Source organism: Streptococcus sanguinis (assembly GCF_020729765.1).
GTDB lineage: Bacteria > Bacillota > Bacilli > Lactobacillales > Streptococcaceae > Streptococcus > Streptococcus sanguinis_Q.
On sequence record NZ_JAJEPD010000017.1, the window covers coordinates 1 to 115,343 of the forward strand.

The 115,343-nt window shown below is 43.7% G+C and carries 117 protein-coding genes, 1 tRNA gene and 4 pseudogenes (1 of these 122 running past the window's edge); 24 read left to right on the plus strand and 98 right to left on the minus strand.

Annotated elements, in window-relative coordinates:
- Positions 1-103: 103 nt before the first annotated feature.
- A pseudogene (locus tag K4H96_RS00890) lies at positions 104-199 on the plus strand (peptidase U32 family protein); the annotation flags it as partial.
- Positions 186-488, plus strand: coding sequence for a DUF3270 family protein (locus K4H96_RS00895; protein ID WP_223337082.1), 303 nt, complete (start codon positions 186-188; stop codon positions 486-488). The pseudogene K4H96_RS00890 and the gene K4H96_RS00895, both read left to right, overlap by 14 nt.
- 117 nt (positions 489-605) lie before the next feature.
- Here the strand turns inward: K4H96_RS00895 and K4H96_RS00900 are convergent, their stop codons facing one another.
- From K4H96_RS00900 to K4H96_RS00935, 8 genes and pseudogenes are all read right to left on the minus strand, one after another.
- Positions 606-1,088, minus strand: coding sequence for a YtxH domain-containing protein (locus K4H96_RS00900; RefSeq protein ID WP_227956315.1), 483 nt, complete (start codon positions 1,086-1,088; stop codon positions 606-608).
- Between the two features lie 15 nt (positions 1,089-1,103).
- On the minus strand, positions 1,104-1,502 hold the full coding sequence (locus tag K4H96_RS00905; protein WP_002894975.1) for a DUF948 domain-containing protein: 399 nt from the start codon (positions 1,500-1,502) through the stop codon (positions 1,104-1,106).
- Between the two features lie 57 nt (positions 1,503-1,559).
- The gene (lgt, locus tag K4H96_RS00910; protein WP_223337083.1) at positions 1,560-2,345 is read right to left on the minus strand and encodes a prolipoprotein diacylglyceryl transferase; all 786 of its coding nucleotides are present in this window, start codon (positions 2,343-2,345) and stop codon (positions 1,560-1,562) included.
- The gene (hprK, locus tag K4H96_RS00915) at positions 2,338-3,273 is read right to left on the minus strand and encodes an HPr(Ser) kinase/phosphatase (RefSeq protein WP_002894971.1); all 936 of its coding nucleotides are present in this window, start codon (positions 3,271-3,273) and stop codon (positions 2,338-2,340) included. The genes lgt and hprK overlap by 8 nt, the downstream gene beginning before the upstream one ends.
- A gap of 138 nt (positions 3,274-3,411) precedes the next feature.
- Positions 3,412-3,903, minus strand: a complete 492-nt coding sequence (locus K4H96_RS00920) for an NUDIX hydrolase (RefSeq protein ID WP_223337084.1) — start codon at positions 3,901-3,903, stop codon at positions 3,412-3,414.
- Positions 3,904-4,106: 203 nt separating this feature from the next.
- On the minus strand, positions 4,107-4,382 hold the full coding sequence (locus K4H96_RS00925; protein WP_317627992.1) for a PspC domain-containing protein: 276 nt from the start codon (positions 4,380-4,382) through the stop codon (positions 4,107-4,109).
- Positions 4,383-4,520: 138 nt separating this feature from the next.
- Positions 4,521-4,959 (minus strand): annotated as a pseudogene (locus K4H96_RS00930) (SprT family protein).
- On the minus strand, positions 4,946-7,078 hold the full coding sequence (locus K4H96_RS00935; protein WP_223337085.1) for a Tex family protein: 2,133 nt from the start codon (positions 7,076-7,078) through the stop codon (positions 4,946-4,948). The pseudogene K4H96_RS00930 and the gene K4H96_RS00935 overlap by 14 nt, the downstream one beginning before the upstream one ends.
- 178 nt (positions 7,079-7,256) lie before the next feature.
- Between K4H96_RS00935 and K4H96_RS00940 the strand changes: the two genes are divergently transcribed.
- From K4H96_RS00940 to zwf, 4 genes are all read left to right on the plus strand, one after another.
- Positions 7,257-7,394, plus strand: a complete 138-nt coding sequence (locus tag K4H96_RS00940) for an SPJ_0845 family protein (protein WP_002897213.1) — start codon at positions 7,257-7,259, stop codon at positions 7,392-7,394.
- Complete coding sequence (locus K4H96_RS00945) at positions 7,391-8,296, plus strand: permease (protein ID WP_223337086.1); 906 nt, start codon at positions 7,391-7,393, stop codon at positions 8,294-8,296. The genes K4H96_RS00940 and K4H96_RS00945 overlap by 4 nt, the downstream gene beginning before the upstream one ends.
- Positions 8,293-9,111 (plus strand): TIGR03943 family putative permease subunit, encoded by an 819-nt coding sequence (locus K4H96_RS00950; RefSeq protein ID WP_002916993.1) that lies wholly within the window; start codon positions 8,293-8,295, stop codon positions 9,109-9,111. The genes K4H96_RS00945 and K4H96_RS00950 overlap by 4 nt, the downstream gene beginning before the upstream one ends.
- Positions 9,112-9,285: 174 nt before the next feature.
- Entirely contained in the window at positions 9,286-10,746 is a 1,461-nt protein-coding gene (gene zwf, locus K4H96_RS00955; protein WP_223337087.1) for a glucose-6-phosphate dehydrogenase, read from the plus strand.
- A 49-nt stretch (positions 10,747-10,795) separates the two neighbouring features.
- Here zwf and ftsY read toward each other — a convergent pair whose 3' ends face one another.
- The 9 genes from ftsY to yycF form a co-directional block, all read right to left on the minus strand.
- Complete coding sequence (ftsY, locus tag K4H96_RS00960) at positions 10,796-12,316, minus strand: signal recognition particle-docking protein FtsY (RefSeq protein ID WP_223337088.1); 1,521 nt, start codon at positions 12,314-12,316, stop codon at positions 10,796-10,798.
- A 3-nt stretch (positions 12,317-12,319) separates the two neighbouring features.
- The gene (locus tag K4H96_RS00965) at positions 12,320-13,138 is read right to left on the minus strand and encodes a Cof-type HAD-IIB family hydrolase (protein WP_061592569.1); all 819 of its coding nucleotides are present in this window, start codon (positions 13,136-13,138) and stop codon (positions 12,320-12,322) included.
- Positions 13,138-13,932: a Cof-type HAD-IIB family hydrolase gene (locus tag K4H96_RS00970; RefSeq protein ID WP_061592568.1), complete on the minus strand. Its 795-nt coding sequence runs from the start codon at positions 13,930-13,932 to the stop codon at positions 13,138-13,140. The genes K4H96_RS00965 and K4H96_RS00970 overlap by 1 nt, the downstream gene beginning before the upstream one ends.
- A 1-nt stretch (position 13,933) precedes the next feature.
- A complete protein-coding gene (gene smc, locus K4H96_RS00975; RefSeq protein ID WP_227956317.1) occupies positions 13,934-17,470 on the minus strand; it encodes a chromosome segregation protein SMC in 3,537 nt (1,178 codons plus the stop codon).
- A complete protein-coding gene (gene rnc / locus K4H96_RS00980; RefSeq protein ID WP_002899941.1) occupies positions 17,461-18,159 on the minus strand; it encodes a ribonuclease III in 699 nt (232 codons plus the stop codon). The genes smc and rnc overlap by 10 nt, the downstream gene beginning before the upstream one ends.
- A gap of 121 nt (positions 18,160-18,280) precedes the next feature.
- Positions 18,281-18,640, minus strand: a complete 360-nt coding sequence (locus K4H96_RS00985; protein WP_049547911.1) for a DUF454 family protein — start codon at positions 18,638-18,640, stop codon at positions 18,281-18,283.
- 92 nt (positions 18,641-18,732) lie between these two features.
- Complete coding sequence (locus K4H96_RS00990) at positions 18,733-19,533, minus strand: MBL fold metallo-hydrolase (protein WP_223337090.1); 801 nt, start codon at positions 19,531-19,533, stop codon at positions 18,733-18,735.
- 9 nt (positions 19,534-19,542) lie between these two features.
- Positions 19,543-20,892 (minus strand): cell wall metabolism sensor histidine kinase VicK, encoded by a 1,350-nt coding sequence (gene vicK / locus K4H96_RS00995; protein WP_223314160.1) that lies wholly within the window; start codon positions 20,890-20,892, stop codon positions 19,543-19,545.
- On the minus strand, positions 20,885-21,586 hold the full coding sequence (yycF, locus tag K4H96_RS01000) for a response regulator YycF (protein ID WP_223337091.1): 702 nt from the start codon (positions 21,584-21,586) through the stop codon (positions 20,885-20,887). The genes vicK and yycF overlap by 8 nt, the downstream gene beginning before the upstream one ends.
- Before the next feature lie 339 nt (positions 21,587-21,925).
- Here yycF and K4H96_RS01005 point away from each other — a divergent pair, with 339 nt between their 5' ends.
- The 5 genes from K4H96_RS01005 (at position 21,926) to K4H96_RS01025 (ending at position 25,384) form a co-directional block, all read left to right on the plus strand.
- Complete coding sequence (locus K4H96_RS01005; RefSeq protein WP_002894934.1) at positions 21,926-22,687, plus strand: amino acid ABC transporter ATP-binding protein; 762 nt, start codon at positions 21,926-21,928, stop codon at positions 22,685-22,687.
- A 14-nt stretch (positions 22,688-22,701) separates the two neighbouring features.
- On the plus strand, positions 22,702-23,514 hold the full coding sequence (locus K4H96_RS01010; RefSeq protein ID WP_223337092.1) for a transporter substrate-binding domain-containing protein: 813 nt from the start codon (positions 22,702-22,704) through the stop codon (positions 23,512-23,514).
- Between the two features lie 12 nt (positions 23,515-23,526).
- Positions 23,527-24,207 (plus strand): amino acid ABC transporter permease, encoded by a 681-nt coding sequence (locus K4H96_RS01015; protein WP_002906090.1) that lies wholly within the window; start codon positions 23,527-23,529, stop codon positions 24,205-24,207.
- Positions 24,208-24,217: 10 nt separating this feature from the next.
- Positions 24,218-24,877, plus strand: coding sequence for an amino acid ABC transporter permease (locus K4H96_RS01020; RefSeq protein WP_002912899.1), 660 nt, complete (start codon positions 24,218-24,220; stop codon positions 24,875-24,877).
- 108 nt (positions 24,878-24,985) lie between these two features.
- Positions 24,986-25,384: a hypothetical protein gene (locus K4H96_RS01025; RefSeq protein ID WP_223337093.1), complete on the plus strand. Its 399-nt coding sequence runs from the start codon at positions 24,986-24,988 to the stop codon at positions 25,382-25,384.
- Positions 25,385-25,422: 38 nt separating this feature from the next.
- Here the strand turns inward: K4H96_RS01025 and K4H96_RS01030 are convergent, their stop codons facing one another.
- Positions 25,423-25,800 carry a carboxymuconolactone decarboxylase family protein gene (locus K4H96_RS01030; RefSeq protein WP_002899930.1) on the minus strand — a complete coding sequence of 126 codons (378 nt, stop codon included), beginning with the start codon at positions 25,798-25,800 and terminating at the stop codon, positions 25,423-25,425.
- A 77-nt stretch (positions 25,801-25,877) separates the two neighbouring features.
- Between K4H96_RS01030 and K4H96_RS01035 the strand changes: the two genes are divergently transcribed.
- Positions 25,878-26,240, plus strand: a complete 363-nt coding sequence (locus K4H96_RS01035; RefSeq protein WP_223337094.1) for a MerR family transcriptional regulator — start codon at positions 25,878-25,880, stop codon at positions 26,238-26,240.
- 54 nt (positions 26,241-26,294) lie between these two features.
- On the opposite strand, the gene thrS is transcribed toward K4H96_RS01035, so the two are convergent.
- The 6 genes from thrS to ccpA all read right to left on the minus strand — a co-directional run bounded on the left by thrS (position 26,295) and on the right by ccpA (position 33,266).
- Positions 26,295-28,238, minus strand: coding sequence for a threonine--tRNA ligase (thrS, locus tag K4H96_RS01040; protein ID WP_223337095.1), 1,944 nt, complete (start codon positions 28,236-28,238; stop codon positions 26,295-26,297).
- Entirely contained in the window at positions 28,235-28,927 is a 693-nt protein-coding gene (locus K4H96_RS01045; protein ID WP_185758705.1) for an AAA family ATPase, read from the minus strand. Before K4H96_RS01045 ends, thrS begins: the two co-directional genes overlap by 4 nt.
- Before the next feature lie 211 nt (positions 28,928-29,138).
- Positions 29,139-29,621: a hypothetical protein gene (locus tag K4H96_RS01050; protein ID WP_223337096.1), complete on the minus strand. Its 483-nt coding sequence runs from the start codon at positions 29,619-29,621 to the stop codon at positions 29,139-29,141.
- Positions 29,622-29,692: 71 nt separating this feature from the next.
- Positions 29,693-31,015, minus strand: coding sequence for a glycosyltransferase family 4 protein (locus K4H96_RS01055; RefSeq protein ID WP_061595105.1), 1,323 nt, complete (start codon positions 31,013-31,015; stop codon positions 29,693-29,695).
- Position 31,016: 1 nt separating this feature from the next.
- Positions 31,017-32,015: a glycosyltransferase family 4 protein gene (locus tag K4H96_RS01060; RefSeq protein ID WP_223337097.1), complete on the minus strand. Its 999-nt coding sequence runs from the start codon at positions 32,013-32,015 to the stop codon at positions 31,017-31,019.
- 246 nt (positions 32,016-32,261) lie between these two features.
- Positions 32,262-33,266: a catabolite control protein A gene (ccpA, locus tag K4H96_RS01065; RefSeq protein WP_002894913.1), complete on the minus strand. Its 1,005-nt coding sequence runs from the start codon at positions 33,264-33,266 to the stop codon at positions 32,262-32,264.
- A gap of 161 nt (positions 33,267-33,427) precedes the next feature.
- Between ccpA and K4H96_RS01070 the strand changes: the two genes are divergently transcribed.
- From K4H96_RS01070 to K4H96_RS01090, 5 genes are all read left to right on the plus strand, one after another.
- The gene (locus K4H96_RS01070) at positions 33,428-34,510 is read left to right on the plus strand and encodes a M24 family metallopeptidase (protein ID WP_223337098.1); all 1,083 of its coding nucleotides are present in this window, start codon (positions 33,428-33,430) and stop codon (positions 34,508-34,510) included.
- Positions 34,511-34,937: 427 nt separating this feature from the next.
- Entirely contained in the window at positions 34,938-35,984 is a 1,047-nt protein-coding gene (locus K4H96_RS01075) for a FecCD family ABC transporter permease (RefSeq protein ID WP_223337099.1), read from the plus strand.
- Position 35,985: 1 nt separating this feature from the next.
- Complete coding sequence (locus K4H96_RS01080; RefSeq protein ID WP_223337100.1) at positions 35,986-36,741, plus strand: ABC transporter ATP-binding protein; 756 nt, start codon at positions 35,986-35,988, stop codon at positions 36,739-36,741.
- A 55-nt stretch (positions 36,742-36,796) separates the two neighbouring features.
- A complete protein-coding gene (locus K4H96_RS01085) occupies positions 36,797-37,825 on the plus strand; it encodes an ABC transporter substrate-binding protein (protein ID WP_223337101.1) in 1,029 nt (342 codons plus the stop codon).
- Complete coding sequence (locus K4H96_RS01090) at positions 37,806-38,498, plus strand: alpha/beta hydrolase (RefSeq protein WP_223337102.1); 693 nt, start codon at positions 37,806-37,808, stop codon at positions 38,496-38,498. The genes K4H96_RS01085 and K4H96_RS01090 overlap by 20 nt, the downstream gene beginning before the upstream one ends.
- A 108-nt stretch (positions 38,499-38,606) precedes the next feature.
- Here the strand turns inward: K4H96_RS01090 and K4H96_RS01095 are convergent, their stop codons facing one another.
- From K4H96_RS01095 to K4H96_RS01120, 6 genes are all read right to left on the minus strand, one after another.
- The gene (locus K4H96_RS01095; protein WP_223337103.1) at positions 38,607-39,110 is read right to left on the minus strand and encodes a methylated-DNA--[protein]-cysteine S-methyltransferase; all 504 of its coding nucleotides are present in this window, start codon (positions 39,108-39,110) and stop codon (positions 38,607-38,609) included.
- Between the two features lie 35 nt (positions 39,111-39,145).
- Complete coding sequence (locus K4H96_RS01100) at positions 39,146-40,003, minus strand: VOC family protein (protein ID WP_223337104.1); 858 nt, start codon at positions 40,001-40,003, stop codon at positions 39,146-39,148.
- A 230-nt stretch (positions 40,004-40,233) separates the two neighbouring features.
- Positions 40,234-40,683 (minus strand): Rrf2 family transcriptional regulator, encoded by a 450-nt coding sequence (locus K4H96_RS01105; RefSeq protein WP_148887955.1) that lies wholly within the window; start codon positions 40,681-40,683, stop codon positions 40,234-40,236.
- A gap of 57 nt (positions 40,684-40,740) precedes the next feature.
- Positions 40,741-41,589: a metallophosphoesterase family protein gene (locus tag K4H96_RS01110; protein WP_223337105.1), complete on the minus strand. Its 849-nt coding sequence runs from the start codon at positions 41,587-41,589 to the stop codon at positions 40,741-40,743.
- A 93-nt stretch (positions 41,590-41,682) separates the two neighbouring features.
- Positions 41,683-44,406 carry an ABC transporter permease gene (locus tag K4H96_RS01115; RefSeq protein WP_223337106.1) on the minus strand — a complete coding sequence of 908 codons (2,724 nt, stop codon included), beginning with the start codon at positions 44,404-44,406 and terminating at the stop codon, positions 41,683-41,685.
- Position 44,407: 1 nt separating this feature from the next.
- Positions 44,408-45,109 (minus strand): ABC transporter ATP-binding protein, encoded by a 702-nt coding sequence (locus tag K4H96_RS01120; RefSeq protein ID WP_125340958.1) that lies wholly within the window; start codon positions 45,107-45,109, stop codon positions 44,408-44,410.
- Positions 45,110-45,251: 142 nt separating this feature from the next.
- On the opposite strand from K4H96_RS01120, the gene K4H96_RS01125 reads away from it, so the two are divergent.
- Complete coding sequence (locus tag K4H96_RS01125; RefSeq protein ID WP_045502009.1) at positions 45,252-45,812, plus strand: TetR/AcrR family transcriptional regulator; 561 nt, start codon at positions 45,252-45,254, stop codon at positions 45,810-45,812.
- A gap of 89 nt (positions 45,813-45,901) precedes the next feature.
- Here K4H96_RS01125 and K4H96_RS01130 read toward each other — a convergent pair whose 3' ends face one another.
- From K4H96_RS01130 to K4H96_RS01225, 20 genes and pseudogenes are all read right to left on the minus strand, one after another.
- Positions 45,902-47,953: a C69 family dipeptidase gene (locus K4H96_RS01130; RefSeq protein ID WP_223337107.1), complete on the minus strand. Its 2,052-nt coding sequence runs from the start codon at positions 47,951-47,953 to the stop codon at positions 45,902-45,904.
- A gap of 318 nt (positions 47,954-48,271) precedes the next feature.
- Positions 48,272-50,341, minus strand: a complete 2,070-nt coding sequence (locus K4H96_RS01135; protein ID WP_223337108.1) for a M13-type metalloendopeptidase — start codon at positions 50,339-50,341, stop codon at positions 48,272-48,274.
- 425 nt (positions 50,342-50,766) lie between these two features.
- Complete coding sequence (tehB, locus tag K4H96_RS01140; RefSeq protein WP_223337109.1) at positions 50,767-51,630, minus strand: SAM-dependent methyltransferase TehB; 864 nt, start codon at positions 51,628-51,630, stop codon at positions 50,767-50,769.
- A gap of 194 nt (positions 51,631-51,824) precedes the next feature.
- Complete coding sequence (locus K4H96_RS01145) at positions 51,825-52,871, minus strand: hypothetical protein (RefSeq protein ID WP_223337110.1); 1,047 nt, start codon at positions 52,869-52,871, stop codon at positions 51,825-51,827.
- A gap of 24 nt (positions 52,872-52,895) precedes the next feature.
- Positions 52,896-53,857, minus strand: a pseudogene (locus K4H96_RS01150) (hypothetical protein).
- A gap of 176 nt (positions 53,858-54,033) precedes the next feature.
- The gene (gene smpB / locus K4H96_RS01155; RefSeq protein WP_002894882.1) at positions 54,034-54,501 is read right to left on the minus strand and encodes an SsrA-binding protein SmpB; all 468 of its coding nucleotides are present in this window, start codon (positions 54,499-54,501) and stop codon (positions 54,034-54,036) included.
- Positions 54,464-56,803 carry a ribonuclease R gene (gene rnr / locus K4H96_RS01160; protein WP_223337111.1) on the minus strand — a complete coding sequence of 780 codons (2,340 nt, stop codon included), beginning with the start codon at positions 56,801-56,803 and terminating at the stop codon, positions 54,464-54,466. Before rnr ends, smpB begins: the two co-directional genes overlap by 38 nt.
- Before the next feature lie 84 nt (positions 56,804-56,887).
- Positions 56,888-57,121, minus strand: a complete 234-nt coding sequence (secG, locus tag K4H96_RS01165) for a preprotein translocase subunit SecG (RefSeq protein ID WP_002894878.1) — start codon at positions 57,119-57,121, stop codon at positions 56,888-56,890.
- 42 nt (positions 57,122-57,163) lie between these two features.
- Positions 57,164-57,313, minus strand: coding sequence for a 50S ribosomal protein L33 (gene rpmG, locus K4H96_RS01170; protein WP_072074309.1), 150 nt, complete (start codon positions 57,311-57,313; stop codon positions 57,164-57,166).
- Entirely contained in the window at positions 57,313-58,515 is a 1,203-nt protein-coding gene (locus K4H96_RS01175) for a multidrug efflux MFS transporter (RefSeq protein ID WP_317627994.1), read from the minus strand. Before K4H96_RS01175 ends, rpmG begins: the two co-directional genes overlap by 1 nt.
- Before the next feature lie 3 nt (positions 58,516-58,518).
- Positions 58,519-59,115 (minus strand): dephospho-CoA kinase, encoded by a 597-nt coding sequence (gene coaE / locus K4H96_RS01180; RefSeq protein ID WP_223337112.1) that lies wholly within the window; start codon positions 59,113-59,115, stop codon positions 58,519-58,521.
- A 5-nt stretch (positions 59,116-59,120) separates the two neighbouring features.
- Complete coding sequence (gene mutM, locus K4H96_RS01185) at positions 59,121-59,945, minus strand: DNA-formamidopyrimidine glycosylase (protein WP_223337113.1); 825 nt, start codon at positions 59,943-59,945, stop codon at positions 59,121-59,123.
- Between the two features lie 27 nt (positions 59,946-59,972).
- Positions 59,973-60,443 carry an NUDIX hydrolase gene (locus K4H96_RS01190; protein ID WP_223337114.1) on the minus strand — a complete coding sequence of 157 codons (471 nt, stop codon included), beginning with the start codon at positions 60,441-60,443 and terminating at the stop codon, positions 59,973-59,975.
- A 1-nt stretch (position 60,444) separates the two neighbouring features.
- Positions 60,445-60,660 (minus strand): annotated as a pseudogene (locus tag K4H96_RS01195) (alpha/beta hydrolase); the annotation flags it as partial.
- A gap of 28 nt (positions 60,661-60,688) precedes the next feature.
- Positions 60,689-61,594 carry a Fic family protein gene (locus K4H96_RS01200; RefSeq protein ID WP_223337116.1) on the minus strand — a complete coding sequence of 302 codons (906 nt, stop codon included), beginning with the start codon at positions 61,592-61,594 and terminating at the stop codon, positions 60,689-60,691.
- Positions 61,595-61,817: 223 nt separating this feature from the next.
- Complete coding sequence (gene era, locus K4H96_RS01205; RefSeq protein ID WP_223337117.1) at positions 61,818-62,717, minus strand: GTPase Era; 900 nt, start codon at positions 62,715-62,717, stop codon at positions 61,818-61,820.
- Between the two features lie 66 nt (positions 62,718-62,783).
- On the minus strand, positions 62,784-63,182 hold the full coding sequence (locus tag K4H96_RS01210) for a diacylglycerol kinase family protein (protein ID WP_002894866.1): 399 nt from the start codon (positions 63,180-63,182) through the stop codon (positions 62,784-62,786).
- Positions 63,163-63,660 (minus strand): rRNA maturation RNase YbeY, encoded by a 498-nt coding sequence (ybeY, locus tag K4H96_RS01215; protein ID WP_223337118.1) that lies wholly within the window; start codon positions 63,658-63,660, stop codon positions 63,163-63,165. Before ybeY ends, K4H96_RS01210 begins: the two co-directional genes overlap by 20 nt.
- A gap of 224 nt (positions 63,661-63,884) precedes the next feature.
- Positions 63,885-63,957: transfer RNA gene (locus K4H96_RS01220), tRNA-Thr, on the minus strand.
- Between the two features lie 48 nt (positions 63,958-64,005).
- On the minus strand, positions 64,006-64,575 hold the full coding sequence (locus K4H96_RS01225) for a GNAT family N-acetyltransferase (protein ID WP_002920696.1): 570 nt from the start codon (positions 64,573-64,575) through the stop codon (positions 64,006-64,008).
- 130 nt (positions 64,576-64,705) lie between these two features.
- Here K4H96_RS01225 and ald point away from each other — a divergent pair, with 130 nt between their 5' ends.
- A complete protein-coding gene (gene ald, locus K4H96_RS01230) occupies positions 64,706-65,818 on the plus strand; it encodes an alanine dehydrogenase (RefSeq protein ID WP_223337119.1) in 1,113 nt (370 codons plus the stop codon).
- A 93-nt stretch (positions 65,819-65,911) separates the two neighbouring features.
- On the opposite strand, the gene K4H96_RS01235 is transcribed toward ald, so the two are convergent.
- From K4H96_RS01235 to rplK, 10 genes are all read right to left on the minus strand, one after another.
- Positions 65,912-66,469, minus strand: a complete 558-nt coding sequence (locus K4H96_RS01235) for a DUF6036 family nucleotidyltransferase (RefSeq protein WP_227956319.1) — start codon at positions 66,467-66,469, stop codon at positions 65,912-65,914.
- Positions 66,462-66,746, minus strand: coding sequence for a hypothetical protein (locus K4H96_RS01240; RefSeq protein WP_227956320.1), 285 nt, complete (start codon positions 66,744-66,746; stop codon positions 66,462-66,464). The genes K4H96_RS01235 and K4H96_RS01240 overlap by 8 nt, the downstream gene beginning before the upstream one ends.
- Before the next feature lie 98 nt (positions 66,747-66,844).
- Positions 66,845-67,843: a PhoH family protein gene (locus tag K4H96_RS01245; RefSeq protein ID WP_223337121.1), complete on the minus strand. Its 999-nt coding sequence runs from the start codon at positions 67,841-67,843 to the stop codon at positions 66,845-66,847.
- Positions 67,844-67,933: 90 nt separating this feature from the next.
- Complete coding sequence (locus K4H96_RS01250; protein ID WP_002906027.1) at positions 67,934-68,149, minus strand: YozE family protein; 216 nt, start codon at positions 68,147-68,149, stop codon at positions 67,934-67,936.
- Between the two features lie 68 nt (positions 68,150-68,217).
- Positions 68,218-69,072 carry an RNA-binding virulence regulatory protein CvfB gene (gene cvfB, locus K4H96_RS01255; RefSeq protein WP_223337122.1) on the minus strand — a complete coding sequence of 285 codons (855 nt, stop codon included), beginning with the start codon at positions 69,070-69,072 and terminating at the stop codon, positions 68,218-68,220.
- 104 nt (positions 69,073-69,176) lie between these two features.
- The gene (gene frr, locus K4H96_RS01260; RefSeq protein WP_223337123.1) at positions 69,177-69,734 is read right to left on the minus strand and encodes a ribosome recycling factor; all 558 of its coding nucleotides are present in this window, start codon (positions 69,732-69,734) and stop codon (positions 69,177-69,179) included.
- Positions 69,735-69,753: 19 nt separating this feature from the next.
- The gene (gene pyrH / locus K4H96_RS01265; protein WP_002894857.1) at positions 69,754-70,479 is read right to left on the minus strand and encodes a UMP kinase; all 726 of its coding nucleotides are present in this window, start codon (positions 70,477-70,479) and stop codon (positions 69,754-69,756) included.
- A gap of 190 nt (positions 70,480-70,669) precedes the next feature.
- Positions 70,670-72,121 carry an APC family permease gene (locus K4H96_RS01270; protein WP_223337124.1) on the minus strand — a complete coding sequence of 484 codons (1,452 nt, stop codon included), beginning with the start codon at positions 72,119-72,121 and terminating at the stop codon, positions 70,670-70,672.
- Between the two features lie 129 nt (positions 72,122-72,250).
- Positions 72,251-72,940 carry a 50S ribosomal protein L1 gene (gene rplA / locus K4H96_RS01275; RefSeq protein WP_002894855.1) on the minus strand — a complete coding sequence of 230 codons (690 nt, stop codon included), beginning with the start codon at positions 72,938-72,940 and terminating at the stop codon, positions 72,251-72,253.
- 101 nt (positions 72,941-73,041) lie between these two features.
- The gene (gene rplK / locus K4H96_RS01280; RefSeq protein WP_002894851.1) at positions 73,042-73,467 is read right to left on the minus strand and encodes a 50S ribosomal protein L11; all 426 of its coding nucleotides are present in this window, start codon (positions 73,465-73,467) and stop codon (positions 73,042-73,044) included.
- Between the two features lie 151 nt (positions 73,468-73,618).
- On the opposite strand from rplK, the gene K4H96_RS01285 reads away from it, so the two are divergent.
- Positions 73,619-73,966: a DUF3397 family protein gene (locus K4H96_RS01285; protein ID WP_223321463.1), complete on the plus strand. Its 348-nt coding sequence runs from the start codon at positions 73,619-73,621 to the stop codon at positions 73,964-73,966.
- A 110-nt stretch (positions 73,967-74,076) separates the two neighbouring features.
- Here K4H96_RS01285 and gloA2 read toward each other — a convergent pair whose 3' ends face one another.
- The 3 genes from gloA2 to K4H96_RS01300 all read right to left on the minus strand — a co-directional run bounded on the left by gloA2 (position 74,077) and on the right by K4H96_RS01300 (position 77,198).
- Positions 74,077-74,463 (minus strand): SMU1112c/YaeR family gloxylase I-like metalloprotein, encoded by a 387-nt coding sequence (gene gloA2, locus K4H96_RS01290; RefSeq protein WP_223321462.1) that lies wholly within the window; start codon positions 74,461-74,463, stop codon positions 74,077-74,079.
- 113 nt (positions 74,464-74,576) lie between these two features.
- A complete protein-coding gene (locus tag K4H96_RS01295) occupies positions 74,577-76,883 on the minus strand; it encodes a DNA translocase FtsK (RefSeq protein ID WP_223337125.1) in 2,307 nt (768 codons plus the stop codon).
- Between the two features lie 132 nt (positions 76,884-77,015).
- Positions 77,016-77,198, minus strand: coding sequence for a PspC domain-containing protein (locus K4H96_RS01300; RefSeq protein WP_002899876.1), 183 nt, complete (start codon positions 77,196-77,198; stop codon positions 77,016-77,018).
- 227 nt (positions 77,199-77,425) lie between these two features.
- Between K4H96_RS01300 and K4H96_RS01305 the strand changes: the two genes are divergently transcribed.
- Genes K4H96_RS01305 through K4H96_RS01315 form a run of 3 tightly spaced genes read left to right on the plus strand, consistent with a single transcriptional unit; the run spans position 77,426 to position 78,990 of the window.
- Complete coding sequence (locus tag K4H96_RS01305) at positions 77,426-77,845, plus strand: NUDIX hydrolase (protein ID WP_223337126.1); 420 nt, start codon at positions 77,426-77,428, stop codon at positions 77,843-77,845.
- 54 nt (positions 77,846-77,899) lie between these two features.
- On the plus strand, positions 77,900-78,718 hold the full coding sequence (locus tag K4H96_RS01310; RefSeq protein ID WP_002894840.1) for a peptidylprolyl isomerase: 819 nt from the start codon (positions 77,900-77,902) through the stop codon (positions 78,716-78,718).
- Between the two features lie 35 nt (positions 78,719-78,753).
- Positions 78,754-78,990, plus strand: a complete 237-nt coding sequence (locus K4H96_RS01315; protein WP_125338452.1) for a zinc-ribbon domain-containing protein — start codon at positions 78,754-78,756, stop codon at positions 78,988-78,990.
- 54 nt (positions 78,991-79,044) lie between these two features.
- Here the strand turns inward: K4H96_RS01315 and abc-f are convergent, their stop codons facing one another.
- The 30 genes from abc-f to K4H96_RS01460 form a co-directional block, all read right to left on the minus strand.
- Positions 79,045-80,586, minus strand: a complete 1,542-nt coding sequence (gene abc-f / locus K4H96_RS01320) for a ribosomal protection-like ABC-F family protein (protein WP_223337127.1) — start codon at positions 80,584-80,586, stop codon at positions 79,045-79,047.
- Between the two features lie 111 nt (positions 80,587-80,697).
- Positions 80,698-81,006, minus strand: a complete 309-nt coding sequence (locus tag K4H96_RS01325; protein ID WP_002918611.1) for a DUF898 family protein — start codon at positions 81,004-81,006, stop codon at positions 80,698-80,700.
- A 13-nt stretch (positions 81,007-81,019) separates the two neighbouring features.
- Positions 81,020-81,712: a 5'-methylthioadenosine/adenosylhomocysteine nucleosidase gene (locus tag K4H96_RS01330; protein WP_002920681.1), complete on the minus strand. Its 693-nt coding sequence runs from the start codon at positions 81,710-81,712 to the stop codon at positions 81,020-81,022.
- Between the two features lie 76 nt (positions 81,713-81,788).
- Complete coding sequence (macP, locus tag K4H96_RS01335) at positions 81,789-82,211, minus strand: cell wall synthase accessory phosphoprotein MacP (protein WP_223337128.1); 423 nt, start codon at positions 82,209-82,211, stop codon at positions 81,789-81,791.
- Positions 82,212-82,223: 12 nt separating this feature from the next.
- On the minus strand, positions 82,224-82,775 hold the full coding sequence (locus tag K4H96_RS01340; RefSeq protein ID WP_223337129.1) for an NUDIX hydrolase: 552 nt from the start codon (positions 82,773-82,775) through the stop codon (positions 82,224-82,226).
- Between the two features lie 8 nt (positions 82,776-82,783).
- Positions 82,784-84,163, minus strand: coding sequence for a bifunctional UDP-N-acetylglucosamine diphosphorylase/glucosamine-1-phosphate N-acetyltransferase GlmU (gene glmU, locus K4H96_RS01345; protein ID WP_223337130.1), 1,380 nt, complete (start codon positions 84,161-84,163; stop codon positions 82,784-82,786).
- Between the two features lie 127 nt (positions 84,164-84,290).
- Entirely contained in the window at positions 84,291-85,085 is a 795-nt protein-coding gene (locus K4H96_RS01350) for a hypothetical protein (protein ID WP_002906001.1), read from the minus strand.
- Positions 85,086-85,482: 397 nt separating this feature from the next.
- Positions 85,483-86,109: a PadR family transcriptional regulator gene (locus K4H96_RS01355; protein ID WP_223337131.1), complete on the minus strand. Its 627-nt coding sequence runs from the start codon at positions 86,107-86,109 to the stop codon at positions 85,483-85,485.
- Positions 86,110-86,203: 94 nt separating this feature from the next.
- Positions 86,204-86,653: an ASCH domain-containing protein gene (locus tag K4H96_RS01360; RefSeq protein WP_061592042.1), complete on the minus strand. Its 450-nt coding sequence runs from the start codon at positions 86,651-86,653 to the stop codon at positions 86,204-86,206.
- Positions 86,654-86,703: 50 nt separating this feature from the next.
- A complete protein-coding gene (locus tag K4H96_RS01365; RefSeq protein ID WP_223337132.1) occupies positions 86,704-87,051 on the minus strand; it encodes a DUF7716 domain-containing protein in 348 nt (115 codons plus the stop codon).
- Positions 87,048-87,791 (minus strand): GNAT family N-acetyltransferase, encoded by a 744-nt coding sequence (locus K4H96_RS01370; RefSeq protein ID WP_223337133.1) that lies wholly within the window; start codon positions 87,789-87,791, stop codon positions 87,048-87,050. The genes K4H96_RS01365 and K4H96_RS01370 overlap by 4 nt, the downstream gene beginning before the upstream one ends.
- The gene (locus K4H96_RS01375; RefSeq protein ID WP_223337134.1) at positions 87,788-88,768 is read right to left on the minus strand and encodes a glycerophosphodiester phosphodiesterase family protein; all 981 of its coding nucleotides are present in this window, start codon (positions 88,766-88,768) and stop codon (positions 87,788-87,790) included. The genes K4H96_RS01370 and K4H96_RS01375 overlap by 4 nt, the downstream gene beginning before the upstream one ends.
- A gap of 9 nt (positions 88,769-88,777) precedes the next feature.
- A complete protein-coding gene (locus K4H96_RS01380; protein ID WP_223337135.1) occupies positions 88,778-89,476 on the minus strand; it encodes a 3-oxoacyl-ACP reductase in 699 nt (232 codons plus the stop codon).
- Complete coding sequence (locus tag K4H96_RS01385) at positions 89,469-89,705, minus strand: DUF2829 domain-containing protein (protein ID WP_219967701.1); 237 nt, start codon at positions 89,703-89,705, stop codon at positions 89,469-89,471. The genes K4H96_RS01380 and K4H96_RS01385 overlap by 8 nt, the downstream gene beginning before the upstream one ends.
- Before the next feature lie 130 nt (positions 89,706-89,835).
- Positions 89,836-90,294: a GNAT family N-acetyltransferase gene (locus K4H96_RS01390; protein ID WP_223337137.1), complete on the minus strand. Its 459-nt coding sequence runs from the start codon at positions 90,292-90,294 to the stop codon at positions 89,836-89,838.
- Between the two features lie 15 nt (positions 90,295-90,309).
- On the minus strand, positions 90,310-90,735 hold the full coding sequence (locus tag K4H96_RS01395; protein WP_223337143.1) for a GNAT family N-acetyltransferase: 426 nt from the start codon (positions 90,733-90,735) through the stop codon (positions 90,310-90,312).
- Between the two features lie 63 nt (positions 90,736-90,798).
- The gene (locus tag K4H96_RS01400) at positions 90,799-91,809 is read right to left on the minus strand and encodes a S41 family peptidase (protein ID WP_223337144.1); all 1,011 of its coding nucleotides are present in this window, start codon (positions 91,807-91,809) and stop codon (positions 90,799-90,801) included.
- A gap of 50 nt (positions 91,810-91,859) precedes the next feature.
- On the minus strand, positions 91,860-92,129 hold the full coding sequence (locus K4H96_RS01405; protein ID WP_223337145.1) for a hypothetical protein: 270 nt from the start codon (positions 92,127-92,129) through the stop codon (positions 91,860-91,862).
- Between the two features lie 43 nt (positions 92,130-92,172).
- Positions 92,173-93,573 (minus strand): amino acid permease, encoded by a 1,401-nt coding sequence (locus K4H96_RS01410; RefSeq protein WP_223337146.1) that lies wholly within the window; start codon positions 93,571-93,573, stop codon positions 92,173-92,175.
- Between the two features lie 156 nt (positions 93,574-93,729).
- Positions 93,730-95,718 (minus strand): ABC transporter permease, encoded by a 1,989-nt coding sequence (locus tag K4H96_RS01415; protein WP_227956322.1) that lies wholly within the window; start codon positions 95,716-95,718, stop codon positions 93,730-93,732.
- The gene (locus K4H96_RS01420) at positions 95,718-96,479 is read right to left on the minus strand and encodes an ABC transporter ATP-binding protein (protein ID WP_223313372.1); all 762 of its coding nucleotides are present in this window, start codon (positions 96,477-96,479) and stop codon (positions 95,718-95,720) included. The genes K4H96_RS01415 and K4H96_RS01420 overlap by 1 nt, the downstream gene beginning before the upstream one ends.
- Positions 96,480-96,657: 178 nt before the next feature.
- Positions 96,658-96,789: a hypothetical protein gene (locus K4H96_RS12265; RefSeq protein ID WP_009659231.1), complete on the minus strand. Its 132-nt coding sequence runs from the start codon at positions 96,787-96,789 to the stop codon at positions 96,658-96,660.
- A 344-nt stretch (positions 96,790-97,133) separates the two neighbouring features.
- Positions 97,134-98,321 carry an NADH-dependent flavin oxidoreductase gene (locus K4H96_RS01425; protein ID WP_011837268.1) on the minus strand — a complete coding sequence of 396 codons (1,188 nt, stop codon included), beginning with the start codon at positions 98,319-98,321 and terminating at the stop codon, positions 97,134-97,136.
- Positions 98,322-98,484: 163 nt separating this feature from the next.
- Entirely contained in the window at positions 98,485-104,388 is a 5,904-nt protein-coding gene (locus K4H96_RS01430) for a SpaA isopeptide-forming pilin-related protein (protein WP_223337148.1), read from the minus strand.
- Positions 104,389-104,714: 326 nt separating this feature from the next.
- Positions 104,715-105,455, minus strand: coding sequence for a class I SAM-dependent methyltransferase (locus K4H96_RS01435; protein ID WP_223337149.1), 741 nt, complete (start codon positions 105,453-105,455; stop codon positions 104,715-104,717).
- Between the two features lie 186 nt (positions 105,456-105,641).
- Positions 105,642-107,495 carry a SpaA isopeptide-forming pilin-related protein gene (locus K4H96_RS01440; protein WP_223337150.1) on the minus strand — a complete coding sequence of 618 codons (1,854 nt, stop codon included), beginning with the start codon at positions 107,493-107,495 and terminating at the stop codon, positions 105,642-105,644.
- 290 nt (positions 107,496-107,785) lie between these two features.
- Entirely contained in the window at positions 107,786-107,971 is a 186-nt protein-coding gene (locus K4H96_RS01445) for a hypothetical protein (protein WP_002918572.1), read from the minus strand.
- A 33-nt stretch (positions 107,972-108,004) separates the two neighbouring features.
- Positions 108,005-108,361 (minus strand): class Ib ribonucleoside-diphosphate reductase assembly flavoprotein NrdI, encoded by a 357-nt coding sequence (locus tag K4H96_RS01450; RefSeq protein WP_223337151.1) that lies wholly within the window; start codon positions 108,359-108,361, stop codon positions 108,005-108,007.
- Positions 108,362-108,709, minus strand: a complete 348-nt coding sequence (locus tag K4H96_RS01455; protein ID WP_223337152.1) for a hypothetical protein — start codon at positions 108,707-108,709, stop codon at positions 108,362-108,364.
- A 208-nt stretch (positions 108,710-108,917) separates the two neighbouring features.
- A complete protein-coding gene (locus tag K4H96_RS01460) occupies positions 108,918-109,529 on the minus strand; it encodes a TetR/AcrR family transcriptional regulator (RefSeq protein WP_223337153.1) in 612 nt (203 codons plus the stop codon).
- A 105-nt stretch (positions 109,530-109,634) separates the two neighbouring features.
- On the opposite strand from K4H96_RS01460, the gene K4H96_RS01465 reads away from it, so the two are divergent.
- Positions 109,635-110,588, plus strand: a complete 954-nt coding sequence (locus K4H96_RS01465; protein WP_223337154.1) for a hypothetical protein — start codon at positions 109,635-109,637, stop codon at positions 110,586-110,588.
- A gap of 118 nt (positions 110,589-110,706) precedes the next feature.
- On the opposite strand, the gene K4H96_RS01470 is transcribed toward K4H96_RS01465, so the two are convergent.
- The 5 genes from K4H96_RS01470 to K4H96_RS01490 form a co-directional block, all read right to left on the minus strand.
- Entirely contained in the window at positions 110,707-111,123 is a 417-nt protein-coding gene (locus tag K4H96_RS01470) for a DUF3021 domain-containing protein (protein WP_004185921.1), read from the minus strand.
- 10 nt (positions 111,124-111,133) lie between these two features.
- Positions 111,134-111,589: a LytTR family DNA-binding domain-containing protein gene (locus tag K4H96_RS01475; RefSeq protein ID WP_004185919.1), complete on the minus strand. Its 456-nt coding sequence runs from the start codon at positions 111,587-111,589 to the stop codon at positions 111,134-111,136.
- Positions 111,590-111,611: 22 nt separating this feature from the next.
- Positions 111,612-112,457, minus strand: coding sequence for an ABC transporter permease (locus K4H96_RS01480; RefSeq protein WP_004185916.1), 846 nt, complete (start codon positions 112,455-112,457; stop codon positions 111,612-111,614).
- 1 nt (position 112,458) lies between these two features.
- Positions 112,459-113,325 (minus strand): ABC transporter ATP-binding protein, encoded by an 867-nt coding sequence (locus tag K4H96_RS01485; RefSeq protein WP_125410478.1) that lies wholly within the window; start codon positions 113,323-113,325, stop codon positions 112,459-112,461.
- Positions 113,326-113,473: 148 nt separating this feature from the next.
- Positions 113,474-115,343, minus strand: the 3' portion of a protein-coding gene (locus tag K4H96_RS01490) for an ABC transporter permease (protein ID WP_223337156.1). The gene runs 131 nt beyond the window's last position; only the last 1,870 of its 2,001 coding nucleotides appear in the window; its start codon lies beyond the right edge, outside the window — the gene reads right to left on this strand; it ends in the stop codon at positions 113,474-113,476.

Below are 115,343 nucleotides of genomic sequence, written 5' to 3' on the forward strand. Positions count from 1 at the left end.
ATTCTACCATTTTTTTGCAGTTTTAAATATTACAAAAGGATTACAAAACGAATAAATTCGAATGAAAAACCACTCCTTTATATTTTTTTGCTATAATGGTTTTATGAAAAAGATAATTATTACAGCAACAGCTGAAAGTATAGAACAAGTTGAGGAACTTCTAGAGGCAAATGTCGATCGAATTTATGCACGTAAGAAAATACCAACAATATGATGACCCAACTGACTACTACTATCAAGAAATTGAATCTGAACAAACACCACTCTATCAAGAATACCTACCTGAAGCAGAAACATCACCAAGATTAAGTGAACTCTTTTTCTTCTTAAATATTGCTGTTTTCTGTGTCTTGACAGTTTTGTTTAGCTTTGTATTTTTGAGTTTAAAAATGAATACATTTATGTCCTTCACTTTGGCCATTGTTTCTAGCTTGATTAGCATTCAATCTTATCGCCTGTTCGCAAAGAAACGCCAAACTAGCAAATAAACCAACCTTGTGATTCTACGATTTTAAAATATAAGAAAAAACGAAGACGCCTTATGTCCTCGTTTTTTTCATTCTAGCAAACAAAGAAGCCTAGCAAAATTGCTAGGCTTCTTTGTTTTATTTTTCTTCTTGATTATCAGTTTCAGCAGTCTTTTCTTCTTGACCTTCTGTCGCTTCTGCTCCGAAGTCAATGATGATTTCTTCTGAAGGTTCCTCTTCTTCCTCTTGGAAGATYACMGGYTCTTCCTCWGCAAAGYTRCTTTCTTCTTTATCAAATTTTTCTTTGATTTCGTTAAACTTATCTTGCGAGTAGTCCACGACTGATTTTGTCGTTTCTTTGACAGATTCGATGACTGTTTCAGTTGTAATCTCGCCTTTCTCAACTTTTTCCTTGGTTTGTTGAATTGCGCTGACAGCTTGATTTGAAAAGTCTTTAGCAGATTGAACGACAGCTTCGTGGATATCATCAGGATTTTCTTGGTATTCCTTAACAAAGTCCCGAACCTTATCTGTCGTTTCCTTTCCTTTCTTACTGGTCAGAAAATAGGCAGCAGCTGCACCTGTAACGGCGCCCAACAACAGTGATGAAAATTTTCCCATAATAGACCTTCTTTCTTATTTTTTAAACAATTTTGAAGCAAAACGCAAAGCAGATAAACCAGCTGTTGTCTTGACAGATCCCTTGCCAACAGACACAGCTTTTTTACTCAGCGTGCGCGCCTGAACGTTTAAATCTGAAACAGACTCAGACAGGTCTGCTACAGCTGTAAACAAAGGATCAATAGTTGCAACCTTTTGATTGATGTCATCAGTTAAGACATTGACCTTGGCCAGCAAATCATTGGTTTGGTGAAGGGTCACGTTGACATCAGAAGTCAAGACTTTGATGGTATTTTCTGTTTCATCTAGCATCTTACCAGCTTTCTCGCCCAGATTTTTGACAGTAATCGTCAAATAAATCACAAAGATAATAAGGGCAACCGCCAGTAAAGCATAAGCAATTTCAATTATCATATTTCTCTCCTTTCATCGCTGACATCTCTTATAAGAGTCAGCAGCTCTATGTATTTCTTATTCTTGATAATAAGGGGCTTTCATTTTTCTTTGGTAAATGATGATGCCGATTCCGACAAAAATAAGAATCAGCGACAGCCATTGGGAAACACGCAGACCAGCAAACATGAGACTGTCCGTCCGCATCCCCTCAATAATCATCCGACCAAATCCATACCAAATCAGATAGAAGGCGGCGATTTCTCCCTGTCTCAGCAACTTAGGCCGACGGCGGAGAACAATAATCAAGATAAAGCCAATTAGGTTCCATACAGATTCATAGAGGAAGGTTGGCTGTCTGTAGCTGCCTTCGATATACATATTTTCCCGAATAAAGCTAGGCAGATAGTTCAAACTCTTAACTGCCGCACCATAGGCCTCATGGTTGGCAAAATTTCCCCAGCGACCAATACTCTGGGCAATCATCACACTTGGTGCTGCGATATCTAGAAAATCGACTGGGTGAATCAGCCTTCTCCGACAGAAGAAATAGAGAACGATAGCACCAGCTATCAGCCCACCGTAAATCGCAATACCTGCTATTCCACCATTCCAAAAATCAATGATTTTTATCAGGTTCTTACCGTAATAATCCCACTCGAAGGCCACGTAATAAAGCCGGGCACCAACGATAGCTACGGGAAAAGCCACTAGGATAAAATCCAAAATATCATCAGGAATAATCTTCCGACGCGGAGCCTCTTTCATGGCAAGATAAACGGCTAAAACTAAGCCTGTGACAATACAGATGGCATACCAGCGAATACTGATAGGCCCTAGTTGGATAGCTACTGGATCAATCATGTTTCACCTCATTCCGGCTAATTAAATCGGTGAGGCGCTCTTCAAAGATCTTAGTAGCATCATAGCCCATTTGCTTAGCTCGATAGTTCATCGCTGCAGCCTCAATCACGACTGAGATATTGCGACCAGTCTTTACAGGAATCCGAATACGTGGAATTCTGACACCTGCAACCTCCAGCTCCTCTGTATCATTACCTAGACGGTCAAAAGTTTTTTGAGTGTCGTAATTCTCCAAATAAACAGCTATCTGAACTTGAGAAGAATCTTTGACAGCACTGGCTCCGTATAAGCTCATGACATCGATGATACCAACACCACGAATTTCCAATAGGTGGCGCAGAATTTCAGCTGGCTCTCCCCAAAGGGTCACTTCATCCTTGGCATAGATATCCACTCGGTCATCCGCAACCAAACGATGGCCACGCTTAACCAATTCAAGTCCTGTCTCACTTTTACCAATTCCACTGTCCCCTTGGATGAGAACTCCCATGCCATAGATATCCATCAGAACCCCATGAACACTGGTCCTCTCAGCCAGACGAGAATCAAGATAACTGGAAATTTCTCCAGACAAGCGGCTAGTAGAGGCTTTGCTTCTAAGAATAGCAACCTGCTTCTCATCAGCCGCATCAATCATTTCTTTAGGAATCTCTAAATTTCGAGCAATGATAACCACCGGCGTCTCAGGCTGGAACATTTTCAGCAGTACTTGATGGCGATTATGAGAGCTCATCTTCATCAGATAAGACCACTCTTTCATCCCAATCAGCTGTATCCGCTCGGGTGTATAAAAATCAAAATATCCAGTCATTTCAAGTCCAGGCCGAGAAATATCTGAAGTTTTAATTTCTTTCTCCAGTAAAACTTTATCTCCGTACTCCTGAGACAGACGAGACATTTTTAAGAGGTCTTTGACCTTTACTGACATTGTCTTCTCCCTTCAAATTTGTCTGCTTCTATTATAGCAAATTTTTACCTCAAAAGAATCTTTAAGATTGATTTTAGAGCGAAAAAATATTTTGATTTAAATCAACTTTTTAGTAAAAATAGAAAAACAGCCATGGTCTTAGTCAAGCAGGCTGTTAAGAATCTTCTTTTGGTTATTAAAACAAGGATGGTTTTCTACAAAATCTGGGACCTCTTTCAGAGGCAACCAGACATGAGCATCTGTTTCGCCTTCCTGATAGCGGACTTGACTCTTATCGCCAGACACAACCACCTCATAGTAGTCGAAATGGCACTGATCATTGACAGAGCACACCTGCTCCAAAAGTCTGATGCTGTCAGGAACCAGGCCTGTTTCTTCTTTTAATTCACGTAGTGCAGCAGTCTGACTATCCTCTCCAGCCAGCACACTGCCACCTGCTCCGAACTCATAATAGCCAGGATAAAGGCTTTTATTGGCTGATCGCCGCATAAAGAGAATATCACCATCCTGACGGCGAACCAAGACATTAACACAGAGATGAAACTGTCCTTCAGGAATTTTTTCTCCTCGAACCAGGAGATGAGGGAGTTGATTTCGATTTAAGTCATAGGAATTCCAAACTTCTTTCATATTTCCTCCTTAGATAAATTGCCAATATTTTGGTGAAGTTTTTAAGTGTCGACTTACCTGGTTTTCTAGACTGCTTCTTTTAGATTTTTTCTAAAAGAAGCAAGCAGAAAATAAATCACGGCATAGAAATGTCTTACTAAAACATTCCCTACTTCAAGTAAAAAATCGGGAGTGCATCCCGAAATTTTCTATTTTATTAAGAATTACCAAAACCAGCCGTCTTTATCGTCTTCGATAGTTTCTGCTTCTTTTCGTTTGCGCGGGCCGGTTCCATACATTTCTTCTTCTATGTCTTCTTTATAGGGCATAACCATAGCTAGCAGGATATAGATGAGAATTCCCAAGCCGAAATTGACCACAGTAAAGATAATAAAGAGGAAGCGCACTAGGCTCAGATCAAAATCAAATTTATCACACAGACCGGACAAGACACCGGAAATCAGTCGATTCTTTTTCAACTTATAGAATTTCACGTTCATGATAGAGACCTCAATGATCATATTTACTTTATTCTACCATATTTCATGAAAAAACAATCGGGCCAAAGGCTGATTATGCTTTAGAAAATTCATTCTTTTAAAAAAGAGAGTTCTTCAAGGAACTCTCTTGCTAATCTATCAAGCTTTCTCTGACAAACAGAGCATGCCCATACAGCGTCCGCAACGGTATTTTTGAAGATTGACTCTACGTCTGCGACGGATAAGTGCTCCGCAGCTCAGGCATTCATAGATGAGAAAAGATTGCGAGTCGGACAAGGATGGAGCGTAGCGCAGACCATCAACTTTCTTGAGCAGTTCTTTAAAATCTTGATCCCCATGGCGGTAACCTTTGCCCTGATAATAGAGGTGATAGTGAGCCAGCTCATGGCGGACAATTTTTCGAAAGGTTCCCAGCCCAAAAGTTTCATAGATTTTTGGGTTAAAATCCAGATGGCCATCTTTTGGAAAGAAGCGTCCCCCCTGTAGTACGGAGACGCTTATTCCAATAAGCTTGGTGGCGGAATTCCCAGCCAAAATCCTCAAGCGAAACCCGCTTGACATAGTTAGTTAGATTCATTTGGTGCTATCAGAGAGAGGTTGACCTTCTCCCGCTCCACATCCAGTTTATCCACCCAGACAGTGACCAAGTCACCAACAGATAGGACCTGACTAGGATGCTTGATATAGTCTGTACTCAGCTTGGAGATATGAATAAGACCGTCTTCGTGGATACCGATATCTACAAAGGCTCCAAAATCGACAACATTCCGGACGACTCCTTCCAGCTTTTGACCGATGCGCAGGTCCTTGATATCCAAGACATCCTGCCGCAGAACTGGCGCGTCAAAGGAATCACGCAAATCTCGGCCAGGCTTGAGCAAATCCGCAATAATATCTTTGAGGGTTTCTTCTCCCAAGCCTAGCTCTGCAGCCAAACTAGCAGTCTGAACAGCTTTTAACTTAGCTTGGGCAGCTTCATCCAAACTGCTAATTTCCAGACGCTTAAATAGCTCCTCCACAGCCTTATAAGACTCTGGGTGAACGCCTGTATTGTCTAGCAGGTTATCACTTTCAGGAATACGCAGGAAGCCGGCCGCCTGTTCAAAAGCTTTTGCGCCCAGACGTGGCACTTTCTTGATAGCCTCGCGAGACCGAATCAAACCTTCTGTTTCTCGGTATTTGACAATATTTTCTGAGATAGTTTTATTAAGACCAGCTACATGGGCCAGCAGGGCAGGACTGGCGGTGTTGATATTGACCCCGACTTGGTTGACCACTGTATCAACGACAAAGTCCAGACTTTCAGACAGTTTTTTCTGGCTGACATCATGCTGGTACTGGCCAACCCCGATAGACTTAGGATCAATCTTAACCAGCTCAGCCAAAGGATCCTGCAATCGGCGGGCAATGGAAATAGCTGAGCGCTTTTCAACAGTCAACTCTGGAAACTCATGGCGAGCCAGTTCACTAGCAGAGTAGACAGATGCTCCGCTCTCATTGACGATAACATAGCTGACATTTGGATGGGATTTCAAAATTTCCGCTACAAAGGCTTCGCTTTCTCGGCTGGCCGTTCCATTTCCAATGGCAATGATTTCCACGCCAAACTGCTCAATCAGCTCTGACAACTCCTTTTTAGAAGCTTCAATCTGAGCTGGCTTTGCTGGCGCTACTGGATAGATGACATGAGTTGTCAGCATCTTACCTGTCGCATCAACAACAGCTAGCTTAGCCCCTGTTCGAAAGGCTGGGTCAAAGCCCAGTACTACGCGACCTTTGAGAGGAGCAATTAGGAGAAGATGGCGGAGGTTATCTGAGAAGAGCTGAATTGCTCCATCCTCAGCAGCCTCAGTCAGCTCGGTCCGAATACGGCGCTCCATAGCTGGAATGATTTTCTTTTTGACTGCTTGCTGAACAGCTTCGATAATATAGGCATTTTTCACCTTGAAACGTACTTCAAAGAAGCGTAGGATTTTCTCAAGATTGTGCTCAAAACCAACCTTGAGAATACCTAGCTTCTCACCACGGTTAAGGGCCAGTGTTCGGTAGCCCTGCATGGTCGCTACTTTTTCGGAAAAATCATAATAAATCTGGAAGACCTGCTTTTCATCCAAATCACCGTCTTTGAGACTGGATACGATAGAAGAATTGGTCTGCATCTCATGGTAGGTCCAAGCCCGCAGCTTGGTATCTTCGGAAATCGCCTCAGTCAGAATATCCACTGCTCCAGCAAGAGCAGCTTCTGCTGTCGGAAAGGCTTCACTAGTCAGTTTCTCAGCTTCTTCTTGCAAGTTAGCCGCATCCTGTAGGATGAGGCGGGCCAAAGGAAAGAGACCTGCTTCACGGGCAATAGTAGCCTTGGTACGGCGTTTCTCCTTATAAGGAAGATAAAGTTCTTCCACATCAGCCAGCTTTTCAGCAGCCTCAATCTCAGATCGTAGCGCATCCGTTAGTTTGCCCTGCTCCTCAATCTTAGCTAAGACCGTCGCTTTACGCTCTGCCAAAGCAGTCATGCTCTTATCTAAGTCAATAATTGCCTTAATCTCTACCTCATCCAGATTTCCTGTCATTTCCTTACGGTAACGAGCAATAAAAGGAATTGTATTTCCCTCAGCGGTCAGTTCTAGGACTTGTGATACTTGGCTTTCTTTAAGGCCCAATTTCTGGGCAATTCTTTCAATATTTATATTTTCCATAACAATCCTATTATATCACAAGTACTTTGAAAGATAGGCCTTTTTAGAACTATTTAGTACTATTTGTACAAAAAAATTTAGGCTAAATCAGCGACAAAGAGTCTCTTATGTTTCAAAATTTCATTTTTTGATGATTGGTAGTATAATAGAATTATTATTTTAGAAATGAGGTGCCTTTATGGCTGTTAAATTTACTAGATCAGACGATTTGGACAAAATGTTCGAGGAATTTGCGACCCTGCCCAAGATGGAAAAGGTAGAGTTCCCTGAGGAAGACAAGAAAAAATCTAAAAACGAGAAGGATAAGAAAGAATGAGCTTCTTCTCTCAGCTACCGGCCAGTGTCCTGCAAGCCGGTGCCATCTTTCTCTCCATTATCATTGAGGCTCTGCCTTTTGTCTTGATTGGAAGTATCATTTCTGGCTTTATCGAGGTGTATGTCACGCCAGACAAGGTTTATCGTTTCCTGCCCAAGAACAAATGGGCTCGGATTTTCTTTGGAAGCTTGGTTGGTTTTGTCTTCCCATCTTGCGAGTGCGGAATCGTCCCTATTATCAATCGGTTTCTAGAAAAGAAAGTTCCCAGTTACACAGCTGTGCCCTTTCTGGTAACGGCTCCAGTCATCAACCCCATCGTGCTCTTTGCGACCTACTCAGCCTTTGGAAATTCCCTCCGAATGGCTCTGCTTCGTGCTTTAGGTTCTATGGTCGTGGCTATTCTTTTAGGGATTTTTCTGGGCTTCTTTGCGGATAGCAATATTCAAAAAGAAAATCGCAAAGCAGTCCATGAACATGACTTTTCACATCTCAGCAAGGGACAAAAGCTTTTTCAGGTCTTTGTTCAGGCCATTGACGAATTTTTCGATACAGGTCGCTATCTGGTCTTTGGCTGTCTCTTTGCCAGCCTAGTCCAGGTCTATGTGCCAACCAGAATCTTGACCTCCATCAGCTCAACACCAGCTGTTGCTATTCTCCTGCTCATGCTGCTGTCCTTCCTGCTCTCACTTTGCAGCGAAGCTGATGCTTTCATCGGAAGCTCTTTGATTGCTAGCTTCGGCTTATCGCCAGTCTTAGCTTTCTTGGTCATTGGGCCTATGCTAGATGTCAAGAATCTGCTGATGATGAAAAACTACTTTAAGACACGCTTTATCTGGCAATTTATCAGCCTGGTTACTGTCGTTGTCTTTCTTTACTCTTGGCTTGTGGGGGTGGTGCTATGATTCGATTTCTAATCTTAGTTGGCTACTTTGAGATCACCATGTACCTGCAGCTGACAGGCAAGCTCAACCAATATATCAATCTCCACTACTCCTATCTGGCCTACTTGTCTATGATTCTATCTTTTATCTTGGCAGTTGTGCAGCTCATCATCTGGATGAAGAAGATGGAGGTCCACAGTCATTTAAATACTCGCTGGGCCAAGTTAGGCAGCGTGATGCTCCTTGTCATTCCGCTTTTTGTGGGAATTTTCTTTCCAACTGTTACCTTGGATTCGACAACAGTTTCGGCCAAAGGATTTCATTTTCCACTAGCTGAGGGAACTTCAACTGCTATTCAGCAGGACGAAGGCACTACCAGTCAATACCTGAAGCCTGACACTAGCACCTACTTTACCAAAGGAGCTTACGAAAAAGAAATGCGGGCAGCCGCCAAGAAATATGTCAAGCAAGATACCATTCAGGTCACAACTGAGAACTACATGGAAATCATGGAGGTCATCTATGATTATCCCGACGAGTTTGTAGGCAAAACGCTGGAGTTCACTGGATTTGTCTACAATGACCCCAGCGACCAGAAGAGCCAATTTCTCTTTCGCTTCGGTATTATCCATTGTATCGCCGACTCAGGTGTCTATGGTCTCTTGACGACTGGAAATACTCAGCATTTCGAGAATAATACCTGGATTCATGCCAAGGGAAAAATTAGCATGCACTACCATAAAAGTCTGGGGCAAAGCCTTCCAACTCTAGAAGTTGAAAGCTTTGATAAGGTAGAAAAACCGGACAACCCTTACGTTTATCGGGTATTTGAATAAAGAAAACGAGGCTGGCACAATTGTGCCTAAGCCTCATTTTTTGTATTTGAATATTTTTCAAGCAGCGGTCTATTTCTTCCTATTTATCTCCCTTTTCAGAAACCGAATTTCTGAATACAATCTTTAGAAAAATTGTGATAAAATAGAGACATCATTTAGAAAATAGGTATCAGGATGTCTTTAAAAGTTATTGTAACAATTTTCGGAGCCAGCGGTGACTTGGCCAAAAGAAAACTCTATCCATCCCTCTTCAGGCTCTATAAGTCTGGCAATCTTTCCAAGCATTTTGCAGTTATTGGAACAGCCCGCCGGCCTTGGAGCAAGGAGTATTTTGAGTCTGTCGTTGTCGAAGCAATCGCTGATTTAGCTGACAGTCCAGAGCAAGCCCAAGAGTTTGCCAGCCACTTCTACTATCAAAGTCATGATGTGCAGGATACCGAGCACTACATTGAGCTGCGCAAGCTTCAAAATCGACTCAATGAGCAGTACCAAGCCGAGCACAATAAACTCTTCTTCCTGTCCATGGCTCCGCAATTTTTCGGCACCATTGCCAAACACCTCAAGTCTGAAAACATCGTAGATGGAAAAGGATTTGAACGTCTGATTGTTGAAAAACCTTTCGGGACAGACTTGGCAACTGCCAGCCAACTTAACGAAGAACTCTTAGCAGCCTTTGATGAAGAGCAGATTTTCCGTATTGACCATTACCTAGGCAAGGAAATGATTCAGAGCATCTTTGCTATCCGCTTTGCCAATCTTCTCTTTGAAAATATCTGGAATCGTGACTACATTGACAATGTCCAGATTACCTTTGCCGAAAAGCTAGGTGTCGAAGAACGCGGCGGTTACTATGACCAGTCCGGCGCTCTACGGGATATGGTGCAGAATCATACCTTGCAACTCCTATCACTCTTAGCTATGGACAAGCCAAAAAGCTTCAGCAAAGAGGACATTCGGGCAGAGAAAGTAAAGGTTTTTGAACGCTTGGTGCAGCCCGATAAAGAAGACTTGAAACGCTTCTTTATACGCGGTCAGTATAAGTCAGGCACGGTCAAAGGTAAGAAATACATCTCCTACCGGAGTGAACCTAATGTCAACCCTGACTCCATGACTGAAACCTTTGCTTCAGGAGCTTTCTTCGTAAATAGCGAACGTTTCTGTGATGTTCCATTTTTCTTCCGAACTGGTAAACGCCTCACTGAAAAAGGCACTCTTGTCAATATTGTCTTCAAGCAGATGGAGTCTATCTTTGGTGAGGAATTAGCCCCAAATGTTCTGACCATTCATATCCAGCCGACTGAGGGCTTCTCTCTCAGCATGAATGGCAAAGAGGTCGGCGAGCGCTTCAGCTTGGCTCCTCTCTCTCTGGACTATCGAACAGACGCAACAGCTAGTGGTGCTTCCCCTGATCCTTACGAAAAATTAATCTTTGACGTCCTTAACAATGACTCAACCAACTTCAGCCACTGGGATGAAGTCCGCTCCAGCTGGGAGCTGATCGATCAGATTGAAGAGCTCTGGCGTAGCAACGAAGTGCCTCTTCATGAGTATCCTGTCGGTTCTATGGGTCCAGATGCTTCCTTTGAACTCCTTAGAGAATTTGGAGCTGACTGGCAGTGGTCTCCAAACAAGTAAGATTTAAAAATTGTTCATAAAAAACCAGTACGAGTACTGGTTTTTTGTTTTATACCAAGCCTTCAAGCAGGCCTTTCATAAAATTCTCTGAGTTAAACTCACCGATATCATCAATCTTTTCTCCAAAACCAATCAGCTTCACTGGAATATCCAATTCCTGACGAATGGCTAGCACAACCCCACCTCGAGCTGTTCCATCAATCTTCGTCAGTACAATTCCTGTGACTGGAGTAATTTTAGAAAATTCCTTAGCCTGAACCAGAGCATTCTGACCGGTTGAAGCATCGAGAGCTAGGAAAGTTTCATGTGGCGCTTCTGGATCCACCCGCTTAATAATACGGCCAATTTTCTCCAGCTCCGCCATGAGGTTGTCCTTATTTTGCAGGCGACCAGCCGTATCAATCATAAGAACATCAACCTGCTCTGCCTGAGCACGCTCCATTCCGTCATAAACCACGCTGGCAGGGTCGCTCTTCTCAGGTCCCGTCACTACAGGAACATCTACGCGCCGACCCCATTCAGCCAGCTGAGCTACTGCTCCAGCTCGGAATGTATCTGCTGCTACCAACATGACTTTCTTGCCTTGTTGTTTGTACTTATAGGCTAGTTTACCGATAGAGGTGGTCTTGCCGACTCCGTTGACCCCAACAAAGAGCATGACAGTCAAACCGTTTTGGAAATTGATTTTTTCATTAAAGCGGCCATCTTTCTCATAAATGTCCACCAATTTTTCAATAATCAGCTGGCGCAGAGCAGCTGGTTTTTTAGCATTTTCCAGACGGGCTTCATAGCGTAGTTCCTCAGTCAGACTGGAAGCCACCTGCACTCCTACATCACTAGTGATGAGCAGCTCTTCCAAGTCTTCGAAGAACTCTTCATCTACTGAGCGGAAATTAGCAAAGAAAGCATTGAGCCGTGCTCCAAATCCTGTCCGAGTCTTCTTTAGGCTGCGGTCATATTTTTCCTGAGTGGATTCCTCTTGAGGAAGATCAGCAGGCTCTTCTGTAGCTGCTACTTCTGATTCTTCAGCAACATCAGCTGCTTGATCGACCTGTTCTGATTCTGTTAGTGACTCAGCTTCTGTTTCTAGCTCGAACTCATTATTTGAATCAGTTGCCACCTCGTCATAAGAAGATGCTTCATGCTTGGTATGAGATGATGCTTCATCCGAAAGATCCGTTTGTTCAACAAGTTCTTCTACCGTTTCGTCACTGCTCTCAGCATGATGCTCTTCTAGAGTTTCTTCAGTCTGACTTGCTCCTTGAGCCACTTCTTGATTTTCTGCAATAATTTCTCTTTCATGCTCTGGCTCCTTGCTTTCTTCTTGGATGGCTTGAGATGCTGGCTCTTCAACATCAGCCAAACTATCTATTGTATCCGAAATTTGGTCATCAAGTTGCTGCTCACCTTGATAAGACTGAACAGCTTCCGCTTCAAGATTTTCTCCTGCTTCTGGAGCAGGCGCTGTTTCTTCTTCAAGCTCGTCAATGTTTTCCAATGCTTCCTTGACAACTTCTTCAATCGGCGGTTCTTGTTTTTTTCGGCCGAAAAGGCGATCAAATAATCCCATCGGCTAATCCTCCTTTAGTACATATTCTTCAATAGCCCAAGCCACTGCATCCTCATCATTGGTCATAGGTGTCACCACATTGGCTGCTTCTTTGACGATGGCTACTGCATTCTGCATGGCCACTCCCAAACCAGCCCACTCAATCATAGAAAGATCGTTGGCTTCATCACCACAGGCCATGACCTGACTTCTCTCAATGCCTAAATGGGCAATCAGTTTCTCCAGACCATTAGCCTTATGGACATTTTTAGGGGACCACTCCAGCAGCATTTCTCTTGATTTGAAAATCTCATAGCGCTCAAATAATTCCGGTGAAATTTGCTCAATAGCCGCATCCAATGGTTCTTGAGCATAAGCAGTGACACATTTATTGTAAGTCTGCTGGCTGGACAAATCACTAAAATCAATAGACTCAAAGGTCAGAGCTGGATTGAACTGAGCATAAAGCGAGTCTTGATCGGACTGAATCTGGTAGACCAGCCCTTCGCAGATAGCATCAAGAGGGATATGGAGCTTGTCTGTCTCCTCGTAAATCCGGGCTACATCATCAAAAGAAAAGACCGTTTTATCAAGGATTTCTCCAGTGTTGCGCTGAACAAGACCACCATTAAAAGTAATGGTGTACTCATCCTCGCGACCGTCAGTTCCCAGCTCATGCAGGAAAAAGTCCATGGCCTTAAGGGGACGACCAGTAGTCAAAACTACCTTAACACCCTTATCCTGAGCTGCTTTTAGAGCTACTAAATTGCGGTCAGAAATCTTCTTGTCTGAAGTCAGAAGAGTTCCATCCAAGTCCAGAGCAATCAGTTTTATATCTGCCATTATAATCCCTCCATGTAAGTGATAACCGACTGAGCATCATGGTGACCGATGACTTCCTTGGCGACTTCTAAAATCTCAGGACGAGCATTTTCAGTCGCAATCGGATAGCCAGCCACCTGCATCATGTGCAAATCATTGAGATTATCACCAAAGACCATAACCTGAGAAAGATCTATGTCTAGCTTCTTGGCCAGCTCGACAATGGCAACCCCCTTATCGACATGGTCCAAAACGATGTCAATGGACTTGAAGCCAGTCGTCATAGCCTTAACTCCGTCGATATTTTCATTGACCCAAGCCTCACCAGCTGCGACTTGGTTCTCAGCAAAATTGGTCGTAAACTTGAAAATTTCATCGTCGATATCAGCCAGGCTAGCTACTTTTTGAATATTTTCATTATAATGAGCACTGAAAGAAAGATAGGTCGGATCCACAGTCTCCAATACATAGCAAGCACGTTTGCCCGTTAGAAGCAGCTCATTGACATTGACATAGGGAGATTCCTGCAGCTTGTCAAAAACCTTAAGGTAAAAGTCCCGTGGCATGGTTGCTTCATAGAGATCCTCGCCGTGAAATTCAACTAAACTGCCGTTTTCAGCAATAAAAATAATCTCATTGCGCACTTCCTTAAACAGCTTTTCCAGCGACAAGAGACCCCGTCCGCTGGCTACAGCAAAGTAGATACCTTTTTCTTTGAAGCGAGCCAAAACTTGCTTGAGGCGGTCCATATCAAACTGACCTTTACTGTCCAAAAAGGTACCGTCCATATCCGTTGCTACTAATTTTATACTCATTTTACATACTTTCTAAATCTTTTAACTTGACTGAGACAATCTTGGAAACGCCAGACTCCTGCATGGTAACTCCGTAAATAGAGTCTGCTGCTGACATGGTTCCCTTACGGTGAGTGACCACGATGAACTGACTATCCTTGTCAAATCGATTGAGATAATCCCCAAAGCGTTTAACATTCGCCTCGTCCAGCGCTGCTTCCACCTCGTCCAAGATGACAAAAGGAATGGTCTTAACGCGGATGATAGAGAAGAGCAGAGCCAAAGCTGACAAGGCCTTCTCACCACCGCTCATCAGATTGAGCGACTGGATTTTCTTGCCAGGTGGCTGAACAGAGATTTCTACACCAGCCGTCAGCAAGTCTCCCTCCGTCAATATCAGGTCTGCAGAACCACCGCCAAACATCTGACGGAAAGTCACCTTGAAGCTTTCACGAATGGCTTCAAAGGTTGATTTAAAGCGTTCCTTAACTTCGTCATTCATCTCTTCAATCGTCTCTAATAGCAGATTTTTAGCTGATAGGACGTCGTCTCGTTGCTCATTGAGGAAGTTCAAACGGTTGCTGACTTCTTCAAACTGCTCGACTGCTTCCAGATTGACCGGACCTAAAGCTCGAATGGCTTTTTCCAAATCCTTCACCTGGCTTTCAGCAGCTGGTAAACTTTCTAACGGACGAGCCTGGCTGCTTGCTTCTTCGAAGCTCATCTGATAGTCATCTGTCAGATTGCTTGCCAGACGGCGCATGACATCCATGAGCTTATCCTTTTCTGCCTCTGCTTTAGCCTGCCGACGAATCAATTCTTCATTTTGATGACGGGCTTGCTCCAAACGACTGGCAATATCGTCAGACTGACCTTCTAAATCTTCAAGCTCAAATTTCAGGCGAATCAGCCTTTGATCCAGCTCAGTCTTTTCTTGCTTGGCGGTCTCTAATTGCTCTTCCAGAATCGTAATATCCACCTTTTGCAGGCTGGACTGCTCCTTTTGCTCCATCAAAAGCTCCAAGGTCGCCTGCTCTTTTTCAAGGCTGGCTTTTTCCTCGGACAGACGTTCCAAGTCATTCTTTTCAAAGCGTTGGTTGGAGGTCAGCTCTGTACGCTGGAGCTTGAGTTCAGCTAAACGAGAGGAAAGCTTGTCAAAACGAGCCTGAACTGCATCTTTGTTTGACTTAACCTGCTCTATTTCCGCAGTGATGTCCGTTTTTTCTTGCTCAATCTCAGTCAAGCGGGTCTGCAGTCGCTCTTTCTCTTCCGAAATATCCAAAGCAGACTGACCAGCCAACTCCTGTTCCTGTAGATTTTTCAGGCTTGTGAGTTCTTCTACGCGCTTGGCTAACTGTTCATAGGCTAGATTAGCCTTTTGCTCAGCTAAACGAGCCTGCTCACCATCTGTCTTGATTTGTTCCAATACCTGCTTAGCCTGACTTAGCTGGTTTTGCAGAATTTGCACTGCTTCTTCCTGCTCTTTCAAGCTGACATTTTTCTGCTTTATCTCCTCAAGCAAAGCATCTAGCTCCGGCTTGATAAAGATAGTATTGTTATTGCGGTTGGCACCACCAGCATAAGAACCTCCAGTCCGAAGCTCTGTTCCATCCAGAGTCACCATGCGAACCTGATAGCGTACTTGACGAGCTGCCGCTCGGGCATGCTCCACTGTATCAAAAATAGCGGTCGTTCCCAGCAGATTTTGAAAAATGCTGTCTAACGATGAATCATAGCTGACCAGAGAAGAAGCCAGTCCCAGAAAACCAGCACTTTTTTCAATCGTAGCACGGTTATGGTCAGGCAGCTGACGCGGCTTGATGGTTGTTAAAGGCAGGAAGGTTGCCCGGCCAGCCCGATTTTTCTTCAGAAATTCGATAGCCCGAGTCGCAGCCGCCTCATCTTCTACGATGATATTCTGACTGCTGGCTCCCAAGGCAATTTCCAGCGCTGTCTGATAGTGGGGATCAAAGCTAAGCTTTTCGCTAACAGCTCCAACAATGCCACCTAGACGGCCTGCCTCCTGCAGCACACTCTTAACCCCAGCATAGAAATTGCTGTGATTTTTGAGAATGGCTTCCAAACTATTAGAACGTGCCTGCTTGTTTTTGAGGTCGTCCAAAAGCTCAAACATCTTAGTCTGCTGATGCTTATAGTCAGCCTCTAGCTTCTCTACCAACTGGATCTGACTCTGGTAGTCAGCCAGTAGGCCCTTGAGGGCTTGGCGAGCAATTTCCAACTCTTCCAAACCAGCCTGCTCCTGAGTCTGACTAGCCTCCAAATCAACCTGCAGCTTAGCATAGTCTGCCTTCTTGCTCTCAGCTAGTTTAAGCTCGCTAGCCATCTGGCTCTCCAGAGAAGTCAAGTCATTAGAAAGATTTGCCTCTTCCTGCATGAGCTTGACATACTGCTCACGCAGATGTTCAATCAGCTGGTCTGGATCATCTGAAAAGTCTGCTAATTCTGCTTCCAAAGCAGCGATAGACTCCTCATTGTCACTCAGTTGGGCAGCTATTTGGCTCAATTCAGCCTGCTTGTCTTCTATGTTGCTTTCTATCTGAGCCAGTTTTTCTGACAGAGCGGCCAAGCGTTCTTCATTTTCCCGACGGCTGGTCGCTGCCTGGCTGGACTCCAACTTAGAAAGATCAATCTGACGCTCCAAATCACTGATTAAGCGGGTCAATTCCAGCAAACTAGCCTGATTATCAGACAAAGTTTGATTGAGCTCATGACGCTTGGCCTTCAAGGTTTGATTTTCAACTTCCAGCTCATCGCGCTTGCTATAGTAGGCTGCTAGCTCCTGCTGGATATTCGTTAAATCTTCTTCAGCCTGGGTCAGTCTTTCCTTATTAGCTGTCAACTGAGCGACCAAAACATCCAAGTAAAGCTCTCGGCGCTGGCCATCCAGACTCAAGAAGCGCTTAGCAGTTTCAGCCTGCTTCTCCAAGGGCTTGACCTGGCTCTCCAGCTCGTAGATAATGTCTTCCAGACGGTCCAGATTATCCTGAGTTTGACTAAGCTTGCTTTCCGTTTCTTTGCGACGTGTCTTATACTTAAGCACTCCAGCCGCCTCTTCAAAGATTGCCCGGCGTTCCTCGGGCTTGCTGTTAAAGATTTCTTCAACTTTCCCTTGGGAAATGATGGAGAAGGAATCTCGTCCCAGCCCAGTATCCATGAAGAGATCATGGACATCGCGCAGACGGACTTTTTTACCGTCAATCTTATACTCACTGTCACCGCTGCGGTAAATGTGACGCTCCACCCGAATCTCATTGGCAGCATCCTTGATAAATTGGTCACTGTTATCCAGAACCACTACCACTGATGCGTAATTTAGTGGCTTGCGGGTTTCTGTTCCCGCAAAAATCACATCGGGCATCTTGCCGCCCCGCAGACTTTTCACACTGGACTCTCCCAAGGCCCAGCGCAGGCTCTCCGTAATATTGGACTTGCCGGAACCATTTGGCCCAACAACCGCTGTCACTCCCTGATCAAAGACAACTTTAGTCTTGTCAGCAAATGACTTGAAGCCCTGAATTTCAATTTCCTTTAAAAACATGAAGAACTTTCCTTTTCAAATGCGTTTTTAGCAGCTTCCTGCTCGGCCAGCTTTTTAGAACGCCCCTGGCCTTGACCGGACTTGCGACCATTGATGAGAACGGCCACCTCGAAATTTTTAGCATGAGCTGGCCCTGTCTCGGAGACGACCTGATAGGTAATTTCCACATCACCATTAATCTGCAACAACTCTTGCAGCTTGGTCTTATAGTCCGTCACCCGCTCAAAATCTCCCGCTTCCACCTTGGGAATCATGACTTGATAGAGAAAGCTTTTGACTGCTTCCACACCCTTATCTAAGAGCAAGGCGCCTAAAAAGGCCTCGAACAAATCACCTAAAATCGTATCACGATTACGGCCGCCAGACTTCTCCTCTCCACGTCCCAGCTTGATAAACTGATCAAACTGACAATCTCGGGCAAAGCCTGCCAAGCTCTCCTCCCGAACAATCATGGAACGCAGCTTAGACAGGTCTCCCTCTGGCCTCTTAGGATACTTGGTATAAAGATACTCCGAAATAATCAGTTGCAGAACAGCGTCTCCTAAAAATTCCAAGCGTTCATTGTGTGAAATTTTTAAGAGGCGGTGCTCATTGGCATAGCTCGTATGGGTAAAAGCCGTTTCCAACAAGGTCTCATCAGAGAAGACCAAGTCAAACTGCTCCAGCAATGCTTTTTTCAAATTTTCCATTACTATTTTACATCATGCTGACTTCAGTCAGATAAGCAGCATGATACCTTTTCCTTTCCAAAGATATACAGTCTCTATTATAACAAAAAACAGGCGCAAACGCACCTGCTGACAGTGATTTCTATTCCTTATCCGGAATTACTTTAAACAAATAATAGGTGATAAAAACGGTCAGACCCAACAGTCCAATCTTAACCCAAATAATAGGCGCTAGAAAAATGGAAATCCCCATCAAGATATAGATGGAAACGATAATCTTTTTCTTACGCTCCTTGGCAATCGTTCCCGTCTCTCGAAAATCTGCCACATAGATTTGGTACATCTTGGTATGATAGAGCCAATTCTCAAAACGCTTGGAACTGCGCGAAAAGCAGGCAATGGACAAGAGAAGAAATGGTGTCGTCGGCAGGAGAGGCAGAAAAATCCCTAAAACTCCTAACCCTAAAGATAAGAGACCTACCACAAAGTAAATTGGACGCATACAAGCTCCTTTGCAAAATAAAAACCCTTGCTTTTTAAATATATAATGGATACCGCACTAGAGCAAGAAAACCAAATTTTTTAGTTCGATTTTTAAATATTCGTCAAAGGTGTCGCGGTATCAGGCGAGGTATCATAGACCTGGAAATCGTGGCCGACTGCCATATCGGCTTGAGCCAGTTGATTGACCATGGTCATATGAGCCAATTCCTTGATATTATTTTCCTTACTGAGATGTCCCAGATAGATTCGCTTGGTGCGATTGCCCAGAGTCCGAATCATGGTCTCCGCTCCGTCTTCATTGGACAGATGGCCCATATCAGACAGAATCCGCTGCTTGAGACTCCAAGGATAGGCACCGCTGCGAAGAATTTCAATATCATGGTTGCTCTCAATCAAGTACCCGTCAGCATTTTCGATAATCCCAGCCATCCGGTCACTGACATAGCCCGTATCCGTCAGCATGACAAAGCTTTTGTCATCCTTCATGAAGCGGTAAAATTGTGGACAGGCTGCGTCATGACTGACACCAAAGCTCTCCACATCCAAGTCTCCAAAGGTCTTGGTCTTGCCCAATTCAAAGATATGCTTTTGACTAGCATTCAGCTTGCCCAGGTCCTTTTCCATAGCCTTCCAAGTGGCCTCATTAGCATAAATATCCAGATGATACTTGCGAGCCAATACACCAACACCATGAATGTGATCCTTGTGCTCATGGGTCACTAAAATAGCATCCAAATCCTCAGGCTTGCGGTCAATTTCGCCCAGCAAGCTCGTAATTTTCTTGCCTGATAAGCCAGCGTCAACCAGAATCCGCTTTTGGTCTGTTTCCAGATAGAAACAATTACCGCTTGATCCTGACGCCAGAATACTGTATTGAAATCCTTTAGTCATGTTTACTTTCTATATATCATCTTCATTATCCCAGTCGTCATCCCGGACACCATCATTCTCATAAGGCAAGACAATGGTAAAGGTCGAGCCCACACCATACTCACTCTTAGCCCAGATAAAGCCCTGATGCTGCTTGACAATTTCCTTGGCAATAGCTAGCCCTAGACCCGTTCCACCCTGTGCACGGCTACGTGCCTTGTCCACTCGATAAAAGCGGTCAAAAATCTTAGGCAGGTCCTGCTTGGGAATCCCCAGACCTTCATCCGCAATCGAGAGAATCAACTGCTCATCAGTTGTCTTGATGGAAACAGTAATGGTTCCACCATCTGGTGAATACTTGATGGCATTGTTCATGATATTATCAATGACCTGGGTCAGCTTATCTGTATCAATCTCCACCCAGATCGGTGTTATCGGATAATCACGGATAATCTCATATTTCTTAGTCTCGTCTTGGTTTTTTATCTTGTCAAAGCGATTGAGGATAAAGGTAATAAAAGCCGTGAAATTCGTCAGCTCCACTTCTAGATGACTGGTCTCATTGTCAATGCGTGACAAGCTGAGCAAGTCCGTCACCATCCGCATCATGCGGTTGGTTTCATTGAGCGATACCTTGACAAAGTCCGGTGCTACTGGCTCAGACAAAGCTCCCTCATCCAGGGCTTCCAGATAGGACTTAACACTGGTCAGCGGAGTCCGCAACTCATGGCTGACGTTGGAGACAAAGAGTCGACGCTCCCGCTCTTCCTTGTCCTGCTCTGTCGTATCATGCAAGACAGCTACCAAACCAGAAATGAAGCCCGACTCCCGCCTTACCAAGGCAAAGCGAACCCGCAAGCTCAAATACTCACCATTTTCATCCTGAGAATCTATCGTCAGCTCAGGAACATTGGTAATCAGATCCCTCAAATCATACTCGTCTGAAATCGAAAGCAGATCCAAAATACTCATATTTTGGACCTCATCTCTCTTAACTCCCAACTGCTTGGTTGCCATATCGTTGATAGTGATAATCTGCCCCCGACGGTTGGTCGCAAGCACGCCATCTGTCATATAGGACAGGATACTGGAAAGGCGTTTTGTTTCTTGCTCAAGGTTTTCATGTGTCAGTCGAATGACCTCTGAGAGGTCATTGATACTGTTGGTCATATCTGTGATTTCCGGACTTCCCTGCATGTCCAGCACTTCAGAATAGTCACCTGCAATCAAATCTTTAACCTTTTGATTAAGCTGTACAAGCTTTTGGTTATCCCGGCGATTTTCCAATAAAAGCAAGGCCACAACTACAATGAAGCCGATAATAATGATTGCAAAGACAAAATCCGCAGAAATCACAAATTGTTTAATTGCTTCAATCATTATTTCTCATATAATAGCCAACTCCGCGGCGAGTCAAGATGTACTCAGGCCGGCTTGGCGTATCTTCAATCTTTTCACGTAGGCGACGAATGGTCACATCGACTGTACGGACATCGCCAAAATAGTCATAGCCCCATACTGTTTCCAGCAAGTGCTCACGTGTCATCACTTGTCCGATATGTGTCGCCAAATGGTGAAGCAACTCAAACTCACGGTGGGTCAGCTCCAGCTCCTTGCCATGCTTCTTAGCAACAAAAGCATCTGGCAAAATCTGCAGTTCCCCAATGGTCAACTCGTTTGGGCCACTTTCTTCTAATTGGTTTTCCACAACAAGGTCTGCCCGACGAAGAAGTGCCTTGACACGCGCCTGCAGCTCACGATTTGAGAAAGGCTTGGTCACATAGTCATCAGCACCAATTTCAAGGCCGATAACCTTGTCAAACTCACTGTCTTTAGCAGACAATACAATAATCGGAACATTGCTGGTCTTGCGAATAGTCCTAGCCACTTCCAGTCCGTCCACTTCTGGCAACATCAAGTCCAGAATCAAGATGTCTGGCTGTTCTGCCTCAAACATTTCCAAGGCTTCCTTACCATCAAAAGCAGTCAAAACCTCATAGCCTTCCTTGGCCATATTAAACTTAATAATATCTGAGATTGGTTTCTCATCATCTACAACTAATATTTTCTTCATATGTTCACCTTAACATAAGATTGGGATTGAATCAACTCCATGATAGAAAAGTTGTGACATAGTCAGCTAAGTCGTCCTGCATCAAAACGTGCAAAAGGCAATCTAGTTTGCCTAGCTAGACTCCCAATCCAATTTTATTTATTTATATAGTCTTATTATACCAAAGTTTTCTTAAAAAACACTAATTCAAGCCATTTTTATTCCACATTTGTAGAAAATGGACGATTCTCATCAAAAAAATTTCTCTCTGAATAAAAATAGTCATTTTTATTCAATTTGACAGTTTATTTATTCTATGGTAAAATCTATGTCATATTATCTAACACAAAGGAGAAAGATATGGCTTTAGTTGAATTTAAAAATGTCGAAAAGTATTACGGAGATTACCATGCTCTGCGCAATATCAATCTCAGTTTTGAAAAAGGGCAAGTAGTTGTACTGCTGGGACCATCTGGCTCAGGAAAATCTACTCTTATCCGTACAATCAACGCTTTAGAAGGCATTGATCAGGGAAGTTTGATTGTCAACGGCCACGAGATCGTGAACGCTGCTGCCAAAGATCTGGTCAACTTACGCAAAGAAGTCGGAATGGTCTTTCAACACTTTAATCTTTACCCCCACAAAACGGTGTTAGAAAATGTTACCTTGGCGCCTATTAAAGTTCTAGGAATGGATAAACAAGAAGCTAAAAAAATCGCTCAAAAATATCTAGAATTTGTCAACATGTGGGACAAGAAAGACTCTTACCCAGGCATGCTGTCCGGTGGACAAAAGCAAAGGATTGCCATTGCCCGCGGTTTAGCCATGCATCCTGAGCTCTTGCTCTTTGATGAACCAACTTCTGCCCTAGACCCTGAAACAATCGGGGATGTTCTGGCTGTTATGCAAAAATTAGCCAAAGACGGCATGAACATGATTGTGGTCACACACGAAATGGGCTTTGCCCGTGAGGTAGCTGACCGCATTATCTTCATGGCAGACGGTGAGGTGCTAGTGGATACTACTGATGTTGATGCTTTCTTTGACAATCCTACTGAACCTCGCGCTAAGCAGTTTCTCAGTAAAATTATCAACCATGAGAGTGATAACGTGCTTTCTTAGAAAGGAGAAGAACTATGAAATTACAAAAAATACTCATCAGCCTACTCTTACTCCTTCTGACTCTAGGCTTGATTCACGCCGCTCCTGCACAGGCCGATTCCAGTACCAGCCAACAGGTCAAGGCTATCCAGAAACGCGGAGTCCTCAATGTCGGTGTCAAGCAGGATGTACCTAACTTTGGTTACCTCAATCCTGATAGCAATACTTACAGCGGCTTAGAAATCGATATTGCAAAGAAAATCGCTAAGGAACTAGGCGTCAAAATCAACTACGTCCCAGTTACCGCACAAACACGCGGACCACTTCTGGACAACGGACAAGTTGACATGGTCATTGCGACCTTTACCATCACAGATGAGCGTAAGGAAATCTATAATTTCACAACCCCTTACTACACAGATGCTTCTGGTTTTCTAGTTAATAAATCTAGCAAAATTACAGACGTTAAGGACTTGAATAACAAGACTATTGGCGTCGTTCAAGGCTCTATCACTCAGACCTTGCTAGAAGAAATCGCCCAAGAGAAAAAGCTCAACTTCAAATATGTGGAGTTAGGCTCCTATCCTGAACTTGCTGTTTCCTTGCGGGCTCACCGTATTGATGCCATTTCTGTTGATAAGTCCATCCTGACCGGCTATGTAAGTTCCAAGTCAAACATTCTGGATTACAGCTTCAAAAAAGCCGATTATGGTGTGGTAACAAAAAAATCCAATACTCAATTGAATGACTATGTAGATGGCCTAATCTCTAAATGGAAGGAAGACGGCAGTCTACAGAAAATTTATGACAAATATGATTTAAAACCATCTACTTCAACGGATGATTAGAAAGGAGACCCCATGAGTTTTAGTATTTCTTCTTGGCAGGCCTACTTTGCGGACTTTGGCAAGTTTTTCCAAGGATTCCTCTTTACCTTAGCTATTTCTATCGGTGCCCTGACCTTGGCTCTTTTACTAGGGATTTTCTTTGGAGCTATCAGCACAGGTAAGCATAAAGTTCTACGTGGTCTAGCTCGTGTTTTTGTTGAGTTTTACCAGAATACACCACTCTTAGTTCAATTTGTAATTGTCTTTTACGGTCTTCCGCTAGTCAGCAATTACACCATCATGCCCTCAATCTATTGGACTGCGGTGCTCTGTGTAGGACTGTACCACGGTGCTTATATCGCTGAAGTTATTCGCTCAGGTATCCAGTCCATTCCTCGTGGACAGACTGAAGCTGCACTATCTCAGGGCTTTACCTATGTAGAAACCATGCGATACATCATCCTACCTCAAGCTTTTCGGATTATCCTGCCACCGTTAATCAATCAGGTTGTCAATCTGATAAAAAACACTTCTACCGTCGCTATTATCTCTGGTATGGATCTGATGTTCGTGACCAAGTCCTGGTCTGCTCTGAATTCCAACTACATCCCAGCCTTTGCTGGAGCAGCTTTGCTCTACTTCCTCCTTTGCTTCCCAATCGCTAGCTGGGGACGTAAGGTAGAGGAAGCTAATAAACAAGCTTACAGCATCTAAGGAGGTCTCTATGGAAAATATTTTAAAAGTCTTAACCGCAAACAACCTCCTCTTTATCCTTAAGGGGCTCTGGCTGACGCTGCAAATTTCTTTCATTTCCATTGTCCTATCCACGATTTTTGGAACTATTCTAGCAGTCATGCGAAATGGAAAAAATAAACTGCTCAAGCTGATTGCCAGCATTTACATTGAATTTGTCCGTAATGTACCCAATCTGCTCTGGATTTTCACCATCTTTTTAGTCTTTCAGATTAAGTCAACGCCAGCCGGTATCATCAGCTTCACTGTCTTTACTTCTGCTGCTTTGGCAGAAATTATCCGAGGCGGCCTCAATGCCATTGACCCAGGTCAGACTGAAGCTGGCTTATCTCAAGGATTTACCCAGTTTCAGATTTTGCGTTATATCATCCTACCTCAGGCTATTCGGAAAATGCTGCCAGCCATCATTTCTCAGTTTGTCACAGTGATTAAGGATACCAGCCTTCTCTATTCTGTTATTGCGCTCCAAGAGCTCTTTGGTTCTGCTCAAATTCTGATGGGACGCTATTTTGAAGCTGAACAAGTCTTCGCGCTCTACCTATTAGTAGCAGCCATCTATTTCCTGATTAACTTCGCCATTTCCAGCTTCTCGCGCAAGCTATCCCAACGCTGGGCTCAAGCTGCAGAATAGATAGCTCAAATACAGAACTGCTTTCTAAAAGTTGAGTTTACCAACTCAGCTTTTTTATTTTTAATATTTGTGGTAGAATAATATCAAAGGATAGACAAGGAGAACGATATGAAAAAACTAACATGGCTTTTCATCACTTTCTTAACAGCAATCTTTCTCAGCGCCTGCGGTCAGCACACTAGCTTCCAGGGAAAATGGAAGGCTCAGAAAGCAAATGGAGAGAACATTGACATTGTCTTCAATGACAAGACAGGCAAGCTAGGCGATAAAGAATTTCACTATAAGATAGATAAGTCAGGCTACCAAGATAACACTAAATATTACAGTATCACTGTCAGCGACACCTATCACTACACCATCCTTTTCCCAGATGATGATATGAAAATAGCTACTCTTCTAGAACCTGATGACCCGTCTAGCGACCCTCTCTATGGGGAAATGCTCTATGCCATGAACCGAAATGAGTATCCTGATTTTGATGATTATGTGGATAAATACTTGAATTAAAACTAGAAAGACCACTGATGTAATCAGCGGCCTTTTTATTACTCTTTTTTAAATAGTTTGTCAGCTAGAAAAACAGCATTTAGTACCCTAGGAAATCCGACGTAAGGGATGCATTGCAAAAAGCATTCTATAATCTTTTCGGGGGTTAAGCCAACATTTAAAGCCGCTTGAATATGTACTTCCAGCTGTGCTTCACAACCTCCCTGTGTCAAAAGGCTAGCAAGAGTGACGATTTCTCTCTCCTGTAGATTCAGTCCCTCCCGACTATAGATATCGCCAAAAGCAAATTCTACAATATAGTCTCCTAGATCGGGAGCTATTTCTTTCAGAGAGGAAATGACCTTCTCACCGCCCTCACCATCAATCTGATTGAGTCTTTCCAATCCACGTTCAAATCGCTTATTTTTCATTTGCATTTACCTCCTTAAACGATTACAATGTCATTATAAATCTTAGACCATACTCTAAGTCAAGAATTCAAAGGAGGTTTTTTATGAAAATCGGTCTATTTGCCCAAAAAGTTAATTTATCAACGCATACGCTCCGATATTATGAGAAACGAGGATTGATTAAAGTTGATAGAGATCAAAGCGGTCAGCGTTTCTATGATGAGAACAATCTTGCCTGGGTTCAGTTTATCCAGCGTTTAAAAGATACGGGTATGCATTTGAAAGATATTCAGAGATATGCTGACTTACGCTGCCAAGGTGATGGCAGCCTGAAAGAACGCTTAGAAATGCTGCAGAAGCACCGCAGCTTTGTTCAAGAACAAATTAAAAATTGGCAAATGTCACTTAAAAAATTAGATAATAAAATTGAATGGTATCAAGCAGAAATCAGGAATCTTCCTAAATAATCTATAAACGAAACCCGAGCCAATTGCTCGGGTTTAATCGCTATCTAATGAGTTCTACTTTTCAAGGCGGGATTTGCTGGCAATGTCTGCTAGGATTTGCTCTACAAATTCGTCTACTGGTATTGTATGTGTTTCTTTTTGACCGTAGCGGCGGACATTAACAGTACCGTCTTCGACTTCCTTGTCACCAACGATGAGTTGATAAGGAATCTTGCTAGTTTGTGAGGCACGAATCTTGTACTGCATCTTTTCATTACGCTCATCCACATCAGCACGTACACCCTTGTCACGCAGCTTTTTAGCCACTTGCCAAGCATAGTCAATATGGGCTTCGTTAGAAACAGGAATCAAAGTCACTTGATGCGGAGCCAGCCAGGTCGGGAAGGCACCCTTGTAATTTTCAATCAAGATGGCCGTGAAGCGCTCCATGGTTGAGATAACCCCACGGTGAATCATAACTGGGCGATGCTCTTCACCGTCAGCTCCGACATACTTGAGGTCAAAACGCTCTGGCAAGAGGAAGTCCAGCTGGATAGTTGACAGGGTTTCTTCATTTCCTAGGGCTGTTTTAACCTGGATATCAAGTTTAGGGCCGTAGAAGGCTGCTTCTCCTTCTGCCTCAAAGTAGGCCACACCCATTTCGTCCAAGGCTGCTCGCAGCATGGTTTGGGCATTTTCCCACATCTCATCGTTATCAAAATACTTATGCGTATCCTGAGGGTCACGAAGAGACAGGCGGAAACGATATTCTGTCAAGTTAAAATCAGCGTAAACGTCGATAATCAACTGCAGCGCACGCTGGAATTCTTCTTGGATTTGTTCAGGAGTAACAAAGAGGTGACCGTCATTCAAGGACATTTCGCGTACACGTTGAAGACCAGTCAGGGCACCAGATTTTTCGTAACGGTGCATCATACCAATCTCAGCGATACGGATTGGCAGCTCACGGTAAGAGTGAACATGGTGTTTATAGACTTGGATGTGGTGAGGGCAGTTCATCGGACGCAAAACAAACTCTTCCCCATCACCCATATCCATGGTTGGGAACATATCCTCTTGGTAGTGCTCCCAGTGGCCAGAAGTCTTATAGAGTTCCACCGAAGCCAAAGGCGGAGTGTAGACGTGTTGGTAGCCTGAAGCCAACTCTTTATCAACGATGTAGCGCTCCAACTCGCGACGGACCGTCGCACCATTTGGCAGCCAGAATGGCAAGCCTTGACCCACTTCTTGTGAAATCATGAAGAGATCCAGCTCTTTACCTAACTTACGGTGGTCGCGTTCTTTAGCCTCTTCCCGCATTTGCAGATATTTCTTCAGGTCTTTCTTGTCAAACCAAGCAGTACCATAGACCCGCTGCATCATAGCATTGTCGCTGTTCCCGCGCCAGTATGCACCAGCCACGTTCAAGAGATGGAAGATTTGGATTCGACCTGTAGATGGAACGTGAGGCCCACGGCAGAGATCCACATATTCACCCTGACGGTAGATGGTCAAACCGCCCTCATCTTCTGAGTGCTCTTCAATCAATTCCAACTTGTAAGGATCGTTTTTGAAAATTTCACGCGCCTCATCCTTGGTCACTTCCTCACGGATGGACGGGAAGTTTTCTTTGACGATTTTCTTCATTTCTTCTTCGATACGAGGCAGGTCTTCATTTGAAATTTGCCCTGCTTCATTGTCCGTATCGTAGTAGAAACCATCCTGAATGGCAGGACCAACGCCCAAGTGAATATCTGGGAAAAGACGGCGAGCTGCTTGTGCAAACAAGTGGGCTGCAGAGTGACGCAAGATATCTAAAGCATCTTCGTGGTCAGGTGTCACGATTTCAATGGCACCATCTTCAGTGATGGCACGAGTTGTATCAATCAGTTTGCCATTGAATTTACCAGCCAAAGCTTTTTTAGCCAGGGAATTGCTGATAGATTGAGCAATTTCAAAAGTTGTAACGCCAGACTCGAATTCACGAACAGCGCCATCTGGGAAAGTAATCTTAATCATGTGTTTTCTCCTTTAATATCTATTCTATTTATATTGGACAATTTAAAGATTCGAGCAATCTCTTCCGCAGTCTGCTTTTCTGATTGACGACCATCTGTCATGAGACTAGAATAACCTAATTTCATCGCTTCCTTACGAACCATTTGAGCAAAAAGAATGTCTCGCTGCATCCAGTTTTCAAAGGCTTGCTCAGGATTGGTTGTTCCCTCTAAGACATAAGGAACCCATTCTCTCTGTCTATAATGCTTTTTCTGAAAATCAGCTGTCGGAGTCAAGCATAGATAAGAGGGCACTGGGCATTCAAGCTCCTTTACCAAGTGAGGCAAAAGTCCTGCCCCCTCCACCAAGAGAGGTCTATCTTGATTTTTTATCAAGTAAGATTTTACATAAGGAAAAATCTCTTCATAAAAGCGCCATTCTTCATCTGCCATCTCTTCTGGATTTCTCATCCAGATTTGTTCCGGATTTCTGTCCTGTCTAAGAAGGCAAATCGGCTGTGAGTCTGCACTTGCTTGACTCATCATCTCGTCTACCAAATCATCCAGTTTGATATGAAGCAGCTGATACTGTCTAGCAAGAAGTGAAGCAATTGTTGACTTCCCACTACAAGGCGATCCGCCAATCATATAAAGCACCATTCTCCCTCCTTCTGACAAAAGAAAAACGACATCCTCAAAAGGACGTCGCAACGTGGTTCCACCTTCATTTATGCAAGTCAAAAGACTCACACCTCGAATCGGCTCTAACGTAGCCACCGTTTTATGTTTGCATAAAAGCTGATAGAGTAGTCCCAACTGCATCCTCTACGCGATTTCCAGCTCCACGCGCTCTCTAAAAGATTTCCTGCAGGTGATTTGTCTCTAGAAAACATTATAGCACGATTGGAGAAATTTGCAAGGGCTATTGACCATCAAAACCAGAAAAACGATTTAGAGCCTCTTGACTCAAAGTGGCTGCTTGACGTTTTTTACGGTGATCCTCCGCCAAGAGAATTCCTCCCAAAGAAAGGAATAACAAGACATGAATATCCCTAGCATTATAAAGCGTGGAAGTGATTGGATTATAAAGCCTATCTCCCGAGAAAAAAAGGCCGTCAAAAAAGTTTTTGAATAGGTAATAATAATTGACCCCCGGAATCAAAAGAAGAAAGGGCAGTGAAAAACCTTGCATCCGAGTATTTATATAAACAATTACTGCGCCAATTAAAGGAAGTAGCAACATATAATAAAATGAATTAAGATTAGAAAGCCAGCTCAAATCCCTTTCTATACTTTCTGTATTTTCTATAAAATACTGCCAAATTTGATTCCAAATCAAGTCCGAACCGATGACAATGCCATAAAACAAAAGCAACAAAGGCAGCTGTTTGAGATATTTTTTCATAAGAGCTCTCCTCTATTTCTAAACAAAACCTTGCATAAATAGCTATTGCCGCAATGATGCAAGGCATGTTTCTATTCTAATAATTTAGTAATATTCCTGATTTTTTTCACTTGCTTACTTGAAGCTTTGAGGATACGAACGGAGCCATTGATTGGTAGAGAAATGACTTTTCCAGGCAGATAAGCCACTGTCTTGGCCAGACGCTTGGCAGCACTTTCCTCTGGGCTAAGCTCGTTATGGAAGTCCTTGGAAATGGTTAAATCCAAATAAAACTCATAGACTCTGCGGCCAAAATTCTCCGCTGAAATCTCGTAGAGCTTGTCTGCTAACTTCTGCTCATCCATGTCAGGCGTCGCAATAATTGCCTCTAAAATAGCGCCTGATAAATCACGCTCTTGGTAATAAAGGGTCCCAAAAATCTTATCACTGATAACATTATCCAGATAAGGATTTCCATGGGCAATAATCGGTGTGCCGCTGGCTAAGCTTTCCAGATAAGTCAGACCTTGGGTCTCACTGGTTGAGGCAGAGATAAAGAAATCCGCAGCTTTATAGTAAAGGGCCGTATCACTAGGAGCAATCATCCCTGTAAAGATGACAGCTTCTTCAATCTGAAGCTTGGCAACCAGTTCTTTCAAGTCTTCCGCATAGGGGCCATCGCCGACAATGACTAGCTTGACTTTGTCATTTTCTTCAAGGACAGTAGGCATCGCCTCAACGATAGCTTGGATATTCTTTTCATAAGAAATACGGGACAGACTGAGCAGCATAATCTCATCTTCAGCCAGTCCTAGCTTGAAACGGAGCTTCTTGATATCCTCACGCGAAATTTCCGGCCGCTCAAACTTCGCCAGCTCAATCCCTGTCGGAATCACCCGTTTTTCTGCTTCGATTTTATAATTAACCAAGAGGTCATAAACAATCTCGCTAGGGCAGATAACCCCATCCAAGTCACTCATGAAGCCACGGACGATATATTTGACCATGCTAGGACGGATGACCATCCCCTTAGCAATATAGTGCACATAATCTTCATATTGGGTATGGTAGGTATGTACTACCGGAATCCGAAGCTCTTTAGCAATCCAAATCCCCAGCAGCCCTAGTGAAAACTCAGTCTGGGTATGGATAATGTCCAGCTGGTACTGACGGGCAATTTCTAGCGCATGAGAAAATCCTCGATAAGCCACTCTTCGATCCTTAAAGGCAAAGAAAGGTACGCTGGGAATCCGAATAATTTGCCAATCCTCATAACGATTGACATCCTTGTCCGTCGTTGTAAAAATAAATACCGTGTGACCTAATTTTTCCAGCTCCGTCTTCAAAGTCCGAATACTGGTAGCAACCCCAGAGACCTGAGGAAAATAGGTATCTGTAAAAAGACCAATACGCATCTTACATCTCCAAAACTGTTTGATAAGCCTTAACTAACTGATCTGCAACATCGTCAATAGAGCGACTTTTAGCCACCTGATAGCCTGCTTCGCGCTTGTCCACCTTTTTATCCAAGATATTTCTCAGAGACTGGACAAACTCGTCTACGTTATGGCAGAGCTCGGCTGAATGCTCATCTACCCAGCCATGATAGACCGGGATATCACGCAGCACAACATTCTGCTCACTGGCCAAGGCTTCCAGGACAACAATTCCTTCTGTTTCCTCATAGGACGGGAAAAAGAAAGCATCTGCTCCAGACATGGCTCCCTGAAATACCGCTCCCTTAAAATAACCAGGGAATTCGACATTATCAGGATGGTCAAAGAGAACCAGCCGGCGAATCTTGCGCGGAATCAGCCAGAGATTGATAGAGCCCAGCCAGATAAAGCGTACATCTGGCATCCTGCGGGCAACCTCTACAAAATCCTCAATCCCCTTGCGGCGGAAATAAAGGCCAGCACAGACAACCACCTTCTGCCCCTCTTCAATCTTGAAGTACTTTTTAAATACTTCTTCCTTGCGAGCATCTTTCTTATACTTAGGCAGGTCAATGCCGTTTGACACAGCCACCATGGGTGTAGTGACCCCATAAGACTGGATCAGCTGCTTGGAATACTCCGATGGCGTGATAATGAAATCCGCCTTTTTATACATGTGAGTCAGATATTTACCAAAAAGCGGAGCAAAGAGATTGGAACCAATAAAGGAATTTTCAAAGTCCTCCTTGGTCGAATGCCCATGCATAATCACTTTTTTATTGCCCCTCTTGGCAGCATGCAGAAGAAGCAAGCTACGGGGACCATAGGTATTGATGTGGACCACATCATAATCTCCTAAAACGTCCGTCGTATAAGGAATCCCAGCCAAATCCAAGGCATGCATCTGATGCTGGAGGGCTCGGCCGATTCCTGATTTCTCCAAAACGGACTTTCCTTCAAGATACAGTAATACTTTCATACTTCCTATTATACCTAAAATAAAATAAAAAGGAAAACCACAAGGGCAAATGAGGTAAAAAATCCATCCAAAGCCTGATAAGGCTTAGAAAACTTCTCTAACTGAACGGAAACACAAAAAAGCTGAGGTATAGTACCTCAGCCTCGCTTCATAATCATAAAACTCTCTTAAAGCAGTCATTGACTTAGTCTCTTCACTCGCTTTTCAAGTTCAGAGAAATTCCTAATCAGTCTTGCAGAACACCGCTTATTTCCGAGTTGATTTACGCTCGCTAATGCTGTGAGCTAGGAGAACTTCGCGTTCTTCCAATTCTTCCTTATGCATAATCTTAGTCAGCATGCGCATACTGATAGCGCCGATGTCATAGAGGGGCTGACCGATTGTGGAAAGGTTAGGACGAGTGAAACGAGCTACTTGCGAATCATCACTGGTAATGATTTCAAAATCTTCTGGAACCTTGATGCCTTGATCAGACAGACCATTTAAGAGGCCTGCTGCCAATTCATCTCCTGTGACAAAAGCTGCAGTTGCTTTGGAAGCAATGACACGCTCCGCCAAGTGGTAGCCATCATCATAAGAATATTTAGACTCAAAAACCAAGCCTTCGCTGTAAGAAAGCTTCTTGTTCTTCAAGCCATCTTTATAGCCTGATAGACGGATTTTCCCGTTGATATCATCTACAAGTGGTCCGCTGACAAAGGCAATTTTCTTATTGCGTTTAGCCAGTAATTCTACAGCATCAACCGTTGCTTGCTTGTAGTCAATATTGACGCTCGGAAGTTGATGCTCCACATCGACAGTACCCGCCAAAACGACCGGTGTACGCGAACGTGAAAACTCTGAGCGAATTTTCTCTGTCAGATGATAGCCCATGAAAATAATGCCATCCACCTGTTTAGAAAATAGAGTATTGACAACGGAGACTTCCTTATCATCATCCTCATCACTGTTAGCCAAGACAATGTTGTATTTATACATTTCAGCAATATCATCAATCCCTTTTGCCAGAGTTGAGAAATAGCTGTTGGTAATATTAGGAATGACAACGCCGACGGTTGTAGTCTTCTTGCTGGCTAGTCCACGTGCCACTGCATTTGGGCGATAGTCAAGACGATCAATGACCTCTAAAACTTTTTTACGTGTGTTTTCTTTGACGTTCTTGTTTCCATTCACTACTCGACTGACTGTCGCCATCGAAACTCCCGCTTCACGGGCGACATCATAAATCGTTACTGTGTCGTCTGTGTTCATATAGTTTCCTTTCTTCTATTGAAAATATCGTTTTCACTTTCCTACATTCACCATTTTATCACTTCTTGTAAACACTTTCAAGTATTTTGATAAGTTTTGAAAAGTCTTGCTTTTTTTGACATTTTTTGCCAAAATAGAGGCATAGAAAGAAGGTTGTGACCATGACAAAAATCCAACAAATCACCCACTATCTCGAGAATGAGAAGCTAGATGCCGCTGTTCTGTCTGATCCAGTCACTATCAATTATCTGACTGGTTTCTACAGCGATCCGCATGAGCGGCAGATGTTTTTGTTTGTCTATCCTGACCATGAGCCCCTGCTCTTCGTTCCTGCTCTAGAGGTTGAGCGCGCTTCAGGAGCTGTTCCCTTTTCAGTCCTTGGCTATATAGACTCGGAAAATCCTTGGCAGAAGATTAAAGCAGCCCTGCCGGATCACTCCTTCAAGACTGTCGCTCTTGAGTTTGACAACTTGATTTTGACCAAATATCATGGATTGAAAACTGTCTTTGAATCTGCAGAATTTGCCAACCTGACTCCTTACGTCAACCGCTTGCGCCTGATTAAGTCTGCCGATGAAATCCAGAAAATGCTAGTAGCTGGCCAATATGCTGACAAGGCTGTTAATATTGGTTTTGACAATATTTCACTGGAAAATACCGAAACGGATATCATCGCTCAGATTGACTTTGCCATCAAGCGCGAAGGCTATGAGATGAGCTTTGAAACCATGGTACTGACGGGAAATAATGCAGCTAATCCGCACGGCATTCCCGGAGCAAATAAGGTCGAAAATAACGCCCTCCTCCTCTTTGACCTTGGCTGCATGGTCAATGGCTATGCTAGTGATATGACGCGGACTGTTGCTGTTGGCCAGCCGGATCAGTTCAAAAAAGATATCTACCATCTGACCTTAGAAGCCCAGCAAGCTGCTCTTGACTTTATCAAGCCAGGCGTCACAGCTCATGAAGTAGATCGCGCCGCTCGGCAAGTTATCGAAAAAGCTGGCTATGGTGAGTATTTCAACCACCGCCTTGGCCACGGTATCGGTATGGATGTTCACGAATTCCCATCTATCATGGAGGGCAACGACATGGTCATCGAAGAAGGCATGTGCTTCTCTGTTGAGCCTGGTATTTACATCCCTGGCAAGGTCGGTGTCCGCATCGAAGACTGCGGCCATGTCACTAAGAATGGTTTTGAACTCTTCACCGAAACTAGCAAGGACTTGCTGTATTTTGAATAGAATTTTATAAGCCTATATTATATTTTGAATGATTATTGGACTTAGCAAAGACCTTCTGGTTCTTTGAGCTATTATTGTTGGACATTGTTATAGCTGTCTTAGTCCTTAAGCATTTATAATTTCAAAAAACGATAGAAAAGTTTCTGTCGTTTTTTCTTGTTTCCTAGTAATTATAATAAATCATTTAGGTTCACCCACTTTTCTCCAATGAAGTCGTCTGTCAGAGACTTTCCGAAAAACTCAATTGATCTTCACTAACCAGTTCTTACACCAACAAGATGTTTTCATCACTGAAAAGATAAAGCGTAATTAAACCTTGTCATAACACAGGTTTTTATCCCATCTTGCCCTTCTGATTTAAAAATGTTATAATTTTTTATGAAAAAATTGTCTAAAAATTCTAATCTTTGCTGTTAAGGAGGTCTGGATGCTCTTTAAAAAGTCAGAAAATCACGGATTTTCTCGCTATATCTGCCTGCTCTTGCTTCTCATCATTTTTCTGGCTTGTTCTCTCTTTTTAGCTGTCTCCTTGGGATCGGTCACTATTGATATACAAGACACTTACCAGATTATTTTCAGCAAGCTCGGTTTTCCCCTTGGCACAGGCAAACTATCTCCGTCCACAATCGCGATTGTTTGGAACATGCGGGTTCCAAGAGTGCTTTTGGGAATCCTAGCTGGTGCTGGCCTGTCTGTCTGTGGCAGCGTCATGCAATCTACTGTCAATAATCCCATCGCAGAACCTTATATCCTAGGAATTTCAGCAGGTTCAACCTTTGGAGCCACACTGAGCATTATCTTAGGGCTCAAATCCATTACTGGCGCTGGCGCCTTTATAGGAGCCATTCTGGCATCAGCTGTGGTCCTTTTTATCGCATCCATGCAGAGAAAGATGACGACAAGCAGTCTGATATTATCAGGAACAGTTGTAAATGCTCTCTTTATTGCCTTTTCCAACTTTATCATTTCCGTCGGTGCCAATGCTGACAGCCTTATGACCATCAAGTTCTGGACTATGGGCTCACTGGCTGGAACTTCTTGGTCAGACCTTGCCTTGCCGGCTCTTGTTGTTGGTCTCTCCTTTTTGTTTTTCTGTTCCCAGTATCGTATTTTCAATACTATGATGATGGGGGATGAAGCAGCTTTGACACTGGGAGTCCCTCTACGTTTTTACTGGTTCCTCTATATAACAGTTGTCGCAGTCATGACTGCGGTGCTAGTTGCCTGCTGCGGTATTATCGGCTTCGTCGGACTAATCACTCCGCACATTGCTCGAAGATTAGTCGGTACCAACTACAAAAGGCTCTTTCCTATCGCTACCCTGTTCGGCTCTCTCTTTCTTGTCTGGGCAGATGTTTTAGCTCGAATTTTGGTTAAAAATGCCGAACTGCCGATTGGAATCTTCACTGCTTTGGTCGGTGCACCCTTCTTTATCTACATTGTAGCCAAAAGCCGAAAGGAGGTCAGCAGCTGATATGGATCTAACTTGCCAAAATATCCACTATTCTATTGGCCAAAAAGAGATTTTAAAAGGGATTTCACTCAAGGTCGAGGGAAATCAGTTTCACACCATTTTAGGGCCCAACGGAAGCGGCAAAACTAGTCTGCTCAAAACAATCTACCGTCAGATCAAACCTGACAGCGGGAACATTTATCTAGACGGAAGGCCGCTTGAACAGGTCAGCATAAAAAAAGCTGCCCAGAAAATAGCCGTTGTAACTCAGTTTAACCATCTCCAGTTTGACTGCACCGTCCAAGAAATCGTCATGCTGGGCAGGACGCCGCATTTGTCCATTTTTCAAAAAGAGAGCGAAAAAGACTATGCCCTCGTCCGTCATGCCTTGAAGCAGGTGGACATGCTAGATAAGGGGGACCGAACCTATCTATCCCTGTCTGGCGGTGAGAAGCAAAGAGTCCTGCTGGCACGCGCTTTGGCTCAACAGCCAAGCCTACTGCTCCTAGACGAGCCGACCAATCATCTGGACATCAAATACCAGCTGGATATGCTTCGTATCGTCAAAGACCTGAACATCAATGTTTTGGCTGTTTTACACGATATCCAACTGGCTTGTCGGTATTCAGACTATTTGTACCTCATGAAGGGAGGTGAGATTGCATACCAAGGCGCTCCAAAGGAGGCCATCACTCATGATTCACTGCAAGCCGTTTACGGCATTCAGAGCAAAGTGATCTGGACCAAGGATCGACAGGCCATGATTCAGTATCTATAAGAGCCTGCTCTCAGCTTTATCTATACAAGCTCCAAACCCAAGAAAGGAAGGCAATATGAAAAAAACACTCAGTATCTTACTCGTCGCAACTGCTGCACTGACAATGGCAGCCTGCAATTCTTCATCTAAGGAGAGTACGAAAGAAAGCTCAACTTCACAATCTTCCTCCAAAACAGAAAGCGCGAAAAAGAGCACAGCAGAGACAAAATACCCAGTGACAATCAAAACTTACGATGCCGAAGGCAAGGAGATTGATCAGGTCTTTGAAAAGGCACCGGAAAAGGTCATTACCAACAACCTTTCGACGACCGAAATCCTGATTGAACTAGGATTGAAAGACAAGATCGCCGGTATGCTCAATCCAGACAACGATGTCACAGATAAATACAAGGCTGATATTGCCACCATTCCGCAAGTCGGCGACAAGAAAACCGTATCACAGGAAACTGTGCTATCCTATGAGCCAGACGCTCTTCTTGGCCGAAACATGATGTTTTCCGAGAAGTCTCTGGGGACAGTCAGTGCCTGGAATGAAAATAAAATCCCTGTCTATACACAGAAGGCTTCTCTGTCCAATACCAAGCAAGACCTAGGCAATATCGTTGAAGATGTCAAGAATATAGGAACCATCTTTAACGTTCAAGACAAGGCCAACCAGTATGCTGACCAGCTGCAGGCAAGAATTGACACTGTCAAGAAAGCCAATAAGGCTAGCCAAGGCGAAAAGAAAAAAGCGCTCATCATGTGTGCCTACAACGACGAGACTTTCGGTGCCTATAAATCTGCCCTGCAGGAGAGCCTGCTTAACCAGCTCGGCTATACCAATGTAGCGACTGGAACCTCTGACTTGACCTTGGAAAATCTGGTCTCTATGGATCCAGAAGTCATCATCTACGTAACCAGCGACCGCAACAAGGCCATGGATGAACAAGCAGTTGATCTAATGAAAGCCAATCCAGTTCTGGAAGATGTACCAGCGGTCAAAAATCAGAAGATCATGACCATCTCCTATGATGAGTTCATGGATTATGGTCCTGCTGTAATCGACTCACTCGAGAAAATCAATGACTTTGTCAATAAATAAGACCTTTGTCTGGGAAGGTATCACTGTCAATATTGCCCTGCCCCAAGATTATGACAAATCACGACCTTATCCTGCTGTCTTGCTAAACGATGGACAGATAAACTACCTAAGCAAGCTTTCTCCATCGGTAATCTTAATCGGACTGATATCAAACAACAGGCTGGACGATTATACACCCTGGAAAGCCAATGCTCTAAAGCCTGGCAATCCCGATTTTGGTGGCAGAGCGGATAGCTACCATCAGAAACTATTCAAAGGTATATTAACAGAAATCAGACAGCACTACCTACTGGATGACAAGAGAATTGCCTATGGTGGCTACTCTCTCGGTGGACTAGCGGCTGTTTACAGTCTCTATAGTGGCTGCAAGATTCCTTGTATTTTTTCTATCTGTGGTTCCTTTTGGTACCCAGGTTTTACCGACTATTGCCGGACACAGGACTTGAAAAACAAGGACTGTCTGGTTTATTTGCAGAATGGAAAGACAGAAGGCGCGAATCACTCAAACCGACTTTCCAAAGCTCCTTTATATGCTGAAGAAATTCATCGCTTGATTCAGAAAGAAATCCTTACTACTTACTCCATATTTGACCCTTACGGGCATCATGAAGCCCTCAAAGAGCGCTATGCCGACTTTGCCGACTGGCTGGCCACACAATGGCATATCAACTAATGAAAAACCCCTTTGTCACTCACAGCGACTGACAAAGGGGTTTTTAGTTTATTAATGCAAGCAAAAGACTCTCACCAGTAAAATGGTAAAAGTCTTGAGTGGAAAGATTTATTCAGTCTTCTCCCCCGCCTCTAGTTTCAACAGGAAAGCTTTTTTATCAAGACCGCCGGCATAGCCTGTCAATTTGCCGTCGCTTCCGACAATCCGGTGACAGGGAATCAGAAGGGAAATCGGATTATGACCGATAGCGCCACCGACTGCTCTAGCCGAGCCAATCTTTCCATACTCAGCCTGCAACTCCCGCAAAATGTCTGAATAGGTAGCCGTTTGCCCATAGGGAACCTTCTGTAGTACGGTCAGAACCTTGCTTCTGAACTCAGTTACTTGAGGTGCCAATGGAATTTCATCTGTCGCAGGATTTTCTCCCTTAAAATAAGCATCCAACCAAGCAGAGACGCGTCGGCTGACTTCTGTCTCTTCCTGTTGCGCTTGCTCCAAATCATAGCCTGCCCCAAAATATTTCTGATTCTCCAGCCAAAGCCCCAACAAGGCATTTGCGTCTGTCAAGATGAAAATCTGGCCAATCGGTGATGCATAATAAGTCTTGTACATATTTTTTCTTTCTTTTAACTTCTTGATATGCCTTATTATACCACTCTAGTCTTAACTTTAGCCACAATCCCATCTGGGTCTGTGACTTCTAGCTCTTGGGAGCTAATCCATCGGACTGGCGCTTGCAAGTCCTGAGCATTTTCATAAATAGCTACTAGGTCTTCTTTCCCTTCTACTTGCGCTTCAAAATAGGCTAGTCCCAGTTGCTTAGGTTGGCGATGATTCAAGTGAGAACCTCCCCATTCATTAACGGCTAAATGATGATGGTAGTTACCTGATGCCAGCCAGCTAGCAGAAGGTACAGAAAATTTATCCTCTAAGCCTAGAAGCTTTTGGTAAAAATGACTGGCTGCTCTGCTATTTTTCACAGACAGGTGGACATGGCCCATACGAGTGCCTTCAGCAATACTAAACGGCTGGACTTCCTGACCGAGTTCATAGATTTCTTGAGCCGCGAGCGCTTCCGTCACTCCGATAATGCGGCCATCTTCCCGAATATCCCAATCAGCCTGAGGCTTGTCCCGATAAAGTTCAATGCCGTTGCCTTCTGGGTCCTCCAGATAAATGGCTTCACTATAACCGTGATCCGCTCCTCCAACCATAGGAACTTTATTTTCTGATAAATGCTTAAGGATATCCGCCAAAGCTTGACGACTTGGAAGTAAGAGTGCCAGATGATAAAGACCGTAAACCGACTTAACGGGCTGCCGGTCACTGGTCGCTAAAAGTCTCACCAGAACTTGTCCGTCCCTGCCCAAAGCCACCTGTCCGTCCTGCTCTTCCAAAAGGTCCAAGCCTAAAATACGCTGATAAAAATCCTTTTGTTTTGCTAGGTCTGCTACATAAAGTGCCACCTCTCCTAGATAAATCTTGCTTTGATATTTAAAAGTCATGTTTTTCTCCTCTCTTAAATTTTAAATTTCAGCAGTGCTCCTGCCAAATCTTTTTTTATTTTCCCAAAACGGAGATAGGTTCCTTGATATGGATTTCCATACCTCCATTTGCTTCGAAGTCTCATTTTTATATTGTAATTATTTATATTACATCTATTAGTATAGCACATCCTAATGTAATGTCAATAATTACATCTCGGAATATTATTCACCAAAAAACAACCTGCTTCCTAGGAAACAGATTGTTCTTTAATTTCTTTTTCGGTTGCTACGACGACCTCGTCGAGGCTGGTCTGAGCCAACTCAGCCTCCATGGCTGCCTGAATAGCTGCCAAGCGGTCATCTAAGACATTGTGAATGTTCTTGCCGATAGGACAGTCTGGATTGGGCTTGTCATGAAAGCTAAAGAGCTGGCCGCTCTTGCCCAGACATTCAACCGCACTATAGACATCCAACAGGCTAATGTCTTTCAAATCTTTGGCAATCTCTGCTCCTCCAGTCCCACGAGCAACGGTAATCATTCCTGCATTCTTGAGCTGAGACAGGGTCTTGCGAATAATAACTGGATTGACGCCAACGCTGCCGGCAAGGATATCACTTGTCAGTTTTTGTTTTTTTCCCTCCAAAGCCAGAACAATCAGCATATGGGTGGCAATGGTAAAACGGCTAGAAATCTGCATTTTTTTCTCCTCCCTCATCATTTTCTCCCACTATTATATCTCAAAAATGGTGTAACTTCAAGAGTTACGACTGGACTTTAAGAAAGCTGCAATCTCATCCGCATAGCCTTCCCGCTCACTGATTTCCCGCAGCAGGTCGTGATTGTGAGTATGGTGGATACCATTGACCAAGCTCTCCTGATAAATCTCATAGTAAGGTAAGTGGAGCTCCCGAGCCAATCGTAGCTCCTGCTCCACATCATAGGCCACGCGCCGAAGGTCGACATCTGCTAGACCCGTCTCATCTATCTCTAAAATGGCATACTGGGCTCGCAAGTCCTGACGCAAAGCTGAATCTAGAAAGAATGGCTGACCAATAGAGCCGGGATTGATAATCAGCTGCCCCTGAGTCCCGTAACGGAGAAACTGCTGGTGAATATGCCCATAAACAGCGATAGCGCAGTCATTCCCCTCAAAAAGTCGATCGAAATCGCTCTGCTCACCAATATGAATCAGCTCCCGCCCCCAATTCTTATCTGGCAGATGGTGGCTGACCGCAATCTTCAATCCCTCTACTTCTGTCAAGATTTGCAGAGGAAGTTCCTGCATGCGGTCAATCTCTTCTGGACGGATTTCCTCTAGAACAAAATGGCAGAGCCGGGTCAGGTAGAGGTGGCTGGGACGATCCAAATCCAGCTTTTGATGCAGGGCATGCCAGAGGCTGTCTTCCCAATTTCCCCTGACCTGGAGGCTGATGGGTAGCTGCTCCATCCTATTCAAGATATTTCTGCGACCTGTTCCTGGCAGGAGCAAGTCTCCCAAAAACCAGTAGTCCCTCACTTGCTGGCTTTCCGCATCCGCCAGCACTGCTTCTAAGGCTGTGCTATTTCCATGCACATCGGATAATAAGGCAATTTTTCGTGTCATCGTGTGTCTTTCTCTTTCTTTACAAGGAATATTATATCAAAGTTCAAAAAAACTTCCACTCATCAAGTGAGTGAAAGTTTTGAAGTATTTTTATCAATCAACAGACTTGAGTGCTTCCAGCATATCCACCCGTCTGAGGCGGTAATTGACAAAGAAGCCAAGCAAGGTCAGAATAAGAGTCACCGCTGTTAGAGGAAACAGATAGACTGAGAGACTTACTTGAGGGGTTAAGCTGATAATGCTAGGCGCAACCTTCTCAATCAAAAAACGATGCAGGAAGAAACCGCCTAGAAGCCCAACTGCCATCCCAATCACTGAAAGAATAATGGTCTCTCGATAGATATAGAGGGTCACTTCCTTATTATGGAAGCCCAAAACCTTGATAGTGGACAGCTCGCGAATCCGCTCGGCCACATTGATATTGGTCAGGTTGTAGAGAATGACGACAGCTAAAAGAATGGAAATCAGGACCAAAACCAGCATTGTATTATTAAGAGAATCAGCTAGAACATTGAATTGCTTCACCATGCTTGCATTTTGGGATACACTCTTGACAGCCTTGAGGCTCATAAATTCATTGGCCTTATCCACAATTTTTTTACTGGAAGAGTCCTTGAGTCGCACTAAATAAGCGTTTTTCTCAGGCTTTTTGCCGTAAATCTTCTGATAATCAGTTGCTTTCATAAAGGCAAAATGGCCAAAATGATTCTCATTGACTGCTGCAAGCTTGACAGACTTGCCACCCAGCTCTATACTGCTACCAGGTCTAACTCCAGCTATGCGGGCCAATTTATCCGAAACAACTACACCGTCTTTGAGACTCAGCTTTTGCTGGTTGTCAGGACTTTCCATAGAAATAAAAGTTTCAAAATTTTCCTTGTCCGTAACCATTAAAGTGACTGATTCTGTCTCTTTTTTTCCTTTGTATTTCTCTGTTAGGGTTTCACTATAGATTTCCTGATAGTCAGCAATCGAGTCATCTGCCAACATCTTTTTCAGCTTGTCTTGTTCCGCTTGATTCTCCCCAGGATTGACAGCGACAATCAAGTCGTATCGCAGAATCTCTTCAAACTGACGTTTGGGAATACCACCAATAGAAGATTGGAGTCCTAGCCCGGCAAAGAGCAGTGCAACAGAACCCGCCACACCAAAGATAGTCATGAACATCCGCTGCTTATAGCGAAAGATATTGCGAGCTGTGACCTTCTGAGTAAAGCTAAGACGTCGCCAGATAAGGGGAAGTCTTTCCAAGAAAATCTTGGAGCCCTTGACTGGTGGCTTGGGCAAAAGCAAGTGAGCTGCTTCTTCCGTCAGCTCCCGTCTTGCCACCAAATAGGCAGGGAGAACGCTGGAAAGAAGGGAAAGCCCAAGGGCCAGTAAACTATAGGAAATATAAAAATATGCATGCGGGGCAGAAAGTACCATTCCTCTAGTAATAATAGAAGAAATCACTCCCGACAAGAAATAATGTCCCAGCAGAATCCCTACGAGGGTACCTAGACTCCCCGCCACCAAACCGTAAAGGGCAAACTTGCGAATGATATCTCGGCTATGATAGCCTAGAGCCTTGAAGACGCCTGCATTTGTTCGCTCCTCATCGACAAAGCGCGTCATGGTAGTGAAGGTCACCATAGCTGCCACCAGATAGAGCACCACCGGGAAGATATTACCAATCGACGCAATACTATTCATGGAGTTTTTATACATATGATAGCCATTCCCACCTGGCAGAGACTTGCGGTCATAGCTATGATAGGTCGGCTCTTTCAAACGATTCAGGTCTGTCTTAGCGTCAGCTATCTTGTCCTTGCTAGCTGATAAGTCTTTCTCTGCCTGTGCCAGCTCAGATTTTTTCTGATTGAGTTGAGACTCAGCTTCCTGAATCTGCTGCTGGCTCTGGCTGAGCTGTGCAGGAGGGAGGATAGAAGCGGCTTGGGCTGCTTCTAGCTGAGTTTTTTGCTGGTCCAGCTGATTCTGAGCCTGCTCTAATTGTTTTTTACCTTGGGTCAGCTCGCTCTCAGCCTGAGCAATCTTATCTTGGCCCTTCTGAATGGTGCTTTTGGCATCTGCCTCTAATCGCTTAAAGCGAGCCACTCCGTTATCTTCCAGGCTCTTGTCCAAAGCAGTCTGGTGCTGCTCCAAACGCTCCTGATAGCTTTCAGAGAAGGGAGCCAGCTTTTTTAAATCATGATAGCGCAGGCGGACAATACTGTAAACATCTGTATCAAAGGCCTTGGGGCTTACTACAGCATAGGCTGATAAAGCCCCGCTGCCACTAGTCGCATTGCCCAGATTTCTATCAGACCAGAGTTCTGCCGAGTTGACAAAACCCACAATCTTATAGGTCTTGTTTTTCAGAACTGACCGACTGCCTGCTTTTTCAGTCAGATCAATCTCCTGACCAATTTTATATTTTTTAGACCAAAAGCTAGCCAGGGCAATTTCTTGCTCTTTCTTAGGAAGACGACCGGAGGTCACTTGAAAGTTTGAAATATCCTTGGTATCTGAGAATACTCGGAGAGCCTCCTCGTCTACGGTGACATCTGTCAGATAGCCAAACTCGACATCAGCTCCCTTGATAGCTTCCAGCTCTTTCTGATCCGCTTTATCCAAACCATAGTCCGCCATAACAGCCAAGTCCATAGTTCGCTGCTCTTTCAAATAATCTGTTGCTGTTCTGCGCATATTGGGAGGAGCGACCTTGAGCCCCACGAGAGCTAGAGAACCCAGCATCATGAGGATTAAAATAGATAGGAAACGTCCTTTAGAGCTAGTGAAGGAGCGCAGAATATCTTTCCAATAAATCTTTCTCTTCATATCAATACTCCAATGTACTTATATCCTGAGGCTCTTCATTGACTGTAACACTCTTGACTCTCGCGTCATGCATGCGAATAACCCGGTCAGCAATGGGAGCCAAGGCAGCATTGTGGGTCACGATAATCACCGTCGCCCCTTGATTGCGGGACATATCCTGTAAAATTTGCAGCACTTGCTTGCCGGTATTGTAGTCCAGAGCTCCTGTCGGTTCGTCACAGAGCAAAATTTTGGGATTTTTTGCCACCGCCCGAGCGATAGACACCCTCTGCTGCTCCCCGCCTGATAACTGCGCAGGAAAATTATTGAGGCGATTTTCCATACCAACCGCAGTTAGAACGGCCACTGGATCTTGAGCATCCTTGACAATCTCTGAAGCCAATTCGACATTTTCCTTAGCCGTCAGGTTGGGCACCAAATTGTAAAACTGAAAGACAAAGCCCACATCATTGCGACGATAGTCCGTCAGCTGGTGGGAATTGTAGTCAGCAATATTCTGGCCGTCTATCAGGATATCTCCCTCATCATTGGTATCCATACCGCCGAGGATATTGAGCACCGTAGACTTACCAGCACCAGAAGCACCTAGGATAATGACCAGTTCCCCCTTTTCAATTTCAAAAGAAATATCATGATTGGCAACAATTTCTGTATCACCTACCTGATAACGTTTAAAGCTATGTTTCATTTCAATGTAAGCCATATCGTTTCTCTCCTTTTCAAAGCTCTTTTCATTAAATCAACAAGGTGTTGATTCTAAATCACAGATATTATATAATGAGCTTAGACAAAAAGCAATAATCAAAAATCAACAAAGTGTTGATTTAAGCAAAAAGGAAGAAAAAATGGTCCAGAAACGAAAAACTAGTACCAAGGAAGACATCAAAGAAGCCTTGATTCAGCTACTATCAGAGGAAAGATTTGATACTATCTCCATCAGCAAACTCTGCAAACGGGCTGGGATTAACCGCGGCACCTTCTACCTCCACTACCAAGATAAATATCAGATGGTTGATAGTCTCAAAAAAGAAATTATTTCCCAACTTTCTAGTTATAGCATGTTTGAAGCGGAGAACGAATATCCCAAAAAGTTAATGATAGCAAAATTTCATATACTGCGCGCTAATGAACGTCTTATCAATGCCCTGACCAAGAGCCATTATATTGACTTTCGGGAGGCTATTCGGGAGTACATAACCACTATCATTCTGAGTGATAAGCAAAAGGCTGCTACCCAGCGTTTTTTAGAAGAGAACTTTCATATCCCTCAGAAATACGCCTTGGAAATCTTCCTATCCAGTGTTGAGGGGATTATTTCTCTTTGGATAGCCGGCGGAGCTCAAGAAGAACCTGAAGAACTCACTGACATAATTTTGACTACTTATAACTATGATTATTTGAGATAAGGGCTCTAGCTTGAAGGATAACCTAGACAAAAGTCGTTTTTCCACTAAGAAAGGCCGAACTGAATGCTCGGCCTTCTTTTTATATTCCATTAGTTTTTCTTTGTTTTCTTCAAAAGGAAGAAGACTCCTGCTAGGATAATCAAGCCTGCAAGGCCCATGATGGTGACTTGCTCACCTGTTGATGGCAGGTCTTTTTTCTTGGCCTTGACGGACTGCTCATTTCGATACTGCACTTGGTAAACAGAGAAATGATTGGTCGTGAAGCTGATAGTCTGATTTTGATTAACCGTTACATCAAATTTCTCAACCTGCTTGCCATTTTCATCCAGAGCATAGACGGCATCTACTGGCAGATCCTTGCGAACTGGAATCGTCACAAGGGTTGGACTGACCTGATGTACCGGCTGACCATTCGGATCGGTCAAGCGAATGTCATAGGTATCTGTCGGCTGAATCTTGCTTTCCAGTTTTTTCACAGACAGCTGAAGACCGGCCTTGACCAAGTCAGCATTTTTCAAGCGAATGCCAGTTGCAACATCCACCAAGCTGTCATCTTCTACATTGACTTCCGTCCGTGTATCAGAACTGCTATAAGTTACTGAAGAGGAAGAACTTGACGAACTTTGAGATGACGAAGAGCTGCTAGAATCTTTGCTGGAGCTAGAAGGAGTGGTTTTTGATGCTTCCTTGATTTTAGCTTCCATTTCAGCTTCTAGCTCTTTCATTTCCTTAAAGACTTGCGCTGCTCGAGCCTGTGTTTCTTCCGTAACTTTTGCTGAAGAGTCTGGCAGAGTTGCATTGGCTGCATCCAGAGCATCTTGCTCCTCAATAAAGCGGGCTTCCAAGGCCTTCCACTTGTCTTGGACAGAAGTGCCAAAGAGGTCCTGATGCTTGGCCGCCATATCATAGATATGAGATGCTACCCAGTACCAAGAGTCTGGACTGTAGCTAGTTGTGTTGACCTTATAAGCATCGTAAGTATCTGTGATATTACCATTATAAGGCAGGTAAGGTGAGAAGCGCGGACTGCCTACTGCTAGCCACATAGTGCCACCGCCCATATTGGCTGGAACGCCGTCTTTGAGCTGGAAGATATGAGCTTCCATGACATTTGGATTGCCTAGCGGATATTTGTAAACAGGATCTGTCGTACCGCGTTGTGGCAGCCCCTTACCATCTAGCTCCATTTGGTCCAGCGGTTTGAACTGAGTGCCCTCAAAGCGATTGCGCTGCATAGCCATGACATCTGCTACACTGATCTTTCTGTCTGTGGAGTGCATGAGATCAAAGTAAGAGTCGTTATAAGACACGGCCGCATTTGGATCTAGACTGGTGATACCCGCCCAGGCACGTGAACGATCTGCCTCTGCCATCGGTGGATTGTAGGACTGAGAAATATGGAATTTCCCGTCAATTTCTTTATAAGAGTTAGCCTGCTTAGCTACATCCTGAACACCTTTTGAGGCAATGACATTTTCTGTATCGTCAAAATCAACACTGCCTAAGAAGAAAGTATTAGGAAAGACAGCATACTTGTCATCTGGGAATTTAATAGCAACATATTGGTGGCCGGATAGGATTTCCATATACCAGACACCAGTCTTGTCAGCAATGGTGATAATATTCCCCTCTGCTGCTCCCTGCTCTCTGACAATCTGAGCCATCAGCTCCACACCCTGACGGGCAGTCTGAACATGGGGCAGAACGACGGTTGTCAGGATAGACTCAGCCAAGCCATTTTCTACATAAGGGTCCACCTTTTGAATGGCATCATTGGCCTTGGCAGAAACTGTCGCAGAAATCGAAACACCGTACTCATTGAAGCCAACCTCGTCAAAAATACCTTGGGATGGGGTCACATCTGATACCGAAGTATACTTGTAGCTTTCTGCCGGCAGGGTCCATTCAAAGCCGTTGGTTTCATCGACCAGCTTGGCACCACTCGCATTGGTCTTTCTCGGATGAACCAGAAAGACCTTATTGTGATTGGGCTCCAAGTCCTCTGTCCGACCGTAAAGCGTCGTGCCATCTGCTGTCAGGTCTTTCCCGACGATAAATCCTGTGCAGGCTTCAACCACTTGGAAAGGAAAGAGAAAAATGGTCGAGAGAGCTAACAAGGAACGAAACAATATTTTTTTCATAAAAATATCTCCTTTGTTTTTTTGTAAAAAATTACAAAATTAAATACTATATTCAGTATAGCCTTTTACTCCAGGATTTGCAAGCGATTTCATTTTTTGGCGTGTAAGATTTACTAGATAAATAATTCATTTCAAAATAGAAAAAAGCCAGATAAAATCTGACTTTAAAGACACGTGGCTGCGGAGGCACAACCCGTAGCCGCGCAAGTATCGCAGGAAAGAATGGATAGAAGAAAAAGAACGAACTTCTCTCCTATTACCAAACTGGTTGTGCTTCATAGCTTAGATTATTTTACCATCTTCTCTAGACAAGCAATCTTACCATACGCTGACCCGCTTATCTGGAGCCAGATACATGGCATCACCTTCTTTGATTTCTGGATAGGTTTCATAGAAGGCCTCTACATTTTTGAGTTGCTGGTTGACCCGCAGTTCGGACGGAGCATGGACATCTACCTTCAGAAGAAGTTGGTTAAATTGCAGACTGGCCTTGCTTCTCCAGATATTGGCATAGTTTTCAAAGTAATTCTTCAAGTCTGCATCTGGATATTTCTTTTTCACAACTTCGAGAGTGGCTGAAAGTCCACCGGCATCGGCTACATTTTCTGTTACTGTAAGCTTGCCGTTGACCTTACCGCCGTAGATTTCAATACCATCCCACTGCTTGGTAACAGCTTCAATTTTCTTGTCAAAAGCTTTCTTATCTGCTTCTGTCCACCAATTGTTCAAATTACCCTCTTCATCAAAGTTTGCACCGTTTGAGTCGAAGGCGTGAGTAATCTCGTGACCGATAACCATACCGATACCGCCGTAGTTCTTTTCCATCTCTTGCTTAACATCAAAGAATGGATTCTGCAGGATTGCGGCTGGGAAGTTGATACTGTTATTTTCCTGTGAGTAGTAAGCGTTGATATCATAGGAAGGCATCACCCACTCGTCCTTGTCTACTGGCTCAGAGAAGTGCTCAACATCATATTGATGTTTTGCTTGACTCAAAGAAATTGCATTCTCAAAGAAGGATTTTTTATCATCTACTTTCAAAGCCTTAGTCGCTTCGCGAACTTTTTCAGGATAGCCGATATAGAGTTTCATGGTATCCAGCTTCTTGACTGCTTTCTGCTTGGTTTCTTCTGACAGCCATTCGTTTTTCAACATACGTTCCCGATAGACTTCCTTGATATCCTTGACCATTTGGGTCACTTCTTGCTTGGCTTCCTCACCGAAATATTTGCGTCCATAGTAAAGACTGAAGACATCTGAAAAAGTTCCTGTTGTCAGATTGTATGCTGCATCTTCTTTTGAAGTTGCTTCCTTAGTACCTTGCAAAGATTTTTGGTACTCTGCAAAAATCAGCCGATAGTCATCGGTTAGAAAACTAGATGCTGATGCGGCTTGCTTCACAAGCATCCAAGATTTGAGCTTGCCAAAGTTCTTGTCGTTGACTACCTTGGCAAAATTTTCATAATACTTAGGATTAGGAACATTGACATCACCAGCTTCCTGACCTAGATAGTCATTGATAATAGCGTGAAACTTAAAGGTATCAGAGTAGGCATTGATGTCTTCTGCCGTCTTAGGATGGTGAAGATTTTTAATTTCCGAAGTTTCTTCATTACTTTGGGCATACTTGGCCAGTTCTCCATCAAATTCTAAGGCTTCTTTGACGATCTTTTCGCTCTCTTTTTCACTGTAGCCCAGCTTTTTCAAGGCTTCTTTGAATGCTTTTTCCAGCGGATCCATCATCCTTTTCTTAGCACCTTCATCTTCATAATAGCTCTTATCCGGCAGCATAAGACTTGGACTGGACAGATTCACTTGTTTCTGATTGGTATTTTCTAGGTTAGAACTAATTTCAAAGGTAAACGGCAGAGCCAAACCGCGTTTTTCCCAGTCAACAGCCTTGCCAGCTAGGTCCTTCAGGTCGGACAAGTCTTCAATTTCCTTGAGATAGGACTTGAGAGGATCTAAGCCATCCTTTTCCCGCTGCTTGAAGTCCGTCGCTTGCTGGTAGTATTTGATAAACTCAGGCATGCCTTCAATCGTTGACTCTTCTTTACCAGAGACTAGATTTTTGACATCCGCCTTCATCTTATCCTTGACCTGCTCGTTCAGTTCATAAAACACACCGTTAGACGGCTGGTCGCTAGGGATTTCTGCCTTTTCCAGCCATTTTTTATTGATGGCCTGATAGTAATTGGTCCTCACTGTGGCATTCTTATCGATTGGTGTCTCCTGAGGGACAAAGGTCTTATAAGCCCAGTAGCCACCAGCAGCCAAGATTAGGCCGGTCACAGTCAACGTAGAAGTTAGAATGATTTTGGTTCTTTTCTTCATGAGTTCCTCCTTGTATATTAAGTAAAATATAATTGACTTTTTTATTTTACTCATTTACTTTAACATATTCTTTTTTCCTCGTCAACAGAAAACTGAGGGTCTGGAAAAATTTGCCGCAAGAGGAGAAAATAAGGTCATTCAGTCTTCTTTTAAAAGTGATCTGGTCTAGACTCACACTTAAAGAAAAACTAAAGTTTCCATCAGCTGTCCTGTTGCTTCCAGCTCTTTTCTCTCCTCCTTGCACTTTCTAGTATAGCGTCCAAACTTCAGATATTTCTCAAGAAATTCTAAAATATTTCTAAAGTTTTTTACTAAAATAAAAAAAGACTGAGACAAAAATATCTCAGTCTAGCTTTATTATATTCAAAAAATATTGAATCTGAGACAATTTAAATTGTCTCCCAGACCTTTTAAACCAGAGCCTCAAAATAAGTGAGCCAAGCTAAATTTTCAAAAATCAACTTCTGTCCTACTGTCTTCTACTGAACCTTTTTAGCCAGCATAGTCGCAAATCGCAGCTGAATTTGATTGCCGTTTTCATCACGTCGGTGGAGGTGACCAGGATTTTCATTGTACTTAACCAGCTCCCAGTCTTTATAATACTCGGCAAGCTCACCTTCCTTAAAAGTAAAAGGAAAAGGAACAGAGCATGGGAAGTCTTCTGTATCCATAGCACAGACGATGAGATTGTAGCCACCAAGCGCTGTGTGCTCTTGCATATTTCGGATAATATCCGGAATCCGCTCCGCCTGCAGGAACATAAGGACAACGGTGGAAACGATCAAATCATAAGTCTGAGTCAGACTAGCTGAGTTGATGTCGTAGCTACCCACTGGAAGATTCAAATCCTCCTGCTCCACAATGCTACGTAAGATCTCCAGTGCTAGCTCATTCTGATCTACAGCTGTCACTTCAAAGCCCTGCTTGGCTAGAAAGAGAGCATTGCGACCTTGACCACAGCCTAGATCTAATGCCCGTCCTGGTCGGACTGTTTGCATAGCTTCCAAAACCTCTGAATGCACTGGATTACTGCCGTATTTCTTAGGAAAATAATCCTCAGGCCGACAGTAAAACTCCAAATACCACTCCAAATCATCTGTTAAGGCTTCAACCCGATGCCAAGCTTGAGGTTGAGCAAAAGGATTGTCCTGACCAGCCTCAAAGATGTGCTCAGCCAGCTCCTCACCCTCCTCTGACATCTCGACAAACTTAAGATGTCCCTTGAGAACAGTGATTTTACCCCAAGTTCCCTCTTTGGTATTGTGCTTTCTCTTTACCGCTTCTGGCATGGTCTCAGCAGTCCACAGCGGCATACGTTTATAGGCTAGCAATTCTTCTGTCATAAAAAATCCTTTCTCTAAAAGCCAAGCTCCGAATAATCTAACTGTCTTTATCATACTCGAAAAGCACAGACTTGACAAGTGGCAAATTGAACGGCCTTCCCTGCAAAAAGAAAGAACTGGTCAATCAGCCAGTTCTTTCTCACATAGGAAGTCTACTTTCTTTTACTTTTCAGCATCTATCTCTTTACGACTCATCAGTATACCCTTTCTTGTAAAATTGATTTATTCTGTTTTTGTTTCATTAATTCCTTATCCTTACTCTCATCATAAAACTGGTTGAATTCCTCTTTAGAGTTAAAAGGATGTTCCAATCCATCTTTACTGATACTTGCTGGAATCACACCTTCATATAAGTCTGTATTCGAAGGAACTAACAGACTATAAAACTCTAGATAGTCTTTAACGCTCTTATCAAGTATATAAAGTTGAGAGTTCGTTTTTTCCAATAATGCCGCTGCCTTTGGGTCTGTTTGCGCCATTAAGATATTTCGAATCCAACTTGTATCCACAGCTTCGCCTAAAGGATATATAATAGGAAATCTAAAATTCCCCAACTTTTCATCAAATTGTTGCCTATTTAGTTTAAAATTAAAGGTGGGACTTTGGTATTGTGCTTTCTTGTTATCTTCCCATTCAATTTTTCGAGTATCAAGATTGTACCAAAGAGTTTGAAACTTCTCATGTTCCCCAGACTCAGAGGCAAGAATAGACAAATAATTATTCCCATCAATGACAGTTAATGTTTCCAGTATTCCTCTAGGTAAATATTTAGAATTATAGTCTGAAACTAATTTATACAAATCTTCTTTATAGCCCTCTAGCTGTTGATTCTTAATGTGGTAAATGGATAAGGTATAATAGTTATCTTCATTTTTTTTATCAAGATAATTCGGTCTTGATGGAAGTTTTATGTTCTCTCGAACAATATAGTTGGCATTACGCGCACCACGTGTCACTTTCACTGGACCTTCTAAGGCTTTCAGTGAAGTAATATACTTCCGAACTAAAGCATCTTCCTCTGGATTTTCTGATTTCCAATGAACAGCTACTCCTGTACCATTTTCAAGAAAAGAATAGTCATCAATTGTAAAAGTTCCTGTATAATAATTTAAGGATTCATAAGTTTCTTTTTCTTCCTCAGCTTTTCGAACCTGTTCTTGTTTTAAATGACACTGCCAAGCAAATATAGCAAGTCCCAAGACTGCTACAGCAAGAAGACTTAACAATAATTTTCTTATCATTTTTTACCTTTCTTCTTATCGTTTCTATTTTTCTTTTTGTGGATGGGTTTCAACCCAATTCTTGAAATCATTAAAAGATCGAATCTGTGTTTTCTCTCCAGTTGTTCATCTGTGGCATAAAGTTCCATTACATCCTGACCTTCGGGCGCAAACCAATGAATTAAATCATTAAACCACTCCTCCTCATTGTATTGGTCTGGACGGAAATAGATTTTATTCATGTCTCTCATTTTTTTCGCAATTTCAGGATAAAGTTTTGCAAAATTAGTACCTGAAAGTTCTAAATTACCTTTATCATAAGAAGCTACTAAGTAACCTGGTCCATATCCTAAGTGATAATTTGATGTTGAAGAACTAATCTGACTCTCTATACCTCCTTTTTTCCAATTGGTAGCCATAGGCGAAGAAGCCTCCACAGGAAAAATTGTGATATCCTCTTTACTTAAAAATTCATTGAACTCATTTTCTGACATCTTCTTTTCGATTTTTCCCGTATCCAACGACAGAATTACGTATATAGTTTTTTCTATCTTACCGCCTTCGTTCGAATACATGCTAAAAGATAAATACTCTTTTCCATCCTTTGAGAACTGCTCCTGAATCTGCTTGAGCCTATATGTATTCTCTCGTCCTAACAAACTATAGATATCGACTTCTTTGCTAGTTATTTTGGTGGAATCGTGTAAATCATAAATCTTGATTTTGAAATATTCCTCTTTATTTACTTTAGATGAACTTACACTGTCATATTCATCCAAACTGTTGTATTTAAAATCCGTTATATAATTTTGACTATAGCGAAAAGAATCATTTTCTTTACTGTCAACCAAAACATATTTATCTTTATTAAATAGCTGTATTCCTTCAACACAATATTCACTCTTAGCATATTCTTTCTTCTTCCCACCTAGAAAAAAAGTAAAGAAAACTACTAAAGTCAGAAGAAGTCCTCCAAGAAATATGAAAAATTTTTTATTGAGTTTCATTTGCTTACCACCACTCTTTAATTCATTTAACCATTTATTTTGATGGTCCTCGGAGTCAATCCACTTTTTTCATCAATTATTCACTAAAAGTACTCATCCTCAAACCTCATCCTTTCCATTATAGCATAAATTAAAAGTCAAAGTTAAATACTAAAAAAGACCGGTCGCCCAGTCTTTCATCTTGTATTAAAGTTCTTCATCTGTCTTGCTATGTCGCGGTTTTGCTCGCGGCGTTTGATGGACTCGCGCTTGTCATAGTCGTGCTTCCCTTTGGCTAAGCCCAGAAGCAGCTTGGCATAGCCGTCCTTGAGATAGACCTTGAGCGGCACCAGCGTCATACCAGTTCCCTTGGTCTCCTGCTCCAGCTTTTGGATCTGCTTCTTATGCAGCAGCAGCTTTCTGCGGCGCTCAGGCTCTTGGTTCCAGATATTACCCTCTTCATAAGGCGCGATATGGACATTGCTGAGCCAGGCCTCACCGTTCTTAATCTGAGCAAAGCCATCTTTTAGATTGATACGAGCGGCACGGACACTCTTGATTTCCGTCCCGGTCAGCACCATGCCAGCCTCGATGGTGTCTACGATGGTGTAGTCGTGTCTGGCCTTTTTATTTTGCGCGACGACCTTTCCTTCTCCCTTTGCCATGCTTGGCTCCTTTCTTGACTAGTTCCTTGTAAAATGCCTTCTGGCTCTTGCCTTTCTTGGATTTCTTATCTCTGTTGCCTTTTTCTTTGGAAGAATGGCTGCGCTTGTCATCCTTACGGCGTCTCTTTCTGCCTGACTTGCCTCTGCCACTCTTACCAGTCTTTTCTACCAGGTCAAATTCACTAGGCAGGTATTCAAAGTCAATCTCGCCCGTAGCCTTATCCGCTCGAACCAGCTTGATGCGAATCTGCTGACCGACCTTGAAGACCACGCCAGACTTTTCTCCTTGCAGGTTCATCGTCCGCTCATTGTAGCTGTAAAACTCTGGCAGGTTGGTGACATGAATCAAGCCTTCAACCGTATTGGGCAGTTCGACGAAGAGTCCAAACTTAACCACGCTTGAGACCACACCGTCAAACTCTTCCCCAACAAATTCTTCCATGTACTCAGCCTTCTTCATGGCTTCGACTTCACGCTCGGCCTCGATAGCCCGACGCTCCCGGCTGGAAGACTGACTGGCAATCTCTGGAATCACTTGCTCAAAATGCTCAGCTATTTCCTTAGACTTGCCATAATCCCGTACCATCCGGTGAACCAGAAGGTCTGGATAGCGGCGAATCGGACTGGTGAAATGCGTATAAAACTCCGCTGCCAGACCATAGTGGCCGTGATTGTGCTCAGAATAGCGAGCCTGCTGCATGGAGCGCAGAAGCATCATGGACAGGACTTCCTCATAAGGCTGGTCTTTGACCGCCTCCATAATATCCTGCAGAGCCTGCTGACTCATAGAGCTAGCCGTCCCGTATATCCGAATCCCAAAGCTAGAGGCGTAGTCGATAAACTTCTGCACCTTCTCCGCCTTAGGCTCCTCGTGGATCCGATAGATGAAGGGCAGATTTAGCTTAGCAAAATGCTCAGCCACCGTCTCATTCGCCACCAGCATAAAGGACTCAATCATGCGCTCAGCAATTCCCCGCTGACGCAGGACAATATCCACCGGCCGACCTTCTTTGTTGACCATGATTTTGGCTTCATTGGTGTCAAAGTTAAGTGCACCGCGTTTAAAGCGCATGCTTTCCAGAATCTCATGCAGCTGGACCATGCTGTCAATACTGGGCACAATGGCCTTGAACTGCTCAGCTTTTTCCTGATTTCCAGCAATGATGTCGTTGACATCGCTGTAGGTCATGCGGAAGGTCGTCTTGATGACAGTTTGGGTGATGGTATGCTTGACCACGCACCCCTTGGCATCTATCTCCATGATAGCCGACTGGGTCAGCCGGTCCACATTGGGATTGAGAGAGCAGATTCCGTTTGACAAGCGCTCTGGCAGCATAGGTACCACGCGATCGGTCACATAAACAGAGGTCGCTCGATTGAGGGCTTCCTTGTCCAGCTCAGAGCCTTCTTTGACATAGTAGGACACATCTGCGATATGGACGCCTAGCTCAAAGTTGCCATTTTTCAGGCGCTTGATATGGACAGCATCGTCCAAGTCTTTGGCATCCGCTCCATCGATGGTGAAGGTTATCTCTTCACGCAGGTCCAAACGCCCTGCCAAATCACTCTCTGTCGGTGCCTCTGGAACTCGCTCGGCCTCTTCCAAGACCTTTTCTGGAAACTCAGAGACAATATCCATCGACTCCAGCACTTCCAGTACATCAATGCCTGGATCGTTGACATGACCGACCACATCGACCAGACTAGCCACAAAGAAATCGTGTTTCTTGGTCGGATATTTGTCAATAGCGACCTTGAGCACCTCTGTACCATCCAGAACCATAGCTGGTTTTTTGACATAAATAGGCTGGCTTATTTTCTGATTTTTCGAGCGGATATAACCCGCATACTTGGGCTTTTCCTCATCCAGAACCAGCTGACCAACCGCTGACGTCAGGCTGTGCTCCAAAATATCGATAATCTTAGCCTCAGCTGATGTTCCCTTGATACGGTCTGCCACCTTGGTAATGACTACTTCCACCGTATCACCATCAATGGCATGATTGACATCATTACGGCCGACAAAGAGGTCATCCTCTTGCTCATTCAAGGTAACAAAGCCAAATCCATTCTTGTGGGCATGAAAAACACCCTTGAGCGTCAGACGCTCCTGCTTTTTCTTCTCATAAAGCTCAATCCGCCCCTTGTCATCAAAGCGAATCTGATGCTTTCTTTCCATCTGGGAGATGGTCTTAACCAAGCTACTAAAGGCCTTGGAAGATTCTTTCCCCAAAGCAGCCGCCAGCTCATCTACGCTGGCCTGCTGCCTGTCTTTTAAATATTCAATGATTTCTGATTTCATATTCCTCTTCTCTTGATGAGTTCTTCATCCTTGCTAAATCCTTTAAAACTTAAAAAATAGGCCAAGACGAAGTCAGAGCCCATTTTATTTACTAGATAATACTGCTAATACCAATGCAATCAGTAGCCAGAAGAAAATCATGATTCCTGTCATACGCTGCATCACAGCTTCAAAACCGCGTGCCTTAGGACGTTCAAACAAGTCGTTGGCACTGGCATCAAATACGTTGCTGGACTGATTTTTAGTTGGTTGCATGAAAATTGCAATGACAATAATAGCTGATAAAATGACTAAAATGGTTAATAATAGGTTGTACATAAATAAAAACTCCTTAAAATCCTATCTATTTTATCATAAAATTTACTTGGATTCAAGATGTAAAGTAACTTTTCTTTCCTTGGGACAATACTTTAAGACCTCAATTTTTTCCGGATGCGTTTTAGTATTTTTGCTGGTCAGATAGTTCTGACTGCCGCAGCTGGAACATTTTAAATTTATTTTAACGCGCACTAGATATCCTTCTTTTTAAATAAATTTCGAAAACTAAAGAGATTGGCCAGCATACTAACGGCAACCAGCCCTGCTGTTGCATAAAAGACTGAATGATAGCCATAGGCTGCCGCAATGACCGATCCAGACATAGGGCCGACCACTCCACCCAGATAAAAGAAAATCTGATTATAACTGAAAATTCTAGAGATTCCAAACTTGGGTGTTATCTTACTTAGCAGAGCATTGACACCTGGTATCAGCGCCCCTGTTCCTAGGCCAAATAAAAAGCGATAAAAGCCCAGCTGCATAGGGGAACCAGCATTGGCACAGAGCAGATAAATCAGGATTGAATAGAACTGAGCCAGCACCAGAAGCCGGTGATTGCCGATACGGTCTCCTAACCGCCCCAGAATACTGGAGCTCATCATACTGGAAAGTCCCATGCTAGAAACGATGAGACCCGAAACAAAAATCAGATTGTCCTTTTGACCCAGTTCTCTGACATAGAGGGCAAGAATAGGGCTAATAGATTGAGCTGCAAACTGGATAACAAAGCTGGTCAGAAAGAGATTCATCAGCATCTTAGGATACCTGAGTTGACGCAGCAATTCCCTAAAGCCTACCTCTTCTTGTCGGGTCACTGGCACAAAATCCTCCCAAATCAAATAGAAAGTCATCAGGGCTGCCACTAGAAAGAAGCCGCCAATCAGGAGAAAGACATTGCGAATGCCGAACATCTCCGCAATCAGACCACCAATAAATGGCCCCGTAAGATTACCCGCAACAACACCGGTCGAGAGAGTTCCCAGAGCATAACCCGTTTTTTCCTTGGGAGCCTGACTGGCAATCAGAGCTGTGCTGTTGGGAACATAACCAGCAAAAACACCGTTTAGAAAGCGTAGGAGTAAAAGCCAGAAAATATTGGGCACAAAGGCAATACCGCCCATCGTGAAAACCATGGCAGTAGCTGCACGTATCATCATAGGCTTGCGGCCATATCGGTCGGCCAGACTTCCCCAAACAGGAGAGAGCAGCGCCGCTGAGATTGCAGAGAGAGAAATCCCTAGCCCAGCGTAATACTCCACCTCATGACCGCTGGCACCCAGCTGCTCCACGAAAAGTGGCATAAAAGGCGTCACCAGAGAAATGCTGGCACCTGTCAGGAAGTTCCCAAACCAAGCGACTTTCAGGTTATGTTTCCAATTTACTTGTGTCGTGATAAATCATCTTCTTTCTAATTTCTGCAAAGCATCGCGAATCTGCTGTCGAGTAGCCTCTAGCGAGCCATTATTATCAATCAGCACATCCGCCCTCTTTCGTTTTTCTTGTAAAGATAGCTGAGCTGCTATTCGCTTTTCTGCCTCTACCTGACTGAGAGCATTTCGAGTCATAAGACGACTGAGCTGAGTTTCCTCTGTCACGTCCACCAGCCAGATTTGGTCAAACCAATCTTCATATTGTAACTCAAACAACAAGGGAAGATCCATAAAAAAGATGTCTTCCGTCTCTGCCAGCAAATCTCGCCGGCCAGCCAGTTCCTCGCGGATAATCTGATTTTGTATTTGACTGGATTGCTCCAAAAGTTCGGGATTCCCAAAAATCATAGCTCCCAGCTTAGGCCGATCCAAGCGCCCATCTTCCTGTAAGATAGATGAGCCAAAAGTAGATAAAAGAGCTTGATAAAGCCGTTCCCCCGGCTCCTGTAGCTTATGAACCACCTGATCCGCATCGATAACCTGATATCCCTGCTGCCTTAAAACCTCTGTCACAGTTGACTTACCCGAGGCAATGCCGCCAGTGATACCGATAATTCTTGCCATGACAGCTACCTCGCTTTCTGGCAATGAGGACAGAGATGTGTACCGCGTCCGCCCAGCTTAATTTTCTCAATCGGGCTGCCGCATCTAGCGCAGGGTTGGCCAGTCTTTCCATAGACCTGCAGAAAATCCTGCATAGTGCCATCCTCACCCAAAGCATTGCGGTAGGTCCGAATGGTCGATCCTCTCTTTTCAATCCCAAGCTGCAAAACTTCTATAATCTGCTCACGCAACCGCTTCACTTCAGTAGGTTTTAGACTAGCTGCTGGCCTTGCCGGATGAATCCGCGCCCGCCAAAGAGCCTCATCTACATAGATATTACCTAGCCCAACGACTAAGGTCTGCTCTAGCAAATAGGGTTTGATGGGCTTCTTGGAACGATTCAAAGCTGCTACAAAATGCGATAAAAGAAAGTCCGCCTCTGTCGGCTCAGGACCAAGCTTTCTGGCAGCAAAATAAGCCTCCAGCTGATCCTTTCTCAAGAGCTCCATGGTTCCAAACTTGCGGACATCCTCATAAACAAGCGTCCCTCCATCTGTCATCTCGAAAAAGACATGGGCATGCTTGCGCTCAGGCACCGCATCAGCATAAAAAAGATACTTACCTTCCATTCGCAGATGGGAAACCAGCACTCCGCCTGTCAGATAAAAGAGCAAATACTTGCCCCGACGGCCAATCCTTTCAATGGTCTGACCTGGCAAGTCATGGACAAAGCTATCCACTCCCGTTCCAATCATCTTGGCATAGCGGACCTGCACCTGCCCAATCGTCTTGCCAACAACCAGACGCTCCAAACCGCGCCGAACCGTTTCCACTTCAGGTAATTCAGGCATAAAGCTCCTTTCTTATTTTTCCTAATATCAAAGCCCCATAGCAAAGCTGTCCGAAAAATACTCATCCAGCATCAGGCGGTGTTTATCCGATACATTTTCCAGCTCTGCTATTTCTTCTTTAGAAAAAAAGCCTAAACGCAGTGTTTCCTCGTTATGAAAATTGGAAATATCAACATTCTCCAGTGCCTGCAGTTCATACAGAAAGACAACCGTCTGCACTTTATCACCATTAGGATAGGCTTCATCAAAATTAGTGTAAACATTCAGCAAGCGCTTGGCTTCAACAGCAATGCCTGTCTCTTCGTAAAACTCACGCAGGGCTGCTTGCAAAGAAGTCTCCCCGAGCTCCATAGCTCCACCAGGAATCGCCCATGTTTTCTTATCACCTCGCAACTGCAGAAGCACACGACCGTCCTCGTCTGCTACAATTCCACCAGCAAAATTCAGAATAACCTTATCATGCCCCACCTTAGAGCGAATATAGGAAATATAGTCCATATCAAAATCCTTTCAATTTCTCTGGAAAGGCAGCGTTTTGAAAGAAGTAGCCTAGTAGCTGAATATGCGTATCCACATCACTAAAAAGCCAAGCATGCCCTTTGCCAGGATAATAGACCCATTCAGACCTAGCATTTTTCTGCGCCAACATGCGGTGCCAGCCATGAATAGTTTCGGATTTTTTCCCACCTGAGACAAAGAAAGCAGGATTGGAAAGATTTATATCAACTATAAATCTGATCTCCTTATCCTTCGTCATCAAGAGATAAAATCTCCAAGTACATATCCAATCTTTCATTGATATATTTGGCAAATAAATCCTCCATTGCCGATAAACTTCCTTTTGAATGAAAGTCATCAAATGCTTGGTAATAGGATAATCTATCCGTAAATTTTATATCAATCGGTGGATAGCCCGCCTTCATCAACTCAAAATTCACCAAGAGCCTACCTGTTCGGCCATTGCCGTCAATAAACGGATGGATACTCTCAAAGGAAATATGAAACTGAGCTAGTTTGGTCACCATATTTTCCTGACTTACAGCATAGTCCACTAGGAGTTTTTCCATCAATGGAGCAATCATATACGGCTGAGCCGGTTCATTGGCTGCTCCCATGATGCGCACTGGGACTCTCCGATAAATGCCTCGGTCATTTTTTTTATCCGCTAATACTAGATAATGAATATCCTTTATCATCTGTTCCGACAAAGGCTGGTTCTCCTCAACAAGCCTTTGAACATATTGAAAAGCTTCTTGATGACCGATTGCCTCCATATGATCTTTTAAAGGCTTTTGGTCAATGGTCAATCCACGCAGGACCAAATCTGTCTCTCGCAAGGTCAGAGTATTGCCCTCAATAGCATTTGAGTTATAAGTATATTCGACTGTGAACTCTTCATTCAGCCGCTCCAGCTCTCCATCCGTCAAAGGGCGAAGTTTTGATAACTGCATCATCTTTTCATCAATCGAAGGCAAGAGACTATCTGCTTTCTTATAACGGCCATCTGCTGGCTTTCTGGCATCAGAGGGAATCCTCCACAAACGCCCTTCTTGGACAGCACCCGGAATCTTTCCCTGACTGCACAGAGACCGAACTCGACGATCAGAAATCCCCCAGAGATCAGCTGCCTGCCTCACTGTCATATACATGAGCACTCCTCACTTTCTCCCTCTATTATACCATAGTCCGGAACAATATGAGGAATAACGGAACAATGTTTGCAGATTAACGGAAGGATAGCAACTATTTAATAACGTAATACCAACAATTTTCTATCTTACAGCTCGTTTGTAGTAAAAAGAGATAACAAAATGTTATGCTCTCTTTCACTGCTATTTCAAACATAATTTTTCCAAGCTTGCTTAGAAAACCTCAATACTCCTTCTTATTATAGCCAAAGTCCGCCAAGTCCAGCTTCTTGTCCCGCCAGTTTTTCTTGACTTTGACCCAAGTTTCTAGGAAGACCTTGTCCCCCAGCATGAGCTCAATATCGCGCCGAGCCATGGATCCAATTTTCTTCAGCATGGATCCGCCCTTACCGATGATAATGCCTTTTTGGCTGTCACGCTCCACCATGATGGTCGATCGGATATGGACCTTGTCCGTCTCCTCGTCTCGCTTCATGCTGTCAACAACCACTGCGACTGAGTGGGGAATTTCCTCCCGTGTCAACATCAAGACTTTCTCCCGAATCATTTCTGACACCAGAAAGCGCTCCGGATGGTCAGTAATCTGGTCTTCTGGGAAATACTGGAAGCCCTCCTCCAGATTCTCACTGAGGATATCAACCAGACGGGAAACGTTATTACCCTGCAGGGCTGAAATCGGCACGATTTCTTTGAAGTCCATCTGCTGACGGAAATCATCAATTTGCGCTAAAAGCTGATCCGGATGGACTTTATCAATCTTATTAACCACCAAAATAACTGGCACCTTAGCCGCTTTCAGACGTTCGATAATCATATCATCACCCTTGCCACGCGGCTCATCAGCTGGCACCATGAAGAGAACAGTATCCACCTCACGCAGGGTGCTGTAAGCTACTTCCACCATGAAGTCCCCTAGAGCCGTCTTAGGCTTATGGATTCCCGGTGTGTCGATAAAGACAATCTGCTCTTTATCCGTCGTGTAAATCCCCATAATCTTATTGCGTGTGGTCTGAGCCTTATCGCTCATGATGGCAATTTTTTGCCCCATGACATGATTCAAAAAGGTTGATTTCCCAACATTGGGGCGTCCCAAAATAGCTACAAAACCTGATTTAAAAGTCATTATTTTACCTCTATTATTTCCATTAAAACAGCAGAAAATCGGCAGTCTCCCCCGATTTTCAAATCTTTAAAAAATCCAATCCCAAATCTTGGGAACAAAAATAATCAGTCCCGTCACAACAGCAAAGCCAGACACGACCAGAACAGCTCCCGCTGCCATATCCTTGGCATTCTTTGCCCGCATAGAAAAGTGGTAATCGCTGGCCAGATCCACGACATTTTCAATGGCAGAATTGACAATCTCAAAGGCAATGACCAGAAAAATGCTCAAAAAGAGAAAGAGCCATTCTATCGCGGACAAGTCAAAAATCAGTCCCGCAACTATCACTGCCAGAGCCGAAAGGACATGTTTGCGCAGATTGCGCTCCTCTTTAAAGGCTGTAAAAATACCAGTTAAAGCAAATTCCAGACTCGAGACGACATCTCGATTTTTCCATTTGCGTTTGTTATTTCCTTGTGAGTCCATAAGCAGTTAAAATTTCTTCCTGTAAACCAAACATTTCTGCTTCTTCTTCCGGCGTATAGTGATCATAGCCGTTGATATGCAGAAAACCATGCACTGCCAAAAAGCCCATCTCTCGCTCAAAGCTGTGGCCATATTCTTCAGCCTGTTCACGCGCCTTGTCCACTGAAATGAACAGCTCACCGATATAGGCGTCAAAATCCTCCAACATCTCAGCTAGCTCAGGATGGTCCAGCAAATCCTCCTCGTCAACAGCGATGTCCAGCTCAGACTTATACTCCAAGCTGATCACATCCGTCGGCCGATCCGTATCTCTATATTCCAAGTTGAGTTCATGACTGCGCTCATTGCTGACAAAAGTCACAGCCATTTCCTTATTTTCCTTGCCCGTTTTCTGGGCCGCAAACTCCAAAATTTCCTGGGTCTGTTTAAGAATCTCTTCCGAAACCTGACCCGTTTCATCTACCATTTCGATATACATATCTTACCCGCTTTGCTAGTATTACCTTATTATATCATATTTTGACTCACTTTAGGGAGCCGAGGGCAGGGTTTTGGAAAATAGCAGAGCAGATTTATCAACCACTCACCGCAAAGACAAAAGCAGCTATTTTTATTATGTTCCTTCCCGAAACTTTGCCTTTCACTATTTGCTATAACTGACAAAAAGAAAAGGCTGGGAAAACCCAACCTTGTATTACAAGATGCTAATTGCCGGGATCGAACCGGCGACCTCATCCTTACCATGGATGCGCTCTGCCAACTGAGCTAAATCAGCGTACCTATCTAATATATCATGTAGATAGGTGCTTGTCAATATCCTTTCTCATTTTTTTGCAAAATAATCTTCCCTAGTCAGATAGTAATGAACCCGTGTCACAATGCGACCTTTCTCATGCTTGTCTAGTGATGCGTAAGGCTCTTCGTGGGAATATTTCATACCCGACTTGACCATAACTCGGCCAGATGCTGGATTATCCACATCATGCAGCGCTACAAGTTTGTTCATTCTGATTTCCTCAAAAGCTAGCTTGATTACTGCGCGATTGGCCTCTGTCGTATATCCCAGATTCCAGTATTTTTTATTGATTACGTATCCGATAGCCGCCGTTTTCAAGTCCAGCCTGATCTTATGCAGGTCAATAGTCCCGATGAATTTGCCACTTTCTTTCACTTCTATTCCCCAGCGCCCCAGAGGATTGGCCAGATAAAAGAGAGCGATATTATTGCGTGTTTCTTCCAGGCTTTTGTTTGTCTCAAAAGTATAGCGAGTATTTTCCTCATCTGAAGCATACTCAAACATTGCCGGGGCATCCTCCAAGGTCACCGGACGCAGAATCAACCGCTCAGTTTCCAGTCTGGTATGACGAGCCAGATTGACATAGATATTTTCCATCAGAGCCTCCTATTTTTTCTTAGCAGAATAGCACAATTCACTAATGAAAGCAAACCACTCTGATTTTTTCTTGATTTTTGAAGCGTTTTCATATACAATAAAAGCATCTTAAAAAAGGAGCATATTTTTTATGTTAATCGGTATTCCAAAAGAAATCAAAAACAATGAAAATCGTGTCGCTCTAACACCAGCTGGTGTTCATAGCCTCGTTGGTAAAGGCCATGAAGTTCTGATTGAGACAAATGCGGGGCTGGGATCTGGTTTTACAGATGCAGACTACCAAAAGCAAGGTGCAAAAATCGTCCCTACTGCTACAGAAGCGTGGGCAGCTGAGCTAGTGGTCAAGGTCAAAGAACCTCTGGCAGCTGAATATGGCTTCCTCCGTGATGACCTCTTGCTCTTTACCTACCTACACATGGCTGCCGCTCCTGAACTAGCAGATGCTATGACAAGTGCCAAGACAACTGGTCTGGCCTACGAAACCGTTCGCGATCAAGATGGACAACTGCCACTCTTGGTACCTATGAGTGAGGTAGCTGGACGGATGGCTGTCCAAATCGGAGCCCACTTCCTGACTAAGCGCGAAGGTGGATCTGGCGTACTTCTTGGCGGTGTTCCGGGTGTTCCGAAAGGAAAAGTTACCATTATCGGTGGCGGAGTCGTAGGGACCCATGCCGCTCGTATCGCTCTAGGACTAGGTGCTCAAGTGACTATTTTGGATATCAGCGCTAAGCGCCTGGCTGTCCTAGAAGATGTCTTCGGTCATCAAATCCAGACCCTTATGTCTAATCCGTTCAATATCGAAGCTAGCGTTCGAGAAGCAGATGTCGTGATTGGCGCAGTACTCATCCCTGGTGCGAAGGCTCCAAAACTGGTGACAGACGATATGGTTAAGCAAATGCGTCCTGGCTCTGTCATTGTAGACGTAGCTGTTGACCAGGGCGGTGTCATTGAAACAGCCGACCGCGTGACGACCCACACCGAACCTGTCTACGAAAAACATGGTGTCCTCCACTATGCAGTTGCGAATATCCCTGGTGCCGTAGCCCGCACTTCTACCATTGCCCTGACCAATGTCACCCTTCCTTATATTGAAGCCTTGGCAGGAAAAGGCTTCAAACAAGCCATTGCAGATGACCAAGGACTGCGCCAAGGTGTCACAACCTACCAAGGTCACATCACCAGCCAACCAGTTGCAGAAGGCCTCAACAAGGACTACACATCTATTGACGAACTTGTTTAGTTGATTATTTCAACTTTAAAATTAATCGCACAAAAAGAGCAGAAATAAATCTGCTCTTTTCGTATGGATATAAGGTAAAAATCAAATTCTTCTTTAATAATATCTTTTTAGTTTTTCTTGATTTTCTTTGAAGAATTCCTCAAGCCATTCCATACCATAGGCATGACTAAAACCTTCTAAAAGAACAGAAAAATCAATCGTATCAAAGCCCAACTTTCTCAGGTCCTCAAAGGTATTGAATGGGGAATGAAAATCTTTGTATTTGATAATAGCTCCGATGTCTTTCAAATCCTGCTCTCTAATGCTAATCATTTTCATCCCTAAAACATATTCAATCGGAACCATTAAAACCGTTAAATGACTAAAAGTATATAAGGTCTCACATAACTCAACCGCAGGTTGCTTGTTCATGCTCGCTACATTATTATTGAGCCAAAGTTCTTCATGAGTATTGAGGTTAAATCGTTGTCCTACTCTCGCAATAATCTCATTGATTTTTTGGTTTTCTTGGTAAAAAGCATCTACATCTTGCGTTGCTCGCAAGCCATGATGTTCCAAGACATAGCCCCCAACACAGATAATAGTTAAAGTAAGATTGGCTTGGGCCAATWCTTGATTTAAGGCTTCAAAAACTGGTTTCATTTTATCCATGCTTATATCTCTCCATCAGCTCTTGAACATTTGTTAACTTAGCAGGTTTGTTTAAAGAAACCACATACTCATGCGTGGGAGTGTGTTCTTSTAGAGCATATTTCAGACTAACCTTTTGAAAATCTGTCAACTCTTTTGAAGCCAACAAACGTTCCACATCTTTGTCAGTTAAATAAGAACTGTCTTCAAAAATAACCTTTCTAAGGTAACGAAACCAATGACTGGCATTAAACCTTGATTGCCTAGAAGCATTAATCATATAATCATACCAATCCATCTTCTACCTCTTTTTAAAATTCTATCTTTCCTGATAATCACTTTTAATCATTTTATAAATCTTAAAAATTCTATATCAAGGCTGATGTAAACTGATATCTAGTCCTCAGATTCCATTTCTTCTGGCTCAGTTGCAGCCTCTCTAACAGGAGTTGGTTCATAAGCTCGGATAATCTCCGCCACCACTGGATGACGAACGACATCCTTAGCTGAGAAATGAACAAAATCAATCTGGGAGATATTCTTCAATTTCTCCTGAGCGTCAATGAGGCCGGACTTAACATTGCGAGGTAGGTCAATCTGGCTGATGTCTCCATTGACAATCATCTTGGACTGGAAACCGAGGCGTGTCAGAAACATCTTCATCTGCATGATGGTAGTATTCTGTGCCTCGTCCAGAATCACAAAAGCATCATCCAGCGTCCGCCCCCGCATATAAGCTAAAGGTGCAATTTCAATGATTTCTCGCTCCATAAGGCGCGTCGTCTGATCCTTACCTAAAATCTGATACAAAGCATCATAGACTGGACGCAGATAAGGATCCACCTTTTCCTTAAGGTCACCAGGCAGAAAGCCCAAACTCTCACCAGCTTCTACCGCTGGCCGTGTCAGAATGATTCGTTTGACCTGTCCACGCTTGAGAGCTGTCACGGCCAAGGTCACCGCCAGAAAGGTCTTCCCTGTTCCAGCTGGCCCAATACCAAAGACGATATCATGATTTTTAACGCTGTCCACATAGATTTTTTGACCAAGTGTCTTGACCCGAATTGGCTTGCCATAGCTATCCTTGATAATCTCTTCTTCGTAAAGAGCTACAAACTTATCAATTTCATCATTTTTGACCATGGTAATGGCTGTCACAACATCGGGTGTGCCGATGGTCATGCCACGATTGACCAAGACCAACAGAGCCTGAATGACCTGTCGAGTCTCCTCACAGGCAGCCTCCGTACCCAAAATCTGCACAATCTCGGTTCGGGCATGAATAGTTACCTTCAATTCCTGCTCCATCAGGCGCAGATGGCGTTCATTAGAACCAAAAAGATGAAAGGCATCATCTGGATGGCCCAGTTTCAATTCTACTGAATGTTCCTGCAAACAAAGAACCTCTCTATTTTATTTTTTTGAATGAATTATCTTTATTATATCAAAGCAAGCAGAAAATGACTATCCCTAGCCACTATCCACTCAATGTGCCTGATACTCTTCCCAAATAGCATCGAACTCGCCCAAGTTAAAGGAAAAATTTGCGTGCTCCTCCAGAAAACGACTGACCTCGTCAAAATCATCCGTATGCTTGGGAAAGGCAGTATCCTGAAAAGCCAAATCCGCCAAAATAGCCTTGGACTCCTTGCTCTTAGGATTGCGTTCTGTCATCAGCCAGCTGTAAAAAGATTTTCTCATGGGTTCCTTTCATTTCTTTAAAATCGTATTTCTATAAGCAACAGCTCTAGATACGTGATTCTTTATCCTCACACCAACTCCGTTCCAGTCGGGTCCTGCTTGATTTTACCAGCTTTCATCAGCCCACCCAGAGCTTTTTTAAACTGGCCTTTGGAAATGCCAAAGGTAGCCTTGATGTCGTCTGGTGAAGACTTGTCGTTCAAGGTCATGAAGCCGCCATTGCTCTCCAGATAAGTCAGAATCATCTGAGCATCATTTTCCAGCATTTCAAAGGAGCGAGGCTTGAGGGAGAGGTTAAGGGTGCGGTCTACTTCACGGAAGCCAATTACCCGTGCGTCCAAGACTTGCCCTAGACGTGGCTCTGCATAACGCTCACTCGGATGAATGAAGCCAAGCATATTATTCTCCGGCAGGTAAACAAAGGTACCAGAAAGCTTAAGCCGATAAACGATGGCTGGCCAGTTTTGATTTTGCATGTTATTGTAAGCAGGACGAGCCAGACGCTGGAAATCCTCTTGATTAGCCAGTTGGCCCCAGATGCGGTCTTTCTTGTCCACAACCAGACAGATATAAAGGCGGTCGCCTTTCTTAGGCCAGAGTTCCTTGATTTCTGGCAAGATGTCTAGTGACACGACAATTTGCTTGTCCGGCAGATCTGTATCGACAAAGACGCCTAGATCCTTGCGGACCTCCGTTACTGTTCCCCAGCCAAACTGGTCTTGGGTCGCTGTAACTTCGAGAGTTGTCAAACGAAGCTTCTGCTTCATATCGCTGTAGGCAAAGCCTTTGACAGACTGCCCCAGCTCATGCGCCCCCTCTTCCTTAGAAAGAGCGTAAACCTGACCATCCTTTTGAACAAAATAAAAGCGATCATTTTCATCCGTGATGATACCCACGATGAAGCTGGCAAGATTTGTATTCATATAGACCTATTTTCTACCTTGCTTCTTCAAACTAGGCAAGGATTTTTGATGTTAAAACAACTCAGTCAGCCAAAGCCAACTGAGTTTTGATTCTGATAAAAATGTTAAACTTCTAAAAGTTCTTTTTCTTTGTTTGCTGTCATCTCATCGATATGTTTGACAGCATCGTCCGTTACTTTTTGAATATCCTTTTCCAAGGCTTTCAATTCGTCTTCAGTGATTTCTTTAGCTTTTTCCTGCTTCTTAGCTTCGTCCATAGCATCGCGGCGGATGTTACGGATAGCAACTTTAGCATTTTCACCGACCTTTTTCACTTCTTTAGCTAAGTCACGACGGGTTTCCTCTGTCAGAGCTGGAATGACCAGACGAATCACAGAGCCATCGCTAGCTGGCATAATTCCGAGGTCAGAAGCATTAAGCGCACGCTCAATATCCTTGATAGAAGACTTGTCAAAAGGTGTTACCAAAAGAACACGCGCTTCCGGAATCGTAATCGAAGCGATTTGGTTGAGCGGAGTTTCTACTCCATAGTACTCAACATGGATGCGGTCCAAAAGGCTGGCATTGGCGCGGCCTGCACGGATGCTGCCAAATTCACGAGCCAGACTTTGGTGCGAGTGGGTCATTCTTTCTTTTGCTTTTTCTACAATTGCATTTGCCATGAGTTTCTAATCTCCGTTCTTATAAATTATTTGATACTGTTGTTCCGATTTGCTCACCGATAACAACGCGTTTGATATTGCCCGGCTCATTCATGTTAAAGACAACCAAGTCAATATCATTGTCCATAGACAAGGTCGAAGCCGTTGAGTCCATAATCCGCAGTCCCTTACTGATGACATCCCGGTGGGTCAGCTCATCAAACTTAACGGCGGTCTTGTCTTTCTTAGGATCGGCATTATAGACACCGTCCACGCCATTTTTAGCCATGAGAATCGCATCCGCTTCAATCTCTGCTGAGCGCAAGGCAGCAGTTGTATCGGTTGAAAAATAAGGAGAACCAATACCTGCACCGAAAATGACGATACGGCCTTTTTCCAGATGACGAAGGGCACGACCACGGATGTAAGGTTCAGCAACCTGCTGCATAGCAATCGCTGTCTGCACGCGCGTATCTACACCTACTTGCTGCAGCGAATCCGCCATTACCAGCGCATTCATGACAGTGCCCAACATACCAGTATAGTCGGCCTGCACACGGTCCATGCCCGCTTCTGCTGCCGGCTCACCCCGCCAAAGGTTTCCACCTCCGATAACCAGAGCAATTTGAACTCCCAAATCATGAACTTCTTTGATTTCTTCCGCCATCTTCTGAACAGTTTGAATATCAATACCAACGCCTTTTTCACCGGCAAGAGCTTCACCCGACAACTTAATCAAAATACGCTTATACTTAGGTTCTACCATTTTTTTACTCCTTATTTTATCTGTACTATTTTACCACATTTTGTGATTTTTATATAGTTAAATCACTGAAATTTTTCTTTTTTCCTTTTTGCAAAATAGCAGAGCAGTCTAGCTTATTTCACAGAAAAACCAGCCCCATCATCAGATAGGACTGGGAATGAATATTTCAATCATCTTTTTCAAAATCGACTCACTGCTTGAGCGACTGTTTCTTTTCCCGCTTAGCTAAGAGTGGCAGGATGACACCCAGACTGATCAAGACGATTGGTGTCAGGATATTTGTCAAGAGAGAGAATTGCCAGCCAGCTGGATCTTTGGCAAAGTCTACTTTCGGAACCATCCCTAAAATACAGGCAAAGGCTGTAAAGAGGAAGCACCAAGCTCCGATAGCAAAGCCAACTTTTGGATTTTTGGTAAACTTGTACTCAGCATCTTTGTACTTTTTCCAAGCTTTGTTTAATAACATATAGGCCAGGAACACCCAGAGATAACGCATGGGCATAACGATGGAGTTGAGGTTGGTCATCCATTTGACCAGGCCGTCAATTTCTTTGATTCCAAAGATAGGCAGAATAATTAGTAAGCTAACCAAAATCCCAGTCAGGATGTAACCGTTAATGAGGACTCCTTTTGATGTCCGCTTGCGCAGCCAACTTGGGACAAACTCTTCATCGGCATTATTGAGCATGATTTGCAGAGGCGCGTCAATAGAGAAAGCCAGTGCAGCAATCTGTCCAACCATGTTGGTCAGGGCATAGATGACTACTAGCACATTGCCTACCCCCCAGTAGTTACCCAGCATTTGGAAGGCTTGGTAAGCACCGTTTCGCATCAGATCCTCAGGAATATTGCTGCCATCAAAAAGCATGCCCATAGCAATAGAGCCTAGGATAGCAGATGCACCAACCATGACAGCCATGACAATCATCCCCTTTGGAAATTCCTTGGCTGGATTGCGTGTTTGGTTAACGTAAGGCGAGATTTTCTCAGCCCCGCCGACCGCAAAGACCAAGAGGGAGATAGTCGTGAAATAAGAAAAATCAAAATTGGGAATGTAAGTGCTGAGCTTATCCATATTGGCCGTCGCAAACTGCATATCAGGTTTGATAAAAGGAGCCCCGACCGCTAAGAGGACGAAGAGGAAAGACATAATCAGCATAGCGCTTCCTGCCAAGCCCCCAATCACCTTAAGCGTTGACAGTCCCTTGGTTGACAAGTATAGAAAGGCACCAAAAATCAGTAAGCTAAGAATAACAATCCAATGAATATCAAGACTGCTCAAAAAGTCGCCATTTCCCTGAAGAGCCCAGCCCAGCGGAATCAAAACTCCCTGCGGCTTCTGAGCCAGATAGGGAATATGCACCACCCAGTAAGTCCAGGCCGCAAAATAAGCCAGCCGCTTGGTAGAGGTCTTTTCCACCCAGTCACTGACACCGCCTCCGCTCTCCTTAAAAGTCGAGCCTAGCTGCCCCACGATGAGAGCATAGGGAATAAAGTAAATAGCAAGGATAAGAATCCAAGAAACAATTACCGAAATACCCTGCTGGGAGTAGTTATTAACTACATTTCCAAGACCCCAGACCATATTAAAAGCAATCAGAGATACCATCAGCCAGGTTAGCTGGTTCTGATCTTTTTTCATGACACCGTCTCCTTTTATTATAAAATAAATTGATTCGATATTATTATAACATGTTTCTATGAGTTTGTAATCGTTATCAGCATTTTTATTTCAAAAAAAGAACTACCCGAAGGCAGTTCAATTTAATTCTTAAAGTGAGTTTACGTCAACCTTGATACCAACACCTTGTGTAGTAGTGATAGTTAGGTTAGTTACGTAAGTACCTTTAGCAGTAGCTGGTTTCGCTTTTTGGATTGTGTCGTTGAAAGCTTTGAAGTTTTCAACCAACTTGTCAGCTTCAAATGAAACTTTACCAATGATAGCTTGTACGTTACCTGCACGGTCTGCACGGTAAGTAATCTTACCACCTTTAGACTCTTCAACTGCTTTTGCAACGTCCATTGTTACAGTACCAGTCTTAGGGTTTGGCATCAAGTTACGAGGTCCAAGGACACGTCCAAGGCGACCTACAAGTGCCATCATATCTGGTGTAGCGATTACTACGTCAAAGTCCAACCAACCGTCGTTGATTTTTGCAACGAGGTCATCTTCACCAACGAAGTCTGCACCAGCAGCTTTTGCTTCTTCAGCTTTTGCTCCACGTGCGAAAACAAGAACGCGTGAAGTTTTACCAGTTCCGTTTGGCAATACCATTGCGCCACGGATTTGTTGGTCAGCTTTTTTAACGTCAATGTTCAAGTTGTAAGCAACTTCTACAGTTGCATCGAATTTTGCAAAGTTAGTTTCTTTTGCAAGTGCTACAGCTTCTTCTACGCTGTATGCTTTTGTGCTGTCGATTTTTTCAAGAGCAGCACGAAGTTGTTTGCTTTTTTTAGCCATTTTATCTTTCTCCTTGTAAGTGGTTCAATCGATTTTCATCTCCCACGTCACTCGTCAATCTGATCAAGTGTAGTGCGGGCAAATGGGATGAACGTTATTGATTAGTCAACAACAGTGAATCCCATAGAACGAGCAGTACCTTCAATCATACGCATTGCAGACTCGATGTTTGCAGCGTTCAAATCTGGCATCTTAGTTTCAGCAATTTCTTGTACTTGCGCACGAGTAACTGTTGCAACTTTCGTTTTGTTTGGCTCACCAGAACCTTTTTCAACACCTGCAGCTTTCTTCAAAAGAACAGCAGCTGGTGGAGTCTTAGTCACGAAAGTGAATGATTTGTCTTCGTATACTGAGATAACAACTGGAATAATCATACCAGCTTGATCAGCTGTACGAGCGTTGAACTCCTTAGTGAATCCCATGATGTTGATACCGGCTTGACCAAGCGCAGGACCAACTGGTGGAGCTGGAGTAGCTTTACCAGCAGGGATTTGCAATTTTACAAGTTTTTCGACTTTTTTAGCCATTTTTAAATCCTCCTTTGTGGTTTTGGCGGTAAATAAAGATTTTTACCTCCCACAAGTATGCTTTTCGCATACCTTTCTATTATACACTAAACTTTGTTAAATGCAAGGAATTTTATCTTCTTTTTTGAATTTTTTGTGGTAAAATAATCTTATGACACTATTAAAGATTGCTTCGATTTTATTTATCTTTTTAACTTTGATTTTAACCACTATTACAGTGCGAGTTTTTCAATTAAGAAAATACGGTTTAAACTTTGCGGATTTGGCTTTTCCGCTTTTTGTTGTAGAATTTTATATTATTTCAGACAAGGCCTACTATCATAGCTTGCTGCCCCAGCTGACCCTGGCTCTCTCAGTTCTCTCTATCGCGATCACCATCTATTTTCTCAAGAAAAAAAGGAGCTTCTACTATCCCAAGTTTTTCAAGTTCTTCTGGCGGGCTGGATTTCTTCTGACCTTCTTCATGTACCTAGCCATGGTCATCGGTCTCTTTTTGTAATAATGTAAAACAAAACCCATCGGTTATCAGATAGCCGATGGGTTTTTCATATGTGAGATTTACAAGTCCTTCTTTTGCTGTGAAAGAAGAATCTTACGATGCTCCTAGTCTTATTCGTGAATCTCCAGAGGCAGGCCATCCGGATCAAAGAAGAAAGCCATCTTACGGCCGTCGAAGTCGTCATAGCGCAGCTCGGTATGGGGAATCTCCAAACGGTCAAATTCCACTAGCATTTCTTCGACATTTGTCACTCGGAAGGCCAGATGCCGCAAACCAGTATGTTCTGGAGAAGGAAAGGCTGGCCGCTTGGGAGCTTCTTCCTTAATAAAAATTTCCAGAGTCAGATTTCCCTTGCGGACATTAAAGAGGATATCCTGCTTGTCCGGCCGGTAGTGCTCATCCAGCTGCTCAAAGCCTAGTTTGTCCACATAAAACTCCCTGGTCTTGGCATAATCATGGCCAATAATCGCAATATGGTGAATGCTATCTAATTTCATAACTTCTTTTCCTTTCCTTGGCAATGTGTAAGTAGAGAAAATCTGCCTGCTGACTGCTGGCAGATTTGTTTTTATCAAATGATTATCTTGCTAGCAGACTAGTGAAATTAGAATTAATTTGTCTGCAAAACTTTTCTCGGCTTGGTTCCTTCGGCTGGACCGATAACGCCAGCCGCTTCGAGTTCTTCCATAAGACGAGTGGCCCGATTAAAGCCGACCGAGAGTCGCCGCTGAATCATAGAAGCGCTGGCTTTCTGAGTCTCGATAACCAAAGCCTTGGCTTCTTCAAAGAGAGGATCGCCTTCATCGTCGCCCCCGCCAGTATCCAAATCACTTTCAGATACTTCACCAGGATCAAAGCTATCGTCATAATCAGCTTCAGCTTGGTTCTTGACAAAGGCTACGATTCGTTCCACATCTTCATCCGAGATAAAGGAGCCCTGCAAACGAACCGGGTGGTTTTCATCAATAGGCTTAAAGAGCATATCCCCACGACCCAATAGTTTTTCTGCTCCATTTTCATCCAGAATGGTCCGACTGTCTGTCCCGCTTGACACAGCAAAGGCAATCCGAGAGGGTACATTGGCCTTAATCAGACCGGAGATAACATCTACAGATGGTCGCTGGGTAGCCAGAATCATGTGAATCCCAGCCGCACGCGCTTTTTGTCCCAGACGGATAATGGCGTCTTCCACTTCCTTGCTGGCCACCATCATAAGGTCAGCCAGCTCGTCCACGATGACGACGATTAAAGGCAGGGGAACCTGCTTGTATTCTGACTGAGCATTGTACTCGGCTACTTTAGCATTGTAGCCGGCAATGTTACGGGCACCGACCTTAGAAAAGAGTTCATAGCGGTTTTCCATCTCGTCTACAACCTTCTGGAGGGCACGGCTGGCCTTGCGAGGATTGGTTACGACAGGGATAAGCAAGTGGGGAATGTCATTATAAACAGACAGCTCCACCATCTTAGGATCCACCATCATAAACTTGACTTCATCCGGTCTGGCCTTCATGAGAATGCTGGCAATAATACCGTTAACAGCCACAGATTTACCAGAGCCAGTAGAGCCCGCTACCAAGAGATGGGGCATCTTAGCCAAGTCAAAGGAGCGGACAGAGCCGTTGACAGCTTTACCGAGTGGGATTTCTAGGAGCTTGCTGGCATCCGTCTTCGACTGTTCCCAAAGTTCTCGGAAAGTCACGGTCGCAACTTCAGAATTGGGCACTTCAATCCCGACCAAGGATTTTCCAGGAATCGGCGCTTCAATCCGCACATCCTTAGCAGCTAGGGCAAGAGCCAAGTCATCAGCCAGATTGGAAATCCGATTGACCCGAACACCGACAGCTGGCTTGACCTCGTACTTAGTGACGGAAGGTCCGATTTCAGCCCGCTCAACAGCAGCCTTGATGCCAAAACTAGCAAAGGTCTCTTCCAAAATCTTAATATTGTCTCGGACAATGCGCTTTTCTTTAGACTGGTTTTTAGGCTTGTCAGGCGCAAAGAGGTTGATGGTCGGCAGCTTGTAGTCCAGACTTTCCTTGGCGGTGAAGTCCACTTCTACGTCCACATCCGCGTCTGCCTCCTCCATCTCTTCTTCGCGACCAAAGTCCAGAGGCTCATGAGGGTCATACTCTCCTAGTTCCTCATAGTCTTCCTCGTCAAAATCCACAGCTGTATCTGACAAGTCCTCGTCTTCTAAAATCTCTCCTGTCTCAGGATCGACTTCAGCTTCTTCTTGCTCTACTTCAATAGCTTGCATAGCTGCCTGTGCAGCTTTTTCTTCTTGCTCAAGGAAACGGAGCTGTCGCTTTTCTTCCTGCTTCTCTCTCCAATTTTGAAAGGCTGCCATAGCCTTTTCTGAAATATCATAGATAGACCAAGGGCTCATAAGCAGACCGCCCAAAAGAATGAGCAGCAGGCCGAAGAAATAAGAACCGATATTTGAAAAAAGGAAAGAGATAGGTGCGTATAAGAGAGAACCCAGCAGGCCGCCACCCGCGAAGGAGCTGACCTTAAAGGCTGTCAGATCAGTCAAGACCCTGCCTAGAGTTGTGGATAAGACAGCAGCCCCTTCTAGCTTCAACACACTGACGAAATAAGCTTGGAAGATTAACTCCAGTCCCAAAAAGAGGCTGATAAAACCTGAAACCGTCCCCTCGTGCTTGTGCAGCCACTTGAAAAAAAAGAGATAGCCAAAGCTGGCCAGAATAGCCAGATAGGCCAAGCTTCCCACCAAGAGGCGAATCATATTATAAATAGTAACCCCAAAGGCGCCCAGCTTAATTGCTGCAAACAAAAGAATAAGAGCCAGCACAAAGGTGGCAATCATTCTCTTTATTGCTTTTTGTCTTTCTAATTCTGCTTTTGTCGGCCGGCGAGTTGTCCGGCCTTTTTTCGTGTTTTTCTTAGTTGCCATAACCCTTATTATACCATATTTGAGCCTTAGATGAGAAATCTTTTATCTAAATCAGAAGCAAAAAAAACTTATTTATCCACGCAAAAAGAACTGGACTAGCCAGTTCTCATTTCACTATCACGTAATTTCTTATTATGCCTCTGGCATAACCGCCCAGGCAATCAAGTAAGCCAAGACACCTGTACCTGCCACACAGACCAAAAGAATCCAAATAACACGAACCAAGGTTGGATCTAAATCAAAGTAGTTTGCGATACCAGCACATACACCAGCGATTTTTTTGTTGTTGACATCTCTTGTCAGTCTTTTCTCCATGGAAAACACTCCTTATTATTTTTACACTGTTTATTTTACCATAACATCTCTCAATGCACAAGTTCGCCTGCTATTGAACCCTCTCTTCAGATAAAATTTAATTACATCAAGATGAATTTGTTCACTCTACCTTACTTTTAACAAGTCCCAGCAAAACTCTTGTTCTTGTGTTAGAATATAAGTAAATTCTAATTAATTAACAGTAAAAACATATCAGGAGGAAGATAATGCGAGCCGGAGTCATTCTTTTCAATCCCCAAACCAAGCAAATACTGCTCATCCACCGCTGGAAAAATGGAGAAGAGTATTTTGTGATACCGGGCGGCGGAGCCGAGTCAGGTGAGACTGCAGTCCAAGCAGCTCAGCGAGAAATTCAGGAAGAGCTAGGTTGGAGCTTGTCTGAAAAGCAACTGCAGCCAACCTTTACTTTCAGAAATGGCCAACGCTTAGAAATCTATTTTCGTGCCACTGTCAGCTATACATCGGCCCCAATGATTCAGGGCGAGGAAGCCCTTCGCAGTCATGCCCAGAATATCTATCAACCTGAATGGCTAAACATAGAAGCAATTCGCGACCTGAACTTACGACCAGCAGGACTTAAAAATCTGCTCCAGGATTGTCTGACACAGGAGGGTTTGAAAAACTAGCCTAATTGTAGTAAAATATCAGTAGTTTACAATCTAATGTGAGAAAGGTTTTATATGAAAAAAATTCTTCTTATCAGCCTCTTATCAGGACTTGTCTTGGCTGGCTGCTCTGGTAAAGGTAAGAAAGAGGAGACTACTAGCTCCTCCAACTCATCCAGCAGTTCTTCGCTAGTGAGCTCTAGCTCTGACCCAGAGGAAACCAGCAAACTCCGTGAGCAATTCAAGGATGCCATGACCAACGAAAATGCCAATTTTCCGCAGCTATCTACAGAAGTTGCTGAAGATGAAGCGGAAGTCAAGTTGATAACGACTGAAGGCGATATCCGCATCAAGCTCTTTCCAAAACAAGCCCCACTAGCCGTTGAAAACTTCCTGACCCATGCTAAGGAAGGCTACTATGATGGCGTTTTATTCCACCGCGTTATCAATGAATTTATGATTCAGACCGGAGATCCTAAAGGCAACGGAACTGGAGGCGAGTCTATCTGGAAGGGCAAAGACAAGTCTAAAGACTCTGGAAACGGCTTTAAAAATGAGTATTCTCCATATCTCTATAATATCCGAGGCGCCCTCTCCATGGCTAATGCAGGCCCTGACACCAATGGCAGTCAGTTCTTCATTAACCAAAGCAAGAAAGATTTGACTAGCCAAATGTCTACGGATTCCTTCCCAGCTAAAATCATCGAAGCCTATAAAAACGGTGGAAATCCTACTTTAGATGGCGGAGCTTATACCGTATTTGGCCAAGTGCTGGAAGGTATGGATGTGGTCGACAAAATCGCTGCCGCAGAAACAGACGATAATGACAAGCCTAAAAAAGATATCAAAATTGAAAAAATCGAGATTATCAAGGACTATGACTTCAGCAAATAAGCTTGCTGCCCAACCAATAAAGGAGGGAAATCAATATGATTATCTGGGGATATAAAGGTTATCAGAAAAACGTAGGACAGACCCAAAGCAGTATCGAGTGTGCCAACTGCCACAATGTAGCACCTTGGGAAATTATTGAAACCGGCCGAAAGTTTACACTCTATTGGATTCCAACCTTTCCTTACGGTAGAAAACATTACCTCACCTGCCCTGTCTGTCAGCATGGTAAACAGATTGAGAAGCAGGAAATCGAGCAGTTTTTGAATTATTAGCAACAGAAAGAGACGATTCTCAATGAACCGTCTCTTTTCTTTTATTAAATTTTATCAAGTCAACTGGTTAAAATCCCAAATCTGGTCCATCCAGCCTTCATAGAAATCAGGCTCGTGGCAGACCATGAGAATGCTGCCCTTGTATTCTTTCAGAGCTCGCTTAAGCTCCTCCTTGGCATCTACATCCAGGTGGTTGGTCGGCTCGTCCAGCACTAGAACATTATTTTCTCGGTTCATGAGGAGGCAAAGACGAACCTTGGCCTGCTCCCCACCTGAAAGGACCTGGATCTGGCTCTCGATGTGCTTGGAAGTCAGGCCACATCTGGCCAGAGCCGCTCGGACTTCTGCTTGGTTAAGAGCCGGAAAGGCGTTCCAGACTGCTTCCAGCGGTGTCTGACGATTGCCGCCCTCGACTTCCTGCTCGAAATAACCCAGCTCCAGATAGTCCCCACGCTCGACCTGACCTGCAATAGGCGGGATAATCCCCAACAAACTCTTGAGCAGGGTTGTTTTTCCAATCCCATTTGCCCCGATGATAGCTACCTTCTGATTGCGCTCAAAGGTCAGATTAAGAGGCTGGGTTAGCGGTCGGTCGTAACCAATCTGTAAATCCTTGGCTTGGAAGATAAAGCGGCCAGGTGTTCGGGCAGGCTTAAAGTCAAAGGAAGGCTTAGGCTTCTCACTCTGCAGCTCAATAATATCCATCTTATCCAACTTTTTCTGGCGAGACATAGCCATATTACGGGTCGCCACGCGGGCTTTGTTGCGGGCTACAAAATCCTTGAGGTCCGCAATTTCCTTCTGCTGGCGCTCATAGGCTGCTTCCAGCTGAGATTTTTTCATCTCATAGACTTCCTGGAACTGATAGTAGTCGCCAGAATAGCGGGTCAAGTGCTGATTTTCCACATGGTAGACGATATTAATCACATCATTCAGGAAAGGAATATCATGCGAGATCAGAACAAAGGCATTTTCATAGTTCTGTAGATAACGCTTGAGCCAGTCAATATGCTCCGCATCCAGATAGTTGGTTGGCTCGTCCAAAAGCAGGATATCTGGCTTTTGCAGAAGCAGCTTAGCCAAGAGCACCTTAGTCCGCTGCCCACCAGATAGCTCCGTCACATCACTCTCCATACCGTAGTCCATGACACCTAGAGCCCGTGCGACCTCGTCAATCTTGGCATCTAGGGTATAGAAATCTCGGCTCTCCAAGCGGTCCTGCAGTTCGCCCACTTCTTCCATCAGAGCATCAACATCGGCCCCTTCCTCAGCCATGCTCATATAGATTTCATTGATACGGGCCTCCGTCTTGAAAAGCTCGTCAAAGGCTGTGCGCAAAACTTCACGGACAGATTGGCCTTGCTCCAAAACAGCATGCTGGTCCAGATAGCCAGCTGTCACATACTTGGACCACTCGACCTTGCCTTCATCCGGCAGCATTTTACCCGTCACAATACTCATAAAGGTTGACTTTCCCTCACCATTGGCACCGACTAGGCCGATATGCTCCCCCTTAAGCAGACGGAAGGATACATCCTCAAAAATAGCCCGGTCTCCGAAACCGTGGCTGAGATTTTTCACTTCTAAGATACTCATTTTTTCTCCTCTATCATTGATTGCAGTTCCTTGATTATACCATCAAAAGGGATTTTTTGGCAAGATAGAATAAAAGGAAAAGCGAGCCACTTAAGTCTCGCTTGCTTATTCTCAATTCGCATGATGCGTATGCTTGGTAATCCACTGGGTCAGCTTGATTTTCAGCCAAAAGCCATAAATACCACAGGTAACAATGGTCAATAGCCACCACTTGATCCAATTCCCAAAAAGCTGCATAGCAGTACCGTCAAAGTAAAGACGGTGCCCGTCAATAACTGTATGTTTTATCTTCCAATTATACAGAATACACATGCCCCAAGGCGCACAAATTCCCAGCGTAAATACTGTAATCAAGGTAGCTAAAATCACATGACCGATGTAAGAAAAGAGACCACCATCAAAATAAGACTCTTTGTACATACTATCTCTCCCTTTAAACCAACTCTTTCAGAAATTGAATCAGGGTTTCTGCAGAGCGTTTACCAGCTTCAAGAATGAATTCATCAAAAGTAACATTAGCATCATGGCTAGCTGTGTCGCTCATGGCGCGAATAACCATAAAGGGCAGGCCAATCGAATGTGTAGCTTGAGCAATAGCTGCCCCTTCCATCTCGACAGCAAGGACATCTGGGAAATGCTCCTTGATGCGGTCAATCTTGTCTTGACCTGCAACAAAGCTGTCACCTGTCGCAATCAACCCTACTCTGGCCTTCTGATGAGTCTTGTCTAAAATTTTCTTCATTTCAGCAACCAGATAGCGACTCGCTTCAAAATAGAGTGGCTGTCGTGCCATCTGACCGTAGTCATAGCCAAAGGCTGTTACGTCCACATCATGGTAGACCAGACGATCTGCGACCACCACATCGCCGATAGCCAGACCTTCTGCCACTGCTCCAGCTGAGCCCGTATTAATCACGGCTGTGACCTTAAAATCATTGACCAAAACAGCCACACTCATAGCGGACATGACCTTGCCAATCCCGCTTTCGACCAACACCACTTCATGGTAGCCGATGGAGCCCGTATGATAGACATGACCCAAACGCAGGTGCTTCTGCGGGTTTTCTAAATGCTCCAGCAGAATCTTCAACTCCTCAGGCATGGCTGCGATAATTCCAATTTTCATATAATACCTCAAATCATCTGATGAAAAAGAAGCTTAGACAGGCTAGGCTTCCTTTTAAGTGCAATAGAGCAGGTTTTTAAGGCCACCAAATAATAGCAGCAATCAAACCAATCAGCAGGATAACTACCCAAAGGAGAATCTTATTGAGTTTGGCTTGAAAGAGGCTCCGCTTTTGGTTTTCAATCCGACGGCTCTTGGTCACGGTCGGATCTACCTCAATGTGCAGAGTCTCATCCGTAAACTCCTCTTGGTTTGGAGCAGTCTGATAGCCAAAACGACTCTGATTCTGTTGAGACCGAGCTTCTTCATAACCAAAGCGGTTTTGAGGGCTTTGATAACCAAACTGAGTATCCTGTCGGCTAGACTGCTGCGAGCTAAAGGAGCTTCTGCCAGTTGAAAGAATCTTGGTTTCCTCGTCATCCATGAGAGGCGGCCCCGAAATATCCTCACCGCGGTTGGCCCGCTCAATGATTTCATCTGTTAATAAAGCTTTTCCCATTGATCTACGTTCCTATTTATTCAGATTTTTTTGTTGCCAGTACTGAAGGGCCATGATGGTCTTGGCATCGCAGATGTCACCGTTTTGCAGCAACTGATGCGCCTCCTCCAGACTGACTTCAAAAAGTTCCAATGTTTCATCCTCGTCTTGGGGGCGAGGGTTTTCGACCTTTGTCAAATAGCTTGCGCTGTAGAGCTTGATTTTTTCATTGCAAAAACCGATAGCAGAGTAGAAATCATAGACCAACTCCAGCTGTCCAGTGTAGCCGGTCTCTTCTTCTAATTCTCGGAGGGCAGCCGCTTGGGGATCTGCATTCTCTCCTAGCTCAAGCTTACCAGCTGGAATCTCATAAGAAGTCGCTTCAATTGCCTTGCGGTACTGCTTGACTAAAATCATCTTATTTTCTGGGGTGATAGCAATTACAGCCACCGCCCCATTATGAAAAATCAAATCCCGTTGGGCTTGCCCCTTGCCCTCTGGCAACTCTACCTGATCCTGAACCACTTTAAAAATCGGTCCCTGATAAATTTCCGTCCGTTGGACGGTTTTTTCTTCAAATTCCATGACTAAACCTACTTATTTTGAGGGTGATGAGGAAGACGCTTAGCATAATCTTCCTTGTTAATCTGACGGCCACGTCCCAGAGCAATGGCATCTGCTGGCACGTCCTTCGTGATGGTAGAACCCGCACCGACCAGTGAATTATCACCCAGCTCAACTGGGGCAATAATAGTCGAGTTGGAACCGACAAAGACATTGTCACCAATGATAGTCTTGTACTTCTTCTGACCATCATAATTAACTGTAATCGTACCCGCACCAAAGTTGACATTAGCACCAACTTCAGAGTTTCCAATGTAGGTCAAATGACCAGCCTTGGTATTTTCGCCAATTGACGATCCTTTAACTTCTACAAAGTTGCCGACATGGACATCCTTGGCCAGACTAGAACCTGGACGAATATGAGCGTAAGGTCCGACCGTCACTCCATCCGCAACACTTGACTCCTCAATCATGGAGTTGGTAATGACAGTCCGTTCTCCAATGACAGAGTCCACAATATAAGTACCATTGGTCAGGATAGTCTCTGCCCCAATCTTGGTCTGACCTTTCAGGGTCACATTTGCTTCAACTTGAACCTCTGGCGCAATTTCTACATCCACATCAATATAGGTCGCATGAGGATTGACAAAGCTGACACCATTGACCATATGCTGCTGGTTAATCCGACAGCGCATTACACTCTCAGCTGTAGCAAGAGCCACACGGTCATTAACCCCCAGACTCTCATCAAAGTCTTTCAGCGTATAAGCGCCGACTTTTTCACCATTTTCGCGGAAAATACTAATCACATCTGTGATATAGTATTCGCCTTGTGCATTATTGGTATTGATATTTTTGAGGGCTTCAAAGAGACGAGCATTGTCAAAGACGTAAGTTCCTGTATTGATTTCCTTGATTTGCTGTTCAAAATCAGAAGCATCTTTCTGCTCAACAATTTTCAAAACTTCGTCGTGCTGGTTGCGAACGATACGGCCATAGCCGAAAGGATTATCTGCTTCTGCTGTCAGGATAGTCGCAACATTCTTGTGGTTGATATGGAAGTCAATCAGATTTTTCAGGCTTTCTCCTGTAATCAGGGGAGTGTCGCCAGCAATGACCAGCGTCTGACCAGTCAGATTTTCCAAAACAGGCTCTGCCATCATAACGGCATGACCCGTTCCCAACTGCTCCGTCTGACGGACAAAGTCTGTCTGACCTGCTAAGACTTGCTCGACTAGCTCTGCCTTGTGCCCAACAACTGTCACGGTCTTCTCTGGATTAATGGCATTGACACTGCGGAATACATGTTCCAACATGGAAATTCCTGCAACCTTATGCAGCACTTTTGGTAAATCTGACTTCATGCGAGTACCCTTACCCGCAGCCAAAATAATCGCGTAATTTGTCATCAATTATCTCTTTTCTGTAGGATATCACCTTTATTATATCACTAAAAGGTAATTTTTAAAAATTTAAAATCAAGCCATCCCCTTAAAAATCTGCAACGAAAAAACTTTTGCACAAAAAAATCAGCCTTTAAACAGCTGATTTTGCTTCTTTTTCTTTGATTTTCTTTGGAAGATGGACTTTCGCCTTGCCATAGTCCTTGAAGACTGCCCTCTGCTTGAAGTAAATCAATTCTCCATCTAAGGCTGTATCTTCATCCAAATCCATGGTCATATCAATAGAGCGAATGGTCCGAGTCTTAGGGTCAACCACAAAGGCAACCTGACACTTCTCAATATCAATGGTCGTATCATAATGCTCATCATTATAAGCATAGTAGAAGGCATCGATAAGGTCATAGGCCAAATCACCTTCTGCTGTCACCGAAAACTCATAGCCCCCGTCCACTTTTTTCTTAGTCAGTTCTGACTCATTATCTACCATGACCTGCAGCAAAGCCTTAAAGGAGGACATGCCCGAATAGCCATCAATATGTTTCCGTGACTCAGTGTCATCAATGGTCTCAAATCCATCCTTTTCTTCCAAGTACATCCGATCTTCGCTGAAATAATGGGTCAGTTCTTGATCATCATAGGTTTCGTAAAGCTTAGCTAAATAAGGTGAATCTGAGACAGTCAGCTGTTTAACCGTCTTGGCTTTTCTTTTTTTGTAGCCTTCTAGATAGGTCGACTCAGACAGCCGATCCATGTAGAAACTATCATGATCGAATTTTTTCAAAGATGCATCCACTACAGCCGATAGCTTAAAGCGGGATTCAAGAGCTTCTGCGATTCCTCCAGGCTTAAAGTAAGTATAGAGAAAGGTTCCGCCAATCAGTACAAAGCAGACACAGCCGTAAATGATAAAAAAATGAACCTTCTTCAAAATCAATCCTCCTAGAAGCTTTCTGTCGTTTTATAGCTTTTATTATAAGCTTTTTTGGACCTATTTTCAATCTTTTTCAGAAACGGTCTTTGAAGACTGGTAGAAAAATTAGTTTATTTAGCCTTATGGATTTATATAGATTACAGGCTTTAATCAATTTCTGTCTTCCCATTAAGATTTTCTTCTTTATTGGCCACTCGCTCCATCCAGACAAATTCTTTAAATCCTTTTTCAGAAGCTAACCGGCAATCCCTTGGTGCCGATAAGCCGCATCTACAAATACATACTCGATATATCCTATAGCGGAAGAAAAGCTAATTGGTTTTTCAAACTCTCAAAGTCATTGCCAAATGTATCTACAAGGCAAGTATCCACTGCTTTTCGAATACTTAGTATCTCAGCCCTCTTTCTCATTTTCAGCCAACTGCTGGCGAAGCTTGGTAAACCAGTCCAACTGAAAGCGGGCCGAATCCAGCCCAAATTCGAGCGTCTTCATTTCAAAATAGCCAATTTGGGAAATACTTTCAGTTAAATCAGCCGCCTGACTGGTCTCTATCAGCTCTGTAGCCAGATGGCTGTTCTGCTCTAGATAGGCTTTTACCTTTTCCTGCTCCTCCGTAAAACGAATCGCGGCTTTGACAGCTTCAAACTCTTGGACTTCAATTTCCAGTCCCTCAATGGTCAAATCCAGCATCTGAAGCTGCTCTTTCTTGGGCAGATAACCCATAAAGAGGAATTTCCCCAAGTCCATGTTCTTGTTCTTGCTCATGTCAATAGGCGTTTTAAGCCACTCCAAAAACAAGATTCGTCCCGAAGCGGTAATGGCATATTCCTTTTTCATTTTTCCTTTTTCTACGTACTCCGAATAAGTCACTGCTCCTTGCTGGGACAGTTTTTTTAAGGCTGCTTGGATACTTCCTAGACTGTCGCTGCACATAGAGCTGAAATTTTGCCGCATCACCTGACGAATTTCATAAACTGTAAAATGCTTTATCATGAGTAAGCCTAAAATTAATTTGTCCATTTCTCCTCCAAATCACGATTTCTTTATATACCTAATAGTAACACTTTTGTTTCGATTTATCAAGAATAAACAAAAAGCCTATTCAAAAATAGACTTAAGCTTGTTCCAGCGGATAGACCTTGCGAAATTCTTCTAGGACGACACCCGTTTCTTGGGAAAATTCCAAACCAGCTTCTGCCAGACACTCTGTGAAAAATGCCTCATGGACTTGTTGCCAGTAGGCCAAGGATTTATCTCCCTCTCCTTCCTTAAAGGCGTGTTCGGCTGAAACCTCATTAAAAGGTAGCACAGAGACTTTGGTGATTTCAATGATACAGACTGCCCTATCCTGACTGTCTAAAATGACATCAAAGCTTCCTGCCTGCGGCAAGGGCTCATTTTCAAGCTTATAGAGCTCATAGGCCGAAGCCGTCACTGTCTTTTCACCACGAAGCACTAAGTCGGCAAGCTCATCTGCCAAGGCACCAAAGGCCCAGGCGTCAATCTCATCGCCAATCTCTGGATTGATTTTCTTGTATGCCAGCCACATTTCTTTTTGGGTCATCATTTCTCCTGTCTTTCTAAAATGAAAATTATTGTTAATAAAAAATCTTCCTACAAAACTGTATCTTTATCAAAATCCATAAAGTCATCATGCTCATAATAGTAAAGCAGAGCCTGTATACACTCTTCATCAGTCGCTTCTGCTTTCTGCTCCATGACAGACAAGAGAACATCCGCAAAATCTTCACCGTAATAAATCAGCTCCAGTTCTTGCACTCTTACCTGACTAGGGTAAACATCCCTATTATCCACCACTTGAGGATAATCAGCAAGCAAGTAGCTGTCTTGAAGATTTAGCTCTCTATCACCCTTACCGTATAAACAGAAATTATCCCCTAGCTCTTCTGATCTTACAGCTTCAATGATGTCTTTTAAGAAATGGGTTTGGTTTTTCTTCATTGGTAAAAAGTCCCTTTCCATTCATAAGCCGGATAAGCTCCTAGGCACTGATAGCCCAAGCTTTCTGCGACCTTCTTGGAAGCTTCATTGTGCGCATCCCAGAGAGGAAAGAGTGAGCGTTTTTGAGCTTCTAAAATCATCTGGGCACCCAAGATTTTGGCTAAGCCCTGTCTTTGGTAGGCTGGCTTGGTAGCAATTTCAATCTCAAGAGCTCCATGATAGACCAATCCTGTTGATACAGCAGCGATGATTTCCTCTCCTGAATAGAGTAAAAAGCCAAAGCCACCCGCCGCTTGAAAATGGTCAAAATCGGAAAAATCACCCTGCAAATCCTGAGACCAGGCTTCCTCAGCCAAACGCTCATAACTCTCCGTATCAATCGGACAAAGGTAGTAGTTTGCAGGTAGCCTGCTCTGCCATTTCTCCAAAGCCTCTGTGTCAAAGGCAACCTTGTCCACAAAAGCATAACGAGTAAACTGGCCCAGCTCACTCTGACTATCCAGAAACTCCTGCCAGCTGGACTCCTCGGAGATAATGACCTTGTCAGCTAAACTATATTTTTCGCTAAATTCCTGCCAAAAATCCGGATCCATCTGACCAGCCGGAAAGAGGAAATTCCCTAGTTGGTAAAGGCAGGATGTCTCAGGCGTATTCATGAAGAACTGCCCTAGGCCAGCATCCAAACCGTAAATTACCATATTTTTAGTCCAGGATTGGAAAAAAGTATTCTTTACCTTCATTCTTTGTCTTCTTTCAGATGCAGTTCATTGATTTTATTCGTCCAGATATAGCCGTCAAAGCCCTCTGTGATATCTTTTAGACTATGGATATGATCGAAACCTTCTGATAAGTCGCTGCCTCCAGCCGTTAGCTCAACCCTTGTATTGACTGCTTCCATTCTTTCCATAAATTTATTTGGCCACCCCCATAAGAATTTGGCATATTTCAAGGGAATGCGCAGCTCTGCATTTTTCATTTCCTCAGGGATATAGCCAGTAAAGCCCAATAGTTCATATTGGATAAGAGCATTAAGCATGCGCTTTTTGGACAAGAGCTTGAGACTGCTGCTTTGACTGCGCAACCACTGAACTCCTTCCTCGCTTGCCCCGCAAACACTGAGTTGGTCTAACCTTTTGGGCGAGAGAGTTTTTAGTTTTTGCCACAAGACCTTATAGGTTTCTAATTTCCCGTCTTTGACCTCAATCACAAACTCCTTGTCGGGAAAAGACTCAAAAACCTCATCTATTGTCGGCATCTGACCGACTCCTTTTCCTCTAAAAGGATAGGTTTTTCCGCCATCAGCCGTATAACCGTAACCGATATCCATCTTTTTGAGTTCAGCCATCGTGTAGTCCTGAATTTCTCCCTTAATGCCAGTTTTGAATTCCAGAGTTGCATCATGAAAGACTGCCAGTTGCTTGTCTTTGGACAATTTTACATCAAACTCCACTGCATCCGCTCCTAGGTCAAAAGCCGCCTGCATTGAAGAAATGGTGTTCTCAAGATAGGGATGTGTAGGAGGGTCAATCATGGCTGCCGTATTGCTGTCCCAGTCCGCTTTAGACTCATCAAAGGTCTGCGCAAGCCCTCGATGGGCTAAGATTTTATATTCCTTCCCATCTTTATTAGAAAAGAGGCTTGTATTGTTTAACCAGATAAGAAATAGCAGAGCTAGACAAACCAGATAAATCTTTTTGTGTTTTTCCCATTTAAACATTTTATTTCCTTACTTCAAACTCCAGCCGCCGTCGATTTTGATAATCTCGCCCTGCATAGCAGCTGCCTTACCACTGGCTAGAAAGAGGCTGATGTCTGCCACTTCCTGAGGATCCAGCCAGCGCTTGATCGGCGTTTCCTCAGCAACCCAGTCTGCCAGTCCGCCTGGCTCAAAATCTGCGGCATTCATAGCTGTCTTGACAGCACCCGGCGCCAGACCAAACACTTGGATATTTTTATCCGCATAATCCAAGGCTATCTGCTTGGTCAGGCCAGCCAGAGCATGCTTAGAAGCTGTATAGGCAGCACCGCCGCCGCCAGCCAGAAAGCTAGCAATCGAGCACATATTAATGATGATACCAGACTTTTTCTCCAGCATTTTCTGCAGGTAAAAGCGAGTGATTTTCATGGTAGCGGTCAGATTGAGCGCAAAAATCTGTTCCCAGTCCTCATCGCTGGTCTCGTGCAGGGGACGATAATCGTCCAAAATACCTGCTGTATTACAGAGAATGTCCACCTCAGGAAAGCTAGTGAAGAGTGGTATCAAATCACCTGTCAAATCCATCTTGACAAAACGAAGCTCATTGAGAAAGCCAGGGTTTTCATCCTTGTCCACCCCGTAAACCCGATAGCCATTTTCCAAAAAGGTCAGAGCCTGAGCTCGGCCGATGCCAGAGCTAGCTCCCGTCACCAGCACCGTCTTAGTCATCTACTTCCACCCAATCTGTCGCGAGGACATCACAAGGAGTCGGACTCCACATGGAGAAGCCCTCCCCCTCACCAGAAACATTGATGAGGAAATAAGGTGTCACCTCGAGAGCCACCCCATTCTGCTCAATCGTGTCAAAGAGCTGGACGTAGTTCTCTGCCCCACCCCAACCTATACGCACATATTTTTTCTTGGCCTTAAGGCCTGGTAAAATTTCTTCAAATGTCATGGTTTTCTCCTTTTGTTTATTGGTAATCTTTGACAAATTCCCTACTAGCCGCCAGTAGTCATAAATATATTGGACGACTTTTGCTTGACTGTCAACAATTTTATCTGCTGCTTTGCAATAAAGTCTAAAATTAGGTGTTTTTCTCCATCTCCACAAAGAGATGAATATCGCCATTGCTTTCCTGCGGGATGCGCCTCACCACTTCAAAGCCCATGTTGAGATAAAGCTGTTGGGCTCGGTGATTGAAATCAGCCACGGATAGACTTATGACTCGGGGCGCAAAATTTTCCATAATAAAGTCCAGAATTTCCTGCAAAAATACAGCGCCCTGACCTTTTCCGCAGTGCTCCGGCTTCATCCCCAAACCAAGCTCCAAAGTTCGCTCTCCTCTCTGCTCCAAGCAGAAAAATCCATAGAGTTTCCCTTCTCTCAGGACTTGATAATAACGGTCCCCACGCGCTTCTGGGGAGACCATTTCTTCATAATCCTCCAAGTCATTTTTCATGTCATAAAAGTCATAAGGTACCTCATAATGCCAGTCCTTAGCAATTTCCAAAGCATGATGCTGGGTTAGTGGTTCAATCATCATCTACTCCTCCTTTCTCTAAAATCCCCAATAAAATCGTTTTTGGTCTGCTTTTTCGCTGCAACCAAGGCTGTGGTAAAATTCATGGGCTGATGAGCGGGAAATGCCTGAATTAATCCGAATTCCTGTGTAGCCTGCTGCTTTTCCCTCTTCACGCAAAGCTTGCATCAGCGCTCTGCCATGTCCCTGCCCTTGAAAATCCTGAGCGACGGCCAAAGCCAAGAGATTGAGCAAGGACGGGAAATAGAGACAGTCGTAGCTAGCCGCATGAGCGTAACCTATGACCTGACCGTCTTCTTCAGCTACCAAAATCAAATGTTGGTCATTCTCTAGCAGCCTCTTCAGTTGAGCCTCCGTCGCTTCCCTATCGAAGTCATAGCCCAGACACTCAGCATTGAGCCGCTGAATGGCTGCAGCATCTCTTAGTTTTACTTTACGAATCATTTGTCACCTCGTTCTTCTCTTTATTATAGCAGAAAAGCAGTCTCTTTGACTGCTTTCAATGAACTATTCTCCTATCTGTCCCTTCAACCAAGACTCCGCCTCTTCTAAAGGCTGGTCTGTTAGGACTTCGGGCTGAATTGCCTCATTCTCATAAAGCTTGCCCGTGCGATCTAGGATACTCGAGGTAGTCAAGAGCAAAACCGCTCCATCATACAGTTGATAATAATTATTTCCCGTAGTATAGCTTGCCGTTGGCTGACCAAATATTTTAACGTTTTCCAGTCCCTTAAAAGCTAAAACAGTCATTTCTCCTGAGCTTCCTGTACGTTCATTGGTAAGGACGGCTACTGGCACTTTCTTTGCTTTCTCATCAGTCTGCTCCAGACCAAGCTGCTTCAGAATATCTGATCGAGAAACCGCGCTCTTGCTTCCATTTTTTTCAACGAATTGGAAGAGATCTTCATCAGGCAAAAGAGAGGACAGGCCCGCAATCATCGGATACATATTCCCGCCGGTATTATCTATCAAATCCACTACAACCGCCTGATAGTCACCCTTTTTAAGAGCTGCTGATAGCTTGTTGGCATAAGCCTTCGCTGCCTGTGCGTCACCAGTGAAAGCAGGAACTTTTAAATAGAGAATCCCCTCCCGATTCTGCACTTCGGGCTGATTTTTGCTTTCCGGACTATTTTCGGGATTATCCTGTGGACTTAAAAAATAAGAATGCTTTCCGCCAGCCTCTTTGGTTAATTCTTCCAAGACGGGATAGGTATCTTGATAAGTCTTGGCTGATTCAAGCTTCTCCAAGGCTTTCTTTTTCTCATTTTCCCAATCTTTGTCCGTATAAAGACCGAAATCAAGCTTTTTCACAACCGAGCGAGCGTAGTCCTGCGGACTAGGTGGAAAAAGAAAAATGCCGTAGTCTGGACCAAAGTAGGCCAGAAAACCTATTAAAAGAGCAAGCAAAACCAGTACTGTCCCCAAGCAACCTAAAAGGACTTTTTTCATAATCGCACAACCTTTCTTGTGAGGATTTCTGAGCTGATTATAGCAAAATAGAGACACGTTTTCCATGTCTCTACCTTACATTTTTGTAAGATTATTTCATTTACATCTACAAAAGCTTATTTCCATCTCTCACTCTTGGAACATGCAATCATCAAACCAGACCCCACTAGAACTGCCAGAATAAGGAGACAGATATTTTTCAGTGGATAGAGCCAGTCTTTATTTTCCTCATGCCACCTTGACTTCCAAAGCCCGACATAATCAGCATGCATATCTTCGGGCTGGTTCAGCTGGACATTGATCACAATCGCTAGTAAGATCAAAGCGATAAAAGCAAGGGCAAAGAGCCAGATTTTTTTCTTTTGGGTTAGATTAAGTTTTTTCATACTTTTCTACTTCTACTTTCTGCTTAATAGCAATACTCTATCCCTACTTCTCTTTTACAGCGATTTCTGAGTTTCTATAGCCATAGAAGGCATAGATGAGAATTCCCAGCGCTAGGGCAATTCCAAAGGCTTGCCAGGTTTCCTTGGTATACTGGGTCATGAAGGACAGGCAGATGATAATGGACAAAATCGGTGTCAGAGGTACTAGAGGCGTTTTAAATTCTCCCGCTTTGGGCATTCCTTGATCTTTCCGCAATTTCAAGACAGCCAGTGCCAATAAAATCAGATAGGCCAAGGTACAGATATTGAGGAAAGAAGCGATGCTAGCCAAGGGGAAGATACCGGCACAGACAGCTGAGGCAATCCCTACCAGAATCGTTGCATTCTTTGGAACCCGACTGGTCTCTGTCAATTTCTTGAAAGAGCGGGGCAAGAGACCATCACGCGCAATACTGTAAATCATCCGCGACAGAGCATAGGTCATGGAGATACAGACCGTAATCAGAGTCAAAATAGCGACGACAGAGATATAGTTAGCCGCCCAGCCAAGTCCGACGCTGCGCAAAGCAAAGGCTACCGCATCTGAGACATCCAGCTTGCTATAGTGGACAACTCCAGTCAAGACCAAGGTCACCAAAATATAGAGAATGGTCACAATGCTCAAAGATAAGACGATTCCACGCGGAACGTTCTTTTGAGGCTCCTTGATTTCATCAACCGCCATGGAAATGGACTCAAAGCCTAGAAAGGCAAAGAACATGAGTGAAGCCCCGGCCATGATGCCGACCTTACCGCCATAAATTTCTCCGAAGCCAAAAGGTGAAAAGTTAGACCAATTTTCTGGTTTGATGAAGAAAAAACCTGCAATGATAAAGAGTGCCAAGGCTGAGAATTTCAAGACCACCAAGGCTGAGTTGAAGCGCAGGGCTGCCTTTGAGTTCAAAAGGACAACCCCTGTAACAAAGACCAAGACCAGAATGGGCAGCAAGTCCACATAAGTACCTGCTTTTGGATTGAAGGTGCCATTCAGAGCTGCCGGCAGCTGGATACCAAAGCCGCTAAGCAAGCCCTTCAGATAAGAGCCCCAGCCAGAGGCAACACCTGAAATAGCGGTCATGAACTCCATGATGGTCAGCCAGCCAGCCAGCCAAGCAGGAAATTCTCCCAGAACCGCATAAATATAACTATAGGCTCCGCCATTGGCCGGGATCCGTGAAGCAAACTCAGCGTAAAAAAGAGCTGAAATACTCACACAAAGAGCTGAAATGACAATCGAAACTGTCAGAGCAGGCCCAGCATATTTGGCCGCTCCAGTCCCTGTGATGGTAAAAATCCCAGTTCCTACCATGGCACCAATACCAAGCAAAATCAGATCAGGAATTTTCAAATGACGGCGCATGCCCGTTCTATCCTTGCTGGCATCTTTTTTTCTAAAAATATTCATCTATTTTTACTCTCCTAATTGCATTAACGCCCTATTTTATCATATTTCCTCCCTTTTAGGAATCCTTCTCAGAAATTTACCGAAAAGAAAGGCTGAGAGAAATCTCAGCCTAAGTCTTTAAAATAGATGAAAGGTATATGATGCCTGTCTCTGCTATCACATGGCCACAATTTTACGATAGCTGCGAGATGTAATGAGAAAAACACCAACATATACTGCAATAAACAAAGCACAAACACCGAGAGTCATCACTAACATGAGTGTGGCATTCAGCACCCCTAAAGCAGATAAAATCAAGCTCAACATGTGATAGGCAAATGCCAAATGAAGAAAGGCAAAGATTATGGGTAGGAAGAAGACTATCAGAATTTGCCTACGAATTGTTTGCTTAATTTGTTTTTCATCCAATCCAACCTTTTGTAAAATAACAAAGCCTTCTCGATCTTCATAGCCTTCRGAAATCTGCTTGTAGTAGATGATAAGAACAGTTCCAAGCATAAAAACGATTGATAGGAAAATTCCAATAAAGAACATGCCGCCTAGCATTCCTTTTATTTCTTGCTTATCAAAGGCTGTCACCGAACCATAAATACCTTGATTTTCAGGTAAGGTGGTATTAAAACTACTTAGCTTTTCTTGGTATGCTTCTTTGAGTTTTCTCTGTTCTTCTTTTGGAAGCTTGAGATTTAATCCTCCATAATAGTTAACATTGACAGCGTAATCGTTCATCAATGAAGAAAAGATTTGACTCGGATTTTTAGCTACCATATAGATTTTTTCAGGCACTATCATATTCATCGGATCGGGTATATTACCGAAAACGAAATCTTCTTTTAATTTTTTCTTGATTTTTAAATTTTTATCASCTAGCTGTAAATCTTTTTTGCTATCTAGTTCCAGTCCTTGCTCAAATATGGCTATTTCATTATCTTTAAGCTGAAGACTTTGACCCGTCATTCCTTGATAATCACTCTCAGAAATGGCCAAAATATAAAGATTTGGAGTGAATGATTTCTGTCCCTTAGAATAAATATCTAGCTGATTACCAGTTCGACCGCTAACTCCTATCGTATAATACTGGTAAATAACTTTTTTACTAATCTGTAGCTGCTGCTCTTGAACAAACTCTGTCAAAGCTTGGTCCAGCACCTCACCTGTTATTTCTTTTCCTTGGATACTGAAATCATGCGGGAACATGGCATTCTGCATATAATCACCGCCAGCATAAATGTTAGCTCCACCAGATAAGGTAACCAAAACCATTGTCGACAAAATAGAAATCGTCGCTAAACCGATTGCATTTTTCTTCATTCGAAAAATTAGATTAGATACCGAAATCATGTTATCAGGCTGATAATAAAATGTCTTCTTCTTTTTCAAAAATTGTAAGAAAACAGTCGTTCCTGCATTGAAAAGTAGATAAGTCCCTAGAATAACAAAAAGTACAGCTACGAAGAAAATGATAATGGCTGCCATCGGATTAGATACACCTAAAGCAAGATAATAGCCAAAAGCGAGAGAAGACATACCAATAATAGTTTGSAAGAGTAAAAAGCGACTCTTTTTCTSCCCGCTATTTTTTTCTTTGACTAATTGCAGAGCATCAAACTTTCTTAAGTAAAAGCCGTTTTTAATTAGCAAACAGAAAAATACAAAAGCATAGAAAATGATAATCAATACCAATACAAAAGGTTGAAATGTCGAAACTAGAACCACCTTGGTACCCATGAGCTTGAGCAGAAAGGCATAAATCAACTGGTCAAAGAGAAGACCTATAGTCAGCCCCAAGCTTACAGCCACTAGCCCGAAGATTAGTAGCTCAATAAAGGTCATAACAAAGAGATGACTCTTATTAAGACCTAGCATACCATAAAGCCCTAGCTCCTTGGAGCGATTCTTCATAACAAATTGATTGGCATAAAAGACAATAATTCCAGCTGTGATGTTTACAATAACAACCCCTAGGACCAAAACGAGGATAACAGAGCTGGCACCTGTCATTTTGGATAGATTGGGATTAAAAGCCAAGGAGTTGAAAATATAAGAAATGGCTACAGCCACACAGGTAGCCAGTGCAAAAGGATAATAGAGACGGCGGTTCTTAATCAGATTGGATACCGCCAATTTTGCTGCTAATCGAAACACTAGTTCTTCACCTCACTTGCCATAACTGTCAGAGTATCGGAAATCTCTTGAAACATCTGCCGCTCGGTCTTGTCACCGCGAAAGATTTGGTTATAAAGAATCCCATCCTTGATAAAGAGCACCCGCTTGGCGCGGCTAGCCGCCGCCGTTGAGTGAGTCACCATGAGAATGGTTTGACCGCGGGCATTAATGTCGTCAAAGACATCCAGCAACGCCGCTGAAGACTTGGAATCCAAGGCTCCCGTCGGCTCGTCCGCCAGCAGAATCTCAGGGTCTGTGATGATGGCCCGAGCTACTGCAACCCGTTGCTTCTGGCCACCGGAAATCTCATAAGGAAACTTCTCTTGCAGCTTGTTAATCCCCAGTTCGTTGCAGGTCGTGACCAGCTTTTGCATCATCTCGGTAATGGGACGGCGAGAGAGGACCAGCGGCAGGAGAATATTATCCTTGACCGACAGGGTATCCAGCAGGTTGAAATCCTGAAAGACAAAGCCTAATTTCTCTCGGCGGAAGCTGGAAGCTTGGCTGTTTTTGATGGTTGCTGTGTCAGTTCCATTGAGAAAGACGCGGCCCTCTGTTGGCTTGTCTAGCATGGCTAGGATGTTGAGTAGGGTGGATTTCCCAGAACCTGACTCCCCCATGATGGCGACATATTCGCCTTTTTCTACTGTAAAGTGAATGTCTTTCAGTGCCTCTACTTGGCTGCCCTGAAAGCGGGTTTTATAAATCTTTTTCACGTGCTGTACGTCTAATAATGTCATACTCGAACCTCTTCTTTATTTAACTTGATACTACTATCATACCGGAAAGACAGACAAGTTTCCATAACCTAATCTTTCATTTTGCCTGCCAATCTTACATTTTTGTCATCTTGTGCTCCAAGTCGGATAAAGAGAAAAGTCAACTGACCTTTCTCTTATCCTTGAATACTGGAATCTCTCAGTGACTGTACTGCAGCCAGAAATAATATTGACTGGAAGCACAGCCTAGGCGAGTCTTCTCGATTTCTTCCTTGGAAATCTTTTGAGCTTTAGGTTTACTTTGGCGATGGTTAAAAAGATTGATTTTCATAGCGGGCCTCCTTCTTGAAATCTGATTTTTAGTTTGGAAGATAATTATCTTCTTTTTCTTTACACTTATAGGATACCGAATTCCCAGGCTAGCTGCCATAAGATAACCTTTCATTTTAGCCTTTAAACTTACATTTTTGTCACTTAAAAAAATAGTTTTCGATTGCCCTTAAACTGCGTCAATAGGCCAAAATTCAACGATACCTATCGGCTTCTTTCGTCAAGAATAAAAAACCGGAATTTGTTTCCGGTTTTCATAATATATTTCCTCAATTTAAAGATATAGTAGTTTTCTTTCCAGAGGAGGTTCAGGCTTCTGTCAATACTATCTTGAATAGGCTATTCTTACTGCCCTTCATCCCCATATTTACCAGTATGAAGGTGGGTAATACTGTCATGACCAGGGAGAGGAGGCAGCCCACCAGAGTCCTTACGGCTGAACACTTCAAGCAAGCCCGGTGTCAATTGAGAATTTTTCAACTGCTCAGGGCTAATCTCATGGACAATTTCTGCTCCTTGTCCCGTCTGTATTTTATAGCCAAACAGCGGGTCAATCAAGGTACCACGGCCGATTGCAACCAAATCCGCAGCCGTATCCTCAATAGCAGCTTCTGCATCTTCCTGACTAAAGACACCACCGATTGTAATCAGTTTGGTTTGCTCATCCATCACTTCCTTAAAATGATCTGCATAGCTCTTGTCTGATCCTGCAGGTTTTGAAGCATAGCCGCCCAAAAGCGACAAATGGATGTAGTCTAGTTCGTGCTTGACTATCTCCTTGACCAAAAGTTTGGCTTCTTCATAAGTATAGCCTACTTGATCTTCATGGATTTCATCTGGGCTAATCCGATAGCCAATAATAAAATCTTCTGGCGCATACATGGCCGCAGCACGCTTCACTTCCTCGACTACCGCCAAAGGAAAGGCCATACGTTTTTCCAAAGTTCCGCCCCATCTGTCCTGACGAACATTGGATGTGCTAGAAAAGAATTGCTGCAGCAGATAGTGGTTGGCACCATGGATTTCCACTCCTGAAAAACCAGCTTGAACTGCACGTTTGACTGCCCGACCAAAATCCTTGATAATTTCAAGGATTTCTTCATCGGTCAATTCTCTCACCGGATATGGCAGGAAAGAAAAATCTAAGGCACTGGGAGCCAATACTTCCTCACCCTTCAAAGCACGGCCGGAAGCTGCTATCCCACCATGATGAAGCTGCAAAATCGCTTTATTGCCATCTTTTTGAAGGGCAGTAGCTAATTTTCTCTCCCCTTCGATGTGGTCATCAGAGTAAATACCTAATTGAACTGGATAGCCAGTCTGGTAACAAGGCCCTCCTGATGAACTAACATAATGAAATTCAGTAATCAAAAGACTTGCTGCCTGAGAGCGTGCTCCGTAGTATCGCAAAGTATCATCAGACACAAATCCTCCTTCTAAGCCACTAAAAGTATACATAGGGGACAGCACCAAACGGTTGGTTAATTTGGCACCGTGGCGCAATTGAATCGGGTCTATAATTTGTTTAGACATAGTAAAAATATCCTTTCTTCTTTGACAACTATTATAGAAGATTCAGAGGCAAAAACAAGGGCTTTTCAGTAAGTGGTATTAACCATCAGGTATCCGGTAAGAAAACGATGGTCAGTTGCATAAAAAAACAAGCGTCAATGTTCATTGACACTTGTTTTCTGTTTTATTTTTTGAAACGGATCCCGAAATAAACCCCACAACCAACTATCAGAATCAAACCGAAAGCAAGTAGCGTAAAGCTGATTTCTGTACCTGTGAAAGGCAGAATTTTCTTCGTCTTCCCCTTATCTCCAGGTTTATCTTGGTCTTTTTCTATTGGTTTATCTTGATTTGATTTTTTCGGATCTGGTTCATCTGTTTTTTTAGACGGATCCTTGTCTGGGCCAGTCGGTTTCGTTTGGTCAGTTACGACTAACTTTCCACCCTTGTATTCTACTGTATTTCCATTGGCATTTACGACTGTTACTGTGCCATCGAGATTCACTTGGAACACGATGTCGGTAACAGCTAGATAACCGGTTGGGGCTGCAGCTTCATGGAAGGTATATACTCCAGGAGCTAATCCAAGCTCATGCGATGTATTTGCTTCTGAAGTCCATTTCGCTACAGGATTGCCAGTTGCCTCTTTGCCTTGGAAAATTTGAATCTCTGCACCGGCAATTTCAGTACCGCCAAGGTTGACCTTACTAAAGGTCACCTTACGTGGAAGATCATCGTCTTTATCGGTTACAGTCACTTTGGAACCATCGGTTACAACCTTGTTGTCTTCACCCTTGGAGTCTTTCTCGCCAACGTTTGTCACTTCCACTGTGCCGTCTTGTTTGACTTGGAAAGTGATGTCGGTTACTTTGAGGTAACCGGTTGGGGCTGCTTCCTCATGGAAAGTATAAGTACCTGGAGTCAAGTTCAATTCTTTAGACTTACCAGCTTCGGATGTCCAGCTTTCGACTGCGTTTCCTTCAGCTTTCTCGCCCTTGTAAATCTTGATCTCAGCACCGGCAATTTCAGTACCGCCTAGGTTGACCTTACTGAAGGTCACCTTACGTGGCAGATCATCATCTTTGTCAGTCACCGTAACAGTTGAGCCGTTGGTTACGACCTTGTTCTCTTCACCCTTAGCGTCTTTTTCTCCTACGCTAGTCACTTCCACTGTGCCATCATGGTTGACTTGGAATGTGATGTCGGTTACTTTGAGGTAGCCTGTTGGAGCTGCTTCTTCATGGAAGGTGTAGGTGCCTGGAGTCAAGTTGATGTCCTTAGACTTGTTAGCTTCAGATGTCCAGCTTTCTACGACTGTACCTTCTGCCTTATCGCCCTTGTAGATCTTAATCTGTGCACCGGCGATTTCTGTTCCACCAAGGCTTACCTTACTGAAGCTAATCTTACGTGGAAGGTCATCATCCTTATCGGTTACTGTAACAGTTGAACCGTTGGTTACGACCTTGTTCTCTTCACCCTTAGCGTCCTTCTCGCCAACATAGGTCACTTCCACTGTGCCGTCATGGTTAACTTGGAAAGTGATATCTGTTACTTTAAGGTAACCGGTTGGTGCGACTTCCTCATGGAAGGTGTAAGTGCCTGGAGTCAAGTTGATATCCTTAGACTTACCAGCTTCAGATGTCCAGCTTTCGACAGCTGTGCCTTCAGCTTTGTTGCCCTTGTAAATCTTGATTTGAGCACCTGCGATTTCAGTTCCGCCGAGGTTGACCTTACTGAAGGTAATCTTACGTGGAAGATCGTCGTCCTTATCGGTTACTGTAACAGTTGAGCCGTTGGTTACGACCTTGTTCTCTTCACCCTTAGAGTCTTTTTCTCCTACGCTAGTCACTTCCACTGTACCGTCATGCTTGACTTGGAATGTGATGTCGGTCACTTTGAGGTAGCCGGTCGGTGCTGCTTCCTCATGGAAAGTATAAGTGCCCGGAGTCAAGTTGATATCCTTAGACTTACCAGCTTCAGATGTCCAGCTTTCTACTGGATTGCCTTCTGCCTTATCGCCCTTGTAGATCTTGATTTGAGCACCGGCGATTTCTGTTCCACCAAGGCTTACCTTACTGAAGGTCACCTTACGTGGGAGATCATCATCTTTGTCAGTCACCGTAACAGTTGAGCCGTTGGTTACGACCTTGTTGTCTTCACCTTTAGAGTCTTTCTCTCCGACATTGGTTACTTCCACTGTGCCGTTATGTTTGACTTGGAAAGTAATGTCTGTCACTTTGAGGTAGCCGGTCGGTGCTGCTTCCTCATGGAAAGTGTAAGTACCTGGTGCCAAGTTGAGGTCTTTAGACTTACCAGCTTCAGATGTCCAGCTTTCAACGGCTGTGCCCTCTGCTTTCTCGCCCTTGTAGATCTTGATTTGAGCTCCAGCGATTTCTGTACCACCAAGGCTAACCTTACTGAAGGTAATCTTACGTGGTTGGTCATCATCTTTATCAGTGACAGTTACTTTAGAACCATCAGTTACGACCTTGTTGTCTTCACCTTTAGAGTCTTTTTCACCAACGTTGGTCACTTCCACTGTGCCATCATGCTTGACTTGGAAGGTGATGTCGGTTACTTTCAAGTAGCCGGTCGGTGCTGCTTCCTCATGGAAGGTATAAGTACCTGGTGACAAGTTGATGTCCTTAGACTTACCAGCTTCAGATGTCCAGCTTTCGACTGCTTGGCCTTCTGCTTTGTCGCCCTTGTAGATCTTGATTTGAGCTCCTGCAATTTCAGTACCGCCGAGGTTAACCTTACTAAAGGTCACCTTACGTGGAAGATCATCGTCCTTATCGGTTACTATAACAGTTGAGCTGTTAGTTACGACCTTGTTCTCTTCACCCTTAGAGTCTTTTTCTCCAACGTTTGTCACTTCCACCGTGCCGTCTGTTTTGACTTGGAAGGTGATGTCAGTAACTTTCAGGTAACCTGTTGGAGCTGCTTCCTCATGGAAGGTGTAGGTGCCTGGAGTCAAGTTGATATCCTTAGACTGATTAGCTTCAGATGTCCAGCTTTCTACGGCTGTACCTTCAGCTTTATCGCCCTTGTAAATCTTGATTTCAGCACCGGCGATTTCAGTACCGCCTAAGTTGACCTTACTGAAGGTCAACTTACGTGGAAGATCGTCGTCCTTATCGGTTACTGTAACAGTTGAACCATTAGTCGCAACGGTGTTCGCTTCACCCTTAGCGTCTTTCTCGCCAACGTTTGTCACTTCCACTGTACCGTCATGTTTGACTTGGAATGTGATGTCGGTTACTTTGAGGTAACCGGTTGGAGCTGCTTCTTCATGGAAAGTGTAAGTACCAGGTGCCAAGTTGATGTCCTTTGACTTACCAGCTTCAGATGTCCAGCTTTCGACTGCGTTTCCTTCAGCTTTATCGCCCTTGTAAATTTTGATCTCAGCACCAGCAATCTCAGTACCGCCGAGGTTGACCTTACTGAAGGTTACCTTACGTGGAAGATCATCGTCCTTATCGGTTACAGTCAGTGTTGCTCCATTGGTCGCAACGGTGTTAGATTCACCCTTAGCGTCCTTCTCACCAACATTGGTCACTTCCACTGTTCCGTCATGTTTGACTTGGAAGGTGATGTCCGTTACTTTGAGATAGCCGGTTGGTGCGGCTTCCTCATGGAAGGTATAAGTACCTGGTGCCAAGTTGATGTCCTTAGACTGATTAGCCTCGGAAGTCCAGCTTTCTACTGCGTTCCCTTCGGCTTTATCGCCCTTGTAGATCTTGATTTCAGCACCAGCAATCTCAGTACCACCGAGGTTGACCTTACTGAAAGTAATGGCTTTAAGACTATTGTCCTCTTTATCGGTTACAGTAAGAACCAAGCCATTTGCTTCAACAGAATCTGTTGCTCCTTTAGCATCAACTGTAATGGTGCCATCAGAATGAACTGTGAATTTAATATCTTCTACAGCTACAAATCCAGCAGGAGCAAGGCTCTCTTTCAGAGAATAAGTTCCTGGAGCTAATTTTACTACCTTAGATGCGTTGGCTTCGGATGTCCACTCTGCAAGAGGTTTAGCTTCAGGACGAATCCGACTGCCTTTGTAGAGTTTCAATTTCGCCCCTGGGATTTCCTTCCCGTTTGGATCTACTTTCTTGATAGTCACATCACGTTCTGAGTCGTCATCCTTGTCTGTTACCTTCAAAGTTGCTCCATCAGTCACAACCTTGTTGTTTTCACCTTTGGAGTCTTTCTCTCCGACATTGGTCACTTCCACTGTTCCGTCATGTTTGACTTGGAAAGTGATGTCAGTTACTTTCAGGTAGCCAGTTGGCGCGGCTTCCTCATGGAAGGTGTAAATACCAGGCTCCAAATTGATTGCTTTAGACTGATTGGCTTCGGATGTCCAGCTTTCTACTGCTTGACCCTGCGCTTTGTTGCCTTTGAAAATCTTAATTTGAGCACCAGCAATCTCAGTACCGCCCAGATTGACTTTACTGAAGGTAATGGCTTTAGGACTATTGTCCTCCTTGTCAGTAATCGTCAGAATTGAACCTGCTGCTTGAACGGTATCTTCTGCTCCTTTTTTCACAAGAGCAACAGTACCATTAGCACCTACTGTAAATGTGATATCTTCTACATATTGATAACCAGCAGGAGCGTTAGCTTCAGTCAGTGTATAGGTTCCTGGAGACAATTTTATTACTTTAGAAGTGTCAGCCTCAGAAGTCCAGTCTGCAACGGGAGCTTCTTCCTGAACAACATGATCACCTTTATAGATTTTCAGTTGCGCACCAGGAATTTCTTTCCCATTTGGATCTACTTTTTTGAAAGTTACATCCTGCTCGGTTACCGTCTTCTTATTGACGATCTCGCGCGATACAGATTTGTCTGTTCCAAAATCCTGGGAACCAATCTTAATTTCCTCAGTTAATTTATCATATCCTGTAGGAGGAGTAACTTCACGGATGGTATAATCATCGCGCAACAAGTCACCCAAGTTGGCATTCCCGTTAGAATCTGTGGTTAATTTTCCGACAACTGCTCCGCTTCGATCACGAACAACTTCAAATTCTGCACCTTGCAGGTTCTCACCATTTTCATTAACCTTATGAAGCTTAATAGTGAAAACATAGCCTTCTCCAACACCGCCGGCAATCTGATAAGAGCGATTTTCAGCTGATGTCGTTGTTTGACCACCGTTATAGGTCATGGTAGCACTATTGGAAACACGCTCACCATCAACAAGATCGTAATCTGCTTTTGTCTTATAGTCCAGCAAATACCCGAAACCATCCATGTCGCCAAGATCAATCGTGAATCCATCACCAGCGGCATTTTCCGTAATTTTTGATTGGAAATTAGCTGTCACGTCTTCTGTTGAATCCCGCACCCAATCTCCATTATTCCAGCGCCAAGCAATTTTATAGACTCGAATTGAGTCTCTCATGATTTTAAAATTAGGCGAGGTAATCTTGTCAGTTATCGTTACATCGGTATAATGTTCCATATTGCGGTTAATCGCAATATTGTAATGAACTTCATTCTTACCGTCTTCTGCTGCCTGATAAGAGCTCTTCTCAATTTTTGAGTCATATCTTTTGGGCGGTCCATTATAATGGACGATTCCCGGATACAACATCCGACCTCCTACGGTAAATCCACCATTCAAGTCACCTTCTTGTCTCACAACATCATGGTCAACTCGTGCATAGAAGAAGAATTCTCCTTGGACACCAGACTTTTGCTCAACATAATTTGTATAGGTCAAAGTAATGGTCTTGTTGGTTGAATCCAAAAATCCATTTGCAACTACATTATCCGAGCTGTCCTTAAGTTCAATAGCTGAAGAGTTCCCAAAAGCATACTCAGAAGGCAAGGTGATTGTTGTCGTGTCCCCTTGATGTACTTGATTATCCGGCAAGACAAACTTTGCGTAAACTCGAAAAGTTTCCCAAATATCAACCCCCTGCGTTAATTCTCCACCAGAAGAATTCTTTATACTCATCTCCGTGATAGCATTACCAATCTCAGCTGCTTGCACCTGAGTCAGTGGAGCCAAAGATGGCAGAATTACTCCTAAAAAAAGAATAATAAGGTGGAGCAATGCTCTAATCCTTTTGTTCATGCAATTTTCCTTTCTCACAATATTCAGTTTTAAATGTACAATGTAATTGTATACTAACTGAGCTTCCCCATCTTGTCAGTGCCCACTTTTTAAAAGCGAACATTTATAGATACATTACATCTACATTTTATCATACTATAAGAAAAATGGCTATACACAAAAGGAAATTTTTTTAACATTTGTTTACCTTTTTGTCATTTAGAAAAGGTGGACGATTTGTATGGTTCATTTGCAAATCAGACCACTATTGCTAGGGCCAATTGCGTCTGACAATCAATGTCCTCAATAACATAGAAAAACCGAAAACAAAGTCCGGTTCTTCTGATTTATTTCCTAAACGTCAGGACATAAAATTTCTCATCCCAGAGGAGTTTCAACTCCTTCTCCTTGACCCCTGCCGGTATAGCGGCCTCAATTTCTCCCAAATCAACCGTAGCGTCCTTAAAATAGTCCTTGCTGAAGTGGTTCTTCTTATATTGCTGGTCCACATAGTCTGCTGTCTCGTCTGAAATCATAATCTTAGTCCCTGGCTTAGCCACCCGCAGCATTTCCTGCATAGCCTTAGCCTTATCGCTAAAGAAATTAATCCCGCCGATATGATAGACGATGTCAAAGCTATTATCCGCAAAGGGTAGGTCCTCCGCACAAGCATGAAAGAGCTGCAGATTGGTCTTCTTGGCGCAGGATTTCTGGCATTTTTTCAGCATGCCTATGGAAATATCTGCCCCGACAAAGTCTAGGCTTTTCAGATCAATATTCTTAGGGAGGTAGCGCAGGTCTTGACCAGTCCCGATAGAGACATAAAGGACGGATAGATGATCCTTCCATTCTATTTCTGCCATCTGGTCCTTTCTCAGCTTGTCAATAGCCTTGCCATGAAGAAGTGGCCCCATCCATTTCTCACCAAAATCATACCAGCGAGCCAAGCGATTGTACATGGTCATGTATTTGGCATTGTCCCCTGAGACATAGTCCGGATTTAGCGCCAGATAGATGTCTCCGTCTTTTTGAAGATCCTCTAACTTCAAACCTGGCTTCAACTTCTCTTGTATTTTTGTATCTGTCATATCTTCTGTCTCCTTTTTCTATTTGCCATTTATTATAGAAGATTCTGAGCCAAAAACAAGAGGTTTTCCGTAAGTGGCTGCCCTGCATGAGTAACTGGAAGAAATTGCTAAGTAAGCTGCAAAAAAACTAGACAAAAAATGTGCAAACAAAAGAAGATAAAGCATTCTGCTCTATCTTCTCTTTATTTATTTGCTCAGTCGAGTCTTACGGTAAAGTCCTAAAAGAGTCAGAACCACCAGACCAGCAAGAACTAGTCCAAGGCTTTCAGCAGAGCCAGTCGCAGGAAGAACTTTTTTAGATTTTACTTGACCGTCTGCTGCTTTATCAGAATCAGATGATTGATTTGGTTTAATACCGCCTTGAACTGCTTTATCAGGCGTACCAGGTTCAGCTGGTGCCACTTGGTCAGTAATGAACAACTTACCATCTGTATATTCTACAGCATTGCTATTGGCGTCTAGAACTGTTACAGTGCCATCTTCATTGACTTGGAAGACAATATCAGTCACAGCCAGATAACCTGTCGGAGCCGCTTCCTCATGGAAGGTGTAAACACCTGGCTCTAGGTTAATTTCTTTAGATTTGTCAGCTTCTGAAGTCCAAGATGCGACAGGACTGCCCTTGCTTTCCCGCCCCTTGAAAATTTGAATCTGAGCACCGGCAATTTCCTCACCAGCTAGATTGACCTTACTGAACGTTACCTGTTTATCCGTTGGAGTTTGAATTTGCTTATTGACCACATTGACTGCAACCAATCTGCTATCTCCAGAATCTCCAGATGCCGGACTGCCTACGTTCAAAGTCTTACCAAAATCTGTCGGACTGATAGTAATATCCTCTGTCAGGCGATCGTAACCAGCTGGAGCAGTCGTTTCACGTAGGATATAAGTGTCGCGCAGAAGATTACCAACTTCCGCATTCCCGTCCGCATCTGTCGTGATTGTGCCAACAACCTTATTGGTCGCTTTCCGCACCACTTCAAAGACTGCACCGCTCAGAGAGGCATTAGACTCATCTGTCTTGTGAACCTTAACCTTGAAGTTATAGCCTTCAGACTTTCCTCCAGCAATCTGATAAGAGTACTCGTTGGTGACAGACACAGTCTCGGTATTGTTGTAGTTCATGGTAGCCTTATTTCCTACAACCTCTCCATCAGCCAAATCGTAGTCGGCCAGCGTCTTGTACTCAACTAGATAGCCGAAACCTTCTACATCTCCGAAGTTGATTGTCAAGCTATCACCTTCAGCGCCAAAGGTCATCTTAGACTGGAAGTCTGCTGTTACATCTTCAGTCGAATCACGCGCCCAATCACCATTATTCCAGCGCCAAGAAACCTTATACACTCGCACAGAATCTTGAACAATCTTAGCGTTTGTATCACCCAGCTTGTCCGTCACAGAGACATTTTTGTAGTTGCCCATGTTACGGTTAATGGCTACATTGTAGCGGATTTCATTCTTAGCATCGGCATCCCATTGAAAAGCACTCTTTTCTAGCAGAGACTCATACTTTTTCGGAGGGCCATTATAGTGAATGCTGCCGGCAGGAATCCTATTATTGCCTACCGTGAAAGTAGCTGGAATATCCCTTTCCTCTGTGACGACCTCGTGGTCAATCCGCGAATAGAAGAAAAACTCGCCTCTGACACTGGACTTCTGCTCCACATAGTCTGTGTATGTCAGCGTGATGGTCTTGGCATTGCTATCCAGGACTCCATTAGCCACCAGGGCTCCGTTTTCATCCTTGAGCTCAATAGCTGAGGAATTCCCAAAGGTAAATTCATTCGGCAAATGAATCACCGTTGTATCACCCGCATGGGCTTGGTTGTCCGGCAGGGCAAACTTAGCATAGACTCGGAAGGTCTGCCAGATATCTACACCATTGGTCAGCTGCTCACCAGAGTTAGTGGTGAGGTGCATCTCAGTGATGACATCATTGAGTTCCGCCGCCTGAGCCTTAAGGGTTCCAGCTAGGAAAGGCAGGAACACGCCTAGACAGAGAATGATGAGCTGAAACCATACTCTCAGTTTTTTATTCATGCAATCTTCCTTTCTCACAAGTAAAATTTGTTTAAAAGCACAGCGTATTGGCAAGCCAGTCGAACACGCTCTTTTCATGTTTTTCTGCCTTTTTGACAAACACTGGAAAGACAATACTAATTCATTGTACCATATTGACTATTAAAAAACTATAGGAATGCTCAGAGGGTTTTATCATAAAAAGGAGAAAGAAGAAGCTAAGCCTTCTCTCTCCTATTGATACGAAAACGGGCCAAAAGATGACCTAAAAATCATTGAAAAAATTAAGCTCTTCTATTTTGACAAAAAGGTCAATCTTTATGTGACGCACTGGAAGTTGCGTCTACCTGATTCTGATCTGTTTCTTCTTGTTTGGAAGAATTTCTTTCCGTCTTATCTGAGGTGTCAGGCTCTTTCTGCGTATGTCCACAGGCCGTTAGGATAAAGACAGAAGTCAGAGCCAGAAACAAGCTCCCAATGTTCTTGAACCTAGACATACGAGTCCTCCATTTATGCAAAACTTGATGAGACTAGCACTTCGCCAAAAATGCCTGCACAGTCTTAACATCTTCTGGAGTTCCGCCTTGGTCAATATCGCAGATATGCTGGAGCCCATATTTTTCAATAATCAAGGCAGTCGCCCCGCAGAAGGTCCGGCCGTGTTTAACAGAGTCACCATTGTTAACAAAACCTTTAATCAGCCCAGGATGTTTCTTGATAAAGCGTTTGGTAGACCATGGAATTTTCCCAGCACCAGCATTTCGAGTAATGAGAATACAGGGCACTTCCAGTTTCTCCTTGATGCTCTGGGTCGGATAGCCCAGTGATTCTGCAAATCGTTTTCCAATACCAGTATTTGAATCATAAACTACAATCATCTTCATCACCTACTTTCTTAAAAAAAGGATAGCAACCCAAGCTGCAAAGCCTAAAACCACGACATCTGAGATGAGCATAAGCATGAACTCCAAATCTGGCATCATGTGAATGTACATCAGCAATGACAAAGTTGTCAAAGCCAGTGCCGTCAGCTTAACAACTGCCGGCAAGCCCGGAATCAAAGCTGCTCCGATCAGGACAACGATGAGACCTCCGAATAAAAATGACTGAAAATCCACACTTAAACTAAAACCAACTGTCGCACCGCCGTAACCAATGGTCAAAAGACCAATCAGCACCAGACAGATACCCAAAATAGCCAATCCGCTCATGGCAAATCCTCCTTGCTTATTCATTCTTTTCCTCACTTTCCGTTTTTGAATGAACATTTTCTAACATTCATTCAAAACCTTCTAAAAAATAATTCACTTTATACTTATCCAATCACATTTCTTGAATACCTTCCAATTCCTATTCGCACTACATAAGACATCACCTCCTTTGTTTATGAATGAATATTTTTTGAAATTCATTCATATCTGCTTCTAAGAAAAGGAATTTCCTCTATTTGGAAAAAATTCCCTTAACAAAATATTTCACTAAAGTCTCAATGCTATTGAAGTAGCCTGAAAATTCCTGCTCTGTGACATGCATGTCTATGTAGTAAATCAAGTCATAAACCTTCATAATCTCAGCTATTTTATCCTTCGAAAAGCCCTCTTCCTGCAAGCGCTGACTGAAGGTCTGAATCAGAAACTGATGAAAGGCATTGGACGCTCGGCCGGAATCTTGATTATAGTAATCGTGCAGAATCTGAGAGATACCCGGCTTGTTCCACTCAGTTAGAATTTTATTGGGCGAAATCAACTCAAAAGTAACTGCAAAAAGCTGTTCAACGATTGCCTCGGGCTCGCCCTGCCAGTCTACGCGCCGCATGGTTTCCTCACGTATACGGCTATTTTCAGCTACATAAACCTCCAAGAAGATAGCTTCCTTAGACTCATAATACTTGTAAAAGGATCCGACAGCCATCTGACTTCTCTTAGCAATATCAGAAATTCCAGCTGCCTTATAGCCTTTTTCTGCAAAGACTTCTCTAGCCGCAGCCAGGAGCTCATTTTTTTTATCCATTTCCATGCCTCTTTTGTGAATGAATTTATTTTTATGTTCATTCATATTTTAACACAATATTGCCACTTGTCAAGCATTTATGTTATACTATACAAAAAAGATAGTTTGCTAATCAAATTATTTTTTAGATTATATTTTGGAGGTTGAGCTATGCTCAAGGAAAGACGAAACCAGGGTACCATCGCCCTACTGGTAATTTCTCTTATTTTTCTAGTTGTTGCTGCAGTGATGGGCTTTATCCAATACCAAAAAGTCAACACCAAGACTGCCTATGACCGAAATAGCGAGCCTGGAGCAGATTCAGCAGTCTATGCTGAAGTATCATATATTTTCCCAGAGGCCCTGATTGAAGTAGAAGATAATACTCAAGTTTGGCTGGTTGCCTACCAAGACGGATATGTTGGTCTGCAGGCTAAAAAAGGAGACAAGCAGATTGCCCAGCTCTTGGAAAAAGAGAAAAAGGGCGAGCTGGAAAAAAATCCTGTCCGAATCGTTGGCTCCTACGTTAATGCTAACTCCCCTAAAAAAAATCAGGGATATATCTCTAATTATGGCAGCCTCGTTCGCGGTCTCCTAGCAGACAATCCCGAAGTCATCACAGTAATGTCAAGCAGCTCCTATATCTCTATCACTGAATTTGAATCTGACAATCTTGCATTCATGTTCTACATTCTGTTTTTGATTGGACTCTGTGTTTTCTTTGTCACTATGGGAATTATCGGCCGCAAGAAAAATATTGCTGCCTACGAAGAAATCTATGTAGCCTATCCAGAGGCCAAGGACAATCTCAATATCCTGCTTGAGCAAGCGTCTTTCCACGATGATGTGCTGAAAATTGTTGTTTATAAAGACCATCTCATTACCTACTATCGAGGTTTCAAAGCAATTGATCTCAAACAGGTCGTCCATCTTTACCACCATATTCTCACCATGCATCGCGGCTTCGTTGCTTCAAACAGAAACTCAACCTTAGTTGCTGTTCGAAACAATCAAAAGAAATACCAAATGCCTATTAAGAACATTGGTAAAACAACAGATACCAAACTCCAGTCAACCTTTGACTATCTCTACAACCACTTCCCTCATATCAGATTGGGAGTGTAATAGCACATAAAACTCAAGCTAGATTTTCCAGCTTGAGTTTTTTATATAAAAACAGGAGCAGGATACAATCCCAGCTCCATTTTTTTATGATATGCTTGCCAGAACGTTTTTCGGTAGATTACTTGCCTTCTTTTTCCCTTCTGCGCTTGGCCAAGGCACTGTTAATCTTCTTAGTCTTAAGATTTGTATCCAAGTAAAGAAAGAGCCATACAAAGAGATAAATCAGAATAAAATCTAGCCAAAAATGCCAGCTGGCAATTAAAAATCCCCAGTTATTATAGACCATGAAACAGCATACTAGGACTGCGACCGCAGCAAAGCGCAGTAACATCGAGACTAAAAAAGAGAATCGGTCTTCAAGAGTTTTTAAAATTGAACTGACAATCCCAATCAAACCGCTCATCACCATGACACTGATGATATTACTAGTTGTGGGCGGATGTTTTTGAATAGAGAAAGCAAGGGCAATCAGATAGACTGCACTCCCTGTCTGGATGCCCATTAATATAGCGTGTAGACATTTTTTTATACTCATCACTTACCTCCTAGATTCCCAGATATTCCATCAAGAGTTTGACATAACGACGGCTGACTTCGGTCTTGATTTGATTGGTCAGCTTGGCCGTCATATTGCCAGAAAAACTGTCAGACAAAGACTCCAGATGGTCAATATTGATGACAGCATGCCGGGAAACCTGGATAAAGTTCGAGCTGCTAATCCGCTGCTGAAAGCGAGTCAAGGTCTCTGTCGTCTGGTAAATGCCTTCTCTGCTGTAAATCATCAAAGTTGTCTGGTTGATGTCTGCTAGGATAATATCTTCAGTCTTCAGCAAGATAAGCTTATCGTCCGACTTGATAGGCAGGACACCACTTGGCCCAGCCTTGTACTGCTCTAAATAATCTAAGATGGACTTGGCTTCTGCCGCTAACTGGTCTGCCTTGACCACAACCAGCGGATCCTTGGAAGAAATGGTCGGATCTGTTTCAAATTTTGCTTGCAAGAGGAAGCTCCCTATTCACATTCTATTGTAGTTTCAGCCGGCGGATGACAATCAGATTTTGCACTATCCAAATAAGCGCTATTGCAACTAAAACTATTCCAACTATATAGAAAGTTTCTGTCCTTGTCAAGAGCTCCTGCCATTCAATGCGAATTCCCATTGTTTTTTCAAAAGCTGCTCGTGACTGGCTGTTATTGGCAAAAGTATCTGCTAGACTTTCCTTCATGAGAAGCTGTCTGAAAAGAGATGCCATGTAGTTAGAAGGGGTAAGCTTCATCAGGTTTTGTGCCATGTTCGGCAAGTTTCCAATAGGGATATAGGTTCCCACTAGAAAACCAGAGGTCGCTCCGACTACTGTCGCTAATTTCCCCAGACTATCCACTGATTTGAAGCGTTGAACAATCAGAGCATTTATCAGTGTGGCCAAGAGGCTATTTAAGAGCATCAGAAGAACCAGGTAAGAAAGATTTCCCCATTCAAAGGAAATTTTATCCGCCTGCATAAAATAGCTGAGCATAAAGGCAAACATAATGACCTGCATCAAAAATCCGATAATAACAGAGCTGATAAGATAACTAAGCTGCAAGCCCCATGGTCCCAAGTCTGTGATAAAGAGGTCATCTGTCACCTTCCGCTCCCGGTCTTCGACCTGCCGAGAGAAAGCTGCCAATGTGGTTGTTAATGCTGTAACTGCCAACACGCCACCAATCAACCACAAGTCCATCAGCTGGCTGGAATAGCCTCCAGAATTACTTTTCAAAAAAACGATATAAAGCACAAAGGGAATAATGGCTCCGAAGAGGGACAAAATTACCCCACTGCGGTTGCGAAAATAAAGTAAAAAATTGCGTTTAATCAAAGCGAGCATATTAGCGTACCTCTCTTCCTGTCAGTGCCATAAAAGCATCGTCCATGGTTCCGAGTTGGAATTCAAATTGTTCAATATAGGGACCAGCCTGAGCCAATAAGGTCAGAGCTTCTTGAGTCGTTTTAGGGTGGAGGATAAATTCCCCTTCCTTGACTTGCTCCCAAGCGCAGCCTCTGGGCAAACTTTTCTCTAAACCTACTGAGTCTTGACTCAAAATCCGTAAGACATTACGGGCATAGTTTCCCTTAATCTGGTCTGCGGAGCCTTGGGCAATGACCTGACCATGATCTACGATATAGATCTTATCCGCATCATCAGCTTCATTGAGATAGTGGGTTGTCAAGACAATGGTCATCTGCTCTTCTTTCTGAATTTGTTTGAGTAGGCTCCAGATACTCTCCCGAGTCTGAATGTCCAGGCCTGTCGTAGGCTCATCTAGAAAAAGCAGGTCGGGACTGTTGAGCAGGGCTCGAGCAATGTCCACCCGACGCTTTTGGCCGCCAGAAAGTGTCCCATAAGGCTGCTTGGCAAAGGCTGATAAACCTAGCTGAGAGACCAAGCGCTCGATTCTACCTGTCGGCATCTCCTTATACTGCTTGGCTCTGATGGTCAGATTTTCCAAAACTGTCAGCCGAGCGTCCAAGACACTGTTTTGGAAAACCATACCCAGTCTAAGCTTTTCAGCATAGCAAATCTGCCCAGACGTTGGCTTCAAGAGACCTATCAGCATCTGAATAGTTGTCGATTTTCCTGCACCATTAGGGCCTAGAATAGCTGTAAAACTGCCTCTCTCAATCTGAATATTCAGATCATTAACTGCCACCTTATCGCCATAAACCTTGCTAAGACTTTTCGTTTCTACTAACATGATCTTTTCTCCTTTTCTTTACTTCTGAGACTATGATAGCAAGTCTTTTCTGAAAAATCTCAGCTTTTTGGACAAGCGGTAAAATGAGGGAGATGAGAGGTAAAAATACAGACATCAAAAATCCCCGACCAGAGGTCAGGGAAATTTCTCATCGTGCGACAATCTTGCGGTAGCTTCGTGAAGTCAGCAGAAAGACCAGAATATAGGTCAGGAGGAAGACTCCGCAAGTTACTAGTGTTGTCTGGATTAAGAGAGGAAGATTGGTCACACCCAGTAGGGCAACTATCAAGCGCAACATGTGAAAGACCGCTGCTACATGTAGAAAAGCAAAGATGAGAGGTAGGAAGAAAACAGTCAAAATCTGCTTGCGAATGGTACTTCTAGTCTGCTTTTCATCTAAACCAACCTTTTGCAAGATGATAAAGCCATCTCGGTCTTCATAACCTTCAGAGATTTGCTTGTAGTAAATCACTAGAACAGCTCCTAGAAGGAAGATAACGGAGAGGAAGACACCGATGAAGAGCAAGGTTCCAGTAAGTTCCTGATAGCTCTTTTCTGCACTATAACGGTCACTAGCCATTGCGAAGCTACCATCTTGAGCTTGTTCCTGATCCAAAGTGTCCCTCAACCCCAGTTGGACTTGCTCGACAAACTTTTTACTGCCCTTAGTCTCTGAAGCAACTCCAATGTAGTAGTAATGATCCACATCGAGATTAACCTCTTTGCTATCATTGACCACCATATAGAGACCCTGCTCCATGGCCACATCATTTGGATTAGGGATTTCCCCATGAGTGAAATTCGACGATAAAAGCTGCTTAATCTTCCAGTCCTTACCATTCACTCGGAGAGGCTTGTCCTTATTTAAGGAAATATTTTTTCCATAGACAAGAGTTTCATTGTCTGCCAAATCTATCTTTTCCCCTGTCATTTTTTCATAATCCTGACGATTGATGACCGTAATCGTGCCAGCAGACTTAGTCAAGATACTTGTATCCGACTCCAGCTCTCTTTGCATTGGAACTGTCACATCATTACCAGCTAGTTTCGTAATGAAGGCTGATTGGTAGAGATAGGTAGTATAGCTTGGCTTCTTCAGACCTGAGTCCTGAGCTACTTGCTGAACCTTGTCCAACAGAGCCTCCTTCTGATCAGTCGATTTCGGCAAGACGATGCTGACATTATAATCTTTTGGATGCAAGGTTGTAATATAATCCTGACCCCCAACATAGATATTAATTGTACCGACCAGAGTCACTAAGAGCATGGTAGATAGAATGGAGATAGTTGCCAATCCTGCTGCATTTTTACGCATCCGCGAGATGAGATTGGAAACAGAAATGAAATTCTGCGTTTTATAGTAGTAACCTTTGCGCTTTTTGAGAAATTTCAATAGTGTAATTGAACCTGCATTAAAAAGCAGATAGGTTGCTAGGATAACCATGATCACGGCTATAAAGAAATTGCCGATAGCAGCGACAGGTTTGGTAACGGTCAAAGCCATATAATAAGCCACACCCATGAGCAGGAGACCAAGCAAGGTTTGCAGAAAAAGGAAGCGTCCCTTCTTCTCGCCAGCTTTCTTTTCTTTCATTAGGTTAAGAGAGCTATAGCGTAGAAGACGCGTAGAGTTGAGCAACAAAATCACTGCAAAAGCGACACCCAGACTGACTAGAGTCATCCAGACATTCTGCCATTGGAAGGTCGAGGCAAGAACTGCCGGCATTCCCATCAATTTCAAAAGGACTGCGTAGAGCATCTTGTCTAAAGCTAGGCCAGATAAGATACCCAGACCAACTGTAGCTAGATAAAAGACACAGAGCTCAAAGAAGGTCATGACTAGCAGATGCTTTTTCTCCATGCCCAACAGACTATAGACTCCCAACTCTCGGGAGCGGTTTTTCATGACGAAGCTATTAGCATAGGTAATGAGGATAAGAACGGCAATCTGAATGACATGGATGCCAAACTGCAAGGTCATGCGAGCTGCTGAACCGCCATAAGAGCTCTCCATATTG

Coding starts and splice junctions, on each gene's coding strand:
- K4H96_RS01285 (WP_223321463.1), top strand. CDS start 73,619: ATGACACTATTAAAGATTGCTTCGATTTTATTTATCTTTTTAACTTTG.
- K4H96_RS01110 (WP_223337105.1), bottom strand. CDS start 41,589: ATGACACGAAAAATTGCCTTATTATCCGATGTGCATGGAAATAGCACA.
- gloA2 (WP_223321462.1), bottom strand. CDS start 74,463: ATGAAATTAGATAGCATTCACCATATTGCGATTATTGGCCATGATTAT.
- coaE (WP_223337112.1), bottom strand. CDS start 59,115: ATGGCAAGAATTATCGGTATCACTGGCGGCATTGCCTCGGGTAAGTCA.
- K4H96_RS01270 (WP_223337124.1), bottom strand. CDS start 72,121: ATGAAAAAAGATCAGAACCAGCTAACCTGGCTGATGGTATCTCTGATT.
- K4H96_RS01465 (WP_223337154.1), top strand. CDS start 109,635: ATGCTCAAGGAAAGACGAAACCAGGGTACCATCGCCCTACTGGTAATT.
- K4H96_RS01010 (WP_223337092.1), top strand. CDS start 22,702: ATGAAATTACAAAAAATACTCATCAGCCTACTCTTACTCCTTCTGACT.
- K4H96_RS01060 (WP_223337097.1), bottom strand. CDS start 32,015: ATGAAAGTATTACTGTATCTTGAAGGAAAGTCCGTTTTGGAGAAATCA.
- K4H96_RS01395 (WP_223337143.1), bottom strand. CDS start 90,735: ATGATTCGTAAAGTAAAACTAAGAGATGCTGCAGCCATTCAGCGGCTC.
- K4H96_RS01355 (WP_223337131.1), bottom strand. CDS start 86,109: ATGGACAAATTAATTTTAGGCTTACTCATGATAAAGCATTTTACAGTT.
- K4H96_RS00935 (WP_223337085.1), bottom strand. CDS start 7,078: ATGGAAAATATAAATATTGAAAGAATTGCCCAGAAATTGGGCCTTAAA.
- thrS (WP_223337095.1), bottom strand. CDS start 28,238: ATGATTAAGATTACTTTCCCAGATGGCGCTGTTCGTGAATTCGAGTCT.
- K4H96_RS01125 (WP_045502009.1), top strand. CDS start 45,252: ATGGTCCAGAAACGAAAAACTAGTACCAAGGAAGACATCAAAGAAGCC.
- K4H96_RS01070 (WP_223337098.1), top strand. CDS start 33,428: ATGACAAAAATCCAACAAATCACCCACTATCTCGAGAATGAGAAGCTA.
- rplK (WP_002894851.1), bottom strand. CDS start 73,467: ATGGCTAAAAAAGTCGAAAAACTTGTAAAATTGCAAATCCCTGCTGGT.
- K4H96_RS01210 (WP_002894866.1), bottom strand. CDS start 63,182: ATGGACTCACAAGGAAATAACAAACGCAAATGGAAAAATCGAGATGTC.
- era (WP_223337117.1), bottom strand. CDS start 62,717: ATGACTTTTAAATCAGGTTTTGTAGCTATTTTGGGACGCCCCAATGTT.
- secG (WP_002894878.1), bottom strand. CDS start 57,121: ATGTACAACCTATTATTAACCATTTTAGTCATTTTATCAGCTATTATT.
- frr (WP_223337123.1), bottom strand. CDS start 69,734: ATGGCAAATGCAATTGTAGAAAAAGCAAAAGAAAGAATGACCCACTCG.
- K4H96_RS01390 (WP_223337137.1), bottom strand. CDS start 90,294: ATGATGATTGAACCACTAACCCAGCATCATGCTTTGGAAATTGCTAAG.
- abc-f (WP_223337127.1), bottom strand. CDS start 80,586: ATGAGTATCTTAGAAGTGAAAAATCTCAGCCACGGTTTCGGAGACCGG.
- K4H96_RS01105 (WP_148887955.1), bottom strand. CDS start 40,683: ATGCAGATTTCTAGCCGTTTTACCATTGCCACCCATATGCTGATTGTT.
- ald (WP_223337119.1), top strand. CDS start 64,706: ATGTTAATCGGTATTCCAAAAGAAATCAAAAACAATGAAAATCGTGTC.
- macP (WP_223337128.1), bottom strand. CDS start 82,211: ATGGGAAAAGCTTTATTAACAGATGAAATCATTGAGCGGGCCAACCGC.
- K4H96_RS01365 (WP_223337132.1), bottom strand. CDS start 87,051: ATGAAGAAAAACCAAACCCATTTCTTAAAAGACATCATTGAAGCTGTA.
- K4H96_RS00920 (WP_223337084.1), bottom strand. CDS start 3,903: ATGAAAGAAGTTTGGAATTCCTATGACTTAAATCGAAATCAACTCCCT.
- K4H96_RS00925 (WP_317627992.1), bottom strand. CDS start 4,382: ATGAACGTGAAATTCTATAAGTTGAAAAAGAATCGACTGATTTCCGGT.
- K4H96_RS01130 (WP_223337107.1), bottom strand. CDS start 47,953: ATGAAAAAAATATTGTTTCGTTCCTTGTTAGCTCTCTCGACCATTTTT.
- K4H96_RS00970 (WP_061592568.1), bottom strand. CDS start 13,932: ATGAGTATAAAATTAGTAGCAACGGATATGGACGGTACCTTTTTGGAC.
- K4H96_RS01325 (WP_002918611.1), bottom strand. CDS start 81,006: ATGTACAAAGAGTCTTATTTTGATGGTGGTCTCTTTTCTTACATCGGT.
- K4H96_RS01400 (WP_223337144.1), bottom strand. CDS start 91,809: ATGGAAAACGTGTCTCTATTTTGCTATAATCAGCTCAGAAATCCTCAC.
- K4H96_RS01370 (WP_223337133.1), bottom strand. CDS start 87,791: ATGAAGGTAAAGAATACTTTTTTCCAATCCTGGACTAAAAATATGGTA.
- K4H96_RS01120 (WP_125340958.1), bottom strand. CDS start 45,109: ATGGCTTACATTGAAATGAAACATAGCTTTAAACGTTATCAGGTAGGT.
- K4H96_RS01035 (WP_223337094.1), top strand. CDS start 25,878: ATGAAAATCGGTCTATTTGCCCAAAAAGTTAATTTATCAACGCATACG.
- K4H96_RS01225 (WP_002920696.1), bottom strand. CDS start 64,575: ATGGAAAATATCTATGTCAATCTGGCTCGTCATACCAGACTGGAAACT.
- smc (WP_227956317.1), bottom strand. CDS start 17,470: ATGTTTTTAAAGGAAATTGAAATTCAGGGCTTCAAGTCATTTGCTGAC.
- K4H96_RS01145 (WP_223337110.1), bottom strand. CDS start 52,871: ATGATAAGAAAATTATTGTTAAGTCTTCTTGCTGTAGCAGTCTTGGGA.
- K4H96_RS01250 (WP_002906027.1), bottom strand. CDS start 68,149: ATGAGAAAATCTTTTTACAGCTGGCTGATGACAGAACGCAATCCTAAG.
- K4H96_RS01075 (WP_223337099.1), top strand. CDS start 34,938: ATGCTCTTTAAAAAGTCAGAAAATCACGGATTTTCTCGCTATATCTGC.
- K4H96_RS01300 (WP_002899876.1), bottom strand. CDS start 77,198: ATGGAGAAAAGACTGACAAGAGATGTCAACAACAAAAAAATCGCTGGT.
- rnc (WP_002899941.1), bottom strand. CDS start 18,159: ATGGAAAATTTGAAAAAAGCATTGCTGGAGCAGTTTGACTTGGTCTTC.
- K4H96_RS01200 (WP_223337116.1), bottom strand. CDS start 61,594: ATGTATATGACAGTGAGGCAGGCAGCTGATCTCTGGGGGATTTCTGAT.
- rplA (WP_002894855.1), bottom strand. CDS start 72,940: ATGGCTAAAAAAAGCAAACAACTTCGTGCTGCTCTTGAAAAAATCGAC.
- K4H96_RS01190 (WP_223337114.1), bottom strand. CDS start 60,443: ATGGACTATATTTCCTATATTCGCTCTAAGGTGGGGCATGATAAGGTT.
- ftsY (WP_223337088.1), bottom strand. CDS start 12,316: ATGGGATTATTTGATCGCCTTTTCGGCCGAAAAAAACAAGAACCGCCG.
- K4H96_RS01310 (WP_002894840.1), top strand. CDS start 77,900: ATGAAAAAAATTCTTCTTATCAGCCTCTTATCAGGACTTGTCTTGGCT.
- pyrH (WP_002894857.1), bottom strand. CDS start 70,479: ATGGTAGAACCTAAGTATAAGCGTATTTTGATTAAGTTGTCGGGTGAA.
- K4H96_RS01295 (WP_223337125.1), bottom strand. CDS start 76,883: ATGGCAACTAAGAAAAACACGAAAAAAGGCCGGACAACTCGCCGGCCG.
- K4H96_RS01425 (WP_011837268.1), bottom strand. CDS start 98,321: ATGTCTAAACAAATTATAGACCCGATTCAATTGCGCCACGGTGCCAAA.
- K4H96_RS01445 (WP_002918572.1), bottom strand. CDS start 107,971: ATGTCTAGGTTCAAGAACATTGGGAGCTTGTTTCTGGCTCTGACTTCT.
- K4H96_RS01330 (WP_002920681.1), bottom strand. CDS start 81,712: ATGAAAATTGGAATTATCGCAGCCATGCCTGAGGAGTTGAAGATTCTG.
- K4H96_RS01430 (WP_223337148.1), bottom strand. CDS start 104,388: ATGAACAAAAGGATTAGAGCATTGCTCCACCTTATTATTCTTTTTTTA.
- K4H96_RS01360 (WP_061592042.1), bottom strand. CDS start 86,653: ATGACCCAAAAAGAAATGTGGCTGGCATACAAGAAAATCAATCCAGAG.
- K4H96_RS00965 (WP_061592569.1), bottom strand. CDS start 13,138: ATGGCAGATATAAAACTGATTGCTCTGGACTTGGATGGAACTCTTCTG.
- K4H96_RS01135 (WP_223337108.1), bottom strand. CDS start 50,341: ATGAGTAAAATAAAAAAGTCAATTATATTTTACTTAATATACAAGGAG.
- smpB (WP_002894882.1), bottom strand. CDS start 54,501: ATGGCAAAGGGAGAAGGAAAGGTCGTCGCGCAAAATAAAAAGGCCAGA.
- glmU (WP_223337130.1), bottom strand. CDS start 84,163: ATGACAAATTACGCGATTATTTTGGCTGCGGGTAAGGGTACTCGCATG.
- K4H96_RS01405 (WP_223337145.1), bottom strand. CDS start 92,129: ATGAAAAAACTTAATCTAACCCAAAAGAAAAAAATCTGGCTCTTTGCC.
- K4H96_RS01095 (WP_223337103.1), bottom strand. CDS start 39,110: ATGTACAAGACTTATTATGCATCACCGATTGGCCAGATTTTCATCTTG.
- K4H96_RS01460 (WP_223337153.1), bottom strand. CDS start 109,529: ATGAATGAACATAAAAATAAATTCATTCACAAAAGAGGCATGGAAATG.
- K4H96_RS01340 (WP_223337129.1), bottom strand. CDS start 82,775: ATGGAATTTGAAGAAAAAACCGTCCAACGGACGGAAATTTATCAGGGA.
- K4H96_RS01005 (WP_002894934.1), top strand. CDS start 21,926: ATGGCTTTAGTTGAATTTAAAAATGTCGAAAAGTATTACGGAGATTAC.
- K4H96_RS00895 (WP_223337082.1), top strand. CDS start 186: ATGCACGTAAGAAAATACCAACAATATGATGACCCAACTGACTACTAC.
- zwf (WP_223337087.1), top strand. CDS start 9,286: ATGTCTTTAAAAGTTATTGTAACAATTTTCGGAGCCAGCGGTGACTTG.
- K4H96_RS01015 (WP_002906090.1), top strand. CDS start 23,527: ATGAGTTTTAGTATTTCTTCTTGGCAGGCCTACTTTGCGGACTTTGGC.
- K4H96_RS01085 (WP_223337101.1), top strand. CDS start 36,797: ATGAAAAAAACACTCAGTATCTTACTCGTCGCAACTGCTGCACTGACA.
- K4H96_RS01315 (WP_125338452.1), top strand. CDS start 78,754: ATGATTATCTGGGGATATAAAGGTTATCAGAAAAACGTAGGACAGACC.
- rnr (WP_223337111.1), bottom strand. CDS start 56,803: ATGAAATCAGAAATCATTGAATATTTAAAAGACAGGCAGCAGGCCAGC.
- K4H96_RS00950 (WP_002916993.1), top strand. CDS start 8,293: ATGATTCGATTTCTAATCTTAGTTGGCTACTTTGAGATCACCATGTAC.
- K4H96_RS01410 (WP_223337146.1), bottom strand. CDS start 93,573: ATGAATATTTTTAGAAAAAAAGATGCCAGCAAGGATAGAACGGGCATG.
- mutM (WP_223337113.1), bottom strand. CDS start 59,945: ATGCCTGAATTACCTGAAGTGGAAACGGTTCGGCGCGGTTTGGAGCGT.
- K4H96_RS01470 (WP_004185921.1), bottom strand. CDS start 111,123: ATGAGTATAAAAAAATGTCTACACGCTATATTAATGGGCATCCAGACA.
- K4H96_RS01025 (WP_223337093.1), top strand. CDS start 24,986: ATGAAAAAACTAACATGGCTTTTCATCACTTTCTTAACAGCAATCTTT.
- ccpA (WP_002894913.1), bottom strand. CDS start 33,266: ATGAACACAGACGACACAGTAACGATTTATGATGTCGCCCGTGAAGCG.
- K4H96_RS12265 (WP_009659231.1), bottom strand. CDS start 96,789: ATGAAAATCAATCTTTTTAACCATCGCCAAAGTAAACCTAAAGCTCAA.
- K4H96_RS00905 (WP_002894975.1), bottom strand. CDS start 1,502: ATGATAATTGAAATTGCTTATGCTTTACTGGCGGTTGCCCTTATTATC.
- K4H96_RS01420 (WP_223313372.1), bottom strand. CDS start 96,479: ATGACATTATTAGACGTACAGCACGTGAAAAAGATTTATAAAACCCGC.
- yycF (WP_223337091.1), bottom strand. CDS start 21,586: ATGAAGAAAATATTAGTTGTAGATGATGAGAAACCAATCTCAGATATT.
- cvfB (WP_223337122.1), bottom strand. CDS start 69,072: ATGAATACAAATCTTGCCAGCTTCATCGTGGGTATCATCACGGATGAA.
- K4H96_RS00940 (WP_002897213.1), top strand. CDS start 7,257: ATGGCTGTTAAATTTACTAGATCAGACGATTTGGACAAAATGTTCGAG.
- K4H96_RS01435 (WP_223337149.1), bottom strand. CDS start 105,455: ATGACAGATACAAAAATACAAGAGAAGTTGAAGCCAGGTTTGAAGTTA.
- K4H96_RS01055 (WP_061595105.1), bottom strand. CDS start 31,015: ATGCGTATTGGTCTTTTTACAGATACCTATTTTCCTCAGGTCTCTGGG.
- K4H96_RS01485 (WP_125410478.1), bottom strand. CDS start 113,325: ATGTTAGTAGAAACGAAAAGTCTTAGCAAGGTTTATGGCGATAAGGTG.
- K4H96_RS01375 (WP_223337134.1), bottom strand. CDS start 88,768: ATGTTTAAATGGGAAAAACACAAAAAGATTTATCTGGTTTGTCTAGCT.
- hprK (WP_002894971.1), bottom strand. CDS start 3,273: ATGTCAGTAAAGGTCAAAGACCTCTTAAAAATGTCTCGTCTGTCTCAG.
- K4H96_RS01090 (WP_223337102.1), top strand. CDS start 37,806: ATGACTTTGTCAATAAATAAGACCTTTGTCTGGGAAGGTATCACTGTC.
- K4H96_RS01115 (WP_223337106.1), bottom strand. CDS start 44,406: ATGAAGAGAAAGATTTATTGGAAAGATATTCTGCGCTCCTTCACTAGC.
- K4H96_RS01050 (WP_223337096.1), bottom strand. CDS start 29,621: ATGAAAAAATATCTCAAACAGCTGCCTTTGTTGCTTTTGTTTTATGGC.
- K4H96_RS01480 (WP_004185916.1), bottom strand. CDS start 112,457: ATGCTCGCTTTGATTAAACGCAATTTTTTACTTTATTTTCGCAACCGC.
- vicK (WP_223314160.1), bottom strand. CDS start 20,892: ATGATTGAAGCAATTAAACAATTTGTGATTTCTGCGGATTTTGTCTTT.
- K4H96_RS01385 (WP_219967701.1), bottom strand. CDS start 89,705: ATGACATTTGAAGAAATTTTACCAGGCCTTAAGGCCAAGAAAAAATAT.
- K4H96_RS01380 (WP_223337135.1), bottom strand. CDS start 89,476: ATGACTAAGACGGTGCTGGTGACGGGAGCTAGCTCTGGCATCGGCCGA.
- K4H96_RS01100 (WP_223337104.1), bottom strand. CDS start 40,003: ATGACTTTTAAATATCAAAGCAAGATTTATCTAGGAGAGGTGGCACTT.
- K4H96_RS01020 (WP_002912899.1), top strand. CDS start 24,218: ATGGAAAATATTTTAAAAGTCTTAACCGCAAACAACCTCCTCTTTATC.
- lgt (WP_223337083.1), bottom strand. CDS start 2,345: ATGATTGATCCAGTAGCTATCCAACTAGGGCCTATCAGTATTCGCTGG.
- K4H96_RS01080 (WP_223337100.1), top strand. CDS start 35,986: ATGGATCTAACTTGCCAAAATATCCACTATTCTATTGGCCAAAAAGAG.
- ybeY (WP_223337118.1), bottom strand. CDS start 63,660: ATGTATATCGAAATGGTAGATGAAACGGGTCAGGTTTCGGAAGAGATT.
- K4H96_RS01305 (WP_223337126.1), top strand. CDS start 77,426: ATGCGAGCCGGAGTCATTCTTTTCAATCCCCAAACCAAGCAAATACTG.
- tehB (WP_223337109.1), bottom strand. CDS start 51,630: ATGACAGAAGAATTGCTAGCCTATAAACGTATGCCGCTGTGGACTGCT.
- K4H96_RS00945 (WP_223337086.1), top strand. CDS start 7,391: ATGAGCTTCTTCTCTCAGCTACCGGCCAGTGTCCTGCAAGCCGGTGCC.
- K4H96_RS01455 (WP_223337152.1), bottom strand. CDS start 108,709: ATGAATAAGCAAGGAGGATTTGCCATGAGCGGATTGGCTATTTTGGGT.
- K4H96_RS00990 (WP_223337090.1), bottom strand. CDS start 19,533: ATGACTAAAGGATTTCAATACAGTATTCTGGCGTCAGGATCAAGCGGT.
- K4H96_RS01030 (WP_002899930.1), bottom strand. CDS start 25,800: ATGCAAATGAAAAATAAGCGATTTGAACGTGGATTGGAAAGACTCAAT.
- K4H96_RS01440 (WP_223337150.1), bottom strand. CDS start 107,495: ATGAATAAAAAACTGAGAGTATGGTTTCAGCTCATCATTCTCTGTCTA.
- K4H96_RS00985 (WP_049547911.1), bottom strand. CDS start 18,640: ATGCGTCCAATTTACTTTGTGGTAGGTCTCTTATCTTTAGGGTTAGGA.